The organism is Flavobacterium sp. KKT103, from assembly GCF_055640565.1.
Genome location: NZ_CM145766.1, coordinates 2652886 through 2768228, shown reverse-complemented (window position 1 = coordinate 2768228; position 115343 = coordinate 2652886). Strand labels below are relative to the sequence as shown.

Genomic DNA, 115343 nt, shown 5'->3' with positions numbered 1-115343 from the left:
AGGGTTGCAACTTCCGCCGGAAGAACCCGAAGCTCCTATGAAACCGTTACAGGAAAAACCTTTACTGAAGGAACGTAATAGAACCAAAAAAGTAAATGAACAGGATTACGAAAGTATATTTTTCAAAAGGCCTGGTACCAATGCCCGTGATGGCAAAACGGTATATATCCGACCGGATTTCCATGAGAAACTGTCTCGGATCGTACAGGTAATAGGCGAAGATAAGATAACCATTTACGCCTACTTAGACAATCTTCTCGAATATCATTTTCAGGAGTTCGGCGAGCAGATTACCACAAGTTTCAATGATAAGTACAAACCTATTTTATAATTATGGAAACAGTAATCGTTATATGCCTACTAATTGTTATTGCGCTGTTGTTGGAGGATAAGATTGTCATCAGGAAAGGGGAGGAGCAAAAACTAACGCAGGAAAAACCCAATGCGAAACTACCCGTTATAATGGGGCAACCCAAACCAATGAGAAGCCTTCCAGTGCCAAAGAGTGCCACTGAAAGCCAAATTAAAGAGCAGGAACAGGAAATGGATAATTTTGATGTTGAAATCGACGAAGAAGATGTCGATATGCAAATTCCGCAGGAAGAACTGGACGAAGTTTTTGGAAATATGCCTGATTTGGAGGAAGAGGAAGAAGAATGGAACAGGTATGGAATATCCGGTGGTAATGACGGTTTTGCCCAAGGGGTTACCTTTGAAGAACTAAGCTCCGTGGGGATGCTGCTGCAAAAAGAAAAATTGGAGCCATCTCAAAAGGAAACAGCAGTTGCTATAGTTCAGAAAATACAAGGAACCGAATTATTCACCTTACTGGAGAATTCTATGGAAAGTGCTTCCCGTAAAATAGCTGAGCTATTAGACGGGAGCCTTTTTTCTGAAACAGATGCCGGTTCTTCCACTTTGCGGAAAAATGATTTGGAGAATTTTGATATTGGGGAGTTTTTATAGGCTCCTCAATATTTTTATTTAGGTCGATAGTTTGCCGATAACTTTATGAACATTATCAAGCCTTATTAATTTGTAGTTTGAACTGTCCAAATCTTCTATCAGAATATCTAAATCAATCTTTTCATTTTCTTCATTGTGAAGAGGCTTATCAATAGAGGTGAAAATTATTGTTTGTTTTTCTTTTATCTCTGAAGAAATTTTAAATAGCTCTTTTAAGCTACTTAAATTTGTTCTATGCTGTCCAGGCTCATCAAACATAATAACACCTGGATGATTGATACCATTATTTAGTAAACCTAACGTATAAGCCCAAATATTTCTAACAAAGTCAGATGCGGAAGAATTTATTCTAATAGATTGTGGTAAAAAGACACCCTCTTTTTTGTTTAAATAAACCGGCAAATATTTAAATGGTTCTTTTCTGTTAATAGATATTTGGTACTTTTCATTACTGTCATATCCAAAGCCAAAAAGATAATTCTTATATTCAGTTTCAAAGTCTGCTAGTTTTGTCTCGTCTTCTTTTTCCGATTCACCTAAATTTCCAATTTCTATATTATTATTGTGATACTTATTAGCTAATGCCTGCAATTCTCCCTTCAATTCTATAATGGATTCTTTAAGTAATAGCAGACTCTCTATTTCTCTCTCAAGTTGAAGTTTTTTTACAACTTCTGATTCAGAAAAAGCTCTGTCGTCTGCAATCAAATCTTTTGATATAGATTTAATCAAGACTTCCTTTTGGCGTAATGAATTTTTAAAATATAATAGAAGAGCTTTTTTTTCATTTATTGTTTCATTTAAACTAGTAATAGAAGATTCTATTATTTTCTTTTGACTTCGTAAAAAATTAGTATTCTCTTCCAATGTTAGTTGAGGGATCTTTATATTCTTTGTAGAGATAAGATTTGTCGTTACTTCTTGAGAACAAGTGGGACATTGATTAGCACCGCGTTCATTAATTATATTTTCACTAAAAACTTTCTGTAAATTGATGTGATCCTTAATCTCGGACTCAATAATACTTATTTGGCTATTTAAGCCAGAAAATTGTTGTTTCTCGATTCTTAGTTTATTCTCAAATCTTTCGATATAATCTTTGAGTTTAAAATATTCTTCTTTCTGTTTATTAAATTCTAATATCGCTTCTTCTCTGTTTTCTTTTATAGTAGAGATGGGTTTATTCTCTAAATCCTTTACAGCTTCTGATTTCTGATTAAAAAAACGACTGAAGCTGATTTTTTCATCTTCTGAGGTAGAAAACAAAACATTAATATTATCAATTTCAGCTTTATCCGTTGTAAGTTCTTCGGGGATATTAATAATTGTCGAATTTGTTTGTTTTTCTAAATAAGAGAATGATTTAATTTTTCTTTTCCAGTCTTCGGTAATTGTATTTTTTTCCTTATTTAATACATCTTTCTGTGTAGAAAGAACAATTTCATTCAAACCTAAAATGAACTCAACTATTTTTTCTTTTGCTTTTGTAATTCCAAAAAATGGCATAGTAGCAAAGAAATCAGACCATCCTTTGGTTTGTTCAATAAATAATGCGGAGAAGATCGTTTGTAAGTAAAGAGGACTATAATTATCGGTTCTGGAACTATTACTTACTTGAGGCAGTTGAATATTTATAAATTCACTTAACCAATTATAGAAACCATTAGGGTTTTCATTATTACCTCTTGAATTAACGAAAAAGACCCCTTTTGCAGTTTCATTACCTTCATCATTGATATGATCAAAAGATGAATAATGAATGACAATATTTGATGTCTTTACATCATCCGTATTCGGTTTGATATACCTCTCTAAGCAAACAACCTCTTTGTTTTCATTTTCTATTTCCAGAATTATTTTAGAAGATAACACTTTATAGGTAACACCATCTTCCTCTTCATTTACCTTAATGGTAAATTCTTCCTTAAGAGCTTTGTCTAATGCTTTTTCATTATGAGCACCTAACAACTCTTCCATTCCAAGAGCATAATATATGCAGGTATTTATAGTTGTTTTTCCTCTTGAATTAGGACCGGCAATTATATTCAATCCTTGTTTAAACAAAATATCAAAACCATACAAATCCGTTATGTTTTCACTTTTATCTGTTAGAATTTCAGCTCTTAATTTATTTATTTTAAACATGCTTTTTATATTAATTTCCAGTTTTTATTCGCATTACTTAATCTGTTTTTTGGTATTATTCCTAATGCTTTAATTTTCTGTATTTCATCTTGAAAAAGTTCAAACTTATTTATTGAATTAATTATTTCACTCCCTTTAGCTGTTATTTTAATCTCAAGAGTTTGGCTCACTATAATTTTTTCGATATACTCATTGATAAAGCCTAAAGCTAATACTTCATCAATCCCATGTTCAAAAGTCCATGGAACTAAACTGTTTCTTTGTTGATTTGCTAAATCCAATAACACTTGGTAGTTACTGTCATTACGTAGACTCCAAAAAACAACATGAATTAGCTCTAAACTAGCTTTTTTTGCATATCCACAATGTTTAATAATTGCTAACAACAAAACAACTTTATAATATCCATTATACCGTATAGATACCGATGTCGGTTTCTGATCTAAAAGGATATTAATCATTTTTAACAAAATTTAAAGTGCATATACCTAACCACTCTATAACCTGAAACTCAGATAAATCTAAGTTTGTAAAGCTTGGAAGAGCCTCGAGTTGACTTTTTAATTGATTTTGAAGTTCCATCTTTAAATCTATAGCTTCGTTACTTTCAGTCACACTTCTTGAATAATCATCTTCAACTTGATCAACAAATCTCTTTACAATATTTTTGAAATTTGAATAAAGTATCGGATAATCATTTTCAATAGTTCTAATATTATCTTTCATTGCCAAAAACTTTCTTATTTGTTTGACAGTTATAGAATTCGCTTTGGCTATTTCTGGGTATAACACATTATTTTTGCGATAGAGTTTTTCAAAAAAATCACTGTTCTCTTTTTTAAAGGCTTCTATCTCTCTGTCAGTTCGCTCTTTTTCTAGATTTTCGTTCCATTGTTTTAGATTTTCAAAATCTGATAAGTCCACATATTCTGATATATACTCCTCAATATGTTTTATCGAAGAACAATCAATATCATCATTCCAAGCTTTATCGGTAATAACCGAATTAAGTATACCAATAAGGAAAGGTGAATTATGTCTGTAAATAAACACTCCGCTACCAGAGAGCCCTTTAGCTAAATAATGTCCATCTTCTCCTCCTTGATCAAATGTTTCTCCAACCAAAGTGATTTTAAAACAACCTATATCGTCACTTACAGACAAAACTTTACCAGTAAAAGGGCGATATTGATTAATACTAATGCCTTGATAACCGCAAAATTTTATCTCGTTTTCTGATAACACTCCTCGGCCTAATTTGTATTGATAGAGTAATCTTTCTTCATCATCAAAATCGATTTCTATAAGTGCAAAATCATGATCTGTATTAAATTCCTTAATTTCAACACAGGTTATTGCTCTAAATTCTGATGTGTAATCATTTTGTTTTTCGATAACTATGTCACTTACATTAGGCATATTTTTTCCCAAGCAATGTGCTGCCGTTAAAACATAAAATGATTCTTTACCTGGCAATAATACTCCACTGCCTGTATTTCCATTGCTTTTTATTCGAACGCAATATTTTTCCGCTAGATTATATGTCATTTTTCCTAAACCAATTTTTACTTATTGCATTCCAATTCCCTTTGTCAAAATCTGTATCATTTATAAAATCACCTATTCTTTTTTTTAAATCATTAATTTTATGATTGAAATAAATATTTAATAATTTATCTTTTCTTTGAGAATTATAAACTATTCGAGCAACGGTTTCTCTTGAAGGATGTTTATGGTCAGCTGTTCCACCGTTCGTAGATATTATAAAGTTATTAGACTGTATCAAACTAAGTTGTTCCTGTGAAGTATTATTCAAACTTCCGTGGTGTGAAACTTTTACATAGTCAACTTCTAATGGTTTAGTTTCGCTAAAGTAATTTAGTCTTAAACTCTGAGTTATAATTTCCGGTCTTGAATCAGCTAATAACAGAATAGAAACGTCTAAGCATTTCAGAATAAAAGAGATTGAAGAAGAATTAAAGATATCGTTGTTTATACTTTTATCTGGGGAGAATGCTTTTTTACTTAAATCTTCTAATGAATTAGAATAAATTTCTTCTTGAGAACTGATATTTACATTGTTATTATTAGTTTTTGGCAAATTAGATAATTGCCATTGTCTATATAATTCCTCTTTAATTTGTGGAGTTGGAGATAATATAACAAACTCAATACCTCCTATGATAATTGACTTATCAATCGTAGTTATTTCAAGAAGCTTTACATCTGGACTCTTTAAAAGAATTAATTCTTTTAAAGAGTCGCCTTGTTTTGTACTTATTAGTTCGTCATTATTAATTTCTACAATTTCTGGATGATTCATCCAAATTTCATCAATCGTAATTTCATCTACAAGGCTGCTTTTGAATAAGCTAATTAAACCAGCTATATGATCTGAGTCGATGTGGGTAAGCACAAGTAGATTTATATGATTAATATCCTTCAACTCTGCCTTAAGAGTATACCTAAAAGTTTGAGCAGTACCTCCATCAATAAGAATAATAAATTCATCATTATTGATATCATATGTTTTAATGAGAATACAATCTCCATGAAATGCCGGTAATATGGCAAATTCTGTACTATTTCTTTTCATTCAGGTTAACGGATCTTTTTGTTAGTTAAAATTATAAAAAAGCTAATATAAGTATTTCCTGCTTAAAACGTCACTTACTGCCAAATAATTCCTCTGACAACCAGTTCACTATAACGTCTCTATTTCCATAAGACATTTGTTCTGTAATCCCGTAAAGTGCGGGAAAAACAATAACAATTAATGTATTTTAATCATGGAAAAACAAAGAAAAAAAGTTTTGCTGTCAGCAATGGTAATGCTGACAGGTTTGGGTGCGATGGCACAGGGAGACGGTTCAGCTGGTATCACTGAAGCCACTCAAATGGTTACGTCCTATTTCGATCCTGCCACACAACTCATCTATGCTATTGGAGCCGTGGTAGGTCTCATTGGAGGGGTTAAAGTGTACGGCAAGTTCAGCAGCGGAGATCCCGACACAAGCAAGACGGCGGCAAGCTGGTTCGGTGCGTGTATCTTCTTGATTGTTGCAGCTACCATATTGCGTTCATTCTTTCTTTAATCCCTTGCCTTATGAATTACAACATCAACAAAGGAATCGGAAGAACAGTAGAATTTAAGGGCCTGAAAGCACAATACCTGTTCATATTCGCAGGCGGACTACTGGGAACGCTTATTCTGGTCATGATACTTTACATGGTCGGGGTCAATTCCTACATCTGCCTGTTTCTTGGAACTGGTGGTGCTTCGCTGATAGTATGGCAGACCTTTTCACTGAACAAAAAGTATGGAGAACATGGGCTGATGAAAATCGGTGCAAGAAAAAGGCATCCTCGTTACATCATCTGTCGCAAGCCTGTACATCGCTATTTAAAGTTCACCCCTAAATCGAATGCCGTATGAGGAATGTAGCCAAGACCACAACGTTGGAAAATAAGTTTCCCTTACTAGCGGTGGATAACAACTGTATCCTGTCAAAGGATGCAGACATTACTGCCTGTTTTGAAGTGCGTTTGCCGGAACTGTTTACGGTAGCTTCTGCGGAATATGAAGCCATTCATTCTGCTTGGCACAAAGCCATCAAGACGTTGCCCGATTATACCGTTATCCATAAACAGGACTGGTATATTAAGGAAAATTATGCACCCGATATTGCGGATGATGGTTTGAGCTTTTTGGGCAAATCCTACCAACAGCATTTTAACGAACGTCCTTTTCTTAACCATTATTGCTACCTGTTCCTGACCAAAACCACTAAGGAAAGAATGCGTACACAGAGTAATTTTTCATCGCTTTGTAAAGGTGCTCTCATACCAAAAGAAATCAGGGATAAGGAAGCGATCCATCGTTTTATGGAAGCGGTTGCACAGTTTGAACGTATTGCAAATGACAGCGGATTTATCGGGTTACGACGCTTAACGGAAGAAGACATCATTGGTACGGATGAAAAACAAGGATTATTGGAACAATATCTGACGCTGTCAAGGGAAGCCGGAACACCAATGCAGGACATAGCAATCGGAGCTGAAGAAGTGCGCGTTGGTAACAAAAGATTGTGCCTGCACACTTTATCCGATACTGACGATCTGCCTTCAACTGTATCAGCAGATACGCGTTATGAAAAACTATCTACCGACCGGAGTGACTGCCGTTTGTCGTTCGCTGCTCCAGTGGGGTTGCTGCTAAACTGCAATCATATCTACAACCAATACCTGTTTTTGGATAACAGTGAAGACAACCTGCAAAAGTTTGAGAAGTCAGCAAGGAATATGCACTCACTGGCTCGTTACAGCCGTGCCAACCAAATCAATAAAGAATGGATAGAGCGGTACCTGAACGAAGCACACAGTTTTGGACTGTCGTCAATAAGGGCACACTTTAACGTTATGGCTTGGTCGGATGACCCTAGCGAATTCAAACAGCTAAAGAATGATAGCGGTAGTGCTTTGGCACTGATGGAATGCAAACCCCGCCATAATACCACCGATGTGGCTACGCTCTACTGGGCAGGAATGCCTGGAAATGCTGGAGATTTCCCAAGTGAAGAAAGCTTCTATACGTTCATTGAACCCGCATTGTGCTTCTTTACTGAGGAAACCAATTATCATAATTCGCCATCACCATTTGGTATCAAGATGGCAGACCGTCTGACTGGAAAACCTATCCATCTTGACATTTCCGACCTGCCGATGAAGCGAGGTATTATCACGAACCGAAACAAGTTTATATTGGGTCCTTCGGGAAGCGGTAAATCTTTCTTTACCAACCACATGGTTAGGCAATACTACGAGCAAGGCGCACACGTTCTGCTGGTAGATACGGGTAACTCGTATCAGGGATTATGTGAACTTATCAAAGGAAAAACCAAAGGCGAAGACGGGGTTTACTTCACTTACACAGAAGACAATCCCATTGCCTTCAATCCATTCTATACCGATGATGGAGTGTTTGACATAGAGAAAAGAGAAAGTGTCAAAACCCTGATACTTACACTTTGGAAACGTGACGATGAACCACCGACACGTTCCGAAGAAGTGGCATTATCCAATGCGGTAAGTGGCTATATCGAGCGTATCAAACAGGATGATGTATATGCTTCTTTCAATGGTTTTTATGAATATGTTCAGGGTGATTACCGTAAGGTATTGGGAGAAAAGCAGGTTCGGGAAAAAGACTTTGACATCGCTAATTTTTTGAACGTACTGGAACCTTACTACAAAGGAGGTGAATACGATTATCTGCTCAATTCCGATAAACAGCTAGACCTGCTTTCCAAACGCTTCATTGTGTTTGAAATTGATGCAATCAAAGACCATAAAATCCTATTCCCAATAGTGACCATCATCATCATGGAGGTGTTCATTAACAAGATGAGAAGATTGAAAGGTATCCGCAAGCTTATCCTGATAGAAGAGGCTTGGAAAGCCATTGCCAAAGAGGGAATGGCAGAATATATAAAGTATCTCTTCAAAACGGTGAGGAAGTTTTTCGGCGAGGCTATCGTAGTAACACAGGAAGTCGATGACATCATTCAATCGCCCATTGTCAAGGAAAGTATCATCAACAATTCCGATTGTAAAATCCTGCTCGACCAGCGCAAGTACATGAACAAGTTTGATGACATACAGGCAATGCTTGGCTTGACTGAAAAAGAAAAGGCACAGGTACTTTCCATCAATATGAATAATGACCCGTCACGGCTCTACAAGGAAGTTTGGATTGGTTTGGGGGGAACCCATTCTGCGGTATATGCCACAGAGGTTTCGGTTGAAGAGTATCTTGCCTATACCACCGAGGAAACGGAGAAGATGGAAGTAATGAAGCTTGCCGGTGAACTTGGTGGAAATGTAGAACAGGCTATCAAGCGGATAGCCCTGCAAAGAAGAGAAAAGTAAATACAAATTATTAATCATTAAAAAATCGAATAACAATGAAAAAAATACTATTCATGGTGTGTGCAGCACTTATGTTTGCTGTAGCACCGTCCGCAAAAGCCCAATGGGTGGTTACAGACCCCACTAATCTGGCTCAGGGAATTGTTAACAGTGCCAATGAAATGGTACAGACTTCATCCACGGTATCCAATGTTATTAAAAATTTCAAGGAAGTCGAAAAGGTATATAAACAGGGCAAAGAATACTATGATAAGTTGCAAGCTGTAAACAATTTGGTGAAAGATGCCCGTAAGGTGCAGCAGACAGTACTATTGGTTGGCGATGTGTCGGAAATGTACGTTCAGAATTTTGGCAAAATGATGAACGATCCCAATTTTTCTCCCCAGGAATTAATAGCTATCGCCAATGGTTATGCAGAACTGCTCAACGAAAGTACCGAACTGCTGAAAGAACTCAAACAGATCGTAAGCTCTTCCAGTTTGTCATTGAATGACAAAGAACGTATGGATATTATTGACAGAGTGTACAAAGAAGTGAAGGAATACCACAGCCTTGTACGCTATTACACGAACAAAAATATCTCTGTAAGCTTGCTAAGGGCAAAAAAGCAGAACAATACTAAAAGAGTACTTGAACTCTACGGAACAGCTAACCAAAAATACTGGTAAGTTATGGAATTTAATAATCTTCACGAGGTTCTGCGCTCCTTGTACGATGAGATGATGCCACTGTCCGCAGATATGGCGGCAGTGGCTAAAGGAGTGGCTGGTTTGGGAGCCCTATTCTATGTAGCTATTAAAGTATGGGAGGCACTAAGCAGGGCAGAGCCTATTGATATGTACCCTTTGCTCCGTCCTTTTGCATTGGGTCTTTGTATTATGTTCTTCCCGACCATGGTACTTGGAACTATCAATGCTGTGTTAAGCCCGGTGGTACAGGGGACACATGCCATTCTAGAAAATCAGGTGCTTGACCTGAACGACCTGCAGACAAAAAAAGACCTGTTGGAACGAGAAGCCATGCTTCGAAATCCTGAAAACGCTTATTTGGTATCGGATGAAGAGTTCGATAAAAAACTGGAAGAACTGGGCTGGTCACCATCCGATCTGGTTACGATGTCGGGGATGTATATGGAAAGAGGGATGTACAACATTGAGCAGTCTGTAAAAAACTGGTTCAGGGAATTGCTGGAAATTTTATTTCAGGCAGCTGCTCTGGTAATTGACACCATACGTACTTTCTTTTTGATTGTGTTGTCCATTTTGGGTCCGATAGCTTTTGCTATATCGGTTTGGGATGGTTTTCAATCCACACTTACGCAATGGCTTACCCGATACGTTAGTGTATATCTATGGCTACCAGTTGCCGACCTGTTCAGCTCCATGCTTGCCAAGATACAATCCCTGATTATAGAAAGGGATATCGAGATGCTTGCTGACCCGACTTTCATTCCCGATACGTCAAATACCGTGTATGTGATTTTTATGATCATTGGCATTGTGGGATATTTTACTATCCCAACCGTGACAGGCTGGATTATTCAGGCTGGTGGGGCAGGGAATTTTACTCGTAATGTAAACCAAACCGCAATGAAAGCCGGAAATATTGCTGGAGCCGGAGCCGGCTCGGCAGCAGGAAATATCGGCGGGCAATTACTCAAATAATGTAGAACGATTAATCAGTAAAAAATGGAATTTAAAACGCTAAGAAATATCGAAAACAGTTTTCGCCAAATCAGGTTTTACGCTCTTGTATTTGCTGTTCTCTGCATCAGTGTTGCAGGATATGCAGTATGGCAATCCTACCGCTTTGCAGAAGAACAACGCCAGAAGATCTATGTACTGGACAATGGCAAATCACTGATGCTGGCACTTGCACAGGATGCGTCCATCAACCGACCGGTCGAAGCAAGGGAACATGTAAGACGTTTTCACGAACTGTTCTTTACGCTGGCTCCCGATAAGAATGCTATCGAAAGTAATATGAGCCGGGCGTTTAACCTTGCCGATAAAAGTGCTTTTGATTATTATAAAGACCTTTCGGAAAAGGGATATTACAATCGTATTATATCGGGTAACGTACAGCAACGTATCGAAGTGGATAGTGTGGTCTGCAATTTCGACACCTATCCCTATTCGGTACGTACCTATGCCAGACAGTTCATCATCCGTTCCAGTAATGTGACCAAACGTAATCTGGTTACTTCCTGTTTTCTTGTGAATTCTGTCCGTTCGGACAATAACCCGCAGGGCTTCAATATCGAAAAGTTTGCTGTTGTGGAAAACAAAGACATCGAAGTCATTGAACGCTAAAAACGCAGGATATGAAAAAATTACGAACTGATATGGACAAGTGGTTTGAGAAACTAGATGAACGTTGGCGAACACTGCCTTTAAGAAAACAGCACAAGTACACGCTTTACTTTTTTGCGGGGTATATGTTGCTTAGCGCAGGGGTTATTTTCAAAGTATGGTATAATACCAGCAAGTCCAATAACGATATGGTCATCGAGCATATCGAAAATCCTGTTCTCAAAAAGAAATGAAGTCCTGCACTCTTGCAGGATACAGTATCAACAATTTTAAAAAATAAGATTTATGAAAGAAAATGAGAATAAAAAAACGGTTGTTCGGGTAACGGAAGGTAACCCAGCAGCAACCGAAGATGTACTGCAAGACTGTACACAGAGCAAAGCCCAAAAGCTTAAAAAACCGCTCATCTTCGGTTTGATGGGTGTTGTGTTCCTCGGCTTTATGTATCTGATCTTTAAACCGTCTTCCGAGAAAAAGGAAATCGAGAAAATCGGACTAAATGATGTCGTACCTCAGGCTACGGGTGCAGGAATGCCTGACGATAAGGGTAAGGCATATGAGGAGGAAATGCTGGAACGTAAGAATCAGGAAAAACGAAACACTCTCATATCTCTTTCTGATTACTGGAATGCAGACGAAAAAGGAGAAGCGGGAGAGGAGCTGCCTGACGAGGAAGAAAGCTACAGTAGTTCCAACGGATCTGGAAAACACAGTAATCCCGCTTTGAACAGTTACCGCAACGTGCAGAGCACATTGGGCTCTTTCTATAAGGATGATAATTCTGAAACGCTGGAGCTCCGTAAGCAATTGGAGGAATTAAAGGAAACACTGGCTGAGAAAGACGTTCCAGCCAGAGTAACAGTAGATGACCAATTGGCATTGATGGAGAAATCCTATCAGATGGCTGCAAAATATCTTCCTTCAGGTGCAAATACGGGAGAAGTTGTACCTGCCAATGGTGCTGTTTCTAAGTCTTCTTCGTCTACACAAAAAGAGCAGTTTGTGGTATTCACTTCTACAAGAAAGAATACCGTATCCTCCTTGTACCGTGAGCCTAGCGATAGTGTCTTTTTAGCAGATTGGAGTCAAAACAAAAACAGCCGTTTTTATACTGCCAGTGCTTTAGAACAAGTGGTACAACCCAAGAACAGTATCAAAGCCTGTGTACAGGAAACCCAGACCATTATTGGTGAAACTGGAGTACGCTTACGGTTACTGGAACCTGCTAAAACGCCTAATCGTACCATTCCCAAAGGAACAATTTTAACGGCTAATGCCAAACTTGAGGGAGGACGTTTACAGATGAAGGTTACTTCCATAGAATTGGACGGAAACATCATCCCGGTTGATATTACGATTTATGATCTGGACGGTCAGCAGGGTTTGTATGTGCCTTATTCGCATGAAATAAATGCCCTTACTGAAATGGCTGGCAATATGAGCCAGCAATCCGGGACGAGCCTGATGCTTACCCAATCGGCAGGACAACAGGTCGCCGCTGATTTGAGCCGTGGTGTAGTACAGGGCATTTCGGGCTATTTCTCCAAAAAAGTGAAGACACCGAAAGTTACCTTAAAGGCAGGGCATCAACTGTTCCTAGTTTCCAAAAAATAATGTTAAACATAAATAGAATTAAACAATGAAAAATCACTTAAAAAACTTTTGGGCATTTGCCCTAATGATCGGCTTTACAGTATCTTCTTTTGCACAGGATAGCGAAAAAACGCCTCTTGCTTTAGGCAAGATAGAACCGTACCTTATGGAAGTTACTTATGACAAGACTTCACATCTGATTTTTCCAACCGCTATCCGCTATGTGGATCTGGGCAGTGAATACCTGATTGCAGGAAAAGCAGAAGATGCGGAAAATGTACTTCGTGTAAAAGCATCGGTAAAAGAGTTTGGAACCGAAACCAATTTTTCGGTGATTACCGATGACGGTCGCTTTTACAGTTTCAATGTGCATTACAGCTCATCCCCGGAGGTGTTGAGTTATGACCTGCTGACGATGCAAAAGGCAGTGGATAAAGCGGATGGAAACGATGTGCTTTTTGAAGAATTGGGTAATAACTCACCATCACTGGCAGGCTTATTACTGGAAACAATTTACAAAAACGATAAGCGCATTGTAAAGCATATTGGGGCGAAAAGTTTCGGCATACAGTTTATTCTGAAAGGAATTTATATCCATAATGGTAAATACTATTTCCATACGGAACTCGCAAACCGTACCAATGTTCCTTTCCAGATTGATTTTATGAATTTCAAGGTAGTGGACAAAAAAATCGCAAAGCGTACTGTGGTACAGGAAAGACCCATGATACCACTACGTACTTACAAGCTACTCAGTGAGATTGGCGGAAAAACAACCCAACAAAATGTATTCCTGTTGGATCAGTTTACCATTGCCGATGACAAGGTGTTATTGATTGAGATTTTCGAGAAGAACGGGGGCAGACATCAGACATTTCAGGTAGAAAATTCCGATTTGATTAAGGCTAGTTTGATTAACGATATGCACCTTAAATTTTAGTAATCCATTAAACGTAATAACAGAAAAATGAAAAAGTATATTTATATAATGATGTTCTTCCTTGTAGGCATCACTATCTCACAGGCACAACGAATGCTGCCTAAACAGAAAGGACTGGAGGTAAACGCAGGAATCTTATCCGATGTCTATCCCGACAGGAACTACTACCTCAATATTGGAATGACCTTAAACGGTAAAAATGGTAATTATCAGCTTTGGGCATTGGAATATACGTACCAGTATGATGAGTATAAAAACCTCCGCTTACCACAGGAAACCTACACATCAGAAGGTGGTTATAGTTTCTTCATGTTGGGTGATACCCGTAAGAACATTACCCTGAATGCAGCAATAACTGGTGTACTGGGTTATGAAAGCATTAACCGTGGCGAAGCTTTGTTGTATGACGGGGCAAAAATACTGACTGAGGACAATTTCATTTACGGCGCAGGCGGACGGCTGTCTTTTGAAACATACCTGTCCGACCGTTTTGTGTTGATTCTTCAGGGTCGCACAAAAGTTTTGTGGGGTACGGACCTGGAACAGTTCCGACCTTCAGCCGGTCTGGGATTGAGGATTAACTTTTAAAATATAAAACAATGATAACATTTTTTAATAAATTCAGAATAGGATTACTGTCAATGTATGTATTGCTGGGAATCCTGATAAGTTCCGTTTCATCCTGTAGCAAAGACGAACTGGAAATACAAAATGATTTCCCTTTTGAGGTAAAGGTGATGCCCATACCCAAAGAAATTGCTAATGGCAATACCGTGGAGATTAGGCTGACGATACAGCCAACCGGCAATTATAACAACACGCAATACTATCTTCGCTACTTTCAGTTTGACGGACAAGGAACTTTGCAGTATAACGATACGTCACCTTATCTGCCCAACGATTTGTACCCGTTGCAGGCTAAGCAATTCAGATTGTATTATACTTCGAACTCCACCGTCTCCCAATCCTTTGATGTATGGATTTCGGATAATTTCGGGAACGAAAGGCAGTTGAGTTTTGAGTTTAACAGCAGTAATTAGCCGTCAGATATAGGTTTTTATGCTCTCACTATAAAGTTCGTATTTAATCACAACCCGAAGATCATCTTCGGGTTGTTTTATTTGCTATTACCCTATGGATCTCTATTAAGCTCATTGTATAACTGAATAAACATTATTATCTTGGTTCTAATTTGTGGCATCCAAAGACTATTTTTAATAATGAGATTTTAACAACATTCCTATGAAAGATGTAATAGCACTTACCAATAGATTTTATATCGAAATGTCCCGAAAAGTACTCTCTGAAAAGGAATATGATGTATTGCAAAAGCTCCTGATAGAAAAAATGACGCTTCAGGAAGTGGCCGCCATTTATGGGGTCACCGGTGAACGTGTTCGCCAAATTTACGCGAAAACGTATAAAAAAGTAAAGAGCGTAACCCAGTTACTTGCTGAAATTGATGACTATAAGCACAAATTGGAACAGTTAAAATACGACTTTAAATGCGAGACTCAATAAATTAAAAAAGGTGAGACTCAACAAATTAAAAAAAGAAAAAATAAAATCGAAACTGACCTGCAAAAAAAGCTTTATAAAAGCCATTTTCCTTTTAGTAAGAGAATGAATAGTATGATGGAGGTTTTAGATATTCACACCATAGGTCAGCTTTGCGAGATACCTTTGACAGATTTTCATCGTTTCAAGGGATTCCAAAAACAGTGCAAAAAAGAACTAATCGCATTTATAGAGTTTGAAAGCATTGAAAATCTTTTTGAAGGATTTTCTGTGTGGAAAACACAGCCAATTCAGTAATTTGGAATGACAGAAAATCCAGTTATAGTAAGGCGACGTTCTTTTGCTTCTCCTATGTTTGTATAATATAATCTAAGTGAGGAAAAGTGAGATAGATTTTGCTTTAAAGAGCTTAATAGTATTTTCAAGCGAAGAAACTGCCTCTTCTTCTTTTACCTCCTATGTTTGTATAATATAATCTAAGTGAGGAAGAGTGAGAGCAGATTTTGCTTTAAATAGCTTAATAGTATATTCAAGAAAAGAAACTGCCTCCTCTTCTTTTACCTTTTAGAATCTGAACAGAATGTAAGGAATTCACCCACAAACATTGGGTTGTATAGCCAGTATATCCATTCAGGAGAAAAGATGTAGAAAGGTTATCACTTACCTAAACCAGATAAGATGAAGGTATTATTAAAACAGACAGTAGGAATTGATGTCGCACAAAATGAATTAGTTGTATCGCTTGGTCGAATGGATCAACAGATAAGCATAGAAGTTTATGCCTATAAAGTATTTCCCAACACACAAAAAGGATTTTCCAGTCTTGTATCATGGGTAAATAAGCAAACATTAACTAATGTAGAGGTACGGTATGTGATGGAAGCTACCGGAGTTTACCATGAATCCTTAGCTTATTACCTTTGCACTAATCAAAAACAAGTTAGTATCGTTTTACCAAACAAAATCAGTAATTATGTAAGGACACTTGACATAAAAACTATTACCGACAAGAGTGCTTCACAAGCCATTGCAAGATTTGGCTTGGAAAGGCAATTAGAAGTATGGCAACCTCCATTAAAAATATTCAATGATTTGAGACAGCTTTGTCGAGAACGAGAACAACTGGTACAGGAACGGACTATGTTAAAAAATCAGCTACATGCTGAGCGTACTTCTGCAACATCTAGCGAAAAATCAATAAAACGTACCAAGAAAAGAATTGCCATGATTGATAAGCAGGAAAAGGAAATAATGGAGGAAATTGCTGCACTTATCAAAGGAGATGAAGCTATAGCTAAAAAGATGAAAGTAATAACTTCTATACCAGGAATAGGAAATCTGACTGCTGTCACCATTATCGCTGAAACCAACGGATTTGAATTAATAAAAAATAAAAGACAGTTGGTAAGCTATGCTGGATTGGATGTAAGGGAAAAAACATCTGGAACTTCTGTGAAATCTAAACCCCGAATATCCAAGCGGGGTAATCGGAATTTAAGGAAAGTAATGCACTTCCCCGCATTGGCTGCAATCAGAACCGATGAAAACTTCAAATGTATTTTCTTAAGATTGGCTTCAAGGCATGGCATTAAAATGATAGCAATTGTTGCCATTCAAAGAAAGCTTCTGGAGCTAACGTATATCCTATGGAAATCAAATACGTCTTATTGCCCAAATTATCACAATCAGAGTACTACAACAGAAACAATAACCATGTAATAAAATGAAAAAAGGGTAGCTGTTTTATATGCTACCCAATAATAAATATGCAAAACAAGATGAATTCTCAGTAAGAAATTCATCCGCAGTGTTATGCTTTCTCACGAACAATTCTGTTAACCTTCATTATTATTTTGCAAGTTTTAGAATGCGATACGCACCTTTTGCCACAATTAGGAATACAAGCGCTCCAATAATAAGATCGGGATAACTTGAATTGAGCCAATTAACTAAAAGACCAGCAACAATAACTCCCGAATTGATAATGACATCATTTGATGTGAATATCATCGAAGCCTGCATATGCGCTTCTTTACTTTTGTTCTTTTGTAAGAGATAAAGGCAAAATACGTTTGCAATCAATGCTAAAACTGAAACGACAATCATTGTTTTGAAATCGGGCATAGCTTCAATTCCCATAAAACGTCTGATCACTTCAACGAAACCTACAATAGCAAGTAAGACTTGGAAGTATCCTGCAAATCTGGCGATGTTGTTTTTTAGGGCGATTGTTCCACCAACAGCGATTAATGCCAATGCGTAAACGACACTGTCTGCAAGCATATCCAAGCTATCGGCTATCAATCCCATTGAACCTGAAAAAATACCGAACAACATTTCCAGTCCAAAAAACAGGAAATTGATAATCAACACGATCCAAAGTAATTTCCGTTGCTTGTTGCTTGTATCTGTTTCAACAACAAAATTGCTTTTTTCAGTTGAAACCAATGTCGTATTTAGGTTCAGTGTTCCCAAAGCCAAAAAAATTGGCTCTGGGTTTCCATTGTGATAAACGTCCAATTTTCTATTGGCTATATCAAATTCCAATCCTTTTACCGTATCAAAGTCTTGCAGTTTCATACGGATTAATTGCTCCTCGCTTGGGCAATCCATTTTAGTTATATTGAATATGGTTTTTTCCATTTGTTTTAAAGCTTGAATTTTATTCCTCCGTTAATCACAAATCCGTCCAAAGGTGCATAAATGTCTTTAAAAACCGGATTGGTTATTGTTCCTGTATAAATGCTACCAAAGCGTGTTTGTCGGGTGTCAAGGAAGTTTTCAAAGTTGATGTACAGAGAAAATCTTTCCCAAATCTTTTCAGCCATAAACCCGGTAATAAAGTAACCTTTGCCCGTAGTTCCATTATTCAGTTTTTGAGGACTGAAATAATAGGCTTCCAGACCAACTTTCCATTTGTCTTCTATTTCATACATCAGGATGGAATTAATGCGGTGCTTTGGCGTTAACGGGCTTTCTACAGTCATTCCATTTTGGTTTAATCGAGCATCTGTATAAGTGTATCCCAAAAATAATTTCAGGTCATCGTAACCAATTTTAATATTGGTTTCTGTTCCTTTAGTATGAATATAACCTGGAGAATTAACGAACTGATACAGATTTGCAGAGGGGTTTTCAAGTAACAAGGGATTATCCAGATAGGTGTAAAAGAACAATTGGTTTATGCTAAATGACCAATCTTCCCCAATGTAGGTGCGGTAATTGATGTCTGCATTTGCTCCATAACTTTTTTCCAATTTATTGATTTTGTTGTCAATAGGCATTACATTTTGATATTGTAGGCGTTCGCTTTCTTCTGTAAAAATGGTTGGTGTTTTATACCCAAATCCACCTCCAATACGTGAAGTCAATCCGTTTGCAATCTTAAACAATGCAGATACTCTTGGCAAAAATACAGCTCCGTAATCTATCACGTAATCCGTTCTTAAACCCGCTTCTAATTGAAGCCAATCAGTAGCCTTAAAAGAATTTTGAACGAAAGCTCCGAATGTGTTTTGGCTGTAATCCCTCAACGGAAATGCAGTAATCTGCTTTTCTTTAAAATTGTCTGTCCAAATATTGACCCCTGCTACCCATTCCGATTTTTCTGTACTGTTGGTATAATTTGCTTCTGTAAAAGTTGCGGTTTGTGTTCCCTCAAACTGATAGTTGGGAATTGTTGTATTTCGGTTAAAATAACTCACGCTATTTTTAATTTGAAAAGAACTTTTTTCATCAATTAAGTGGTCGAAAACAAATTGTGTGGAATAGCGTTGTGTTTTATTTTTCTCGAAATATTGATGTGTGTTATCTCCTTTACCTTTGATGTAAAGCATATCACCTCCCAAACGGTTTTCGATAGTTGTATTGACACCGAAATTCATTTTTGTTTTATCATTGAAATAAACAAACAATTTAGGGTTCAGTACAAAACGTTCAAATTTTGGAATGGCAGAAAAACCAATTTTTGCAGGGTCGTAAGCTCCGTTTCTATTATGCGAAGCAAATATGGTTGTTCCGATTTTCTTAAACTTCTGTCCGTAAAAACCGTTGATGTCTAAACCTCCACCTGATGTTCCGTTTAAATGAAAACGCAAATCCCTTTCTTCCGTTGGTGTCTTGGAAATCAGGTTTACCAAACCTGCTATTGCTCCACCACCATACAGCGTAGATGTAGAACCTTTGATAACTTCAACCTGCTTTAAGTCAAGCGGTGGAATTTGCAACAAACCTAATCCGCTTGAAGCACCCGAAAAAATAGGAAAGCCGTCTTTCAAGATTTGCGTATATCTTCCGTCAAGTCCTTGAATACGGATACTTGCATTGGCACTTGTGGGCGAAGTGGTTTGTACGTGAATACCTGTACTTTCCGCCAAGAGCATACGAATATCCCCAGGTTTCATATTGCCTTTTTCGCCCAATTCTTCACTTCCGATAAATTCAATGCGGGTAGGAATATTTTGTATGCTCCTTGTACTTCTTGTAGAAGATATAACCACTTCCTCTAACTCCTCTGAACTTTCTTTGAGTAAGATTTCAATAACGCTGGTGTCCTTTAATGGAAATTCCAATGTATCAATACGTTCATTAAAGCCTACGTAACTAAAATGTATTTCCTGTACACCGTCAGGAACATTTACTATTATGATTTGACCATTTTCGTTGGATGTCGCTGCAAGCGAGGTTCCTTTTATAGATGCCGTCACACCAATCAAAGGATCTTTGTTTTCACTGTTTCTAATAACAGCATTTAAATTGTTTTGTGCAAATACACAGAGATTTAGTGTCATAAAAAATGACATAAAGAGTATTTTTTTCATTATATGAAAAATTATTAATGTTTGAAAAATAAGAATTGACGGTTTGTAGCACCGCAATTTGTTATTGTGCCGAAGACACTAAAAACATTAATTAATCTTAGGCGGTTGCCAAATGGAAGAGAAGAAGTCTGAAACAGCTGACGCAGTTATTACACCTAATTTCTTTTTAGGTTGTTGGACATAATTGGATGTTAAAGCATAAAAAGAAGTAATTACAAATCCAGTACAGGTATTGCATTTAGAAAAAGGCGAGCAACATTCCATACCGCAACCGTCGCTATCTTCTTCCTGACTATTTGTTGTTTGATGTATGACGTCAAAGCATTTATCTTCCATAAAGCCTGGCAAGATCGATAAGACCAAGACCATTAATGCTAATATGAATGATAAATTTTTCATTTGGCAAATGTATAAATTTATGCTCAATTTCACACAGTAATAAAGAATTAGAACATCAACTGTTATTTTTAAATAATATATAGCGAGAATTAGAGAAGAGATAGTATTAAATTTCTATCATTTTTAAAAAATATATTTGGTTTATAACACAGAATCTTTTCTTTGGTGGCTGATGTGGAAAGAAAAGAAGTCGGCTGAAACAACGAAAGGGATAATGAATATCCCTTAGAAATAAGATTCCAACCTGTTTGGTAAAATGCGGAGTTAGGAAGTGCGAAAGGTGCATTTTGGTAAAGTGGTTGCACCGATTTGGCGCAAAAAGACTGTCCCGACCATCGGAAGGGAGTGTCTTTTTGCCGCCCGATTTTGACTATCAGGCGACTTTTATGGGGTGGGTACGAAAGTCTTTCAGATTGTGGAAAAAGCCTCTGTACGGAGTCATACCATACCGAAATAAGCTCCATAAAAGCGAACAGCCCATTTGTGTTAAAGAGGAATTGATAAACAAATCCTGTTTCTCCAAAGCTTCCGCTAAACTGCAACTCGGTGTTTCATCGTGTTGTTCGGACTGCTTCAATAATTCTCCAAATTCTTCCGTAATCATTGGCAGGCTTGCCACCGTTTCGTATTTCTCCGAATTGGGTTGATGAATGTTTCCTATGGTAGACAGTAACACTTGCCCTGTATGCTGGCTGTTGCCAAAATCCAACCAATATTTCGGTTCATCCCTGTGGTGTCTGCGTTTACAAATTTCTTTCAGAATTTCGGCAACTCCAAACCTCGCCTTTATATTATCCACGCAGGTAATGTAAATAGTTGCCTGTGCTTCTTCGGGTATTCTGCCCAAACTGTCCTTTTCAAACTTTGTGGTTTCGGCTTTCCAATTTGTCCCTGAAAAGCGGTTTGCACGGTTAATGAGTGCAACGGATTTGTATAGCCCTGTTTCACTTTCTGCAAAACGCTGTCTCCCTAAATTGGCATTAGTCACAATATCATCATCCCATAAGCGGACACGTAGCCCTGCGTGTCCCAATTCGATTAAGCTATGGTTCATTTCCATTAATGCGGTCAAAACCTTTGAGCCTGTGCCACCTGCACCGATTAAGTTTACCGCAATGGGATTGGTCGGGCTTATCAGATAGTTATCTGTAAAATGTACTTTTAGTTTCTCGGTATTCATCACAAAAGATTTTTAAGGGTTTTGTTGTTCTTCTTCAAGGTCTTTTTAGGAAATACTTCGCTTGTTTCAATCAGTTTTTTCCAGAGGCTTACGCAATTCCCTTTTATGGGATTTTGTTTGCCTAATAAATGACTGAAATAGCTGTTAAAAAAGTAGTTTTCCCAAGCAGTTGTAAATTCCTCCACAGAAGCGGAATTTTTAATATCTATGCTTACAGTTCCCATACATACTTTGCCATCTTCATAAATATTGAAGAAAGGAGCATAATACAATGATGTATTTTCTGTTGGTCTTCTGTCAGTTGCAAGAGCAAATACCACAAGGCTGTTTTTACTGGCATACCAAAGCATTGGCGGTACATACGCTTTGCCGTTGGGTATGCCCAAGCCGTTCACAAAATACAATTGCTGTTCCTGTGCTTTGGTGTACCAAAGTACCGTGCCTTTTTCGCTCGGATTGATATGCAGTATTTTGGTCTGCAAAATTCCTTTTGGCTTTAAAAAAGCTTTGTTCTTTTCTTTGTCGGTGTGTAAAGCTTTTGCCAACACTTTAGCTTCATTTACGGTCAATGGATGGGCATTGACAGGATTTCCGTTTTTATCCATATCAAAATGCTCCACATACATATCGGTCTTCGTCCCTTTGGTTTGGTAAAAAACCAATGCTGATTTTGGGTGGTAAAGTGCTCCAAAAGCCTCGGTTATGTCGTTTACGTTGTTCATTTTCTTGTCGTTTTATAATCATACAGTAGTGTGCAGAGTTCGTCCAAAAGGGCAAACAGGCGGTTCTCAAAATCAAGATTGGTTTGTGTTATGTTGCTTCCATCAAAACGTTTGAAAATGGTAGGTTCTTCCATTGCTCCATATTCATTAAACTCATTGTTAATATTATCGGCAAGTCTCTCATACAGCCAACCTGTAGTATCAGCTATAAATAAGATGTATTTTTCCATTCCAATAGTTTCGGATTCGTTTTCATCAGTATAGGGGTCTTCTTCGGGTCTTGGTGCGTTTCGGAAAATGCTCTCGTGTGGATATTGTGAATAAAGGGCAAAGGCATCGCAAGCTACTTTTTGGCACTCCTGATCGAATTTGTCACGGCTTTTAAAGTGGTTAAAACGCTGTTCAAATACCTGTAAATTGATACGGTTGAATAGCTTCTGTTCAACCCGTTCGCCTATCCATTCGGCTTTTTCAATCTCTGCAATACAGCTGTCCGTTTCATCGGTATAATCATCTTGTTCCACCCAATCGTTCATCATTTCGTACATCCAATACAGATAGCAGTTTTCCTGTCTGTAATAAGGTATATCGGCAATATGGTACAGATAACTGCAAACCGAAACAAGCAATTGAGCCGTCTTTTTACGCTTTGGGTCATGGAGCATTAGAAAGAGTGGTACAATTGGAATATAGTACAGGGTTGTACCTGTGCTGTATCGTTCTTCGCTCGTAAAAAATGTTTTCTTACTATCCTGTACTAAACGTAAATTATCCCAATTGGCATTGTTTTGTTTTAACTTGGTTTCAGCATCCCACATAGCCAAAGCCATATTGTAAGGGTAGCCGTATTCCTGCGTTTGTAGCGGTTCAATGCCGTAATGCTCTGCAAGTTGGGAAAGGGACTTGTAAAAATCCCTTTGCATTTTTGCTGTTTTCTTACAATCCTGTATGGATTGTGTTGTTTTCAGTTTAGGTAGAAACGCACACTTCAGAAAACCATTGGAAGCATTGCTATCGGTACGGATTTCTGTTTGTCTTTCCGTACTTCGTTTGTGTCTTTGGCTCTTTGCATCCATTGTGCGAACTCGCCCAATTGTTGGTGCAGTTGCCGTTGTGTTTTCTGTTCGGGTATGCTCATAGTTCCCGATAGGATATTGCGTTGCATAGTTCATTGTTTTTTATTTTTGGTTTAACCTTTTGTTCCCATAACGCTCTCTAATTTGTATTCTATCCTATCATCACGGATGATGGGGGCAGCTATTTTTGCGGTGGTTAGAATGGGATACGTATTGGCGTAAAAATTCAATACCGCTTCCACGCTCCAACGTGGTTCGGGGTCGGTCAGTGTGATGTCCTGTCCTTTGTCTTTAATTATAAATACTCGTTCTAACTGTGTTGTTACTAACATAACTGTTGGATTTTGCGTTAAACGGTAGGTTGTTCTATCGCAAACAGACCTGTTGAAGAAAATTGGTTTGATAGTTCCGATTTACGTTTGCTTATCTCGTCTGCCTTTTCGGGGTAGTCGTTAATTTCGGGTACTTTCATCCACGCTTCACGGAATTTGCCCTCTTTTTCCAATTCGTCTGCCTTTACCATACCGTCTTTAAACTTCTTGTCTTTGGCTTCCTGTTCTTTCTTTTGTGTGTCGGATTTTTCCTTTTCCATTGCCGATTGCTTTTTGGCTACTTCCAATTGCTTCATAAAGGCTTCCATATTTACCATTAAACCCGAAGCGGTTTGCAAAGGCGTTGTTATCTGCTGAAAAAATCCCTCGTCCAATTCTTCTGCCGTTCCCCGCAGATTAAGCGGTGGTATCAGTTGTTTCGCATTATCTCCACATTGCTCATTTTGAAGTATTATGGAAACAATAAGGGTGTTTTCTATACCCTTTGATATAGTGAGTTGTAAATCTCCTGTAATGCCTATTTGCGCTATCTGATTGAAAAAATTTGCATTCATCGTTTTAAAAATTTAATTGTTGTTTAATCCTTCTTTTATTGTTGTCAGCTTCTCGTACATATCTGTCCAATAGGCGTTCTGCTTTTTGTCATAATCGGAGTAGCTTTCATTCTCATGCCTGTATTTTTTATACCGTTTGGTTATACGGATTGCTTCGTTAAGGTTTGTTACTTCAATAGGGCAACCGTTTAAATCTATTACTTTCATTTTCTGCTATTTAAAGGTAACCACCCGTAGGCGGTCACCTGTGGTTAAACATTCGGATTAATTGAAATTGAATACATCTGAACCGATTTTCTCGAAAGAAGTACACAATTCAAATGCTTTCTGTGATTTGATTTGAGCTGTTCCACCCATTACAATACTTTGTAACTTGGCTTCATCATCTTTGTAATTGCGTACATTCTGATAGTAGCCTGTCACGGCATTGTACGCCCCGAACAATGTGCCTTTGGTGGTATCCATTTGTTGAGTGTCGCTTGTCATAGCGTATGCAAAGGCATCTTGCACCACATTTTTGAACACGGTGGAAACTTCATCTTCCGCACCCTTTTTAAGCAAATCCAATGTTTCCCTGTTCGGGCAAAGAGCCAATTGGATTAGTTTTTTTACTGCTTGGTCAGTTACCTTTACTTTAGCCCACTGGTTGAATATTCCTTCTAACTGGTTGCTTAAGGTATCCGCCAAGCCCATAACTTTGTGGGCATTTTCCAAATGCTGTTTTGCTCCCGAAGTATGTTTGATGCGTACCACATTACTCATCGAACGAAGCGAGGCGTTAAGGGTATTTTGGCAAACAATACGGATAGGGGTGAAGGCTGCTGTTATGCTTCCACTGCCATCGTGTGAAGTGGTTAGGAAAATGTACTTTTCCGTTACATCATCGCCATTTCCTACTCGGATATAGTCGGGTAGTTTGGCAGTGATAAAGATGCGTTCCCCTTGTCCCAATGCTCCTGCGGTTTCGTACAATATTCCTTGTGAACCACCTACAATAGCATCAAAGAAATTGAATGCTTCACGGTTTTGTACGATGTGATAGTCTTTGCCTACCACCCCCAATACTGCATTGTTATCCGTACGTATATTGGCAAAATAGTTAGGAACTTCCAATTCGTTACTTCCAATCTCGATACTGTCAGCCGTTTGGATAATACCCGAACCTTTGGTAAATAGAGGACTTTTAACGACTTCGTAATCTAACCCTGCAAATTTTATAGCTTCCTCGCTTGTTGGGTATTGCTCTACAATTTGCCCTAGGCCGTGCCACGCTTTTTCCTTTACGCTAAAGAATGAATAACGTCCTGTTTCGCTGTTAAAATTGATATTATGTGCCATGATTTTAAATTTTAAATTATTTAGGTGCTCGTTGTTAAAATGTTAGGTCGTCCTTTGTATCGTCATTGTTGTTTCCTGTAGGAGCCTGTACCGCTTCGGCTTTTTTACCGCCCCCGTGAAGTTTGATTTGCGAGGTGTTGAAGTTCAGTCCTGCGTGCGGTTGTCCGTCACTGCCTGACCACGCTCTTGCGCTCACTTTGCCTGTCAGTTCTACCACCGTACCTTTTGTGAGTATCTGCGCTACTTTTGGACTAAGCCAATAGGCGCAGTCGAAATACGTTGTCTGCTCTATGCGCTCGCCTGCTTTGTTTTTATAGCTGTCGTTGATGGCTACCGAAAAGTTTACTACTGTTTTGCTGTTCGACACGTTGCGTACCTGCGCATCCGCTGTCACTCTTCCTGTGATGTTCATAATTTCTACGATTTTTAGTGATTAATTTTTTTTGAAATTTTATTCGGCAATGTGAGGAGGTGCTGTTTTGTTTCATCAAATCCATTTGTAATATTTTATTTCTCATTGCTGACATTTTTTTTATTCGTCTAAAGAGCCGGAGTATGCTATGTTTTGTTTCATGAGCATAAAAAGGTGAGTGTTTAGCAATAGCAAGGCTTTGATAAAAAATACAACCTGGATGGGTGGAGATTTTTTGGCAAATCTGAAGGACCAGGCCTTGCTATTGCGTTAAGAACACGGAGTTACCTTTGCTCTTGAAATAAGACAAAAGCATACTGGTTTTTGAATATAAAAATGAAGGGGAAGCAACGAAGATATTGGTAAATGGTTCTAATGATCAGAAAATTTCATCAATATGACAAAATCTATAAATCGATGTTTAAGATTTTTTTTTAAACTGCTGTTGATAGAGTTATTGATTAATAATATTAGATTAGTTAGAGCACAAATAGTTGATGTTACTTGTGGTGATTGAGTTCTTGATTATATATTAGATGTAGTTACAATACAAATAATTGTTACTGATGTTGTTTATGTAGCTAAATAATTATATATTTGTTCACTAATATTAAGCGTTCACGTTTTCGTGAACATAAGTATAAAGTGAACAAGATGAACGAGCAGTACATTATACAAAACGCAATACATAATCTTCATAAAGATGAGATACGTGCTGAATGGAGAGAAGCAACTAATGATGGTTTCATTGATGGAAAGCTGACGCTTCATATGAAGTATCATCCTGCTGTTGTATTAAATGTAGCAGTTAAAAAAGAACTACGTGGAATGCATCTTACCATTATGGAGGATAAGGCACGCAGTGAAGCACCATTTATGATAGTTGCTAATCGTATATTTCCTAAGGTTAAGCAGGAGCTAAAAGAAAAGCAAATCAATTACTTGGAGGCAAGCGGAAACATGTTCCTGCTAATGGATGGCCTTTACATTAATATTGACGGTAGGAAAAATGAGGTTACTGCAACTACAGGCGGCAACCGTGCCTTTACAAAGACTGGGCTGCAGGTCATATTCCAGTTTCTAATTGAAGAAGAATGGGTAAATCGACCATATCGAGAAATCGCGCAACGCACCGGTACAGGCTTGGGTAATATTAATAATATATTCAATGGGCTGGCACAGGAAGGTTATCTATTACAGCTGACAAAAAATGAGCAAAAGTTGGAAAATAAGAAGCAACTGTTGGAAAAATGGATTTTGGAATATGAGAAACGTCTTAAGCCAACGTTAAATATTGGTACATTTAGGTTTCTGAAGGAAGAAGATTTTTACAATTGGAAAGAAATTCCTCTTAAAAACCAAGAAACATATTGGGGCGGTGAACCCGCCGGAGCAATTTATACAAATTACCTGCGTCCAGAAGAGCTGACAATCTATACCGCGGAAGAATGGAATGATTTGATCAGGAACTATAGATTGGTTCCGGACAAGCAAGGTAACGTCAAGGTATTTAAGAAATTCTGGAAACATGATTTAGTAAACGAAAATGCAGTGCATCCACTTTTGGCATATGCCGATTTAATGAATAAGGGAGATAGAAGATGTACAGAAACAGCACAAAGAATATACGATGAGTACCTACAAGATAAGTTTTAAGCAATTAAGGCAGGAAGCAAAACTTTCAGAAATGCTTACGGCACTGGAGAGGGGTTTGAAAAAGTTTAGTATAGATTTCTATCTCGTTGGGGCAGTGGCACGAGATGTTTGGATGTCCGCAATAAATGATATCCCGCCAAGCCGCATTACGGGAGATATTGATTTTGCTGTTTTCATCAATGATAAAGGAACCTATGAAGGATTAAAAAAATATCTGATAGAGACTGAGGGATTCCATCCATACAAAGGCAATGCATTTGTACTGGTGTGGAAAAGTTACATTCAAGTTGATTTACTGCCGTTTGGCGAGATAGAAGGTAAAGGATCTCATGTAAGGGTCGAAGGCACCGGTCTTACAGATGTTAGTGTTCCCGGTTTTAAGGAAATATATGATGCAGGACTTCCGGAAGCAGAACTGGAAGGAAAGCACCACTTTAAATTCTGCACGCTTCCAGGAATAGTATTATTAAAGCTGATGGCATATGAGGACCGACCTGAAATCCGTAGGGACGATATTAAAGACATCAGTAAGATTTTAAAGCACTTCTTCGACATGTATACCGAAGAGATTTATGCAAACCATCTCGATTTATTTGGTCAAGATCAAGAACTTGATATGTTGGCTGCACGCGTTATGGGGCGGGATATGGCAAAAATAGCAAGATTGAATGAAGAGTTGTTTGTCAGGATCGCATCCTTGTTGGATAAGAATACGGTGAGCCCTGCCAGTAGTGAAATAGCAAAAATCATGGCTGAATTTTTCGAAAATACTGTTCAGGCTAGCATGGATATGTTGATTGAGATTAAGGTCGGATTTATGGAGTAGGATTAATATTGTATCTTAATATAATGAACTCGAAATTTAAAAAAAGAGATGGAAGCTTACTTTAAAACAGAGGCAGCATATAATTGAAAACCTGCCACAATGTTTTATTAGATATTTGTATATCTTAGCATTACACAAAATATAATATCTATGGAGGACTATCTTAAAAAATTTCGTGATCGCTTACGTATTATGATCATTCTTTATACTTTTTGCGATCCATTGGAGGATAAAAGATCAGGGAAATATGGTGTATTTCGCAGTGAGATAAAAATACAGGCGTTAGATTTTCTTCTTCGCTATCCTGATTTTCTTTCAATGGAATTAATGGATTTATTAGATAATAATACATCAAATGACAAAGAAAAGATTGGGAAAATAATTGAAGCTATTTATTTAGATAATGAACCCGAATTACGGGTGGAAGAAATGGAAAAATTTTTTCATGGAGCATATGAAAGTATTGATGATGTGATAGCATATCTTGTCAGCGTTGGTTTAATCACACATGAAAGTAAAAAAAGATCTGATGGAAAGACATATGATAAAATATACTACATAACTTATGAAGGCTCTAATAAAATTATAGGATTTCTCAATGATATTTCAGCGGTAGAATGGTATTATGATCGTTGTATGTTGATAAAGGAATATTTTGGAAGTTTTTCAGGGACAGAGTTAAAATCTAGACAATATAGATATGGGGAGTATAGTAATATCTCTTACCGTAGCCATATCCAGAATATTAATAGCAAGGTGAAACTAGCATATTTTCAAAGATTTAATAAATCATTATAATGGACGAAAGACAGATTAATTATAAAAATTTCCTCAAGTTTGTTCACGAGCACTTTGCAGAGAATATCACTTTAGAAGAAGTGGAAGAAATCCTTCATTTAGAAGAAGATTACAATAAAGATAGTCCAAATTCATTAGGGAAATCCCTAGTAATTGATCGGTTACTATTTACGGGGCAAAAGAAAACCGGTGAGAGTTTTATATTCGATCAGCCAGTTTACCAAGGTATTAATGTTTGGATTGCTGACAACCACAAAGGAAAATCCACCATTTTTAAAATCATAAAATTTGCTCTAACTGGAGCAGATAGTATTAAGAAAGATATCAAATCCTGGATTACTGAAATATTCCTTCAATTTACTATTGGTAAAATAACCTATACGTGCTACATTAATAGGATAGGAAGGGACAGGGGCGGAGTCTATAGATTTTCAATCAATAGGTTCATGGAGCTAAGAGAAAACCAAAAGTTTGATGATGTACAAAAAGAGGTTGAGTTTGAATTTAATAACCGGATTCAATTCGAAGAGAAGATACAGGACTTTTTTTTCGAACAATTTTCATTTTACACCCTAAAATACACCCAAAAAAATAGTGCTAAGGATTCTTTTGAAATCAATACTTCTAGTCTTAGCTGGGCCACGTACTTTAAATCTATTTATTTGGAGTCTAGTAATTATGAGTATCTGTTTTTTGATAATGAAAAGTATGGCTCACAAGGGAAAAAAATATTCGAAATGATCTTAGGGTTACCCTTGACATACCCCATTAATATGCTAAATATTCAAATGGACAGGGTCATGGAGACTATTGGAAAAATGAAACTAATGGATAAAACCAAGCTGGAGTTTAATAAAAGCAGCAAAGTACAGTTAGAAAAGAGGCTGGCTGAAGTTACTCTTGAAATGAAAGCTCTTCAGGAGGGGCAAAAAATCGAATTCAATGATCGCCCTTTGGTAGAGGAATACAACAAATTGTCTGAAAAAATTAATGAGTCCAGAAAACAGCAGAGGGCCGTTTCAGAAGCCTATCAAAAAGGGAAAAATGAATTGATTACCCATGAGGCAGAATTACAAAGTCTTGAGGGTGATAAAATAAAGATTTCGTCAGAAATAACTAAGCTGAAAAAGCGAGAGCTCAATATCGATATATATCGGCAATCAGAAAGTTTCTTTACAAATCTTGAAATAAAAACCTGCCCGCACTGTGAAAAAAGGGTCAGTGAAGACAAAAAAAAGAGCGAAATAGAAGATCATATATGCAGCTTGTGCGGGGAAGAGTCCAAAGAGCAAAAAGTTGATCCAGAAGAAATAAATGAAAAGGCGAAACTTTTGGAAGTCGAGAGAAGGCAACATGAAGCTAAATTAGAGCAAATTGATAACACCCTTAAAAAGCGTTATGGGGATGTCGAAATATTGCGAAAAAAGATTGCTGAGGAATATGTAAAATCTGTAGCACTCACTAATATAGAAACAGACAGCCGTAGATTGTCAGAGATTGAAACAGAGATTGAATCGATTGGTAAACAAAGATCGAAATTCACGGATTTACTAAATAAAAAGGATAATTTTATCAAAGAAGAGGCAGTGTTGTTATTCCAGCTTAACGAGATCGCTAAGCAGGAATCACAAATAGGTTCCAATGAAATGGCAAATCTAAATTTAAAACGGGATGTTCTGGAATATGCACTTAAGGGTCTGGAAAAAAAGCGTGTACAGCTGAATAAGGATATTCTTAGCAAACTACAGGAATTAATAATCAATGAGGTGCATGCCTTTGGTCTGCTTAGCATCGATAATATAGAAATTTCGGACAAGTATGAGCTAATTTTTGTACAACATGGTATTTCAGTAAGTTTTACTGATCTTACCGAAGGTGAAAAATTAAGAGTTAAGCTCGCATTTTACTTAAGTTTGATTCAGTTGGATATTGAACATAATTTAGGAAGACATCCGAGGTTTTTGATATTTGATTCGCCAGGTAGTGAGGAGATGGTGCCCAAGCATTTACAGGGTTTGTCTGATATCCTTAAAAGTATTAATGACCGATTCAAAGATAAATTGCAAATATTTGTTGGTTCTGCACTGCGAGATTTCTCCCATATTACTGACAAGGAAAAGACATTTATAAAAGAGGAGGATCATTTTGTTTTTTAACGTTATGGATAAAAATGTACTTTTAGGCACTGATTTTTCAAAGATTCTTTTTTTAGATAATTTCTATGTCAATTTGAATGTAGAGAATGAAGATGGCTCTGCTGTCTTAGATTTTTTAAAAGAAATAATTAATACCACTGAAAACACATATATTAAGAGAGCCGCCTGCAAGATTATATGCGAATTGACAGCGGTTAACATAATAAAAAACCGCTATTCCTCTCTAGGTGTTTTATTTGATTTTCTCTCCAGTAATACAAATGAATTAATAGACATTGCATTAAAGCAATTACCTTTTTTTATTGAGCTTTTGACAAGTGAAATAGAGCATAAAGTTATAGACCTTACCGATCATGATAATGGCGATATATCCAGTCAGGCTTATCTTTTTTTAGGGATTAAAACCTTCTTTTTTAGTACGTCTAAGAACGATTTTCCAAATTTTATTAGTACAATTTCTGAGGCTGAAAAATATTTTCTTGCAGCTGAAAATGTAATGGATAACAGGGATGATGCCTGGTTTTACATTATATTAATCCAGTTGACAAAAGCTTTATTATCAAATGATCAAGAAGATGTGGAAACAATGATTACTGAGTTGTATAAGAATTTACAGGTTAGAGCTTTGTATGAAATTGATGTTACTGGTCTGGAACTTGAATATCTAATTTTTCAAATGTTTGATTCTTTAAATAGAAATTATAAGATTGCAATCCGGTCACAAGAATGGCTGGATATTAGGCACGAGACTCAAATGATCCTAGAGGCTAGCATGGAAATAGATAAATTAAAATTGCACAATTCAAAATTTAATAATATTACCAAAAAAATTATTGAGGAGTCAGTTTCTAAAATAGAATCAAATATTTATAATTTTCATCTTTATGGGGAGCATAAGAGACTAATTGCTCTGCATTCTCAAAGTGATAAAAGATTGGCTGATTTTATAGATTCAATACTTCAGTCTTTGCCAGATCAAGATAATGGAACAATAGATGATAATGAAGTATTGGTAATGTTAGTCGAATTTATGGGTGCTGAAGTAGGCCTTGAAATCTATAATAAAATTCAGAAGAAGGAACTGTCTTTTGCAAAAGCAATTGGGCAGTTTATAAAGAATAACTACAATAGTAACTTGTCAATACGCACAGGCAGTTTGGCAGGAGAAGAGATATTTAACGTGTTGATGAGAGAAATTGATACGGTGCTTCCTAAATATTCCAAAGAAAAAAGGAAAACATTTTCGGCTGTACTTGAGGAAGTTATTCGTTATTGCCAAGCTACATTTGTTGGAAATGAAAAGAAACGATTTCCCTTTCTATACAGTACATCTGCAAAAGGAAAAGGCACCAAAGCTAGTGAGCAGGATTTGCAGGATAGTATGATTTTATATTTTGAACATTCTAATATTGCAGATGGATTTGAACATGAGAAGTCTAAGTTCGTGGATGGCGGACGTGTCGATATAGTGTATAAGAAAGATATTCTAACCGTACCTATCGAATTAAAAAAATCATTGTCGCGTCCTGATAAAGATATGCTCGAAGAAAATTACATTGCCCAAGCACAAACTTATACAGCAGGATATGATCAATTGGGTATTTTTGTCTTGTTGGAAATGAGCGACAAGAGTAAAGAACCAATGGCTAATTTCAAAGATTGGTTTAAAATTCATCATTTGCGGCCATCTACAGGTCAGGAAGTATCCTTCCCAGATTATATAATCTCGGTAGTGATACCAGGCAATCGAACTAGCCCAAGTTCAAAAAGTACTTACAAATAGAATATTTGGCCAGACCTCAGCTTAGCGTAATGAATGGAGTTGGATTTCTTAAAAATTTATCGAAGGCTCAATGCGTTCTGGTTTCCAGTAAAATATTTTATTATCTACAAAAAAGGAAATCGGATACTGTGGTGCTACAAAAGATCTCTCGCCATTATCAGGTCGAAAGACAGAAGACATTTTTTTATCAATTAGAGTTTTGCACGCTTCATATATGCCATTCAGTTCACTAGGAAGCTCACCAATACAATCTTGTTTGTAATCTGCCCTTAAATCTCCGACAGCATTATGAAATACGCTTTGTGTAAAAATATATACAAATTTAATGGTCGTCGTATCTCGCGTAATTATTTCCTCCACAATAGTTTTGAAAAGCTGGTGGTCAAGACTAAAATATCCAGTGTTAATTAAGAACACGCCGGCGGTATTGATTGAATTTGAATTACTGAATTGTTTAATCTGCTTTGAGGCTTTTGCTATAGCATTTTTTATTGAATTTGCTATAACACGTTTATATGCTGCCTTAACTTCGCCCGATGCTGCAGAAAAATTGATATTAACAGAAAAACCATTATCTGCTTCAAATATCTTCGTAATTGTATTACGCCTGTCCTCATTATATAAGCTCTCTTTTTGAAGATCTTTCAATTCTATAACTATATCTACGATCATAAAATCTGGAGTCATAGTTGCGGTTTCTGGAATTTTCCTACCCCCTAGCTGACAAATAATAGTTTCAAAATTTGACTCATTAAATCGAGGAATATTATAGTAATAGGGATTTGAAAAGCTAGCTTCAGAAAAACTTGTGAAAGAATAGCCATCTTGTTCAGCCGTAATATAAGCTTTCCATAAGTCTCCGCCCACATCTTCGCAAAGTGAACGGATAAGCTTATCAATTTTTATTTCGGAACAAACAATATACCCTTTACTGGAAATGATCTCATAAAGCTTTAACCGTGAAAAATCGGTTTCATCTATCATTAAGATGCAGTTGTTATAATTTCGATTTTTTGTATTGAATCCTTCAAAAATTACTCTAAGAATAATTATAGCCCTATTCATCTTTTATTACAATTTTAAACCTATCCATAAGCCTTTCCAAGTCGATATTATAAGGTATTTTTCTTCTTGAAATTGGCGATAACTGTTCAGTAATATTCTGATTCGCTCTATAGAAGAGTATTTCTTGATTGGGCGCAGTGTTGACTTTCTTGGTTTTATTCATTTTTTCCAAATGAAAATTGAGCACTTCCTTAAAATTCTTGTCTTTGACTTGGAAGTAAGGAAGCCAAAGTATTAGTGAATCTATGTCTATAACAGTAAGGCCCTTAATGTTGAAATTTTTATTTAGATCGCCGAGCCTTTTAATCGACTGCTCCTTAAACCATTGATTAAGTCTGTAATTAATACCCAGTGTCTGGAATATTCTGTCATGTACAAGAAGAACGGGATAGACCGTAAGTGAGTTCTTAGAATTTACATAATCATCAAACCTAAATTTCTTGCTGCCAATTTCTTCAATAGTAGTAACTAGTTGTCCAATCCCTACTTTCTTTTTTCCATCGATCAAAAATTTTGTTTTTAAAACAGCATTAATCTGCTCGATATCAGCTGATGCTTTAATTTCCTTAGCAATCAATACATCTTTATTTTCAAATACAAATACTTCATTATTATGTCTAACGTAATAATCAGGTTCTCCTGAAAGTTCCTTTTCCCTCTCGGGCTTCTTTATAAAATATTTTTTTGCAAATATCTCGTCAAGTAGGTTTTTCATAAGAAAGTTTTCAGAAAATTCGCTATTGAAAAAGCTGAAGAAATTACCATGCGAAGCTTTTAAAACGTCATCCTTCTCATAAAGTTCTTTGATTTTAAACTTAGCACTTTTGTAAAACTTATCAATTACAAAAAAGTAATGGACAATTGAATATAGATTATCCTCAATTTTATATATCGGATTATTTTTGATATTTGTAAAATCTTCGTCGGGAGCTATATCGTCGGATACCATTGAATCTAAAAATGCCTTCGCATCCTTATCATCAACCTCCCATAGATAACTGTTAGTTCCTTTTAATTGCAGTAATTTCCCAAAAAGAAATGTCATCTGGGCTACAAATTCGTGTTCAGTCGAAACGTTAAAAGATCTAAGGAATTCATCTTTAAGATTTAAATAGTTAGGCTTAGAATTCAGAAATCCTAATAATGCTTCTACCTTATAAAAAGTGGCATAAAGCAAATGCAAAAATTCAATGTTGTCATTTTCAGAAATACCAAGATCTGCAAATGGAAAAGTAAATACTATGCTAAAATCAATAATCTTTTCAAAATCACCATCATTTAAATTATCCAGCACTTGATTATTTATAAGTTCAGTATTAATGCATAAAAATGCCTTAAACAAATTCATTTCATCATCATCGGGAGAATCATTTGTATTATTTTCTAGTAATTCCTGGGAATTCGACAAAACTGCTTCCGCGAATTTTAATGCCGTTTGCCCACTGACTACTTGTGGCTTGGATGTGATTTGTCTATCAAATAAATATTTATCGACTCTCTGGGTTACTTCGTCATGTATCTCTGGGTTACTAAAAAAATTATCATAGTTAGGTATAGGTCTTGTATTAAAAAAGCCAATGGATCTTAATAAAGATTCTCTCGAGACTTTGCTTAAATACTTTATTATAGGTTCCACTTGTTCATCTGGAAAGAGATCTTTAAATTCAAGTAGTTGCTTTATGTTTATCATTGTATTAAAATCTGTTAGCCAAAATTAACCGAAGGTAGCAAATATGCAACTATCTAATATGGATCTCCAATATTATTCTTTAAATCAAACATTGAAAGATCTAAATAGGCTATAAAACTCTTAAAATATTCCTCAAAATCATCAACCACTTCATTTGAATAAAAAAGCTTTATCACATTTCCTGGGAGCGGCCACAGTGAATGGAAATGGTCTATCGTCCTTAAGCGGGAAGTAATTGCATTGAACAATATTCCCTGCATGTTTGCCCTCATTTCCTCTTTTGAAAATACTTTATAGATATCGATATCAGATAAAGTAGCATAATAACCATCGCCGAAAGCAGCAACTTCAGATGGATTAAGTCTATTTTCTATAATAAGATGCTTGTTTGAACTGTCCAAAATTCCCTGTTCAAAATAAGAAAGCGGTGTAGAGCTACTTTCATACTCTTTTTCCTTAAATGTCTTATAAGGAATCCTCAATGCCTTCAGCTTGTTAATTTCTGGTCTTTTGTCTTTAATTGAAATACTATACCTATGAAAAGCCAAATCCTCACGAAACTTATCCATTCTGTTTGAATCGAGCAGATTTTCCACCTCGTCATACGGAATGTTATTATCTGTGCGATGGTATCTTATTTGATTTCTCAACTCAATATTATAAACGCGATCAGGAAGGACATTTATATATTCTGTGTCTAAAAGAAACCATGAAACGTTTAAATTATCTGTATGGAAATCATTGAAAATTGAAGCCATAAATTCTGGAGGACGCTGCATTATATAGTCTGCCAGAAGACCACGATATCCCTTCTCAGACATTACCTGAATTTTATTAATCAGACTAACAGAATCATACATTTCTATAAACCCTAATTTTTCAAATATCGGCAGTGCTGTGTCCAAAGCATATAGAGAATGGTCTTTACGCGCATAGTATTTGGTCCAAAACAATGAAATTGACTTCAGGTCTATCTTACGGCCCTGATGAAGTGCTAATCGCAGATAACTTAGTATGTCTACCCACATGGTGAAACTCGTATCATTTCTATGGTTAACGATATACTGTTTTAGCGGCAAATTCAAAAAATCATTTTCCTTGGGTAGCTTTCCAATCGCCAAAAGATATTCTCGCGCCTGTTTAAATATGTAAGATAGCGAGTATTGATCGATACCCAGATCGTATGTGATCTCCTCTAGAATAGTAAGAGCTTTCCATTCATTGCCTTTCATGTATTCACTTATTCCTCTATACCAAATCTTATAAGTTTTCCTATTCTCTGTATGTATAAACAGATCTTCAAGAATATAGGTAACAATTTCCCTAAAATGCATGTTTGAGCTGTCATTCAAGAGTGAACAGATTTTAGAAATTGAAAGCGGTTTTTGATGCTTTTCAAAGAATTCTATTTCTTCCTGTACATCATTTTGTAATTCGCTAAAGAATCGACGTGTTTCATAGTTATCATCGCTTGTAGTATTCAAAAGAAGGGACCCATCGTTTGTTTCTAAATAGTAAAACATTCCGAACAGATAACGGGTACTTGTAATGTCTTCAATAGTATAACCATTAAAAAGTAATGATCTGCAATAGATAAAGTGAAATCCGTTGAGTGTTGATATATGATCACGAGAAACCATATTTAATATCAGCGATAAATCATAATATTGCCTGATTTCCAGAACTTCGGCTTCCATCTTGGAAAGTGTTTCGCGAATCTGGAAATAGAAATCTCTTACTGCCTCGAAGTCGATAACGCCTTCTATCAATTTCTTAAACTCTGCGATTGAAGCGTACTTTCTTATAATGCTTTGTTTTTCTTCCTTTGAATGATCAAAATAAGAAAATCGTGATTGAAATCGCTTCTCTATATTCATTATCGATGCGTATACAACAGCATTGACCTTAGCTGATACAATTTTGTAGTCGGTGTTCCGTTTGCGTAGGAATGTAATAAAACTATCGTGAAACATCGAAATCCTGTTAAGACGCAACTCAAAAAGATATGGATGTTCTGAGACAAATTGTTTCACGAACATCGCACCATATGTATCGAGGAATAAATCAATTTCAGATTGCATAAGGTATGATCGAACACAAAGAAATAGTGCTAGTGCCTGCTTTCCTTTTTCGCCTTCGATTATTTTCTCGTAGTACTTGTCAATGCTATCAAATGCTTCGAAGTCGGGTACAATGCCTTCAATCCTATATAGTTCTGCAATATATCTTACCAGTATTGGATAACCGTCGGTTATTGTAAAAATTTTTTGAATAATTTTGTAATCCTGAATATGGTAAAGCTCATTTAAAACTATTTTTGTCTGCCCATGATTCCAATTTCCTAACAATTGCTTTTTCCAAGGTAATAAGCGTTGCAATGGACGGCTCAATACAATTACCTTACAATGCTCCTTCAGATTATTAATAAAGGCAACGTATTTTTCCAGGTCATTTGGATTATAGTTTTCGACATGGTCAAGGCCATCTATTATAACCGTCTTTTCACGTTCCTTCAATTTTGCTATAATCTGTACTTCGGTATATGGTTTCAGGTTGCGAAACAGCTTTTTTGAGAAATCCTGAATGAAGTTGTTGTACTTCAGTCGCTCGTTATAATCATTATCCTGATTGGAAACCCAGAAACGGTAAACTACGTTATTTTTATATTGATTTTCCAGATTTACCACTAGATGACTTTTTCCTACACCTGGCTTGCCTTCAATGAGCAATATATTTTCAACGTCAAGCAATTTCCTTGTTACGTTGACAGTAGGTTCTATCAAATAGGTTTTGAAGATATTCAAAGATGGTAAATCACTTATTTTTATCAGCAGATTTCGTTTGTCGAGACATCCACTAAAAAACTGATCGATGATGTATTTTCTAAGGTGGTCTGTTTTATAAAGCTCTTCTATTCTCTGATCTATCTCTTGTCCTGATTGTGATATTATATAGATATTTCCCAGTCGGAGTGCAGGTATACCTAATATTTCGCAATCGGGTGTAATCTCGAGCCTTTTGAAAAATAAAACATTTGTTTCGTTTGACAATTTGTGAAGATTTCCTGCAATAATGATTTCGGTTTCGGACACAACGATCTCGTTTAGTGAGATGGAAGCGAAATCTTTTATCTGAAAAAAATACTCCTTGTCGTTGCTAATCACCCTGATATCGTCAAATTTATGATCTACCAAGGCTTCAATCTCTATGGATTCAATGGTCCTTTCTACATCCATTATTGTCAGCATCAACGATGTAACAAGTTTTTGGAAAGAGTAACCGTAGAAAGCGTTTCTCATGGTAATATTAATTTGAAATAAATCATTTATTGGTAGACAAATATAGTTAACCTATTAAAATTTTAACCGGCTTAAACCTCAATCTTTAGTGGTTTCTCTGGTATAGCTCCAAATCTTCAAAAAAAACTCGATATTTTTTTGGACGGGTTTATGGTTATAGGAAAGTCCAACACTAATAAATTTCACGACACAATGTATATAGTTGTATCTCAGGAACAATTTTCATACATTTACATTTATACAAATACTTTACTGACTTAAGATCAAATTGATCAAAGATTCAAAGGGCTATAAGGTAAGTTGTTATAAATGAGACCTATTCGGCTACCTCTTTTGGAAAGAGTACTTGGAAACACCAGTAAAATCAACGAATTAAGGAATAGGCGGTTAATCCTACCACACCGACAAAAAGCCGAACAGCAATGTTCTGCTTTTTTGTCTTATCCTGAGATCACCTTTTTTCAGTTTATCTGAAGTACTATATTCATCAAGTGTTTCTGCGCCAATGTGTTTCAATTAATCCTTTTTGTCCTCTTGTTGGCTGGTGCCCATTTCGTTGTGGTTGGACAGATGGTAAAAATTTTCATATGATACAATTGACAAATACTTGCTTTTGAAAAAAAACAGCTTCACTTGTATTCACTTCGATCAATTCTATATTGGGATCTACATTTTGTCCGTTTTTGAGAAAATCTGCAATAAAATGATGTGCCTTCGACTTTAAAGCACCAAAAAAGCCACCTCAAAGCAAAAGTAGAGAATTCATTTTTCTTTTTTAACTAGTATTAAAAAATGTTATTTAAATGAAATTTTATTAATTGTTTCTCTTTTTTTCTCGTCGATGATTTTTGTATATATCTGCGTTGTCTTTATGTTTTTGTGACCTAACATTTTCGATACCGTAAAAATGTCGGTACCTGCCGCCATTTGCAATGTTGCATATGTATGACGAAAGCAGTGAAACGTAATATGTTTTTCAATTGATGCGTCTTTAACCCAAATAGGCAGTAAACGGTCTACATCCCATTTTTTTAAATTATAAAAAACTCTCTTACTTTGTGCCTCTTTTTCACCTAGGAGCTCGAACGCTTCTTGAGAAATAGGAAGGGTTACCGGTCTATCAGTTTTTTGTTGCTTAAATCTTATGTAATATCCTTCACTTTTACTATACTGCACTTCTTCCCATGTAAGTTTTGATATATCGGAATAGCGCATGCCTGTGAGCAGAGAAAAAAGACTGACACGTTTGACAATTTCCTTTTTACAAGGGGTTTTAAATAGCCTTACAGCTTCTTCCATGGTTAGAAAATTCCTTTGAGACTCTTGTTCCTTTATGCTTTCAATTGCAGCATTGACATCGGTCTGCAGCAATCCTTTTTTGTATGCTTTTCGAAGAGTAGCTTTGATCTTATTGAAATAAGTTAAAGCTGTATTCTGAGCTAAAAACTTACCCTTTTTCCTGATACATTTTGCCTTTAAGAGATACTCCCTAAAATCTTCTATAACAGTCACATCGATATCCTGTATCAGTATATCCTCATTCTTAAGAAAATTTTCAAAGTGGATAATGGCATAAGTCCAAATATCACCGTTATTACCCGTTTTTTGCTCTGCAACAAGCTTGATATACTGCAGAAATGATTTTTCGCCAATCTCTTTAAGACGAAGTTGCTCCATCTCAAAAGGATTGTAGATCTGCGGCTTATTTACTTCATTAAACCTATTTGCACAGATAATTTCAGCTTTATATAGATTCTCGGAATTCAAAGCTTTTTCAATAGCACTTTTTGGTTTTGGAACCAAAAATAAACTTAAATACTCCCTGCGGGAAAATTTACGGGCTTTAGTGTTATATATCGGTGGAAAAAAATCAAGATATAATGTTATCCTACCACTTGGAAGGGTTCTTTTTCTTAGCGTAACGTTTATATTTTTCATCTCTCCCCAGCATTAAAAATTATATCAATATCCTGTTTGGCTACACAGGTGAATTTTCCAACGGAATATTTTACTATACCCTGCCGTTGAATCAATAGATAGAGCGCTCCTGAAGAAATATTATACTTCTGTTGAATTTCCGTTATAATATAGCAATTGTCAAAACCAGGAAATTGCTGTCCAGTTTTCAAGGTTACATCCTGTACAGGAATTGCAAAAAAAGCTTCAAGATCGCATCTGCGGATAACAGTTCGTTTGCCAAACTTTGCAATGTCCAGCTGTCCATTGTTAACTAACCTGTAAAGCGTACTTCTGCTGATTCCAAAAAGAAGGGTTGCCTGAGTAATTTTTAAAAACTCAAGTGGCTTTATTTTTTCTAAATCTGTGTTTAAAAGCTGAACGATCTCGTTATTGCTTTTTTCTACTTTTCCTTTGCGCACCATTGATTTATAACCACGGCTGTTGCAAATGTGCGAACAATACCGTGTACGCGTTGTTCTGGCTGTGAACTGTTTTTTGCAGTGCTCACAAATTCTGATAACCTCAATGTTAGAACTCATAATGTGACTAATTTTGTGTCCCATTGTGTCTATGTGTCTCTCTGTGTGTCATAATTTCGCCAAAGAAAAATCCAATAAGGAAAATTATTTTCGTGGTACAATAATGGTACAAAAAGGAACAAACTATCTGCAAATAAAGCTAAATAAACAGAAAGAAGAATCCCAGTTAAAATGCCTTTTTATGACATTTTAACTGGGATTCTTTGTTTTATTTTGTGATGTTTTGTGAAACCTATTTTCCGATACAAAAGTTAGCAAATATATTCCCCAACAACTCATCATTTGTAACTTGCCCAGTGATCATCCCAAAATGATACAAAGCCTCGCGAATGTCAAGCGCCATTAGGTCGCTAGAAAGATTGGTTTCTAGTCCGTATTTTACTTTAGTCACTTCGTCTAATGCTTTTAGTAGCGAATCGTAATGTCTTGTATTAGTGACTATTGTTTCATTATTACGTAAGGCACCAGTGTTTACGAAAGAGAGTAGTTGATTTTTGAGTTCGTCAACACCAATTTTCTCTTTGGCACTCAGAAAAATCAGTTTAATGTTTAAGGATTCCAGTTCTTTTTGAATAGTACTAATTTCAAGATCTGACAATAAATCGAGTTTGTTGATCACAACAACCAATGGCTTTAAAGGAAATTGGTTCTTGATTTTTTCAATTTCGATGATGTATTCTGAACTTTGAACTTTAAACTTAAAACTATCAAACAAATATAAAACGACTTGCGCTTGTTCAATTTTTTCAAATGTTTTCTTGATTCCGATGCTCTCAACGACGTCTAAAGTCTCGCGGATACCAGCAGTGTCTATGAAACGGAAACCGATTCCGCCAATAACTAATTCGTCTTCGATGGTGTCGCGTGTAGTACCAGCAATTTCTGAAACAATGGCGCGCTCCTCGTTTAATAAGGCGTTTAATAGCGTGGATTTCCCTACGTTAGGTTCACCAACAATAGCAACTGGGATTCCGTTTTTGATTACGTTTCCTACTGCAAAGGAGTCGATTAAGCGTTTAAGTACAAACTCGATTCGGTTTAGGAGTTCATGAAACTGTGTTCTATCGGCAAATTCTACGTCCTCTTCGGCAAAGTCTAATTCTAACTCGATTAGGGAAGCAAAATTCAATAATTCTTCACGCAGTTTCGCAATTTCGTTAGAGAAACCACCACGCATTTGCTGCATTGCGATTTGGTGCGACGCTTCATTGTCTGACGAAATTAAGTCGGCAACGGCTTCGGCTTGTGAAAGATCTAATTTTCCGTTTAGGAAAGCACGCAATGTAAACTCCCCTGGATCGGCCATACGGCAGCCTTTGCGAAGTAGTAATTGTATGATTTGTTGCTGAATGTAAGTGGAGCCGTGACAGGAAATCTCGATGGTATTTTCGCCAGTATAGGAGTTGGGTCCTTTGAAAATAGAAACTAAGACTTCGTCTAGCGTTTTAGCATCATCAACAATATGCCCTAGATGTAGAGTATGTGTTTTTTGATTTAATAAATTTTTGTTTTTGATGGATCTAAAAACCGAATTTCCAATCGTGATGGCTTCTTGTCCTGAGATTCGTATAATGGCGATAGCTCCAGCTCCTGATGGGGTTGCTAGTGCTACTATGGCGTCGTTGTTTAGCATGGTATAATGTATAGGTTGCAAAGGTACTAAAACTAAAGAAGTGATGGAAAGGATTTAAGTTGATTGTTTGCAGGGTTCGCGTGAGGGGTAGAAGCAGTCCGCCGAAGCGGAGCGGATGACCCGACAACTTCTAGAGAAAAGGGCCACTAACGATAAACAATGGAGCCCTTTTTTCTAGAGGGTGGCACGCCCAAATTTATCTTAAAAAAGGGATAACAAACTGATTTTTATCATAGTATTTCCGTAACTTTAGGTGTAATTTTGAGCTACTAACTTCTAAAATTATCAAAATGAAACGTATCCTTTTTCCAACCGATTTTTCTGAAACAGCTACCAATGCCTTTGTTCACGCTTTAGAATTTGCAAAAATGATCAAAGGGGAGCTGATTTTATTGCACACCTTTGAACTTCCTATTATGGACACGCAGTTTTTTCCGCAGAATTATATGGAAATTTATGAGTCGCTGGAACTTTCGCAATTTGAGATGTTCAAAGAGGAGCTGCCTAAATTGCATTCGATTGCTATGGCACACAACCTAGATCATATTAAAATGACGCACCGACTCATGGATGGCGAATTAGTGTACAACATCGAGAAAGCGATAAAGGAAGACAAAATTGATTATGTGGTCATGGGAACTGAAGGCGCTTCGGGTTGGTCCGCTTTTTTTATGGGAACCAATACAGGTAGTGTTTTAGTAGATGTCGCGGTTCCTACTTATTGCATTCCGAATGGCGCTGAATACAAAAAAATACAAACCATAGGTTTTACTACTCGTTTCAGGGAGAAAGATAAAAAAGCCTTGAAAAATGTTTTAAAACTCGCTAAAAAAGCCAACGCTCAGGTGCATTGTTTGTATGTGAAAACTTCAGACTCGGATGTGTCCAAAGAAACTGTTAAGGAATGGGAAAAAGAGTTTGAAGGTGAGGGTGTTGTGTTTTGGGTGATGTTAAGTGATGATGTCAAAGAATCTATTGTGGATTTTATAGTTCAAAGAGATATTGACGTTTTGACGATGCTTACTTATAAAAGAAGTTTTTTTGAAGGGTTATTCCATCCTAGTTTTACTAAAAAAATGGCCCAAAACCTCAGTATTCCAGTTCTTGTTATGCCCATTGAATAAATTGATTACCGAGACAGCTACGCATTACGATAGGTTATAGAATAGGTCTTTTTTAAGTAGTTTATTCCGTAGGTACGCTTATATTTGTAGCTCACTTACCATTATTATGAAAGTATACCAAGATAAAATTACGCAGTTCACGTTAGCATTACAATCCATTAATAAAAAGTACAATTCAATTAGTTTGCTTAGGCTATTGGTGATTGTGGCTTTTTTTGTTTCGGTTTATTATTATGTAGAGCAACAAACGATGCTCTTTTTAGTACTAGCCATCGCGCTTTTTGTCGGATTCATTTTCTTGATGAAGCTGCACTCGAAGTTATTAAATGACAAAAAAATAGCCAATGCGCTCCTTACGATTAATGAAAACGAATTAGCATTTGTGAGTAAAAGTGAGTTGCCTTTTGAAGACGGACAAGCGTTTATTGATTTTCAGCATCCATACGCCTATGATTTAGATATTTTTGGTACTCATTCTTTATTTCAGAATCTGAATAGGACAGCTACTTTTATTGGAAAAAAAACGCTGGCTGAGCGTTTACTTGTTTTAGCTCCTAATGAGGAGATAATCGAAAATCAAGCTGCAGTAGCGGAACTTTCGAGTAAATTGGACTGGCGTCAGGATTTTTTGGCTTTCGCCAAAGTAAGTCAGGATAACCAATCCAGTTATGAATCGCTATTGCGATGGAGTACTTTTAATAGTAACCCGCTGTCTCGATTGACTATTATTGGCTCCTATATTTTGCCACTACTTTTTATCGGGAGTGCGATAGGCTACTTAATCAGTACGAATACCATTTTTGTATCGGCAATGTCGTATTTGTTTATAATTAATTTGGCATTTTTAGGCAAGTATTTTAAACGCATTCAAATCGAGATTTCCAACTCAGATAATATCGATAAAATACTGAAGCAGTACAGTAAACTACTTCAAAAGGTCGAAGAGGAAAAATTTAATGCACCAAAACTACTTGCTTTGCAGCAAAAATTAAAATTTAAGGAGAAAAACGCGAGTGCACACTTTCAAGAACTATCGGAGTTGTTTTCGAAAATGGATAGCATTAATAATTTGATCACGGCCACCTTATTTAATGGCTCCTTTTTGTATAATTTACACGCTTTAAAAGATTTATTAAAATGGAAAAAAGAGCATGCCACAGCGCTTGAAGATTGGCTTGCAGTTATTGGTGAGTTTGAAATGCTGAACAGCTTTGCAAATCTATCGTATAACAACCCCGACTTTGTTTTCCCAACTTTGAACACGGATTTCAAAATTAGTTTTAATAACCTAAGTCATCCTTTGTTAAACAGCGCTACTAGAGTAGGGAATGAGGTCCAGTTTTACCCACAGTCCTTTATGATCTTGACAGGGTCAAACATGTCAGGTAAAAGTACTTTTTTACGTAGTTTGGGTATTAATATGGTTTTAGCGGGAGCAGGATCAGTAGTGTGTGCTGCTGCAGCAACAGTACATCCTTTGCCGGTTTTGGTATCCATGCGACTTTCGGATTCCTTGTCTGATAGCGAATCCTATTTCTTTGCCGAGATTAAGCGCTTAAAGCAAATAATGAATGCGTTAGAAGTTCAACCAGCTTTTGTACTATTAGATGAGATATTACGCGGAACCAATTCAGATGATAAGCGAAACGGAACCATAGAAGTGGTGAAAAAAGTAATTGCTAATAAAGCAATAGGAGTTATTGCAACACATGATATCGAGGTTTGCTTGACTACTAATGCGTTTCCTGCGATCTTAACTAATAAATGTTTTGAGGTCGAAATAGTCAATGACGAATTGCACTTTGACTACCAACTTCGTGATGGGATTTGTAAAAATAAAAGTGCTACCTTCTTGATGACGAAGATGGGCGTGATTTAGTTTTATTTTTTAAAAAGTGTACTAGAAATCATCATGGGCAGATCTCGTGGAGTTCTAATAGAAGTCAATAAAAAAAAACCGTCTAGTTATAAAACTGGACGGTTTTTTTAAATATAAAAATGGTTTGGTTAATAGCGGAATTGCTTTACAATGATACTACTTATAAGTTAATAATCAAAAAACTAATCCAACAAAAGGATAATTTTTTGTTAACTATTTAACATAACTGGCATTACTAACATCGTAACTGTTTCTCCTTCTTCTAGACCATCAACGGGTGTTAAAATTCCGGCGCGGTTAGGTAATGACATTTCTAACATAATCATATCGGATTGTAAGTTTGTCAACATTTCAGTTAAGAAACGAGAGTTGTAACCTATTTGCATATCATCTCCTTGGTAATCACACGTCAATCTTTCCTCAGCTTTATTAGAGTAATCAATATCTTCGGCAGAAACATTTAATTCAGCACCTGCAATTTTTAAACGAATTTGGTGTGTAGTTTTGTTAGAGAAAATCGCAACACGACGAACAGAACTCAAAAATTGAGAACGATCAATCATTAGTTTGTTTGGATTTTCTTTTGGAATAACCGCTTCATAGTTTGGATATTTTCCATCGATCAAGCGACACATTAAAATATAATTATCAAAAGAAAAAGTAGCGTTTGAATCATTGTATTCAATTTTAACCTCTGCATCAGATGTACCTAGGATACTTTTTAAAATGGTCAAAGGCTTTTTAGGCATAATAAAATCAGCAACTTCTGAAGCTTTAACATCAGTTCGAGCATACTTTACTAATTTATGAGCATCTGTAGCAACAAAGGTTAATCCTTCTGGAGAAAATTGAAAAAATACCCCAGACATTACAGGACGTAAATCATCATTACCAGCAGCAAAAATGGTTTTGCTTATAGCAGTAGCTAATACATCAGCAGGTACCAAAGTTACAGACGGCTCTTCAAGATTAACAGCTTTAGGAAATTCTTCTCCAGGAGCGTACGCAAGAGCATACTTTCCAGAATTAGAACTAATTTCGATTGTACTATTTTCTTCTACTGTAAAAGTTAATGGCTGCTCAGGAAACGTCTTTAAAATTTCCAAAAGTAATTTTGCAGGAACAGCAACACTACCTTTACTCGTTGAATCGATAGCCAAATTAGCTGACATTGTGGTCTCTAAGTCGGATGCCGAAACAGTTAATTCGTTTTGGTCTAATTCAAATAAGAAGTTATCTAAAATTGGTAACGTATTGTTACTATTAATAACACTACCTAAAACTTGCAATTGTTTTAATAAGTACGAGCTCGATACTATAAATTTCATCTGTTTTATTTTATTTTTTTGGTATTTCTTTTAGTTTTATTCGCTAAAGCTAATACATTGTACAAATATATCGTAAACTATGCTACGATTATAAATTTTTTATTAACATCTATCTTGTATATCTTCTTTTTCTAATGAAGGTAAATAAGAAACCAAAAACTGCTAAAACCACAATTGGTAATCCGATGGTAAGCATTTGGGTAAAGCTATAGGTTTCATATACTTTTTCTTTATCCAAAAGTGGCAAATCGAGTTCTTTAGAGCGAATGTTTATTAATCCGGTATCATCCAAGAGGTAATTGACGCAATTCAGTAAGAAATCTTTGTTGTCATATAAGTTTCCGGATCGCTGATCGTAACCAAGCTCAACAGGTTGAAAGTCCTTATCTACTTGATTTTTAATTATGTCTCCATCAGAAATAACGATCATTTTGTTAGGCACTCCTTTAGTAGTGTATGCTTTTTCGTCGAAAGCAAGGACTCTGTTCTCAAACATAGACTTAAAGCTTCCTTCTAATAATACAGCCATAGGCAAGTTACCACTATTAATATAATGATTAGGACTCGTTTCTTCGGCTACTATATTAAGGTTGACTTCAACTGGCGTACCTATTTTTTTCGAATATTTAGACGATTGCAAAAGCACCGTTTTCTTAATTCCGTTTTTCAACGTATCAATCGGATTGGCAAAGTCAAATTTGATGCCGCCCAGTTTTTTTACAATAGGATGGGTACTTTCGGGATAGACTTGCGGCGCAAATTTCCAATTAAACGCTTGGTACTGTGTAGCACTGCCGCGTTCACCGGTAGCGAGCTTAATAGGACTTCCTTGTTCGTCTTTAATTATATCAGGATTGATTCTAAACCCGTATTTAAAGAACATATCATTAAGATTTAAATCCCTAGGAAAAGCTAAAGTAGCACCATTCGAATTGTAAAGACTATCCATTTCAACAGCCACTTGATCCACCAACCACATGGTTTTTCCGCCATTCATGATGTATTGATCTAAAACTTGTTTTTCGGATTCCGAAAACCCTTCTGTTGGTTTCGCTATGATGGCTAAATCGTATTTTTGTAAAGCTTCTAAACTACCATTTGGATTTTTTGCAACGGAGTCCAAGGTAAAAGGACCAATATGGTAACTCTCGCGTACTTGTAAAAGGAATTTTGCGATGTAAATATCTTTTAATTCGCCGTTCCCTTTGATGATTGCTATACTTTTTTGCTTGTCTTTGGTAATTTTATTGATGGCATCAGCAATCGAGTATTCTAAGTGTTGGACAGAACCAATTACTTTTTCGGTAGTAGAAGCTCCCATGATGTTTTTTAACAATGGAATTGTCACCTCTTTATTGTTGTAAACAGCCATAGCCCAAGGAAAAACCATCGCTTGCGATTGCTTTCCTTTGTCGTCAACGGTTATGTTCACAGGCGTCATTCCTTTCATGTACAAGGCTTTCACATTTTCTTCGCTGTGCTCTTCGTCTTCCATAGGATCTACGAATTCAAAAGCAATATCCGAATTATAAGCCTGAAACTCTTCTAATAATTGCTTTGTTTCCTGCTGCAAACGGGTGAATTCAGGTGGTAAATCACCCTGCATATAAATTTTTATGGCAAGCGGTTCCTTAACTTGTTTTATAATACCAAGCGAAGTAGGAGATAAGGTGTACCTTTTATCCTTGGTTAAATCAAAACGATAGAAAAAGGCATTTCCAAGAATATTGATAACAATAAGAATCGCAACAATTAGAACGACACTCTTTAGATTTTTAGATTGAGTAGGCACCATTACAATTTAAAGGATTTAAGTTTAAAAACAGTGAGCGATAAAAACAGTACAGTGCAACTTACAAAGTACAGCAGGTCTCTCGTATCGATAACGCCTCGACCCATACTTTTAAAATGATCTTGCATTCCTAAAGCACTAATTAACGATGAAAAACTAGGAGCAAGGCTAGCCAATCCCTCAAAACCAAAGTAGAAAACAAAACAAATAAATACCGACAAAATGAAAGCTACAATTTGGTTTTCAGATAAGGTCGAAGTAAATATACCAATGGAGCAGTAGGCAGCGATTAGAAATACAAGCCCAAAATACGATCCTAACGTGCTTCCCATATCGATGTTACCAATTGGAGATCCTAAGGTGTAAATCGCCCAAACATAGATAACGGTAGGGATAATTGCTAAAATGATAAGCAATACCGCTCCAAAAAACTTACCGCTAACTATTTGCCACACGCTTAAGGGTTTAGTCAGTAATAATTCAAGTGTTCCTTGTTTCTTTTCGTCTGAAAAACTGCGCATGGTTACTGCTGGAATCAAGAATAATAGGATCCAAGGTGCTAAGGTGAAAAAAGGCGATAAATCAGCAAAACCAGAATTCAAAATGTTAAAATCACCATCAAAAACCCATAAGAACAGGCCGTTGATGATTAAAAAAATGGCGATTACTAAATAACCTATTGGCGAACCAAAAAAGGAATTAATTTCTCTTAAAACGATTGCTTTCATTGTAGTGTATTTGTTTTTAGGCTAGCGAAGCTAATTTATCTACGCTCCAAGCTTGTGGCTTATCATTGAATAATTTTTTGGTAAAACTCCAAACTTCATTGAAAAAAGCCGAGGTTCGATAGTTTTCCAAATCTTGTTCTGTTTCCCAATAGCTGTACGTGAAAAAAATATTTTTATTGTCTTTATCTTGGTACAATTCCAACAAGCGATTGCCTGCCGAAGACCGAATTTGATCTTTAATAATTTCAAAATTCTCCAAAAAAGCAGGAATGTTGTGCTCATGGAAACTCAATTTTACAATACGTATAAACATCTCTTTTGTTTTTTATTTGATTGAAGAAAAACGGAATGCTTCAAGCATAAGCTAAAGCTCCTTATTTTTAAATTCTATGGCAACTACATCTCTATATGTAAGTCCTAATAAACTAGACGCAGAGCCAAATTTGGAAGGGTTGCTTCTGAAAATAGCTATTTCAAGAAAGCCCGCTTCATTGAAAATAGCTAACTTTTCGCCTTCATAATACTTAATTGGATATTTCTCCGTGTTCGCGATGGCGGAGTAATTAGGCAAAATCGTTTTAATGTTTTTTGTCTGCATGATAATTTCGTACGGACGGCCTTTAGCAACCTCTAAAAACTGTTTTTTAGAAATATTAGTTACAGTATTCCCAAAATGGTCTACGTAAACCACATGACCTTTGAGCAGTGTATTATCGGAATTAACGACGGCTTTGAGCTCTGTTATTTCCTTTATCGACGGTATTTCCCTTCCTATCACATTTAGTAAACCGCCTTTGGCAATATGACAAGCTACCATCACGAAAACATCCAAGCCTGAGGCATCGGTAGGTAACCGATCGTGAATATTGATACTAACGATTTTTTGAGGGACAATCTTTTGCGAAAGCATACTTAAAATACCATTATCAGCCGCAATAAAGTACGAATCATTCCACTGCATGGCAATATGTTGATTTTCTTTATTCAGCTCCATATCAACACCTATTAAATGAACGGTTCCTTTTGGAAAACTACTGTAAGCCGCACTAATTATATAGCTGGCTTCAACCGTATTAAAAGGATCAATGTCATGCGAAAGGTCAACAATGGTCGCTTCTGGAAACTCAGATAGGATTTTCCCTTTCAATGCACCGACAAAGTGATCTTTCAAGCCATAATCGGTAGTAAGGGTAATTATTGACATAATATTGTTTATAACTAAAGGTGCTATCTAAAACTAATTTTCATTAAATTTGAGAAATGCAAAGCTAATAATAGTAAATTCAAAAAAGCAAAAAAGCAAAAACAAATTCAAAATAAAAACCAATTGTGTGGGCGCTAACAAAGCAAAATAATTGGCTTTTAACAAATCATTATTTTTAATATAAAACTACAACTTTTGAACGAAAGAATTATCGAGCTCATAGACATCGCTCCAAAAGAGTTTTGGGGTGCTCAAGACACTCATCTTGAAATGATTAAAAAATATTATCCAAAATTAAAAATAGTTGCCAGAGGGACAACTTTAAAAGCATTTGGAGAAAAAGAAATCTTAGACGAGTTCGAAAAACGTTTTCACAGGCTAATGGTCCATTTTTCAAGGTATAACAATATCGATAATAATGTCATCGAGCGTGTTATACTTGGAGATAGTCAAGACGAAAAAAGAATGTCACCTAATGATAAAATTTTAGTGCACGGTGTTGGTGGTAAAATTATCAAGGCGATGACTCCCAATCAGCAATTGCTTGTTGATACCATTAATAAAAACGATATGGTGTTTGCTGTAGGACCCGCCGGTACCGGTAAAACCTATACCGGAGTAGCGATGGCCGTAAAAGCACTAAAGGAAAAACAAGTGAAACGTATCATTTTGACTCGCCCTGCGGTAGAAGCAGGTGAGAATCTAGGTTTTTTACCGGGTGATATGAAAGAAAAATTAGACCCTTACATGCAACCCTTATACGATGCGTTGCGCGATATGTTGCCTAATGAAAAATTAGAAGACTATATTTTAAAAGGAATTATTCAAATTGCTCCTTTAGCGTTCATGCGGGGTCGAACGCTTGATAATGCTTTTGTGATTTTGGATGAAGCACAAAACACTACGCATTCGCAAATGAAAATGTTTTTGACGCGTATGGGAAAAAGTGCCAAATTCATGGTTACTGGTGATCCTGGACAAGTAGATTTGCCGCGCAGAACCATTTCAGGACTAAAAGAAGCCTTGTTAGTTTTAAAAGATGTGGAAGGTATTGGGATTATTTACCTAGATGATAAAGATATTGTCCGACACCGATTAGTTAAAAAAGTAATTGATGCATACAAGCAAATTGAAAATAACGATTAGAACCTTTGTTTGAAAAGCCATAGTTTAGAATAAAAGCGATGCGACCCCAATTGGGGTCGTATTTATGAAATAAAAAATCAAAATAAATAAGTATTGAAGAACGTAATTATAACAGGCGCATCAGGTGGAATAGGTAAGGAGTTAGCGTTGCATTTTGCTAAAAATAACTGGAATGTTATCGCTACCATGATTTGCTTGGAACAAGGAAAAGAACTTCAAAATATTGAAAATATAAAATATTACATACTCGATGTAACTAGTACGGATAGTGTAAATGCGGCCAAAACTGTCATATTGCAGGACTATAAAACAATAGATTTAGTGATTAATAATGCTGGAGTTGGCTACCGAAGTTTTGTCGAACTAGCCGAAGATGACGAAATAGACAAAATTGTAAATGTAAATTGGTTGGGAGTGGTAAAAGTATGCCGCGCTTTTATTCCGGTTTTTCGATTGCAAAATAACGGGCACTTTATCAATATTTCTTCTATAGCTGGATTGGTCAATTTGCCATTAGGTAGCTTTTATCATGCTACAAAGCACGCTGTGGAAAGCTTTTCGGAATGTTTGGCTTATGAAGTCAAGGATTTTAATATCGCGATCTCGACGGTTCAATTTGGAAATACACCTTCTAATTTTCAAAAAAATGTAACTCGATCGGAACAATCTTCGATTGCTTCTTACAACTCCTTAATGACTACTATTAATGAGGTTGTTGAGCGAAAGACCAAGAAAAACAAGGACTTAAAGCCTAAAATTAGTAGTGAAATATTAAAAATTGCCGAAAACCCAAAACCAAAATTCAAACGTTATACAATTGGGTTTGATGCAACTTTGCTATCATTTTTAAGAGGCCTATTAGGATATCGTCTTTTTGGACGATTAATTGAACGCTTTGTCTTTAAGTAAAATGGGGTAGATAAACGAGCTAGGATATTTGTTTTTTTGCTTCTTGAGCAGAATAACAATAAATTTGAGGAACTAATTAAGGATGTTAAAATAATGAAGCAGGAGATAAAAGTAATTATAAGCGATTTAGACGGTACGCTATTAAATCCCAATCATGAAATTGGTACCTACACAAGATCGGTTTTTCAGGAACTGTACCAACAAGGTTATTTGATAGTTATCGCAACGGGTAGACACCACCTAGATGCTATGCCTATTGTCGATACGCTAGGTTTTCCAACTTATTTAGTGACTTCAAATGGCGCTAGAATTCATGCTCCCAACCGCGAGTTACTGTACGCTAAAAATATTGATTCTGATGTGATAAAAGCAATTCTGTCGGTTGAGCGTAATGCTGAAATCACTACAGTTTTGTTCAAGGAGGAAGTGTGGCAAACAAGCAAGGACAATCCTAAAATCAATAGTTTTCAAACTAAAATGAATTATGTTCCGGAAATTGTCGATTTTGATCTATTGAAGGATTACTCAGGAATAAAATTATTTTTCACTCATGACAAGCACAGTGTATTAGTAGAACTTCGGGACCGAATCGCAACAAAGTATCCCCAGCATTTTAACCATGCTTTTAGTTTACCACATTGCTTAGAATTCATGCACAAATCAGTAGATAAGAGCGTTGCCATACAGGCAATTTTAGAGAAAGAGAGTTTTACTTTGCAACAAGCGATTTCATTTGGAGATGGATACAATGACGAAGAAATGCTAAAAGCAACAGCGAAAGGACTTTTAATGGGGAATGCACCTGAGAGTTTAAAAACTAAATTATCACATTTAGAAACTATTGAACCTAATAGTGAAGATGGAGTAGCTAAGTATTTAGAATTAAATTTTTTAACTAATAGAAATAAGTACAAAACAACCAATATTTAATCATTAAAAAAGACTACCAATACTATGAAAAAAAACATACTAGTACTATTGTTTCTGACTTGTAGCTTCGCTGTGCAAAGTCAAAAGTTGCAATTAGAGGAAATCATGAAAGGAGATGGTTTCATCGGAAATCAACCAACTAATCAAAGATGGTCTTTGGACGGTCAAAAAATTTATTTTGATTGGAATCCAAAAAACGAAATCGGTTCGAGTACCTATTTTGTTGATAAAAGCAATAAAAAACCACAATTAGCGTCCGCTAAAGAAGCTGCATTTTCAAAATTAAATTTTGTTAAGAAGCCTGGTTCTAACTTAGCCTATTATGTAAGTAAAGGTGCTTTATATAGCTATGCAATCAAAGAAAACCGAATTAAAAAACTCATTCAACAAAGTAGTGCAATCTCTAATTTGCAACTGGCTCACGAAGACGGTGTTTTGTTTTTTGAACAAGAGGACAACATGATGAAGTTCAATACTGTCAACGGAACTTTGGTACAATTATCTAATTTTAAAAGTGGTAAAGCACCAAAAGAAGATACTGAAGCCGATTCCTTTTTGAAAACCCAACAAAAAGAACTTTTCCTTTTCGTAAGAGATCAAGAAGCTAGTAAAAAATGGTACAAAGAGAAATCAGAAGAGCTAAAATCGGATTTTCCCAAAGAATATTTTTATGGTAAAAACAGCATACAAGGCCTGAAAGCAAACCCAAATGGGAATTATTTAACTTTCAATGCCGCTGAGCCTACTGATTTAAAAAGTGAGAAAATGGAGGTTTTCATCACTTCTGACGGTTACAACAAGTCGCCTGATACGAAGAGAAAAGTTTCTGTAGACAACCTGACACCTATTAAGTTTGGTGTGTATTCGATAATAAAAGATTCGGTTTATTACATGAATTTCTCAAAACTAAGTCACCTAAAAGATACTCCTGAATACTATAAACTGTATGATAATTTAAAAGATAAAGAAAAGACAGAAAGACTTATTTATGTACAAGAACCAACCTATAATGATAACGGTTCACTAGCTGTAACAGAAATCAGAAGCCAAGACAACAAAGACCGTTGGATTGTAAAGTTAAATTTGGCAGAAGGTACCTTCGAAGAAATCGATTATCAGCATGACGAAGCATGGATCGGTGGACCAGGCATTCCTTCTTACACTTACAGTTCGGGAACTTTAGGTTTTTTGGGAGATAACAACACGATTTACTATCAATCTGAGGCTTCTGGATATTCGCATTTGTACATTTATAATCTTAATTCTAAGAAAAAACAGCAACTGACTAAGGGCAATTGGGAAGTGCGTGATGTTATTTTGGCGAAAGACAAAAAATCTTTCTATTTAACAACAACGACTATTCATCCCGGAAATCGAAATTTTTATAAATTGGCTGTAGCCGATGCTAAACTACAACCGATATTAGCAAAAGACGGTGCCTATGAAACCAGCTTGTCTCCTGATGAGACTAAATTAGTATTCCGCTATTCTTATAAAAACAAACCTTGGGAATTATTTGTGGCGGACAACAAAACGAATCCTGTTCAAGAACAAATTACTTTTTCGACAACTCCTGAATTTAATGCCTATCCTTGGCGCAGCCCTGACGTAATCAGTTTTAAAGCGCAAGATGGTACTATGGTCAATGCTCGATTGTATAAGCCCGAAAGCAGCAATGCCAATAAAGCGGCAGTTATTTTTGTACACGGAGCTGGTTATTTGCAAAACGCACACAATTACTGGAGTACCTACCACAGAGAATATATGTTTCATAATTTGCTAACCGATGCGGGTTATACGGTTTTAGATATTGATTACCGCGGTAGTGACGGTTATGGTAGAGATTTTAGAACTGGGATTTACCGTTTTATGGGCGGAAAAGATTTATCAGATCAAATTGATGGTAAAAAATATTTAGTAGACAATCTAAATATTGATGCTGGTAGAGTAGGGATTTACGGTGGATCGTACGGTGGTTTTATTACCCTAATGGGAATGTTAACCACTCCAGGAGAATTCAAAGCGGGAGCGGCGTTACGATCAGTAACGGATTGGGCGCATTACAACCATGGATATACTGGGAATATTTTAAATTTCCCAGAAACGGATCCTTTGGCCTACAAAAAAAGTTCCCCTATTTATTTTGCAGATAACTTGAAGGGTGAGTTGCTTATGTTGCACGGAATGGTTGATAATAATGTGGAATATAAAGACATTGTGCGCCTTTCGCAGCGTTTCATTGAACTTGGAAAGAAAAACTGGACTTTGGCCTCTTTCCCAGTTGAAGCACACGGATTCAAAGAAACCTATTCTTGGGTAGATGAATACAGCCGAATTTTAAATTTATTCAATAACTCCCTATTGCAAAAATAGTTAAAAGCAACGCAGAAAAAGGAAGTTAGTATTTTGCGTATCTTTACTAAAAACCTACTTTTGCCAAAACAATAACACACAACAATGAATACAATTACAACTACTAATTTTACATTTCCTGAACAAAAATCGGTTTACCGTGGTAAAGTCAGAGAAGTTTACAATATCAATGACGAATTATTGGTCATGGTGGCTACAGACAGGCTTTCGGCTTTTGATGTGGTTTTACCAAAAGGGATTCCGTATAAAGGTCAAATTCTGAATCAAATTGCAACTAAATTCATGGAATTAACAGCCGATATCGTCCCGAATTGGCTCATTGCAACTCCTGATCCCAACGTTGCTGTAGGTCATTTGTGTGATCCTTTTAAAGTCGAAATGGTTATTAGAGGCTATTTATCAGGTCATGCCGCAAGGGAGTACGCTCAAGGCAAAAGAACGATTTGTGGTGTAACAATGGCTGAAGGGCTGAAGGAGAACGATAAATTTCCGGAGCCAATTATTACGCCAACGACCAAAGCAGACAATGGAGAACATGATGCGGATATTTCGAGAGAAGCAATTTTATCTAACGGAATAGTTACCGAAGAAGATTACCTTGTTCTTGAAAAATACACACGCGCCTTGTATCAAAGAGGAACAGAGATTGCGGCTAGTAGAGGTTTGATTTTAGTGGACACCAAATATGAATTTGGTAAAACAAAAGACGGTAAAATCGTTTTAATCGATGAAATTCACACACCGGATTCGTCTCGTTATTTTTACGCAGAAGGCTATCAAGAGCGACAAGATAAAGGCGAAGAACAAAAGCAATTATCTAAAGAATTTGTTCGTCGTTGGTTGATTGAAAATGGTTTTCAAGGACAGGACGGACAAGCAATTCCGGAGATGACTGAGGCGTATATTGAGTCGGTTTCAGAAAGATACATTGAATTATATGAAAATATTCTAGGTGAAAAATTTGTAAAAGCCGATATTGATAATATTGATGATCGCATTAATGGCAATGTTGTAGCTTATTTAGCTTCAAAATAGAAAGTCATTTCAAATGATAAGTAAAGCCGCAATTTTTAAAAATTGCGGCTGTTTTATTTGTTGTAATTTGACAGCTTTTAGAGCGCCACGCTTTCAATGATAATAAGCTCATTGTGTTGTTCCACTCGGGGTAACGTTCGCATGCTAAAATGAGGCTCCTTAAAATCAGCCAAGTATTTTTTGTTGCGAAGACTACTAGGCTCATCCAGAATCATGGTATTAAAAAGAACAAATCCCTTTTGCTTGAGCAAAAAGCAAATTCGTTTCGTAAAGAAGGATTCAAATAAAAAGGCAGGCATTGTTGTATCTTGAAAAATATCAATTAGAATTAAATCATATTTTTTAGTTGTTTTCAGCACAAACTCAAAAGCATCATCTATAATAATTTGAAGATTCGGAATCTCATTTAGTTTAAAATGCGCATTGGCAAGGGTAATAATTTCGGCATCGATTTCAACACCCGTTATTGCTCCTGTAAACTTAATATCTTCAACTAGCGTTTTTATAACACTACCTCCAGCCACACCTAGAACGAGTATTTCGTTCATTTGTTTGATTTTTTCAAAGCCAATATGTTGCAAGCCATATTTTAAAATACGTTGTAAACTTCCGTACGAATAATTGGTATTTGCTGAATCTAAAACTAATTCGCCATTAGCCCAAGTCACTTCAAGTGTCTTGCTAATAGCTGATTTAGTGCTATATATGTTTATTGGTAAAAAATAACTTCCTATTTTTTTTAGCATAGAATCAGATTTATTGAAAAATAAGGTTTAAATTATATATTTTGCATCAAAATTGCAAATATGAAGAAGCTTATCTACAAATTTATTTTCTTTAGACTCATGGGCTGGAAAATTGTTGGCAGCATTGATCCCGCTTTGAAAAAATGTGTGATGATGGTCATGCCACATACCAGTGCTCACGATTTTTACTTAGGTATTTTCACAAGGGGAATTACGGGCTTAGAAATGAATTTTGTAGGCAAAAAAGAATTATTTCGTTTTCCACTGCGTTCGTACTTCAAGTACATGGGAGGAGAACCCTTAGATCGATCCGGCGGTTTAAACAAAGTAGACGCTATCGCTGCCATTTTTGATAAAAAAGAAACATTCAGGTTGGCGGTAGCTCCTGAAGGAACCAGAGACAAAGTAAGTACGCTTAAGACAGGTTTTTATTACATAGCTTTAAAAGCTAATGTTCCTATTGTTCCCGTAGCCTTTGATTTTGGTAAAAAAGAAGTAAATCTAGGACGTCCTATCGCTCCAACAGGTGACCTTGAAAACGATATGGCGGCACTTTTAGAACATTATAGAGGTGTGGTTGGTAAAATTCCAGAGAAAAGCTATTGGGTCCCTGAAAAATAAAAACTTATTATATTTCAGGTTTTTTAAAGTATTAAAAGTAGCTTGTATCATCGAATGTAATATACCCTCCGTAAAAGTAGCAAGTCCATTTAAGGAACATAACTTTTAAAAGTTCCATTTTTATAGAAGATTACAATCTTTTCGATTTCATTTTTTTCATTGTTGGCAGTAGGAAATGAATTTGCAATGGCTGCTGTTTCAATTTCTGCTATTGAAGCAGTACTTTTTTCTGATGGAGTTTCGCTAAATAAATTTCCTATCTCATTTTTGTCCGTTGCAACCGTTGGAGTAGCGGGAGCTAATTTCTCAGGAGTGGTTTCTTCATTTTTAGGAAAGTTTCCTTTTCCATTCAAAATCCAATACAAATCTACATCAGGAAAAACATCTAAAATTTTCAGAATAAAATCAAGACTTGGCTTATTTCTACCAGAAAGTAGGTGAGACAAGCTAGAGCGTTGTACGCCAATTTTGTCGGCAAAACCAGAGGCATTTAAACTGTAGTAGTCTAAGATAATCTCTAAACGTTTTATGAAATCTTCTGTGTTTACCATTGTAAATTAAGTTTTTATTCCAACTGTTACAAATGTAATTAAAAAAGTCTGAAACTACTATATTACAATTGTAAATTATTAAAGTAGGGAATAAAAACAATAAGTAATGGTTAATATAACTTATCATAAAGTATTGATTAGTAAATATATAGTACTTAACAATAAAATAGGTAACAATTGTATACGAGCTATTGTACTTAGTTTACTTTAAACCTAGAAATAGTGTTTACATTTCTAAAATATCGATATTTTTTACTGTTTACATTTGTAAATATAAAGATGTTTACTTTTGTAAATTAATAATTAAATATGAATTTCGAAGCATTATTCACTGACAACAAGGACCAATCTATTAGCGGGAGATACGTAACTTTAGATTCAATTGAGCCTATTTTAAAACGATTAAATACCAACAATCAGCTTTCCATTATAGGAAAATCGGTTTTGGGCAAACCTATTTATAAATACCTCATTGGGACAGGAAATATAAAAATACTACTATGGTCTCAAATGCATGGAAATGAAAGCACTACTACGAAAGCCTTGTTTGATTTCTTGAATTTGCTGCACTCTAAATCGGATTTAGCTACCAAACTGCTAGACCGTTTTTCTTTTTGTTGCATTCCGATGCTAAATCCAGATGGTTCGGAACTGTATACTAGAGAAAATGCCAATAAAGTAGATTTGAACCGAGATTCTCAGGATCTTACACAACCCGAAAGCAGGGTTTTACAAGCTGAATACAATTCGTTTAATCCAGATTATTGCTATAATTTACATGATCAGCGCACCATTTTTGGAGTTAGTGATACTGGGAAACCTGCAACACTATCGTTTTTAGCCCCTTCCTATAATGCCGACCGTGAGGTAAATACATCACGTTTAAAAGCAATTAACGTAATAGTGGCGATTAATAAGGTGCTACAAGAGTTAATTCCAGGTCAAATAGGACGTTTTGATGATTCTTTTAATATTAATTGTATTGGTGATACTTTTCAGTATTTGGGAACGCCTACTATTTTATTTGAGGCAGGACATTTGCAGGATGATTATCAGCGAGAGGAAACAAGGAAATATGCATTTGTCGCATTGATTTCGAGTTTTCTAGCAATTTACGAAAACGATATAGTTGTTAATAGAATTGACGAATATTTGAATATTCCTCAAAATAAAGCTGTTTTTTATGATTTTATGTATAAAAAGGTTAGGATTAATTATGATGGTATCGAAAAAATAACGAATTTTGCATTGCAGTATAAGGAAGAGTTAATTGAGAATATGATTACTTTTAACGCTTATTTTGTAGAAATTGGTGATTTAGAAGGTTACTACGGTCATTATGTGTATGATGCGAACGAAGCGTTGTATTCAGATGATGAAGATGGTTTTCCGAAATTAGGTCAAAAAGCCAATTTTTATTTAAATAAAAGTATAAAAATTGTTAATGGTTTAATAATAAAGTAATTTTTTTGATAGCTTTGCCTTTTTTATGTATATTTTTATACTGCAACACAACTAAATAATAATGTTAATTAATGAAATATGAGTAAGTTCCGTTTAGATGAAGTAGATCACCAAATTTTAGATATGTTGATTGATAATACGAGAGTTCCTTTTACAGATATTGCAAAAAAACTGCTAATCTCTGCTGGTACCGTACACGTTAGGGTAAAAAAAATGGAGGATGCTGGGATTATTATGGGATCTTCATTAGTTCTTGACTATGATAAATTAGGTTATTCTTTCATCGCTTATGTTGGTGTTTTTCTAAACAACACATCTCAAACTAAGTTTGTTTTACAACGTATTAACGAAATACCATTTGTAACGGTGGCTTCTGTGACAACAGGAAAATTTAATATTTTCTGTAAAATTAGAGCCAAAGATACCAAGCATGCTAAAGACGTAATCTTTATGATTGATGATATTGAAGGTGTTTATAGAACTGAAACTATGATTTCTCTTGAGGAAAGCATTAACGATAAAAAGCGTTTGATGCACACGATCTTTAAAAACATGTAATTTACTTGAATGCTATATTTGTGTAATATAACCTCAAGTTAGTTCTTGAGGTTATTTTTTTACACCTATTTTAACGACCACTAACCAACTACAACACCTCATGTATACTTTACCTAAAATCCAACGTTTTAATGAAAACGTGCTCTCTAAATACAATATTTACAACAGTGTATTTATTACGCTACCTTTTGATTCTATTGATAATACAGGGGTTTTACTTCCTTTATTTACAGAAGTTTGTGAAAAAGGATTCAAGCGATCACAGACGCCAAAAGAAATTATGGATTATTTTTCCAAAAAATACTTGCAGTCTGATGATGAGAAGGATAAAATAGATTTGATGTTTCGTTTTATTCAATATATCGAACGCCAAATTGTTTTATTTGATGCCGTTGAAGATGCTGCTTTTCCAATTGTAAACAATATGGAAGGTCGTGGTTCGTTGCGCGATATAAAAGAAAAAGCCGAAGCGAAAGGGAAAAAGGCAGAACTTATTGCGTTTTTAGAAGATTTTAATGTCAGAACAGTGCTTACGGCACATCCTACTCAATTTTATCCTGGGTCTGTTTTAGGAATTATAAACGATTTAACTGATGCTATTCGCGGAAATAATTTATTGAATATCAAGGAACTTTTAGCCCAGCTAGGGAAGACACCTTTTATAAAGAATGAGAAACCCAATCCCTTTGATGAAGCTGTAAGTTTAATTTGGTACCTCGAAAATGTTTTTTACCATACTTCAGGTGATATGGTTCATTACTTGCAGAAAAACGTGTTTCAAGGTGAATCGATTCAGAATGCATTGATCAAATTAGGTTTTTGGCCAGGTGGAGATCGAGACGGAAATCCTTTCGTGACAACCGAGATAACATTGAAAGTAGCGGAGCGTTTGAGAACTTCCATTTTAAAGTGTTATTATATAGAAATACGAAATTTAAAAAGAAAGCTAACTTTCTATAATGTAGATGTTTTAATTACAGAACTTGAACACAAACTTTACCGTTCCGTGTTTTATTCAAAAGGTGATATTTTTATTACTTTAGAAGAATTTAAGGCGCAATTAAATAAGATTAAAACCATTGTTGTAACACAGCATCAATCTCTTTATTTGGATCAATTGGAAGCTTTAATTATTAAAGTAAATCTATTTGGTTTCCATTTTGCTTCTTTGGATATTCGTCAAAACAGTAAAATTCATGATCAAGTTTTCAAAGATATTTTTGATTTTTATGTAAATGCCGCGGTTCCCGTTTTTCCATCAAACTATTACGAGTTGACTGAAACCGAAAAATTTGAGGTTCTTGCTACGGTTTCGGGTAAGTTAGATGCTGCTAATTTCTCTAATGAAATTACAAAATCTACTATTGAATCCATTCAATCCATCAAGATAATACAAGAAAACAATGGTGAACTTGGCGCCAATAGATATATCATAAGCAATAATGAAAGTGCTTTAAATGTAATGGAGACTTTTGCTATGATTCGTCTATGCGATTGGGAAACTCCTACTGTTGATGTGGTGCCGTTATTTGAATCCGTTGATGATTTGATGAACGCACATACCATTATGGAGCAATTGTATACGAACCAAGCGTATTTTAATCATTTAAAGGCAAGAGAAATGAAGCAAACTATTATGTTAGGTTTCTCTGACGGAACTAAGGATGGTGGTTACCTAATGGCGAATTGGAGTATATACAAGGCCAAAGAGGAATTAACGGCAATTTCTAGAAAATATGGCGTTAAAGTTATCTTTTTTGACGGACGCGGTGGACCACCAGCACGTGGAGGAGGAAAAACACATAAGTTTTATGCCTCTTTAGGTCCGAAAATTGAAAATAACGAAATCCAAATAACGGTTCAAGGGCAAACCATTAGTTCTAATTTTGGAACAGTTGATTCCTGTCGATACAATTTAGAAAATTTACTAAGCGCAGGAGTAACGAATCAGGTATTTAGTAAAGAACAAAATAAAATGTCTAGCGCCAATAAAGAGGTATTGGATCAATTGGCTAATTTAGGGTATACGAAGTACTTAAGTTTTAAAAATCATCCTAAATTTATTCCTTATTTAGAAAAGATGAGTACCTTAAAATACTACGCTAAAACAAATATTGGTAGTCGTCCATCCAAAAGGAGTAAGTCGGACCAACTTGATTTCAAAGATTTAAGAGCGATCCCATTTGTAGGTTCTTGGAGTCAGTTGAAACAAAATGTCCCTGGTTTCTTTGGTGTTGGTTCTGCTTTAAAGCATTTTGAAGAAATGGACCAATGGCATAAAGCACAAGAGTTGTATGATAGTTCGATGTTCTTTAAAACGTTACTTGAAAACAGTATGATGTCGATGGCAAAGTCCTTTTTTCCGTTAACGGCCTACATGAAAAATGATCCCGAATTTGGTGAGTTTTGGCAAATAATATATGATGAGTTCTTAGAAACGAAGCGACTTTTATTGAAAATAGCAGGTCATAAAGAGTTGATGGAAAACTATCCTGATGGTATAGCTTCTATTCAAATAAGAGAACGTATTGTATTGCCATTGTTGACAATACAACAATATGCTTTATTACGAATAAATGAACTTAATAAAGAAGCAGTAGTAAATGACGAACTTATAAAAGTTTACGAAAAAATTGTTACACGCTCCCTTTTTGGAAATACAAATGCAAGCAGAAACTCAGCCTAAAAATATAATATGACTACAACTGAAATAAAAAATACCGAATACGCTCCTTATTATTCCACTTATATTGAGAAAGCGAAAAATGCAGATATGCTGGAAGAATTAGAGATTTGTCTTCACGAATTTATAAAATTCGTACAAAACATCCCAATGGATAAATTTGACTATCGTTACGCCGAAGGAAAATGGACTATCAAAGAAATCATTCAGCACATCATTGATACAGAGCGTATTTTTAGTTATCGCGCATTGCGAATTTCTAGAAATGACACTACTTCTTTACCTGGCTTCGATGAAAACGAATATGTAGTGAATACAGATGCTGATAGCAGACACTTACAAAGTTTACTAACTGAATTGTCTATTGTACGTCAAAGTACCTTGGCGCTTTTTAAAAGTTTTTCAAGTGCGCAACTAGAGCGTTTAGGCGTGGCTTCAAATACTACTATATCAGTTCGCGCCATTGGTTTTATCTTGATTGGACATCAAAAACATCACCAACAAATATTCGAAGAGCGTTATTTGTAAGTTACTTTAAGCCGCTTGACCAAAGCGCTAACTTAGTTTCAAAATGCATTGTGTTGGCGGGACTCGTAGAAGGCAGTACATAATAAGTGATGCCTTCTAATTGTCCATATTTTTTATAAAAATAGCGGTGGCTTTCTTTACCATTAAAAAGGAGGGTAGTAATCTTTTTATAGTGTTGGAACAAGGTATGAAAATCATTTTCAGTTTGATTTTTGATAGCTATGTCCAAGCTTCCTTGGCGGTCGCAATTTTCAAGAACATCCCAAAGTCCTATATTTTTGGACTGCAGCACGCTTATTTTATCCTTGTACTCTATAGGTTCGGTAGTGATGTCAAAATGCGCGTAAATTATTTTCCAAAAATGATTTCTTGGATTTCCGTAATACTGTTGCTTTTTTAATGAGGCCACGCCAGGGATAGTTCCTAAAATTAGGATCTGGGTATTTTCGTTTACTATAGCTTCAAATGATTGTATCATGTATTTACAATGTCGCTTTTTCTTTTTCGATAAAAGCTAATGCTAATCTTATTTTGTCATAACTCAACTTTTCCTCTAGATAATCATAATAGGGCTTCAAAGTTGTGGCGTTTTCTAACGTGATTTGAGTTTGCCTAATCAAAGCGATGTCAGCTTCTGAAATAAAGCTTGATAAATCATCAATTGCTCCATCTACATAAAGTTTAGCAATATGAGAAATAACGGTACTAAGTCCTAGCTTTCGTTTGGTTGCAATTTCATCAATAGGTAATCCACTATTGTACAGTTGTAGTGTTTCTTTGTAAGTACTAGCCTCTTTTTTCTGTTTTATAACTTTAGTTTTTTGGAATTCAATAATAGCGTTGATAAAAGGTTGTCCGTATTTTTCGAGTTTTACCTTTCCAACACCATCGATTGTAATCAATTCTTCCTCGCTCATTGGACGGTTGGTTTCCATTTGGCGTAAAGCCGCATCACTAAAAATCACATAAGCCGGCACTTCTTCTTTCTTTGAGATTTCGTATCGTAACTTTCTTAAGGTTTCAAAAAGAGAATTTGCTGTTGGTTTACTTTTTACACTTTTCTCCTCACTTTTTTCAAACGATGCTTTTTGTACCGATGTTAATTGTACTTTTTCGCCGTTAAACAATACTTTTTGAGCAAATGGAGTCAGTCTAATTTTGTTTTGTTGGTGAAAGGCAATCTCACAGTATCCCAAATTAATCAACTGAATCAGGTATTGATTCCAATCAAACCAGGATAAATCTTGACCTACGCCATATGTTTTCAAATTTTGGTATTCCTTCTCGTAAATATAGGCGTTTTTGGATCCTCTTAGAAAATCTACAATAACGGGAAGGGGTTCTGATTCTTGCAATCGGCTTATTGCTGACAATGCATTTTGCGCGACAATCGTACCATCGAAGAAAGCAGGCGGATTTTTGCAAATATCGCAATTGCCACAATTGTCAGTTATAAGTTCCCCAAAATAGGAAAGTAGAATTTTTCTGCGGCAGCTTAACGCATCTGCATACTGTTTCATTCGTTCCAGTTTGGCTAATTGTACATCAGCGTTTAGTCCTTGTGAAGCAAATTTTTGCAACTGAATTAAATCGCCATAACTTTCAAAAAGCAAGGTTTCTGAAGGCAAGCCATCTCTTCCTGCGCGACCAATTTCTTGGTAGTAGCCTTCAATATTTTTCGGCAAATTGTAATGAATCACCCAACGGACATTCGATTTATCAATTCCCATTCCAAATGCAATAGTTGCACAAACAACTTGGCAATCATCATTAATGAAATCATCTTGAGTAGCAGAACGTAAATTGCTTTCCAAACCCGCATGATACGCTTTGGCGTTGATACCCGATTTTTGTAATTTTTCAGCAAGTTCTTCGGTTGTTTTTCTGCTAAGGCAATAGATTATTCCCGATTGTGAAGGCTTCTGCTGAATAAAATCTAAAATTTGTTTTACTCGATCTAAAGCGGGGCGAACTTCTAAACTTAGATTTTTTCGGTCAAATGAAGAAATAAAAGTTTGAGGTTCTCTTAAGTTTAATTGTTTGCTAATGTCTTTTCTTGTAGCCTTATCTGCTGTTGCAGTTAAAGCTAAGATTGGAGTAGAAGGGAAGCGGTTTTTAAGGTAACCTAGGTTGGTATACGCTGGCCTAAAGTCATGGCCCCAAGACGAGATACAGTGTGCTTCATCAATTGCAATGAGACTCACTGTAATTCTGCTGAAGGTGTTTTCAAGATAGGATAAACTTTCAGGAGCAACATATACAATCTTCGTATTACCATCAATTAAATTTTGAATATGAAATGTCTGTTCGGCTTCAGTTTGACTACTATTGATATAACAAGCAGCTATTCCGTTTGCTTTCAAACTATCGACTTGGTCTTTCATCAGTGCAATAAGAGGCGAAATTACGATGGTGATTCCATCAAACAATAATGCAGGTAACTGAAAGCAAATTGATTTTCCACCACCTGTTGGCATGATCGCTAAAGTATCTCTTCCGTTTAAAATAGATTGAATAATTTCTTCTTGATTCGGTCGAAACCTTTCAAATCCAAAATTTTGTTTTAAAACAGTATGTGTCTTTTCGGTTGTAATCATTTATAGGTACCTTTCTTAATCGTAGCGATTCAATTTACTAATAAAAAAGGAACTCGATTAGGAGTTCCTTTTTTTACTATTTTTTTTTAATCTTCGTCGTCATCGTCATCCTCGTCTGCGATATCAGCTTCGTCGTCATCGTCATCATCGTCGTCATCGTCATCAGTTTCAGATTTTTTGATACTATCGTCATCGTCGTCATCATCATCCATATCGTCGTCAAGATCTATGCCTTTTGCAGGGATGATTGGTTCAATTTCGTCATCAATTTCGTCATCCTCATCATAGTTTTCGATACGGTCAGCAAGTTTGGTACTAACTTTAACAAGGTACATGGTGTCATCGGTACGTACTTCTACAGCTTCTACTAACTCGTTTTTAGCATTTCTAAAACGGATAATGTCTTCATCGTCATATCCATCAGGAAATTTTTCAACTAATAAGTTCAAAATTTCGTTTGTTAATTTGGCGTACTCAACAATAACTCTTCTCATAAAAAATGTATTATAAATCTAATAAATAAGCAAAAATTAATGGTGCTACAATAGTAGCATCGGACTCAATTATAAACTTTGGAGTTTTCATATCTAATTTACCCCACGTAATTTTTTCGTTTGGAACAGCTCCAGAATACGAACCGTAGCTTGTTGTAGAGTCTGAAATTTGGCAGAAATAGCTCCAAAACGGAATATCATGCATTTCCATATCTTGGTATAACATTGGTACAACACAAATTGGGAAATCTCCAGCGATTCCACCACCAATTTGGAAGAAACCAATTCCTTTAGCACTATTTTCAGGATACCAACCAGCTAGGAAAGTCATGTACTCAATACCTGACTTCATAGTTGATGCTTTCAACTCACCTTTAATTACGTAAGAAGCGAAGATGTTACCCATGGTACTATCTTCCCATCCTGGTACAATAATAGGTAAATTTTTCTCAGCTGCAGCATACATCCAGCTGTCTTTTAAGTCAATTTCGTAATATTCTTCAAGAACACCAGAAAGTAACATTTTGTACATGAATTCATGCGGAAAATAACGTTCTCCTTTATCGTCAGCATCTTTCCATATTTTAAAAATATGCTTTTGCAAACGACGGAAAGCTTCATGCTCAGGAATACAAGTATCTGTAACTCTGTTTAGTCCTCTTTCTAATAAATCCCATTCATCTTGAGGAGTTAAATCTCTGTAATTAGGAACTCTTTCGTAGTGAGAGTGTGCTACAAGATTCATGATATCTTCTTCAAGATTAGCTCCTGTACAAGAGATAATATGAACTTTGTCTTGGCGAATAATTTCAGAGAAAATTTTCCCAATCTCTGCAGTACTCATTGCACCGGCCATACTCACCATCATTTTAGCTCCATTTGCTAACTGATCTTCGTATGCTTTAGCAGCGTCAACTAAGGAAGCTGAATTAAAGTGCAAATAATGTTTTTCAATAAACTGGCTAATAGGTCCTTTACTCATTTTGTTGTATTTAAATATTTAAAAGTCAATAATTTGAATACGTGAATTTCAAATATACTGATTTTTAGATTTACTAATTATCTATTTTTATTATTTTATTTGTATCCTAAAATTTTTAATACGTCTTCGGATGTCTGTTGCTCTGAAAATACTTCTGTAGCTAGAATTCCGTTTTCATCTCTGTCGATTAAGATATGTTTAGGTTGCGGAATCAAGCAGTGGTGCAGTCCACCGTATCCACCAATAGTTTCTTGGTAGGCACCTGTATTAAAGAAACCAATATATAAGGGTTTGTCTTTATTGTATTTTGGCAAATAAATGGCATTCATGTTTTGCTCAGAATTGTAATAATCATCACTATCACAAGTCAATCCTCCTAAAAGTACCCGTTCGTATGTTTCATTCCAACGGTTAACCGCTAACATAATAAAACGCTTATTGATTGCCCAAGTATCAGGTAAAGTCGTAATGAAAGATGAATCGATCATATTCCACTTTTCTCTATCATTTTGCTGTTTTTGGTATAAAATCTGATAGATTGCTCCACCGCTTTCACCAACTGTAAACGAACCAAATTCAGTAAAGATATTAGGTACATCTACTTCAGCTTCATCACAAGCAATTTTAATTTGATTGATTATTTCATCAATCATATATTGATAATCATATTCAAATGCTAATGAATTTTTGATAGGGAATCCACCACCAATGTTCAATCCATCCAAAGTTGGACACTCTTTTTTAAGAGCGATATAAACTTTAATACATTTTACTAATTCATTCCAGTAGTAAGCCGTATCATTAATTCCAGTATTGATAAAAAAGTGAAGCATTTTTAGCTCCAACTTATTGTTTTCTTGAATTTGCTTTTTGTAGAAGCTAACGATGTTCTTGTAACCAATTCCTAAACGAGAAGTATAGAACTCAAATTTTGGTTCTTCTTCAGCTGCAATACGGATTCCTATTTTGAATTTACCTTTTATTTCTGCTTGTAAAAGGTCTAACTCTTCGTAGTTATCGATAATTGGAATAGTGTTTTTATGTCCGTTGTTGATCAAGCGCGCGATGTTTTCAATGTATTGTTCTCTTTTGAAACCATTACATATTACATAAGTGCTTTTGTTAATCTTACCATTGGCCATTAAGTTTTCGACAATATTAATATCAAAAGCTGATGAAGTTTCGACATGAATATTATTCTTGAAAGCTTCATTCATAATGAATTCAAAATGAGAACTTTTAGTACAATAGCAGTAGTAATACTTAGCCTCGTACTTGTTTTTCTCCATTGATTTTCTAAACCAACTTTTAGCTTTGTTGATATTGTTAGAAATTTGAGGAAGGTACGTGAATTTTAAGGGTGTACCGTATTTTTCTACTAACTTCATCAAATCGATGTTGTGAAATTGTAGGTTGTCTTTCTCTAGTTTGAACTCTTCTTGTGGGAAATAGTAGGTTTGATTGATTAAATCAGTGTATTTAGTATTCATTTAGCTTGAACTTTTTAGATAGATTAAATTAAAAAATATAAAATTTGCTAAAATTCAAACTCTAATGTTGGCATAAATAATCTGAAGTTTTTCGTGTTCTACTTTTTGGTAATGAAAAATACCAAAATCAAAATTGTCCTTGAATGCATTAAAACGCTTCAATATCCTTGACAAAGACTTGTTATTTTGATTTTCGGTTGAGCTAGATGCTGCTCTTTTTTGCTTTCTTTTCATTACCGCAAATGTAAAAAATATTATGTACGCAATCCAATCCTTTTTGGTAAAAAAATATTAAGATTTATAATCGGTAAAAGCGTCAAGAATTAATTCATTTTCAACTAATTGATTTATTTTAATTTTACCAATACTGTCTATCAAGGCAAACTGCACCGTTCCGTACTCGTTTTTCTTATCATGAATGAGTAAATCTAAAATCGGTTCTAAATCATTTTGTTCGAAAATGATCTCATCATATATACTCTTGATGGTTGTTTTAATTTCGTTGTATTCATCATTAGTTAAAAGCTCTTTTTTTAAGGAAATATAGCTTTCGAGTACCATTCCAACAGCAATTGCTTCCCCGTGCAATAGCGTCTCTTTACTATCACTTTCTAGGAAGTAGCTTTCTATTGCATGTCCTAAGGTGTGACCAAAGTTAAGTGCTTTTCGCAATCCTTTTTCCTTAGGATCAATGGTTACAATTTCGTTCTTTATCTCTACCGAACGGTAGATCAATTGGTCTAGACCATCAAAATCAATTGCTTTTAAGTCCAAAAATTGCTCCCAGTATTTTTTATCATAAATTAGTCCGTGCTTCAACATTTCAGCAAGTCCTGATCTCATTTCGTTTTGAGGAACCGTTTCCAAATAGTCGGTGTCAACTATAACCATTAGTGGTAGGTTGAAAACACCTATTTGGTTCTTTAAGTTGCCTAAATCAACACCATTCTTACCACCAACTGAGGCGTCAACCATCGAAAGTAGCGTAGTGGGAATATTGATAAAGTCAATTCCTCTTTTAAAAGTGGAAGCAACAAACCCTCCTAAATCAGTAACAACGCCACCTCCTAAATTAATAACCAAACTTTTTCTATCGGCGCCAAGCTCTGTTAGCACATTCCAAATTTGGATACAAGTGTCAATATTTTTGTTTATTTCGCCAGACTCAAATTCAATTATCTCAATTGTTGAATCCGTTTCTAATAACGGCAACAATTTAGGTAAACAAAATTCATTGGTATTGGTATCGACTATTATAAAAATAGTGGAGTATTTGTTTTGGCTTAAATGAAGGTTTAATGCGGGGTAGCCCATTTCATTAAAATAGATGGGATGATTACTCGCTTGGATTGTTTTTAAATCTTGTGACATATTTTTTTTAATTACAGTATTGGGATACAAGTGCTGCTGCTCCCGGATAATTTTTATTTTCGGCTAGGATCAAAAACTTACATCCTTTTTCCTTGTTTTTGGTATTTAAATAGGCAACTCCCAAAAGAAATTCTGTTTTCCCATCATTTAGCAGTGGCGAATTTAAAGCTTTTTCTAAATAATTAATTGCTGTTTTGAACTGCTGTAACTGAAAATAGCAAATTCCGATATTTTGAATGATTATGATGTTTTTTGGATCATCGATAGCGGCTTTTTTATAGTAGGGCAGTGCTTTACTAAAATTAGACTGTAATGCTAGTTGGTTTGCAATATTTATATTATCGCTATTGTTAGATGTTAATAATTGCTTATTTACGGCCTCTGCAAACTGACTATCTTTTTCAAAAGATTTTTTCCTACTAAGCAAACTACTGTCTTTTGGAAATAATTTCAAACCTGATTCCATAAAACTAAGCATACTATTATTAGGATATAAAGCCTGGGCCAAAGCGCTTGAAGTGTTAATCCATACGCTAGGTTCTTTGTTGAACTGAGTATATTTTGTATACGTCTTTAGAATTTCTGTGGTATCCTTAGCTATTGCATCAACAACTAAAGCTGAAAGGAAATAATCTTGGTTTCTTGGACGAATCTCAAATGCTTTACGAGCATTGTATCTTGCGCTATCAGCTATTCCTTTTTCTTTAAAAATACGATATTTGTACCACTCAGCTCTACCCGTATATGGATTGATATTTTTTGATTGATTAAAATATTTTATAGATTGCTCATATTTTTTTTCATTAAAAGCGTAAACAGCAGCTACCTCAATATAAGGTTGCGAATTCGTTGCTGTATTTGGAAATTTAGGTATTCTATCAATTATGTCATCGTAACGCAGTTTTGGTTGCGATGACTGCAAATCAAAAACGGTTTCGTTCTCAAATTGGTATGCTTTTAAGGTTTGGTATGAAAAATAGAAGCAAATAATACTCAATGAAGCTATAACTAATGCTAGTTTATTACTTAAAAGAGGAGCAGAAGTGTCAAATTTAGTATTGATAATAGTCAATACTAAAAACAAACAAAAATTAATTTGCATTGTTGCGCGATACAAAGGGAAATTAAAGGTTGCATCTATGCCATAACTTATTAAAAGCAGCAATGCCAACAGAGCTATTAGTTTCGATTGTAGTTCGTTAGTGGAAATGATCTTTTTTACGTTTGTTATTAATCCAAAAATAAAAAGAGACAAGTAAATAATTAAGTTAATAAAACCTGTTTCAGCAGCAATTTCTAGAAAATCATTATGTGGATGATCAGATACTGTTAAATTATTAACTAATTCCTTTTCATACGGTTGTGACTGTATTTTCCAGTTACCCAAACCTATACCAAACATTGGGTTTTCCTTTGCTATTTCCAAAGCATTATTCCAATATTGCAAACGAATGTTTATCGATCCATCCTTCGAATTTACTGGACTAATTTCAGAAAATCTATCCGTTACTGAGCTAAATCTTCCTTTATCTTGTGCTGTTTTGAAAGTCAATGTTGCGCCTACAAATGCTATGATTAAAGGGAGTATTATGTAAGGTAGTAAAGCGAGATAATCCTTTTTTGGTATTTTTACTACTAGCAGTATGCTTATAAAACCTATAAAATTTAAAACTAAAGCGATATAACTTGCTCTTGACGCAGTCAAAAAGACAATAAATAGAACAAGAAGCATTGTACACATCAGAAACCATTTTTTCCATTTTGAAAAATGATAGATTCCCAGCATTAAAAAAGGTAATTTACCCGTTAAAGTAGCAGCAAAAATGTTAATGTTTCCTGTGTTACCTTGAATAAAAGAAAAAGCCGTCGAGAGATTTATTGACTTTGCAATTTCAATTAAATGATTAATTGCCAAATAGGATTGAACAAATAACGAAATACCAACAAGAAAACATATTTGATAGATAATATGAAGTCTGTCATGAAGTAAGAGGGATAAATTAACAAAAGTGCAAAAGATGATCAGCACCTGAACAAAGCTAATGAGCCCAAGCGAAAAATTTGCTGCCATAATTACAGAAACAAGGCAAATAAACAAGAAGGCTACATAACTTTTAAAAACCATGCTTTTTTGGAAAATGGTTTTAACAGTACTAGTTAATAGTTCGGGATTTCGAAAAATAAAAAAACTAACAAGGATATTTAGTAGACTCAAATAAAGATATTGAGGAGCAATTATTTCAATACTACCAAATTGTGGAAAAAAATCAATTAGTAAAATACTGGAGACAAATAGTAGCGTAATTATTTCAAAATAATTATTGTTAGAGGAGCTAGCTTCTGTACGATTGTCAATTTGTGTAGTTTTTTTTCCCATTTAACTGATTTTGATTCAAAAATTTAAGAGTTCAAATTTATTGATTATTTTTCCCTAAGTTCGAATTTAATTTAAAATAATTATAAAATAGCCGACGAATTTATTTTTTGAGGAATTATCATTCTGAAAAACCAAACTATGGTTATATTTGCGTAAAAAACCGCTACATGGAAAAATTATTCAACAATACGCAAGTTGCCTTTTCTTTAAAGAGTGATACCGAATTGGATCGTGCCTATTTTTTGTTCAAAATGATTGCTAATCAACCTTTAGTTCGAATTGGTACAGCGGTTACTAATTTTGCTTTGAAAGCAAATTTGCCAGTAGAGGGTTTGATTCGAGCTACCGTATTTGATCATTTTTGTGGTGGAGTGAACGAAAATGACTGCCTATCCGTAGTAGATAAAATGTATACAGCAGGTGTGTCATCGGTTCTTGATTATTCTGTTGAAGGTAAAGAAGAAGAGGATCAATTTGATGCTGCTTTGCGTATGACCTTAAAAACAATCGAATTTGCCAAGGAGCGACTTGCGATTCCCTTTGCTGTTTTTAAACCTACAGGATTAGGGCGTTTGGATCTGTACGAAAAGGTGGGGAATAAAGAAGCTCTTTCAGCATCAGAACAAGAAGAATGGAATAGGGTAGTGGCTCGCTTTGATACGGTATGTAAAGAAGGTCATAGTAAAGATGTTGCTTTGCTGATTGATGGTGAAGAAAGCTGGATGCAGGATGCCGCAGATGATTTAGTAACGAATATGATGCGCAAATACAACAAAGAAAAAGCGATCGTTTTTAATACTTTACAAATGTATCGTTGGGATCGTTTGGATTATCTTAAAAGATTGCACCAAATAGCTAATGAAGAAGGATTTTATATTGGAATGAAATTAGTGCGCGGTGCTTACATGGAAAAAGAAAACAAGCGTGCTGAAGAAAAAGGATATCCTACGCCAATATGCGCTTCTAAGGAAGCAACTGATTTAAATTACGATGCTGCCGTACTATATATGTTAGAGCATTTAGACAAAATGGCCATATTTGCTGGAACACATAACGAGCAAAGTACCTACGACCTAATGAAAATGATGCAGGACAAAGGAATTGCTTCTAATGATAGCCGAATTTGGTTTGGTCAATTGTATGGTATGAGTGATAATATTAGCTACAACTTAGCTACAAACGGATACAACGTTGCTAAATACTTGCCTTTTGGTCCTGTAAAAGATGTAATGCCCTATTTAATTCGTCGTGCCGAAGAAAATACGTCGGTAGCGGGTCAAACTAATCGGGAACTCACACTGATTAAAACCGAAAGAAAAAGAAGAAAAGCAGCATCTAAAGCATAAAACTAAAAAGGGTCTAACAATTTGTTAGACCCTTTTTATTGTATGTTAGGAAGATTGAATATCGCTTTCGCAAAAGCGAATCTCTGCCTATTTTATTTTTAAGTTCCCCGATTAAGTAGTGCTGAATTGCAGGTTACTTAAATTTTTATAAATTCCGTTTTCTAGATTGATAAGTTCTAAATGCGTTCCTTGTTCCGAAATTTTTCCATTATCCAAAACCAGAATTTGGTCAGCGCTTCTAATCGTAGAAAGTCTGTGAGCAATAATAATACTTGTACGACCTTCCATCAAAATCTCTAATGCTTCCTGTACTAATTTTTCGCTTTCGCTATCCAATGACGAAGTAGCCTCATCTAAGATCAATATACTTGGGTTTTTAAGTAAAGCTCTAGCTATCGCAATACGCTGTCGTTGTCCTCCCGAAAGCTTAACGCCTCGTTCTCCTACTACCGTCTCAAATTGCTCTGGGAATCCTTCGATAAAATTAAAAGCATTGGCTTGTTTAGCAGCTAAAACTATTTCATCATCAGTAGCATCTGGTTTTCCGTAAGCGATATTTTCTTTAATGGTTCCACCAAAAAGAATAACATCTTGTGGAACAATACTCATATTGCCACGCAGATTTTCTAAATCAAAATCATAAATGCTTTTTCCGTCAATAAGTATTTCTCCACTTTCAATATCATAAAAACGTAGTAATAAGGAAGCGATCGTCGATTTTCCTGTTCCACTAGGACCTACAATAGCTATTTTTTGTCCAAAATTCGCCGTGAAACTCACATCTTTTAAAACATCAATTTCTTTTCGAGAAGGATAGCTAAAAGCAACATTTTTAAACGTCACGTTTCCTTTTATTTTCTCAGCATTTAAATTGCTAGTTCCTTTAATATCTTCAGGAGTTTCGTCTAATAATTCAAAAACACGTTCCGTAGCACCAATTGCTTTTTGCATTTGCGCGTACAATTCGGCTATTCCCCCAGAAGAAGCACCTACATAACTAGAATACAAAATAAAAGTAAACAACTCTCCAACCGAAATCTCACCACCAATACTCAACTGAACTCCGTACCAAACTACCGCTACGATGGTACCAAACAGACATACTATGATAAAGGAAGCAAAATAACCACGTAGCTGACCACCTTTAATAGCGATTTTCACTACTTCATTAATTCGTCCTTTATAACGAGCGATTTCATACCATTCGTTAGCAAATGCTTTCACGATACTTATTCCTTGCATCGTTTCTTCGACGACCACCTGACTTTCGGCAACCTGATCCTGAACTTTTTTGGAATATTTTCTGATGTAACGACCAAAAAGAACTGCAGCAACTCCCACGAGAGGTACAACGGAAACCATCATAATCGTTAGCTTGATATTGATGCTAGCTAACATGATGAAACTACCGATAATTAGAATAAACTGACGCAAAAATTCAGCTATCGTTGTCGTTAAAGTGTCTTGTATTTGCGTAATATCATTACTGATGCGGCTATTCAATTCTCCAACACGTTTCTGTGAAAAAAACGACATGGGTAGCTTTACTAAATTGGTGTACAAAGCTAGCCGAACATTGGCTAAAGTATTTTCAGTAAAATTCACAAACAGTGAAAGTCTAAAAAATGAAAAAACCGACTGTAAAATTAAGACTAAACCCAATCCTAGCGCAATTTGATTCGCTAGTTCGCTGTCTTTTTTATTCACACAATCCACCAACATTCCCATGAATTTTGGAAAAGCTAAAGCGGTTACACTTGTTAGCAATAAAAAAACTAAACCAACATAAAATTTCCAACTGTTGTTACCTGCATACTTGAAAATAATCTTTGCTTTATTAAGAGAACTAGCAGTAATTTTTGATTTAGGTAAATCGTTTTCTTTGAACCTTCCCATTATTTATTTTTTGTGTTTACAAAGGTAGCACTATACACGTTCATTCCCAAAAAAATAAGATCAGCAGTTGGTTTTACTAATGATTTGGTATTGAGTTAGTAACAAATTATTATGCATTTTTTCGATAAATAATTTAAAAATATGCTTGCAAATGTAAATTCTAGTCTTATATTTGCACACACAATTAGGGCGATTAGCTCAGCTGGTTCAGAGCACCTCGTTTACACCGAGGGGGTCGGGGGTTCGAACCCCTCATCGCCCACTTTGAGGGATACTTGAAAAAGTATCCCTCTTTTTTTGGTATATAAGGTATCCCTTTTCCTCCATTTTACTGGCATTATGCGATAACATATCTATCATTGTAGGTGTTCGATAGATACCATTTTGATAGTATAAGTTCTTGTTGAACACCATGTTTACAAACTCTCTTTTCTGCAAGGTATCTGATTCTGTATAGACATATCTCATATCGGATAACATATCAAGATTAGCATCTAAAAATTCAAAAACTTTTCCGTGGTTAGTACTAAGTCTTTCAATAGCCGTTTGGAGGTTTAAAATTTGTGAACTGTAAACTGGATACCATCTATCATAAGTATCTTTGTTTATTTCGTCTTTAAACCATTTTTCTTCAACCGTATTGAGTTTCTGCTGTACTTCATCGAGTTCCTGTTTTTTCTCTAATGCTTTTTTCTTGTTAACTTTCATTTCATCCTCAATTGTAGAATAACAATTATTTCTGATTCCTTTGATATTGGTTTCAGTGATACTCATAAGGTCACAAGCATTTAAGAACTGCTCATGTGCCTTAATAGCACTGATATTATTATGCTTGGAATGTTTGCATTTGTAGTAGTAAAAGTATTTACCCGATTTACCACGTGACGGCGCACCAGTAAGCGGAGCTCCACAATGACATTTTAAAACGCCCCTAAGCGGAATATCATCATCTACGGTAACTTTCACTTTATCTTCCTTCTTCATTTTGCTTTGTACCATTTGCCATGTTGTTTTATCGATAATAGCTTCATGGATTGCTGGAAAAAGTCCTCCTGGCAAATCTTTGAAAGCTTCTACTCTGACAAGACCCGCATACACAGGGTTTGCAAGCACACGGTCAAGAGCCATATTACCCTTTCTATCAAAACCTAATTCATACGCTTTCTCCTTGATTCTATACAAAGGCACATCACGAAGAAACATATCATACACAATGCGTACCACTTTAGCTTCCTCTTCGTTTATTTCAAGATGACGTTGCTTGCCTTCTCCGACTTTACTATAGCCAAAAGGTTTTTCTCTTGTCAAGAATCGCCCTTCTTTTGCTCGGGCAGTATACAGTCCACCTCGAACTTTTATACTTCTGTTGATATTATCTTCTTCAGCAAGTAGTAATTGTAAACCCGCCCTGAAAAAACTTCCTGGAGTATCATAATCAAAAGTGATTCCTTCTGTTACGCTAACAATTTGGATGCTGTATTTTTTTTGAAATTGCTTAACCATATTCATGGCTTCGCCTGCATCTCTACTAAAGCGGTCTAGCTGATCCACAAGCAAATAATCTACCGATTTATAATGCTTAGCTATAAAAGTTTGTAATTTTATAAAATCGGGACGATCAAAAGTTTTGGCACTTTTACCTCTATCTATGAAGGTATCAACCAATTGAATATTGTGATGTTGTATATATTGATCGGTGTATAATTCCTGTCTTTCAATTGAACCATTACTTTGTCCCAATTGGCTAAATCTCAAATATCTAATCGCTCTCTTCATAAACTTGTCTTAATGTAATTGACACAATAATCTCAACCAATAAATTTACAAATTTTTCTTCTTTTTCTCTTTCTATCTCATCATAAATTTTTGAGATAATTTCTTCTTTTTCAGTAGTTTCCTTTTCTAAATTATCCATTTTACCCTCCTTACTTTAATAAAAATTTTTAAATAGTTTTAAAATTACCCTTGAATTTATAAAATAGATTTATTGTTTTCCATCTAATAGTATTCAAAGGAAGTGTTTGTCGTCACATGGCTTATTAAAGCCAATTTTTTAAAAATATTTTTTTTAGTAAATAAATACATTCCCTTTCTTTGGTCGGGAAAGTATTTATTTAACCAAAGAGGTAGTTGCAATTTGGTAGATAAACTCCTTTCCAATACATATATCTACCAAAACGCAAGTCATTAATAGGAGGGTATTTATTACCCTCTAATTAGAATCTTTTTTGCTACAAATGAATTAGCATTATTACCGTTTTCTTTGCTTTGTTTTTTTCTTCATCTTTTTGGCAAATGCTTCTCCTTCTTCATAATCCTGTCCTTGATCTTGGGGAGGTAATCCACCCAATACCCCAATAAAGCTTTTCGCCCCTGCCAATTTTAACTATCATCCGCTTTTATTTCTTAAGATGTTTTGTTTCAAAATCGTCCGTAAGTTGTATAATCTTTTGGCATAATCCTACCAATTCAGCAGTTTGCTTTTCCAATCTGTACAGATAGGCAGACGCTTTTTTTTCTGTAAAATTCCTGTACAGGAGTTTCACAATTTGGTTATAGTTCACACCGATAGCCCTGAACTGACCTGATAAGGTGGTCAAGCGCATGTAGTAATCCATTGTTGCCTTGTCAATTTTGATTGTCTTAATGGTTTTCTGAAAAACACAGGCAGTAATATAGTGCGCTTTTACATTCATTCCTGACTGCTCAAAAAGGGAGAGGAAACGGGAATTTTCTTCAGCGGTAAAACTGATAGAATAGCGAAACACAGCAGGATCTTTCTTGGGATGTCTACCACCTTTATATGTATTAGTTTTGTCATTACTTTCCATAAATTCAGCTTAGGTTCATTTTTTTTTTAAATTGAAAAGCAATATATTTCACTCTGGTCAATTAATGTTTGATGTTGTATCGAATGGCAGTATTTGGCTTTTCGTTTCCACATCAGATAGAAATAACCGCTATAGAAAATTTAAATTTTTCTTTAATTATTTTTCCCATTATTAAAGTTAAACAGTCGATACTGGTTTTATTTAGGGGCAAAGCTATCTCCATGTTTTTAACGCAAGTGCCAAGGCCAGGTCTTGCAGGTTTTTGAAAAAATCTCCACCCATTCGGGTAGTATTTTTTCAAAAAGCCTTGTCACTTGCTATACATTTCGATTTGCTGTCCCCGAAATAAAACCAGCATACTCCGACTCTTTAAACGAATAAAAAAAAAGTCAATAGGATTGGGTCGGATGGATAATTGGAATGGAAGATAGGAATGGATGAAATAAAACTGCTCCTCCTCTCATTACCGAATAAAAAATGCAAGGGTCAGTTTTCGTTTTCCAAAGAGTTTATCTGACAAGCTTCACACAAACATAAAACCGACTATATAGTAGCAGGTATAGCGACAAGAAAAGCCAAATACTGCCTATGAAAGCCACTTTGTAAACATGCTCCATTTTCAGGATTACTTTTTCTGAAAATTTTAGATTATGTTACATAAAGAAACAGTCAGTAAGGAAATGTGGGAGCTTCTCCAAAAGTTAATGAAAGATGAAAAACTAAAAGATTTTAATCTCGTGGGCGGTACTTCGCTGAGTCTTCAGATCGGACACCGCTTAAGTATTGATATTGACTTGTTCACTGTAAAGGATTTTGATGCTCTGGCTATGTTAGGCCACCTAAAAAAATCACATTCTTCTTTAAAAGTCGAAAATATAGATACAAATACGCTAATGATAAAAATAGGCAGTATAAAGGTTGATATCCTTACCCATAAATATGCCTGGCAAAGCCCTGTACAGACTATCGAAAATGTGAGATTAGCATCCATACTGGACATCGGAGCGATGAAACTTCACGCAATCTTTAGAAACGGCACTAGAATTAAGGATTTTGTAGATATGTATTTCCTTTTAGATCATCATCCGCTGAAAAAGTATTTGGAATCTTATCAAAGAAAGTACAATGGAGATCCTGCTTTGGCTCTTGTTGGATTAACTTTTTTCGACAACATTATAAAAGAATTTGGCGTTAAGATGCTCAAAACAAAAGAACACAGATGGTCAAAAATATCAGACAGATTAAAACAGGCTTCGCTAAATCCTGCCAAGGACTTTGCAATACCTAAAATACCTCCTCCAAAAAGGGGCAAAGGAGGAGGATATAAGCGTTGAAAGCTTGGATAATTAAAAACAATTCATTAAATTTAATGCTATGAATCTAAAAGATAAAATGCCGGCACCTGATTTTGAATCCAGCTTTTTTTGGGATACAGATATAGATAAGCTTAACTGGCAGAAAGCTTATAAGGCAGTTATTGCCCGTATCGTAGAACGTGGCGGTCAGCAGGAAATTGATGAGCTTGTGCGTTTCTATGGATATGATAAAGTAATTAAGGCAGTCCGTGATGAGATTTATTTCCTTCCTAATTATGCCATTGACCGAGCTTTAAGATTCTTTCCAGAACTTAAAAAGGAAGAAATGTACTGTTACCTGAACAGAAAAGATAAGCCTTATCATTGGATATAATTCAAAGTAAATGAAAAAGGAATACGGCTAATCCGTATTCCTTTTTTAATAACCAATACTGTATCATTATTTTAAGATAATTTTCTTAAAAATTCTATATAAAATTTTCTAATTACATGCGTAATTTTGGTTTTGTATTTTCAGTTTTTCTTTGTGTTTGAAAGTCCTCTTTTTCTTTGACCTCGTTAAAATGAGTATGACGCATACCTTGGCTTATCGTTTTGCCTTTTTTAATTTTTCCTTCTTCTGCTGATTTTTTCTTTTCAGAACTAAAAACCGTTTTTACTGAACCCATTATATCGGAAGGTTTTGCATGTTCTTTTTCCTCTGGAATACGTTTTGTTCTGAAGAGACTTAACAATTCTGAAACTTTAGGCAGTCCTATAGGCGTCGGGTTTTTTAATTGTCTTATGAAATTTGAAATAAAATTAGAAATTGGGTCTCCACTTTTGTCTATCTGTACAAATAGCTTTTTATCACTTTTATCAAGTTTCTCTTGTTTAGCTTTTTCCGTTATCCTTTGCTCAGTCTTTTCTTTTTCCTTTGGCTTTTTTATTTTTTTCATGATGCCTTGTTTTTATAAAACAAAGTAACCCTATAAATTTATAACTTTTCCATCCTGTCCTTTTTTGGCTTTGTTTGTCTTTATTTGGCGTAGATAGTAAAGGAAGGATTTACGTTTTATATAAACCGCAAATAAATCATAATTATGCCTAGATTATTTTATAAATTGGCGTTTGTATTTTCATATATCTGGATTTCTGTATAACTGTATCTGTGTAAAACTAGATTTCTATACAAGCGTATTTCTGTACAACTTTATCTCTGGATAACTTGATAAGTATATTTCTGTATATCTGGATTTCTGCATATAAATAAAAGCGTTTTTAAATAAAAGTATATATATGTAAAAGCGTTTGATGTGTGCAAATTAACCAACCTTACAGTTTATCGCGGTTCTTATACCATACAATAAACTACGAAAGCTTGTGCCCTATACCATATTGCTTCAAGATATTTTACCACGATAGGATATCAACAGGTAATGAGACTGAAATAAATATCGGCATGGCAGTCTTACGTTTATTCAAAAATGATAACCATAATGATTCATGAAAACTAATGATATTATTTTCCTTTTAGGCATTCTATTTTAAAAAGGGTATCAACCCTTTTCTATAAAATCCATTTGGTAAAAAGTTACCGCGAAGGTAACAGCAAGTTGTGTTTTGAGATGCTGAAAATGAATTCAGCATCTCAAAACCACTTGCCCCTGCGGGGGCTGGAAAACGCCTCCGAAGTCGGCGTTTTATTAAATTTGTAAATGGAAAAAGGTTAGTTAAGAATATGATTATTACTTATTGATAATCTCATGTTCTTTTCTTGAATCAGCAGGAAATAATATGCTTATTTCATTTAGCAGTTCAAATTCATCAATTGGGAATAACTGAAAAGCAATTCCTAGTATCAGCCCCACATCAATTGACTGATTTTTAATCGTAACTGGGACTTCTGCACTATCTTGGTCAAGAGCCACAATACATAATTTCATCAGGTTTCTAATAACCGAGGCAAGTTCTAAATAATCGAATACTCTAATTTCAACAGTATATAAACCGCTTTTATCTTCGGCTGGTTTTAAGGTACGCAAACACATGTCCGTTATTCTCTTGATAGTTTCTAAGGTTTCAATTTCATCTGTTTTCATAATTTTTATTTTTAAATCGATTCATCCATTGTATAATTCTTGCTCAAAGCTCAATAAGTCCGTGTCTTCAACAACTATATTATGCAATTCATCCATCAGTTTCTCTACAATAATATTCATCTGACCCACTTCTTCTTTGCTGAGCTTTGAAAACTTATGATGTAGTATCATGTGTCTATCTAAATAAGGAAAGAAATCAGTCCAGAATTGCTCTATTAAATAATTATACTTTCGTATGTCGGCATTTGCATAGATGCATAATTGCCATAATGTTTGATTAGAAAGATAATTAGGCAGGTAATAGGTTTTTACAAAAATGTATGTCCTGCAAAAGGATATAAAAAATATTGTAAAAAAGTATTCTAAACCTTGATAGTTTTCTTCTGCATTATTGGCTATTGTGAAAAATTGCTGGGCAATATCTTTGGTTGGCTTGTAATAAAAATGCAGATCAGCATGGTAAGGATTATGAGGTATCTCCCAATGAAATTCTGGAAGATATTTACTGGATGAATAGGTAAGGTATTTGCTTTGTACAATATTGTAAAAGAAACTTTGATTTTGATACAGGTTTGTTTGTAACCATTCACGGCTGTGACTTAACAAAACAAAATCATATTTTCCGCCAGTTTTACTTTTTAAGGATTGGGTGAGTTGTTTTAATTTTTCATTACCAACACCCATTGCAATAATCATCAGATAATAAGCTTTTTTTTCACCGTAATTAATCTGATGATACAGATAGATATGTTCGGCTTCAACCGACTTTAATATGGTTTCTATTGCAGTGCTGAGAATTATATCTTTAGGTTTCTCATTAATTTGACATGAAACTTCATGTTTTGCAAGTAATCCTTTTTTTATCAGTTTCTTTAATTCGTCAAAACGCTCTACTATAAGGCGATATAGACTTTGCTGGGCAATTCCAACTGCTTCATACATTTCTTGTTTATAAATTGCCTCATCATCGGCGGTTGCTTCTTTTGCTTTTACAAATAAATCTGTAAGATAATATTTGTTGTAGCTGATTCTTACAAAGTATTTTTGAATTTCAGGAATGTATTCTATAAGATTACTGATCCTTTCATCTAAGCTTATCAAAGTAGATTTATTTCCGCAGTACAGCTCTTCTAAATATTCAAGATCATATTCAATCAGTCTTGCATAGGATGTAAAAACACTATTTGAAGTACCTTCTGAAATAAGATTTTTAACTTGGCAATTATGAAGATCATGATCGTGATAAAAATTATCTTGATACAGATTGAACCTTTTCTTGTATTTATTCCATTCCCTTGTAATGAAAAAAGAATCTTGCATAACTTCATTCTGATAAATAACAGCAGACTGACGACAGTAAAAAGCAATAAAGTGAAAACCTAAAGAATAATGATGACGGAGTCTTGAAGAGCAGACAAAATAGACAGCGATCTGAAAGTTTTTTTTAACTTTTTTAACCCATTTGTTTTGCTGAAGCTTCTGTGCATCCATATTTTTTTCAATATGAATAACAAGATACGAAAGCACACAAGAGGGTTGTTTGGTAAAAAACATCTGAATGATAGTATATTGATTAGCCAATTGTCTTAAAATATCTTCCAAATACTCGTTTTCGAGTTTTGGTAATGAAAGTTTTTCTAGCGTTTTCATAAGTTATTGTTTTTGTGGTTCTTATCAACTTCTTCTAATATCGTCAGGAAATAACCTGATTTTCCTGACGTATTTGCCTCATATAATGAAACTGCAGTTATGCCCATAAAAACTCGGAGTTTTGGAATTGCAGACTCCAATACTTTTTGCTGTGGTAATTGATTTGTACTCATAATTTTACTTTTTTTAATTGTTACATAGCCGAAAAATTGTATTTTTGTTTTATACACAGCAAGTAAGCAATAGATTGTACCGTACCGAATCATTTTTGTCTGTATCCTACAGCACGGAATCTGTTTTTTACGGATCACTTAATTTTTCATTCCTAATTATTATCTTTGAACTATGAGTACATTAACAAAACCAAATCATATAGGGCGAAAAATCAGCCGTATTCGTGAACTAAGAGACATGAAACAGGAAGCCTTAGCACAAGCCTTAGGAACTAACCAGCAGGCAATTTCCGCTATGGAGAACAGCGAAACTATAGAAGAAGAAAAGTTAATCGAAGTCGCAAAAGCACTGGGTGTAACTGTAGAAGCAATTAAGAACTTTTCGGAAGAAAGTGTGATAAATTATTTTAATAATTACTACGATAATAAAGGACATATATTAAATTCTTGTAGCCATCTTACTTTTAATCCTCTTGAGAAAGTTGTTGAATTGTACGAACGTTTAGTGCAGGCAGAAAAAGACAAGGTTGAATATTTGGAGAAATTACTAAAAGGAAAATAACCTTTTATAAAGGATAAATTGATTCCAATAAAGAGACCTTCATGGTCTCTTTATTGCTTTTAGAAAATTCTATTTTAATACAAAAATTACAAAAATCTGACATCATGGATAAAACTATAAAACTCAGAGTTAAAAGAGAAATTAGCAATAGTAATGAACTTAAAATACTAAAATTAAAAGGTACATTAATTGCCAAAGGTTACACCGAAATTATTCACATTGCTGACGAAAATGAAGACTTTTATCTCAATTCATTTTCTACTTCTCCTGACCATAAAAAAGAAGCTGAGAATTTTGTTTTAGGGTATATTTCAGACCACAATCTTGCAGGTATGATTACCTTGATTGCCAACTAATAAAATAACTTCTAAATGAGTAATCAAAATATATAAGTACATTAATGTGATAAACCGTAAATACAAATAAGAAGTAAAGTCTATTTTTACAAACTAGGAAAATCTATATAAAACATAACTAGGTTAATAATTATGAAAATTATAGTTTTACAATTTATAATAAATTTCAAAATAAATGAATCAATCCGTACACAATAAATTAGTTTCTTTCATTTGGTCAATTGCTGACGATTGCCTCCGAGACGTTTATGTTCGAGGAAAATACCGTGATGTAATTTTACCAATGGTTGTACTTCGTCGTTTAGACGCTTTACTTGAACCAACGAAAGAAGCGGTGATGGAAGAACTAACTTTTCAACGGGACGAAGCAGGATTTACAGAATGGGACGAAAACGGATTGCGTGTCGCTTCGGGTTATGTGTTTTACAACACCAGTGAATGGACATTGCAACGATTACACGATACAGCAACCAATAGCCAGCAATTATTACAAGCCAATTTCGAAGATTATTTAAATGGGTTCAGTCACAACGTTAAAGAAATTATTGAGAAATTCAAATTGCGCACTCAAATTCGCCATATGGCTACGAAAGATGTGTTGTTGGATGTATTGGAAAAGTTTACTTCTCCAGACATCAACGTTACGCCTTTCGAAAAAAATGATAGTAATGGTAGAAAATTGCCAGCCCTAACTAATCTTGGAATGGGGTATGTATTTGAAGAATTAATCCGAAAGTTCAACGAAGAAAATAATGAAGAAGCTGGAGAGCATTTTACCCCTCGTGAAGTAATCGATCTGATGACGCATATCATTTTTGACCCAATCAAAAACAATTTACCACCTGTAATGACTATCTACGACCCAGCTTGTGGAAGTGGTGGAATGTTGACCGAATCTCAAAATTTTATAAAAGATGAAGATGGAGAAATAAAGGCAACAGGTGATGTGTATTTGTACGGAAAAGAAATCAACGACGAAACCTATGCTATCTGTAAATCCGATATGATGATAAAGGGAAACAATCCCGAAAATATCCGTGTTGGCTCTACGCTTTCTACCAATGAATTTGCTGGAACTACTTTCGATTTTATGCTATCCAATCCGCCTTACGGAAAATCGTGGGCGAGTGAGCAAAAATACATCAAAGACGGAAAAGATGTAATTGATACACGTTTCCAAATTCAACTTAAAAACTATTGGGGAATTAAAGAAGATGCTGATGCTATACCACGTTCTTCCGATGGTCAGTTATTATTTCTAATGGAAATGATTAGTAAAATGAAACCGCTTTCACAAAGTCCAACAGGAACTCGTATCGCTTCCGTTCACAACGGAAGTAGTTTATTTACTGGCGATGCGGGAGGTGGAGAAAGCAACATTCGTAGATATATTATCGAAAACGACTGGCTCGAAGCTATCGTACAATTACCAAATAACTTATTTTACAATACAGGAATTACCACTTACATTTGGATTCTAAGTAATAATAAAACTGCCAAACGTAAAGGCAAAGTGCAATTGATTGATGCTGGACAATTGTTCCGAAAACTGCGCAAGAATTTAGGAAACAAAAACTGTGAGTTCGCTCCAGAACACATTTCCGAAATTGTAAAAACCTACACCGATTTACAAGCCATAGAAAGAACCGGAAGCGAAGGCATTGCCTCCAAAATATTTGATAACGCTGATTTTGGCTACCACAAAGTAACCATTGAAAGACCAAAGCGTTTAAAAGCACAGTTTACAGCAGAGCGTATAGCAGAATTGCGTTTTGATAAAACCCTTCGCGAACCGATGCAATGGATATACGAAACCCATGGTGAAGCGATTTACACCGAAATCAAACAACACGAAAAGGCCATTACCGATTGGTGCGAAAAACAAGAACTCAACCTCAATGCCAAACAATTGAAAGCTTTAACTTCCGAGACACTTTGGAAAAAACAATTCGACCTAATGACCTTGGGTACTACACTAATGGACGCCGTAGGAACGGAGCAATATAGCGATTTCAATATTTTCAAAGACAAGGTAGCCACTTCGGTAAAAGCCAATAAATTAAAAGTAAGTGCTTCGGAATTAAATGCCATTTACAATGTCATTTCATGGTACAATGCTGATGCGGAAAAAGTTATAAAAAGTATCATAAAACTAACAGGAGACAAACTAAACCAACTCTTAGAAAAATTAGATTGTACCGAAAAGGATTTGCCTAATTATGGTTTTTATCCAACAGCTAAAAAAGGCGAATATCTAACCTACGAAACCGAAAGTGATTTGCGTGATACTGAAAATGTACCGCTAAAAGAACCGATTTACAATTACTTTTTACGCGAAGTACAACCACACGTTTCAGAAGCTTGGATCAACTTAGATGTAACTAAAATTGGTTATGAAATTAGCTTTAACAAATATTTTTACCAACACAAACCCTTGCGTAGCATCACGGAAGTGACTAATGATATTATCGACTTAGAAAGGCGAAGTGATGGATTGATTGCAGAAATATTGGCTTTATAAATAAAATTTCAGGATGCAAATACTAGACAATGAATACAAACAATGGCTTTTTGAATTAAAATCAAAAATCCGTTCGTCTCAAATAAAGGCAGCAGTAGCGGTCAATGCAGCTTTGATTAATTTCTATTGGGAATTAGGAAAAATGATTGCCGAAAAGCAAGAAACAGCCACTTGGGGAAATAAATTAATAGACCAATTAGCGGTTGATTTAAAAGAAGAATTCCCAACAATGACAGGTTTTTCGAGTACAAACCTTAAATACTGCCGAAGTTTTTATAAATTTTATAAAGATTCAATTGTGCAACAGTTTGTTGCCCAATTGAAAAATACGAATACTCCAAATAGTCAACAGCTTGTTGACCAATTAGAAGGACAAATATTGACCCAAATTCCTTGGGGACATCACATTTATATTTTTACAAAATCAGAAAATGTAGCACAAGCGCATTTTTACATCCAGCAAACCATAGAAAATGCTTGGAGTCGGGAAACTTTAGCTATGCAAATCAAATCAAAATTGTTTGCAAGACAAGGAAAATCAATAACCAATTTCAAAAATACCCTACCAGAACCGCTGTCCGATTTGGCACAACAAACGCTAAAAGATCCATACGTTTTTGATTTTGTAACAATGTCTCCAAAAATGAAGGAACGAGATTTAGAAAAACAATTGGTGACACAAATCTCCAAATTTTTATTGGAACTAGGGAAAGGTTTTGCTTTTGTGGGACAACAATATCCACTCGTAATTGGAGATAAAGAATACTTTTTAGATTTACTGTTCTACCACATCAAACTCAAATGTTACGTGGTGATAGAATTAAAAAATACTGCCTTTATCCCTGAATATACAGGAAAAATGAATTTTTACCTCTCGGCAGTTGATACACTCTTGAAACTAGAAGGCGATAAACCCACCATAGGAATACTATTGTGCAGGGACAAAAATAATATCGAAGCCGAGTTTGCTCTGCGTGATATTAACAAACCCATAGGAATTAGCGAATTTTCGTTTACCGAAATACTACCCGAAGAATTAAAAAGTAGCTTGCCTACTATTGAAGAAATTGAAAACGAACTACTAAACCGAACTGATTCCCCTGATGAATAATACCATTACAAAATTACAAACCTATTCGAATTACAAACCTTCGGGGGTGAAATGGTTGGGGGATATTCCTGAGCATTGGGAGGTACTTCCTGGTCTGAGTTTTATTTATGAGAATAAAGACAGAAACAAAGGAATGATTAGAAACACTGTTCTTTCATTAAGTTATGGAAATATTCGAGTTAAAGGAGAAAATGAATTAACTGGACTTGTTCCTGAATCATTTGAGACTTATCAATTTGTGAACAAAGGTGATTTGATTTTTAGACCTACCGATTTACAAAATGATACAGTAAGTTTAAGAAGTTCTATTTCTGAATACGAAGGAATAATAACCAATGCTTATTTAAATTTACGTTTTAAATCAAAAGCAAATTCTAAATTTTATCATTACTTTTTTCGTTCAATTGATAACAATAAAATCATTTATGGTTTAGGTTCTGGACTTCGTCAAAATATAAGCTATTTAGACTTTAGAAGATTTCAATTTCCTTTTCCTCCAGTTCAAGAACAAACCGTAATTGCCCAATTTCTAGATGATAAAACTGGCAAGATAGACCAAGCCATTGCCATCAAACAACAGCAAATTGACTTATTAAAAGAACGCCGTCAAATACTCATTCACAAAGCCGTTACAAAAGGTATTAATCATGATGTAAAACTAAAGAACAGCGGTGTGGAATGGATTGGGGAGATTCCTGGGCATTGGGAGGTGAAGAGGCTGAAACATTGTTTAATAATTAATAACGGTTCAGATTATAAACATATTCAAACACACGAAGGTTATCCAGTAATTGGTTCAGGTGGTCAATTCGCATATGCATCTGAATATATGTATGATGGAGAAGTTTTATTTTTAGGTCGAAAAGGAACAATCGATAAACCTTTATATTTTGTTGGGAAATTTTGGGCAGTTGACACAATGTTTTATGCAATTTGCAAGTCAAACAGTTTTTGTAAATATCTATTTTATGTTTCAACAACAATTCCATTTAAGTTGTATAGCACTGCAACTGCATTACCAAGTATGACACAAAGTGACCTAAATAATCATAAAATAATATTACCTCCAATTGAAGAACAAAAAGAAATTTCAGCCTATATAGAAAATGCTACAAATAAAATCGCCACAGCCATTTCGTTAAAAGAGCAAGAGATTGAGAAGTTGAAGGAATATAAGAGTAGTTTGATTGATGGGGTTGTAACTGGGAAAGTAAGGGTTTACTAATTAAGTAAAACAAAAAAACGCATATGCATTTAAGTATAGATTTATTGAATCTTAGATTTTCAAGGATAAGATTTATACAACACGAATTTGATGTTTTTGAATATTATCCAACTAATTTTTATGTACGTGATAAAGATAATAAAGGTATTTTTTCATTAGATATAGTTGACTTGTCTTATTCAACAGCACGAACATTATGCGCTTATCATTTAACTCAAAAGGAATTGTATTTTGATGTACTATCATCGATGTTAAGTCAATTAAATTTTATTGATTCAACACAAACTAATTTTTTGTTAAGCGAATCAAGATACGAACGACTAAGAGACTTTTCAAAAAGCACAAGAATAGGTGAAATGGCACAAGGAATAAATTATCATTTTGTTGCAAAGAGACTTAATTTCCCTTATATCATTGATTTTGATTTAGCTAAAAATAAAACTTTAGCGACTTTAAATATTCAAACCAACGGTAAGAGTCCTGATTTTGTTTTTTTAGATTCAACACTAACTAAAATAGGCTTATTTGAGTCTAAAGGAACTATGAATGGGACAGTTTCATCGACAACAGGATATTTAAGCAAAGCAAAAAGTCAAATAGATGATGTCTATAATCCACCTTGCTTTGACTTTCATTTGCCAATGTGTGTTAAGTATGAAAATAATAATGATGTTAACTTAGCAGATATACCTGCAAATCGTAAATCATCAATTAATTATGCATTGACGCAAACTCAATGTACTGATCCAAAAGATTTAATTCTATTAAAAAAGTTGCATTATGCCTCTTGGTTCTATTTGGTTGGTGATTTTAAAAGAGTAGATTCAATTTTAAATGAAGGTATTGTACCTCCAATTCAAGAGGAAAATGACCCAACTTATGTTTTAGACACTGAAACGGATAACGGAAATCCAATTTATTGGGTAGAAGATCCTTTAAGGTTATTGTTACCGTTGGAAAAAACTGATATTGCTTTGGGACTTTCTATAACATCCCGATATTTTCACGGTGGTGAATTAAAAATTGGCATTTACAAAGAAGTAATGGATAGTTTAATTAATCCGAATGAATCAAATGCAGTTTTTCAAATTCCAGAAAGTAATATAAATTATTTAAGAAAGTATCCTGATGGAACTTTATTATATATTAGAGACCGAAGATAACTTAAAAAGAAGTGATCTACATCTGTCATAAATATTAATACAATGGTTTAATTTTAAGTCAGTAAGAATTGTTAAAATAATAAAATTGAACAGTATGAATTATAGACCAATAACTTTTATATCTTATTCTTGGGATAGTCAAGAACACAAAGAGTGGGTTTTAAAACTTGCTAATTACTTAATAGAAAAAGCAGGCTGTAATGTATTACTAGATCAGTTTGATTTAGCAGCTGGTAAAGAGCTAACACATTTTATGGAAAATGGTTTAGAGAAAGCTGATAAAGTTATTATTATACTTACAGAGGAATATAAAAAAAAGGCTGATTCAAGAACTGGAGGTACAGGTTTTGAATATTCTTTGATATCACAAGGATTGTATGATTTACAATCTAGAAATGACAAGTTTATTCCTGTATTAAGACAAGGTACAAAAGCTACAAGTGCGCCAGTTTACATTGGAACAAAAATTTATCATTCGATGCAAGATGATTCTAAATTCGAAAACAATGCCTTTAATCTAAGTAGAATAATTTACAACAAGCCTGAGATTATTAGACCAAAGCAAGGAGAAATTCCAGATTTTAATAATCCTAATTATGACCCTATTATCGCGATTGCAAATGAAGTTAGTCAAAAAGAAAAGCTAAACAATGAAATAAATCATATTCTTGAATCAACTGTAGGTGTCGAACTTGCAAAAAAAGATGTTGAACTTCTTTTTGATAAAATTAAAGAAAAGGCACAACTATATACTGAGAAGACAGATTTTAAATTTAAAACAGAAAGAAAAAATGGATATAATTCATTGCTAATTACTTCTATGGGGTATAGCGTAACATTAAGTTACGAGAATAGTATTGTAAATTGGGTTCGGGATGCTGAATTAACAATAAAAATGTGGAATGGATATTTATCAATTGAAACACCAATTCATCATTTCCCAGGGGATGAACCAAAATTAATTAAAACTATAAAGTCAAAAGTAGATTTAAATAATTTGAAAGAAGTAGTTTGGAGAATTGATAAAGACACTGTAATAAAAAGTGAAGATATCATTAGTAAGGTTTTTGTCTTTATTATGGAGTCAATTCAAAAAGAGAAAGAGAAAAAATTTCGTAAGTAGAAAAAAATATAATGCAGTTAATATCAAATAACAGTACTTCAAACCATCTCGATTGTATTCTTCAAAATTTTGAAGATGCAAATGAAATATGGATGGCTACTGCATTTTTAAAAATGTCTGGACTTAACTTGTTATTACCATCAATAAAAAAACATTTAAAAGCAAACAAACCTATACATATCATAGCTGGACAAAACTTTGGATTAACTGAACCTGATGCTTTACGGGTTTTACTTGATTTATTTATTTCTAAAAGAAACGCAAATTTATATTTAGAAAATGCAGTAACTAGTCAAAAAGTATTTCATCCAAAATTATTCCTGTTTAAAAAAGTTAATAATGGTGTAGTAATTTCTGGTTCTGCCAATATTACAAAAGGAGGTTTAATTAGCAATGAGGAAGTTTCTATGAGTGTAGAAACATTAACCTCAAATATAAATTGGGAAGATGCGGTTAAATATTTTAAAAGAATAACTTCTAATGAAAATGCAGATCTTGTTAATTTATTGGTAATTGGTCGCTACAAACATTTTTATAATGAACAAAAAACAGTTAGAATAAAACAAAAAATAGCTCCAGATAAAAATTCTAATGATTATAGCTTTAACTATGAAAAATTAAAAACAAGGTTAAATAATTTTGATTTACAAGAATTTTTATTATTGTCAAAGGAAAGAGAAAAACACTATAAATATGCTAAGCAATTATTAGATGAAATTGTTATTTCAAATAGATTAACACAAAGTAGATTTAAAGAAATAATTGATTTACTTGTTGGTAAAAAAGGACAAAAAGCTTTATGGAAAAGTGGTAGTTTATTTAGGCATAGGGAAAAAGTATATCATTGTAAAAATGAATTTAAATCATTGGTAAAATTCATAAAAGAAAATCAAAAATCTAGCCACGAAATAGTATTTGAAAGAGCCAAAGAGCTTGTAGAAAATGTTGATGGTGCTCGAATAAATTACGTTACAGAAATAATGTTAACTTACCAACCTCATAGATTTGCTAATTTAAATAGTAATCCAATAAAAGTATTAAAAGAAGAAGCTGGTATATATTTTAAATCTCATAGTAGTTCATATAACGGCTATGATTATAAAGAATACAACTTAATCATAAAAGAAATTTGCGAAGAGCTTGGATTAAACAATATGATGGAAGCTGATAGTTTTTTTAATGAAATTTATTGGGAGTTAAAAAAAGAAAGTAAATAAATATAAAAATGAGTAAAGTACATTATTTCCAAAGATATCATCAAAAAGAAAATGTTGTAACAAACAACACCCTGTTATTGTTTTCTAGATTATACAATTATTCCCCTAATAAATTCAAACAATTTATTGACACTTTAACAGATATTGAAATTAATGTAGGCGTTGACTTTTCACAACAAAGTAAAAGTAAATCATCTGTTCCTGACGGTATAATAACTCAAAGTAGCTTTAAAATAGTTATTGAAACCAAGTTGTTTGATAATTTCAATAATTATCAGTTGACAAATCATTTAGAAGAATTTAATTCTGAAAAAAAACAAATACTGCTAGCTTTAGCTCCTGAGTATATTAATGATAATCAGAAGAACAAACTAATAGAGGAAGTAAGTAATTTTAATATAGATAAAAAAAAGAACATTAATTTTGTTAATGTAACTTTTAAAAAAATTATCGAGACTTACCGAGAGATAATTTTTGACTATGATGTTGAACTAAAAGATATTATTGATGACTTTGAAGATTTTTGTAGTTTATTCGGTTTATTACCAAATAACAATCCTAGAATGCTAGTCATAGCTTGCGGATGGACAATTAATCATAATTTTAGAAATAGTGTATACTATGATCCTGACGATAGAGGATATTCAAGATGTACTCATATGGGTATTTATAAAGATAAAAAAGTTCAAGGTATTGGAAAAATAGAAAATATTATTACTGCTCATATTGATAATGATGGAAATTTAATTGTTACCAATCAAACAAATGGAGCCCCAACTAATGAGCAAAAACAAAATATTATTAATATTGTTAACGATGCAAAAGTAGATTTAGGATGGAATATTTCAGAAGGTCATAAGTTTTTCTGTGTGGACTCATTTGAAAAAACGTCTTTTTTAAAAAACACTCCAAATGGTTTATTTGGTAGACGATACTTTGATATTAATGACTATGTTGGTGAAAAGTCAGATATTGTTTTAGCAACAAATAAATATGCAGAAAAACTAAAAAAGATTGATTGGGAAAAGAATATAATAGAATCATAAATTATGCCATCACAAACCAACGAACAAGCTCTAGAATCCTCCATAGAAAAAAAACTTACTGGTAGTTCTCTCGAAGAATTAAAGCAAGAAGGAAACATACAAGACCGCAAGGAATTGTATCGATCAGGAAATGGCTATTACATTGGCTATGCTAATGATTTCAATGCAAAATATGCTATTGATGAAGTTCGCTTTTGGCATTTTCTAGAAACAACTCAACCAGAAGAGTTAGCCAAACTGCAAAAACAAAACGATTGGAAACTCAAAATCTTGGAGCGTTTAGATCGTTTGATTAAAAAATACGGCATTCTGCGTTTGCTTCGTAAAGGTTTAGAAGTTGATGATGCACACTTTACACTAATGTATGTCTTGCCTTTAGCGAGTAGTAGTGCAGGTGCAAAAACTAATTTTGAAAACAATGAGTTTAGTGTTTCTCGCCAAATTAGGTATTCCGTACTCAATCCAAGAGAAGAAATCGATATGGTTATTTTTGTCAATGGTTTACCCGTTGCAACAATGGAACTCAAAAACCATTGGACAGGGCAAAATGCCAAAGTTCACGGTCAAAACCAATACAAAAACAAAAGAGATACAACCCAACCCTTATTAAATTTTGGGCGTTGTATTGTACACTTCGCAGTCGATACCGATGAAGTCTATATGACAACCAAACTCGATGGAGTTAATACTTTTTTCTTGCCTTTCAATTTAGGGTATAATTTTGGCAAAGGCAATCCGCCAAATCCTTTTGGACATAAAACTTCCTACTTATGGGATGAAGTTTTAACACGTGAAAGTTTGGCAAACATCATCCAGCATTTTGTGCGTTTTGATGGCAAAGAAACAGAACCATTAAGCAAAAAGAACTTATTCTTCCCCCGATACCACCAAATGAATGTGGTTCGAAAACTAATAGCCGATGCCAGTAAAAAAGGAGTAGGACAAACTTATTTAATTCAGCATTCTGCGGGTTCAGGCAAATCAAATTCCATCACTTGGGCAGCCTACCAATTAATAGAAACCTATCCCGAAAGCGAAAATACACCAGGAAGTAAAGGAATAAATAATCCGTTATTTGATTCCGTTATCGTAGTAACCGACAGACGTTTATTAGACAAGCAATTAAGAGAAAACATCAAAGAATTCTCAGAAGTTAAAAATATTGTAGCCCCCGCTTATTCTTCCAAAGATTTAAAAGAAAGTTTAGAAAGTGGCAAACGTATCATTATTACCACCATTCAAAAATTCCCATTCATTGTGGATGGAATTGCTGATTTAGGTGACAAACGTTTTGCAGTAATCATTGATGAAGCACACAGCAGTCAAAGTGGTTCCGCCGCCGATAATATGAACCGCGCTATGGGAAATATGAACTCGGAAGAAGAGGAAGAAGATCCACAAGATAAAATTATCGAAATAATGCGTTCTCGTAAAATGAGTACGAATGCTTCTTATTTAGCTTTTACCGCTACACCAAAATCAAATACCCTAGAAAAGTTTGGGGAATTGCAAGAAGATGGAAAATTCAAACCGTTTCACTTGTACTCGATGAAGCAAGCCATTGAAGAAGGCTTTATTTTGGATGTTTTGGCAAATTACACCACTTACAAAAGCTATTACGAAATAGAAAAATCGATAGAAGAGAATCCATTATTCGACACTAACAAAGCTCAAAAAAAATTAAGAGCATTTGTAGAACAACACAAACAAACCATTGCTATAAAAGCAGATATTGTGGTCGAACATTTTACTACTAAAATTGTCAATACCAAAAAACTAAAAGGCAAAGCCAAAGCAATGGTGGCAACTCAAAGTATTGAATCAGCCATTAAATATTTCTTTGCCATTCAAAAAATACTCAAAGAAAAAGGAGAACCTTTCAAAGCGTTGATTGCTTTTTCTGGAAAGAAAACTATCGACGGAATAGAATATACTGAAGACAGCATTAATGGTTTTGCAGAAAAAGACACTCGTGATAAATTTGATACAGACGATTATAGAATATTAGTAGTAGCCAACAAATACCTCACAGGTTTTGACCAGCCCAAACTAACCGCAATGTACGTGGACAAAAAATTGCAAGGTGTTTTGGCCGTGCAGGCGTTATCCCGATTAAACCGATCCGCTAATAAATTAGGAAAGAAAACAGAAGATTTATTTGTATTGGACTTTTTTAATGCTGCAGAGGATATGAAAGAAGCTTTCGACCCCTTTTATACTGCAACATCACTAAACAAAGCTACAGATGTAAATGTATTACACGAAATCAAAGCAGTTTTAGACAATACGGGAGTTTACGAATGGGCAGAAGTAGAAGATTTTGTAGATAAATATTTCAAAAAAGTAGATGCACAATTACTAAGTCCAATTATAGACGTAGCTGCAGACCGATTCAATTTCCAATTAGAATTAGAAGACGGCGAGAAAGCCGATTTTAAAATAAAAGCCAAGCAGTTTGTCAAAATCTACGGTCAGATGGCTTCTATTTTGCCTTATGAAGTAGTCAATTGGGAAAAGTTGTTTTGGTTTTTAAAATTCCTAATTCCAAAACTTATTATTGTAGATAGCAGTATTGACGCACTAGATGAATTATTAAATTCAGTCGATTTGTCTACGTACGGTTTAGAAAGGGTTAAATTAAATACAAGTATTTCTTTAGACGATGCCGAAACCGAATTAGATCCACAAAATCCAAATCCTAGAGGAGCGCACGGAACAGATAAAGACGAAGATCCTTTAGATTTAATTATCAACAGTTTTAATGAACGCTGGTTTCAAGGTTGGGATGCAACTCCAGAAGAACAAAGAGTAAAGTTTGTGAGTCTCGCCAAAAGCATACAAGCCCATCCAGACTATGCGGTAAAATATTCTGAAAATACAGATGCTCAAAATCGAGAAATTGCATTCAAGAAAATATTTGAAGATGTTATGGCACAACAACGTAAAATAGAACTTGATTTATACAAAAAAGTAACCCAAGATGACGCTTTTAGAATAGCAATGCAAGATACTTTGAAGAGGATATTGAGTACTTAAGTCTAACTCATAGCAAGTTTTATTTTTATAAAAAGGTGGAATATAATTGGCTTTACTTTATTACTAATAGTATAACTTGTTTTATTGCTTAAAAATTTAATTATTTATTCTTTCTTTAAAGAGGAACTCAAATAGTGGCATTTACAGTTATTAAGTAATATTTTTATAGTTATGAATTCTTTTAAAGGATTTACATAAATTTATATTACTATTGTAGTTTATTGGCAAAAAAATAAGATTATTAAAGGAAGTTTAGTAACTCAAAATATTATTTATGAAAATTAAATTTTTACCAGCTTTTAACGGTGATTCAATATTAGTTTCTTATAAAGATTCTGAAGGAAAAAATAGAAATATTTTAATAGACGGAGGAACTCCAAAAACATATCAGAGAACCTTAAAGCCTGAACTTGAGAATTTGCCACAAAATGAATATATTGATTTGTTAATTGTTACACACATAGACGACGATCATATTGGAGGAATTAAAGAATTATATCAAGATACAACATTTGATAGAAGTTTTATTAAAAATGTATGGTTCAATTCTGGTAATTTAATCTCTGATTATTTTAAAGAAAATAGAGATGAAACAAGAGAAGTAAACATTATTTTAAACGATCAAACTAACATGAGTGTTGATCAGGGTATAACATTGGAAAAAGCACTTATAGCTGATGGGCAATGGTCACAATCCCTCATTAAAGTAAGTGATCCTATTTTGGTCTTTGGTTCAAAAATCACTATTCTTTCACCTTCTAAAAAAGGATTAAAAAAATTAAATAAAAAATGGCAAACAGAAGTTGATACAAAAATTAATATGTCCGATGAACATGACGATTTTTCAACAACTATTTCTGAATTGGTAGAAAGAAAGTTTACTCAAGACAGAGCGGTTCCAAATGGAAGTTCAATAGCTATTCTTATTGAGAATACTGGAGGTAAAGCACTATTGCTTGGAGATGCACACCCATCAGTAGTTATTGACTCATTAAAAAACCTTGGATATAGTAATCAAAATAAGTTAAAGGTTAATGTTGTAAAAGTCTCACATCATGCGAGCAAAGGAAATACAAAAAAAGAATTATTATCTTTAATTGAGTGTGAAAAATATGTAATAAGTACAGATGGCAGTAAGCATGGACTACCTGATAAAGAAGCTATCGCTAGAATTATAGAACATAATCCTAATTGTAAATTATATTTTAACTATGACGATTATTCAAATGATTTATTTCTTCCCGAAGACTTCGAAAAGTTTAAATTTGAAATCTGCCTTTTATCACAAATGGAATATACAATAGATTTATAAATATGCTATCAATAGAAGATAAATTTAGATTTTTTTCCGTAAAAGTTAATAATGGTAGCGGATGTATTTTTCAACCAAATACACTAGAGTTCACATACGTACTCTCAGTGAAACACAATATTGAAAAACCCGACAAATCTATTTGTAGTGTAGATGAAATTGTAATCAGTAGAAATAACGGTGACATTGTTCCTGCAACAGAACTTCACATACATGATAGCTTAGATTTAATTTTAATCATTGTTCCTTATTTAGGAGACAAAGATTATATTTTAACAGCAGAAGAGCCATTACGGAATGAAGCACTACAAGTTTTTGGATATCCCACTTATCTTAAGGATGAAGTTGTTAAAAGTACAAATCTCTCCTGCATATGCGGGCTTGAGCAAATAAAGAAAATATCTTATGAAATTATAAGTGAAAATCCAATGTTTACTTTTAATAGAAGTGCCGCCAAAAATGTAATCGGTTTTTCGGGAAGTGGTATATTTAAAATAGATGGAAATAATCTTGTATTAAAAGGTATATTTCCAAGACTTAATGATCCAGAGGCTGCTCATAATAAAATAAATGGATTTTATATTGAAGGAATAAATGAAATAATAAGGGGAAATAATCTACCCGAATTATTACCAGATTACATGTGCAATTTTTCATTTTTGAAAAATGAAACTTTTGACTTGCAAGCTGGTTTTGCAAGTCAAAACATTGAATTCACAAAGAATTTTCTTAAGAGTAAAACTCAAGAAATTATCAACAGTCCATTGACTCCCAGTGAAATTAAAAAAATATTTGAAAATAGATTATTATTATTCAATCAAGATAAAAGTTTTTTGCAATCCAAAGGAATTTGGATCTTATGGTTGGAGTTTCTTACGATTTTAAATATTGTTAAAAAAGAGAATTACACTATTGAAAAAATTAAAGATATATTTAATAAAATCAGATTAATCTCTGTAGATGGCGATGGTGATTGGTCTGATCAATTAACTAATATGGTATATTCGGATTACCGAGGACTGAAAAAGGATGGCATTGTAATAATTGGAATATCTAAACCACCAGCAGACGAAGAAACTTATATTTTAGATAAAAGAATTCCCCACATAGCTAATGCTATTACAGAGAAAAGAAAAGGACATGACAGAGAATTGTTACAAATAGATAATGGAATTACTTTTCCTCTAGAGGATTATAAATTTATTCATATTGAATATTTTAAAAAAAAGTCAATTATAAAAAAGCATACTGAATATGCTGATATTGTAGATGACGATGTATTGTTAGAAAAATTGATTATTGAGTATAAAATCTTATTAGAGCATGAGTAAAAATATAATTGAAATTTTAAATGAAAACTTTTTGCAACAAGAGTTTAATCTATATCAAGGAGAATATGGAGGTTCAATTAATGCCTTTTTTATAAAAAGTGATACTGAAAAAACACTAAATGAAACTTGGGAAAAAATACGAAATATGATTGGAGTATATTTTCAATCCAAACTTGAATCAGAATTCGATATGTGGAATATTTATTTATTTTATATCACCTCAGATGTTAGCAAAGAGTTAAAGCATAGAATTGAACATGATACAATATCTAGTCGAAAAATCGTTGTAAATCACCAAAAGGAAATGAGTGATGCTGACTTCAAAGATTATCTTTTTTCAGAACATATTACAAATATAAATTTGAATGTTAACCTTGCTGATAAAGTAAATCTGAAATTTTCAAAAAATAAGGTTTTATCTGTAATCATAGATAAGATAGATCTTTCAAAGGCAAAAAAAAATAAAGATGATTTTTTTGGAGAAGCACTTAAACAAATTGAAAAATCACTGACAGATGAAGTTTAAAAAAGTAGAAATACAAGCTTTTAGAGCTTACGAAGAGGTTATCAATGGAACTTTTGATTTTAATATTTCAAAAGACAATCAAGAAGTAACAGCAGATTTTGTTTCAATTTTTGCTCCAAATGGTTTTGGGAAAACCTCTTTTTATGATGCTGTAGAATATGGTCTAACTGACAGCATAGATAGATTTTTAAAGAATGTAAAACTTAATAAGGAAGCTGCTAAATCAGAAAGACAACTTAACTCAAATCAAAAGGGTCAGTATCTTTTGAGAAATAAATATGCACCAGATAGTTTAGATACAGAAATAAATATTCATTTTACAGATTCTAACATACCATCTATAAAAAAGAAAATAGATAGAGCGAATAGAAAAGGTACAGTAGATTTTCATTTTACTGAAAGTAAGGTACAAAACAAATATTTTCAATCAGTTATACTATCACAGGATTGGATTGATGCTTTTTTAAAGGTTGAAGATCCCTCAGCTCGTTATGATAAATTTATGAGCTATTTCGGAGATAAAAAATTAGATGACTATTATAAAAAAATAATAGAACTGATTAATCAGAACAATAAAACAATTGATGATATAAAAACAAAATTAACTGGAGTTCAACAAATATTAGATTTCTCAGGAGATAAGGACATTCTTAAAAAGGTCAATGATAAAATCATTGAATTGAATACCTTAGATGAGAAAATTAGTCCTATACTGGAAACTTACAGCGAAACTGAATCATTTAATCTATCTAATTTCATTTCAGAGAGATTAAATGACATCAATTTCAAAAATAAGAAACAAGAGGAACTGTTAGCGTTTATTGCCAGTGTTTTTTCTGAAAGTACAGATGTAGTTGGTATTGAAAATTATTTTAATTCAAAAATTGATTTTGTAAAATCGGATAAGGCTCAGATAGAGATACAAAGTCTCCTAGAAAAATTTAAACAAAGAGCCAAATCAATTAATGAATTAAATCAGATTGCAGAAAATCAGAAACAATTAGTACTAGAAAAAGAAAAGATTGAAAGTATTTTTAAGCTTTTTTCAGATTATATTCAGATTCGCGATGAGATTTTAAAAATTGAAGATCAAATTGCAAAAGAAAGTGACAAGGAAACAGAAATAGGGAAAGATGTTTTGAATTTAAGAATTCTTGAATCTGATCAAATTAGTACACTTGAAAATCTAAATAAACAAATCAATGAGCTAGAATTAAATATTGAGAACCTGCCTCAATTGAATAAAATATACAATAATAACACTATTAAATCTGTAGATCTAAAAAACAAAATCGATAGTGAGGAACTGAAAATTAAACCTTTGCAACAATCCAAACTAGATTTGGAATTACAAATTAAAGAATTAAACAACGCTGTCCAAAATATTGAGAAAAAACTCTATCCTTCAATTAACGAAAAACTTTTTTTTGATTCTAAAGATTTAATACTAGAAATTGAAAAAAATGAAAATGATCTTAGGGAAAAATCAAAAAGTCTTGAGCTACTTAATGTCCAAATTAAAGGACAAGAGAATTTAAATAAAGATATTGCCAATTTCATTTTAAAAGGGGCAGAGATAATTGATAAAAATCAGGAATCTACATGCCCTCTTTGTAACTTTGAATATACCACTTTTGTAGAACTTTCACAACGAGTTGCTAATAATAATTTATTATCAGAACTTTTATCATCACTATTAAAACAACGTACTGATATTGAAGTTCAAATCGATTCAATATTGGAATTGTTAAAAGTAAATATTGAAAAACTTACCAATTCACTAAATAAAAATATCGCAGAAAAAACAGGTATATTGTCAAAACTTTCAATGAATATAACGGACATTGAAATTTCTAAAAAAAGCTTAACTGCAGAATTGGATGAGTTAAAGCAAAGTTTACAGAAATTCAATGTTATGTTAGCTGGTGTTTCTTACGAAGATTATACTAAAATGCAGGAAGATAAATTACTTAATATTAAAGTAGAATTGTCTGTTCATAATCCAATAATTGAAAAAAATCTAATAGCTTTAAAATCTAAAACTGCAGAACTTGAAGCTATTACCAATAGAATTAAAACATTTGAAAAAACAATACTAGAATTAAAAGAGAAAGAAACTTACATAAAAATCACAGAGTATTATAAATTTGAATTTCCCAACCAAGAACTAGAATTAGGCTTATTAGAGGATGAACTAAGAACTGTTACAAATGGCGTAGCGTCTAATATAACACAAATTGATGAGCTTCAGAAAAGTATTAAAGATTTAGACGAAATACTTAAAAATTATACTGAAGAATCAATTGATAAAGAATTATTATTAAAAACAGAAGAGAAAAATAGGTTAGTAAACAAAATCCTTTCTTTTGAACAAGATCTTAAATCAATATTAGAAATTGATTCTAATACTTTAGATAAAGAATCATTGATCGAACAATTAAAGGAAAAGAGAGATAAGATACAAGTGACATTTAAAAGAAATGAACAAAAAATCAAAAATTATAACTTGTTAACTGAGCTGAAAAAAAATGTTGAGCCATACTTAAAATATGAGCAAGCAAAAAAAACTGAATCGGAACTAAAGGAGAGAAAATCTTTTCTTGAAAAGAAAATAAAAAAAGAATTAGAAATAGAAAAAAATGCTGTTTCAAGCTATCTTGGCAAAAAAATTAAATCATTTTTTTATGAAGATATTATTAACGATATATATCGCCGTATAGACCCTCATCCTGATTACAAAAAGATAAAATTTATTTGTGACTTTAAAGATGATAAACCAAAGTTAAATGTTTATCTACTCAAAGATGAAACGTCTGACGATCCAATAATTCCAAACCTCTATTTCAGTGCTGCTCAATTAAATATTTTGAGCTTAAGCATCTTTTTAGCGAAAGCGTTAAATGCAACAGACAATAAAGGTATTCCCATAGACTGTATTTTTATTGATGATCCAATCCAATCAATGGATAGTATAAATGTACTATCTACTATTGATTTATTCAGAAGTATCATGGTAAATCAAAATAAGCAAATCATATTATCAACGCATGATGAAAACTTTCACAATCTTTTGCAAAAGAAAATACCTTCAATTTTGTTTAAGTCAAAATTCATGGAATTAGAAACTTTTGGTAAAGTAAAAAGAACAAATTAAAAACTATTATTTACTTAAAGAGGACTTTACCAAGTCAGTCAAAAACTTCATTTTTTCTATGTCGTGTTTCGAATTTTATCACTTAAAATTCATTAAAATTGAATATATTTAAAGTGGATATGCAAACAGAAACTGTACTATGGTGTTAACAAATTTTCTTCAACTCGTATAAAAAATGGTCCGCCTTTAGGTTCTTAAGGGGCACAAAAAGACAAAAAAAGCCATTGGACAATGGCGTTTTTTTTATAATTATACTATTTTAGGTTTTCAAAAAATGTCAAAATAGGTATCAAGTGTTCGACTGCAGACCCTGACAGCCCACAAGTTTAATAACAAACGGTTTTAAAACCCTATAAATCTTATGATTTATAGGGTTTTTTCTTTTGGGCATCCCTCAAATTATTCATTCAATCTTAATTGGAAAGAGATAAAATCGAGACCCTTAAAATTTCACAATTTAGGGTCTCGCTAAATGGTCTCAATCCTTACAAACAGTCGTACTAACAACCAGTTCAATACTTATTCAGAATATGTACATCTTGTTTCTTACCAATTAGAAAATTAAATTGAATACTAATTAAAAGGTCACCACGATGAAAGCAAAAATCACACTTCACATTTATGCGAAAACCACAAAAGCTAATACAGCTGGACAACTACCAATTTATATTCGACTAACGGTTGACGGACAACGTTTCGAATTTAGCTCCAAGAAATTCATTGAAAAATCCAAGTGGTCTCCAGAATTATCCAAAATGAAAGGCAGCACGGAAGAAGCTAGAACAATAAATAACTATCTGGATTTAATGAAATCTAAAGTTTTTGATATTCAGATGGAGTTAATTCATAAAAATGAAGAATTATCCCTGGAGAATTTCAAGTCAAGAATATTAGGAACCCATCAGCGGGAGAGAATGATCATTCCAATTTATCAAAGTCATAATTACAAAATCGAAGAACTTATAGGCAATGGTTATGCCTATGGAACTTTAGAACGTTTCAAAATATCTTTGAAACATTTACAAGAGTATATTTTATGAAAATACAATCTTTCAGACATTAGCATTAATAAAATTGATTATGCCTTTGTTACTGAATTTGAATTCTATTTACGAAGCGTTAAAAAATGCAACAACAATACTGCTGTAAAATATGTTAGAAATTTTAGAAAAATAATTAAAATTTGTCTGGATAATGATTGGTTAGATAAGAATCCGTGCAGCCGATACGAAGGAAAAATGAAAGAAGTCGAACGAGATTTTCTTACTGAAGAAGAGTTAAATAGAATTTACAACAAAGGGTTTTCGACAGAAAGATTAACTTTAGTGAAAGATATTTTTATTTTCTCTTGCTATACCGGCTTGGCTTATGTTGATGTAAAAGGATTGATGAAAGATCACATAGCAATTGGCATCGATGGAGAAAAATGGATTTTTAAAAACCGTCAAAAAACAGATACCAAATCCAAAATTCCAGTTCTACCCATTGCTCAAGAAATCATTCAAAAATATGCCAATCATCCAAAGTGTATAAATGAAGATAGTGTCTTACCAATTTTGACTAACCAAAAGATGAATGCTTATCTAAAAGAAGTTGGTGATCTATGTGACATCCCAAAAGAAATCACTTTCCATATGGCTCGACACACTTTTGCGACTTCGGTTACACTTACCAATGGAGTTCCAATCGAAACCGTAAGCAAAATGTTGGGACATAAAAATATTCAAACTACGCAACATTATGCTAAAATTTTGGATAAAAAAGTAAGTGAGGATATGATGATTTTGAGAGATAAGTTTTCAATGATGGGAAACAATCCAAATCAAAAAATAATCTAATTTCAAAATGAGAATCTCAAAAACAGTAATTCCAAATAAACTGTTTTTGAGATTAAAAACTAATTATTTTCAATACAATTAGGACACAATCCCGATAATGTAAAATTGACCTCTTTTACCAAATAATTATCTGGAATTTTATAGGTTGGTTCCACCGAATCTAAACAGGTTACCGAAAGGCATTTTTCACAATTAAAATGTACGTGATTATGCGTATGATTATGATCGCCGTGATTATGATGGCAACTCGCATATTTGACCGTTCCGTCTGGCGTAGCAATTTTATGAATCAAATCTTCATTGACCAAGCGATCTAAAATTCTGTAAATAGTAACTCTATCACATAAATCGCCCGTCAATTTTTGAATCTCGACGTGTGATAATGCCACTTCAGAGTGTGTTATCAATTCCAAAATAGCAGTTTTGGAGGCCGTGTTTCGTGTCGCTTTCATAATTACAAAAAAATATATAACGCAACATTGTTGCGATTAATAAAATACCCAGTATATTTGCAACAAAATTGCAATAGGCAAATGTACAAGAAAAAGAAGAAAGAATCAAATACCCGTTATAGCTATTATTTAAATTCGAAAGATTTGAATTATTGGATTTTGGCTTTTGACAGGTTGGATGTACTTCGACTGCATTAGCCTTGCCTTTTTATTAGCAGCAGATATAAACTTTAAAAATATGGCCAATAACACCAATTTTGATGTACTAATTATAGGCGGAAGTTATGCAGGGCTTTCAGCAGGAATGGCTTTGGGGAGGGCTTTAAAAAAGGTGTTAATCATTGATAGTGGACAACCTTGCAACATTCAGACGCCACATTCTCATAACTTCATAACCCAAGATGGAAAAACACCAAAAGAAATTGCAATTTTAGCCAATCAACAAGTGGAGCAATATGATACTGTAAAATGCTACAACGGACTTGCAATAAGTGGTAAAAAAACAGCAAAAGATTTTGAAATCACAACACAAACCAATGAAATATTCACTGCTAAGAAATTGATTTTTGCTACTGGTGTAAAAGATATAATGCCCGATTTAAAAGGATTTTCAGAATGTTGGGGAATTTCAGTAATTCATTGCCCTTACTGCCACGGTTATGAATACAAGAACGAAAAGACAGGGATTTTAGCTAACGGAGATGTCGCTTTTCAAATAGCAAAAATGATTCGAAACTGGACAACCGATTTGACCATTTTCACAAACGGAGCATCCACATTGACAAAGGAACAGACTGAAAAGTTAGAAAGCCATCAAATTAAAATCATTAGCACTGAAATTAATTATTTAGAACATACGAATGGTCAGTTAAAAAGTATCGAATTTAAAGATGAAACTTCATTAAAAATAACTGCCTTATATGCCAGACCAAAATTCGAACAACATTGTACTATTCCAGAGGAGTTAGGTTGTGAATTGACGGAACATAACTTGATACAAACCGATCTTTTTCAAAAAACAACGTTACCGGGAGTATTTGCCTGCGGCGATAATAACACTATGATGCGATCAGTCGCTAATGCAGTCGCTATGGGTGGCTTGGCTGGTGTAATGACAAGTAAAGAATTATTTGAAGAAGAATTTTAACGATAAAAATATTCAAAAAAGTAGAATGGCAAAGGCAAAGAAAATTAACGTTTACATCATTACTGGATTTTTAGGTTCGGGAAAAACCACACTTTTGAACAATTTATTACAACAGTTTTCTAACGAAAAAAATGTAGTCATAGAAAACGAATTTGGCAAAATAAACATTGATGCCAGCTTGGTAAACGGAAGTTTTGAGGCCGTATATGAATTGACCAATGGCTGTATTTGCTGTTCGATAAACAACCAATTACTCGAAACATTAAGCCGAATTGATGCTTTAGAAAATCAACCCGATAACTTATTTATAGAAACCACTGGGGTTGCCGATGCGGGAGAATTAGCAGCAACTTTTAAGGTTCTTTATGTTGCAGAATCTTTTGATTTAAAAAAAATCATCACGGTGGTTGATGCCGAAAACATACTTTTCTATAAGGATACTAATGCCGAAGTACAAAAACAGATTGTTACGGCAGATTGTATTGTCATTAACAAAGCTACTTTGGTTACTACCAAAATAATCCATGAAATAAAAGAATTTATACAAACCATAAATCCATATTCAAGTATTCATTTATCTCCAGCTGGCGCTTTGGACCGATTAAATTTAGCGACCGAAAATATCGAAAAACCACTAACTCCAAACAGCATTTACAAATCTGAAAGTGCTCATAAAATCAAAACAGTACTTTATGAAACAGAAGCACTTTTTGATATTCAAACCTTAAAATACGAGCTTTTCAAAAATCTCTACTTGTATTACCATCAGATTTATAGAATAAAAGGCTATGTGTTGAATGCTGATAATGAAGTGTTCTTGGTGCAAACTACAGGAAAAACGGTCGTTATCGTACCCGCAGAAAAGCACATAATTACAAAAAGTCAATTGGTTTTTATTGGAAAAGAATTAGAATTAAAAACCATAGAACGATTGGTAAGAAGTGCAATTATTAAGAACAAAAAACCGAACTAAACCAAAATGGAGAAAATAAAAATTGGAATTCTTACAGTTTCTGATCGAGCAAGTTTAGGAATTTATGAAGATTTATCAGGTCCTGAAATCAGGAAAGTGGTCGATAATTACACCAATTATTGCTGTGATTTTGTTTTTGTGATTGTTCCCGATGAAGAAGAACTAATAATAGAAAAACTAATTTATTTATCCGATACAGAACAATGTAGTCTGATTTTTATCACTGGAGGAACAGGCCCTGCTTTGCGTGATGTGACACCCGAAGCCACCGAAAAAGTCTGCCAAAAAATGCTACCCGGTTTTGGCGAACTGATGCGGAAAGAAAGTCTTAAATACGTACCCACAGCCATATTATCAAGACAAACGGCTGGAATTCGAAACCAAACTTTAATTGTCAATCTTCCAGGAAAACCCGCCGCTATCGAACCTTGTTTGGAAGCCATTTTTCCAGCAATACCCTATTGTATTGATTTGCTCGAAGGACCATTTATGGCTTGTAACCCAGAAAAGATTCAAATTTTTAGACCAATAAAATAATTATGATTACTGTATTCTTACCCTCAAACACGCAAAAAACATTCCAACAAGAAGCCGTCACTTTGTTTGATGTGGCGCAATCTATTAGCAATTCTTTAGCCAAAGAAGTACTGATTGCTACTACAAACGGACAAATTATAGACCTGAATACGAACATTGAAAACGAATCAAAAGTCGAATTATTGACATGGAAAGACGAAGAGGGTAAGAATGCTTTTTGGCACACTTCTGCCCATTTGCTTGGTGCCGCTTTACAAGAATTATATCCCGGCATACAACTTGGCACAGGCCCCGCCATAGAAAATGGATTTTACTATGATGTTGATTTTGGCGAATACAAATTTACCGATGCTGATTTTACCAAAGTCGAAAACAAAATACTCGAATTGGCGCAAAAAAAATCATTGAACTTAAGAAAAGAAGTTTCAAAAGCAGAGGCCAAAGCCTTTTTTACACAAAATCAAAATCCGTATAAATTAGAATTAATTGACGGTTTAACAGATGGTTTGATTACTTTTTACGAAACAGGAAACTTTACCGATTTGTGCGCTGGCCCGCATGTTCCGAATACTTCCTTAATCAAAGCCGTAAAACTTACTGCTATCTCGGGAGCCTATTGGCGCGCCAACGATAAAAACAAAATGCTAACCCGTGTGTATGGAATTTCATTTCCTAAAAAAGCAGAATTGGAACTTTATCTCGAAGCTCTCGAAAAAGCCAAACAACGCGACCACCGCAAATTAGGTAAAGAATTAGAACTTTTTTATTTTGATGAAGAAGTCGGACTGGGATTGCCATTATGGGCACCAAAAGGAGAAGCCTTGCGCCAAAACTTGATTAATTTTCTACGAAAAATTCAAATGCGAGCGGGTTACCAACACGTAGCCAGTCCGCATATTGGCAAAAAAGAGTTGTATGTTACCTCTGGGCATTATGCCAAATATGGTCAAGATGCTTTTCAGCCCATAAAAACGCCAGCCGAAAACGAAGAGTTTTTCTTGAAACCAATGAATTGCCCGCACCATTGCAAAATATACGCAACCAAACCAAGAAGCTACAAAGAACTCCCTATAAAATATGCCGAGTTTGGCACCGTTTATCGCTATGAACAAAGTGGCGAATTGCACGGATTGACACGAGTACGAGGGTTTACCCAAGATGATGCGCATATTTATTGCAGACCCGATCAACTGAAAGAAGAATTCTTGAAAGTAGTTGATTTAGTCAATTTAGTCTATGGAAAATTAGGCTTTACTGATTTTCAAACCCAAATTTCTTTACGAGATACATCCAATAAAGAAAAATATTTAGGCACCGATGAAATGTGGGATTTAGCCGAAAATGCCATTATCGAAGCAACCCAAGAACGTGGAATGAAAACCACGACCAAAGAAGGCGAAGCCGCATTTTACGGCCCAAAATTAGATTTTATGGTACGCGATGCTATTGGAAGAAAATGGCAAATCGGTACGATTCAGGTCGATTATATGATGCCCGAAAATTTCGATTTGACTTATACCGGAACAGACAATGCCTTGCACCGACCTGTAATGATTCACCGCGCTTTGTTTGGCTCTATGGAACGCTTTATTGCGCTTTTAATCGAACATACGGGCGGTAATTTCCCGGTTTGGTTGGCACCATCCAAAGTTATTCTGTTACCTATTGCCTCTAAATACAGCGGGTATTGTCAAGAAATTGCCAATCAACTCAACGAAGAATTCGATTTGCAGATAGAAGTCGATGATCGCGAAGAAAAAATTGGACGAAAAATTAGAGATGCCGAAACTCAAAAAATCCCTTATATGCTTGTTGTGGGTGAAAAGGAAAGTCAAGAGAACAAAGTAGCCGTTCGGGTTCACGGACAAGGAGACCAAGGCGTTGTTTTGGTTTCCGAATTCATTGAAAATTTCAAACAAGAACTAAAAATTATCTAAATGATTTTAAGCGGAAAAGAAATAGAGAAAAAGTTGGGAACCGATATTTCCATAGCTCCATTCGATGCCAAACAACTCAATCCCAACAGTTACAATTTGAGATTACACGATGAATTATTGGTCTACGATAATACCATTTTGGATATGAAAATGAATCATAAAACATCGATGATTAGCATTCCAAAATCAGGATTATTATTAGAACCCAACAAATTGTATTTGGGCAGAACAGTAGAATATACCAAAACCCATAATTATGTGCCTATGCTCGAAGGCAGAAGTAGTATTGGTCGTTTGGGAATGTTCATACACGTTACTGCTGGTTTTGGCGATGTAGGTTTTGAGGGCTATTGGACCTTAGAAATCTTTGTCATTCAGCCCTTGATCATTTATCCAAACCTTGAAGTTTGTCAAATTTATTACCATGCTATCGAAGGCGAATACGAAACCTACAGTAGCGGAAAGTATCAGAAAAACGATGGCATTCAACCGAGTTATTTATTTAAGGATTTTGAAAATGACAACTGGTAAAACTGAATTAGAAGAAACCGAAAACCTGAATTTGCAATTTGACAAACGTGACGGATTGCTGTCCGTTGCAGTACAAGAAACAAGTACAGGACAACTATTGATGATGGCTACGGTCAATGCAGAAGCTTTTGAAATTACCATCAAAACTCGAAAAGCCACCTTTTATAGTACTTCAAGAAATGAGATTTGGACTAAAGGGTTGACTTCTGGCAATACCTTAAAAATAGACAACATATTAATCGATTGTGATCAAGATGCTTTGGTATATCAAGTAACACTCGAAAACGGAGGCGTTTGCCACACCTTTAATCAAAATGGAGAAAATAGAAAAGCCTGTTTTTACCGAAAATTAAATTGGGACGATAGCAACTTAACTTTTTTAGAAAAATAAAGAAAAATATATTATGGAAGATTTAAACAAACAAAAAGCCGATAATCTTGGCGATAATCACATTGGCAGCTCGGCAGAAACGCCCTTGAGAGCGGATGCTTTTGTGATGCCCGATGATCAAAAAATAGAAGCTATTGCTGAACATTATCATAAAATAATGGAAATTTTAGGACTCGACTTAACCGATGATAGTTTGAGCGGAACACCTTATCGTGTGGGTAAAATGTATGTAAAAGAACTCTTTTCGGGTTTAGACCCAAAAAATAAACCCAAAATTTCGGTATTTGACAACAAATACCAATACAACAAAATGTTGGTCGAAAGCCAAATCACTTTTAATTCCTCTTGCGAACATCATTTTTTACCCATCGTTGGTGTGGCACACATCGGTTATATTTCGTCAGGAAAAGTTATTGGACTTTCGAAAATGAATCGCATTGTGGAATATTATGGCAGGCGACCACAAGTGCAGGAACGAATGACCATTCAGATTTTTAACGAACTAAAAACTGCACTCCAAACCGATGATATTATTGTAGTGGTAGAAGCCGAGCATTTATGTGTTTCAAGCCGTGGTGTAAATGACAAATCAAGTAAAACAACCACTTTAGAGTATGCTGGTAAATTTTGCGATGACCAAATAAGAAATGATTTTTTTAAAATGATCTAAAATGACAGCAGAAGCCAAGACAATACTCAAAGAAAATGGATTAAAAATCACCCAAAATAGATTGGATGTTTTGGCTGTTTTTCTAGGTTCTGAAAAGGCTTTTACATTATTAGATTTAGAAAAAATATTCCATTTGAAACACGACAGATCCAGTATTTTTAGAAGCTTACAACTCTATTATGAAAAAGGAATTATCGAAAAGTTTTGCAATGCCAACGGAATTTCTACCTATACTTTAGATCAACACAAACCAGATTGTAATGGTAAATCGCATTTTAAATGCAAGGATTGCGAAACCGTAGTTTCATTACCTGATTTACCCACCGATTATTTAAAAATATTAGGCAAAAGCAAAATGGAAACGATGAATCTTTTGATAGAGGGTACTTGTGAAGATTGTCAAACAAAAACAGATTAGAAACAAAATGAAAATAACCGTTTGCCGAAAAGCGCATTTCAATGCCTGCCACAGAATGCACAATCCCAATTGGAGCGATGCCAGAAACCAAGCCGTATTTGGCATTTGTAACAATCCGAATTATCATGGGCATAATTTTGAACTGATTGTAAAATTAACCGGAGCAGTAAACCCCGAAACAGGTTATATAATGGATATGAAAACCCTGGCCGACCTAATAAAAGATGAAATAGAAGATCGTTTTGACCACAAAAACCTCAATCTTGATTGTCCCGAATTTGCAAATACAATTCCCTCAACAGAAAATTTTGCAAAAGTAATTTTTGAGATACTAAAGTTAAAACTAAATCCAGAATTACAACTTTCGGTTGTTCTTTTTGAAACTAATAAAAATTTTGTAGAAATTACCGAATAATACAAATGCAATATTGTTGCATTAACTAAATAAATGTATATTTACAACAAAATTGCATTATGAAAAATATAGAAATTAACAAGACTACAAAACCATACGATATTTTAGGTATTTCGAGTGCCTCATTCTGTTTGATACATTGTATGATCTTTCCTTTATTTACAATACTTCCATTTGGGTTTACAGATAATTGCTTTATAGACTGCCTTTTTTGTTGTATTGGAATGTTTGTCGTTTCTAAAATATTGATGAGTAATGCGACTAAGAAAGTCAAAATCACATTAGGTATTTCTATAGTACTAGTTGTGACAAGTGTTGTATTAGAAATAGTGTTTAATATTAATTCGGGCTTACTTTACATCGGTGGTCTAGGGATGATTATAGGGCATACTTTGAATTTTAAAGCACATAAAAGCTTAGATATAAAAAATCTTTTTAAAATCAACACATGACCAATATGGGCAATTGTACTCTACAATTATGAGCATAAGTGGGACGAAGAAAAAGAA

General features: G+C 34.5%; 106 protein-coding genes, 1 tRNA gene and 1 pseudogene (1 of these 108 running past the window's edge). 63 read left to right on the top strand and 45 right to left on the bottom strand.

The annotated features are described in order from the left end of the window. Positions 1-331, top strand: the 3' portion of a protein-coding gene (locus ACZ2G0_RS11895) for a DUF3408 domain-containing protein (RefSeq protein WP_131910619.1). 86 nt of this gene lie to the left of the window's left edge; only the last 331 of its 417 coding nucleotides appear in the window; its start codon lies off the left edge, out of view; it ends in the stop codon at positions 329-331. A gap of 2 nt (positions 332-333) precedes the next feature. Further along, the gene (locus tag ACZ2G0_RS11890; protein WP_132067534.1) at positions 334-966 is read left to right on the top strand and encodes a conjugal transfer protein TraD; all 633 of its coding nucleotides are present in this window, start codon (positions 334-336) and stop codon (positions 964-966) included. An 18-nt stretch (positions 967-984) separates the two neighbouring features. Here ACZ2G0_RS11890 and ACZ2G0_RS11885 read toward each other — a convergent pair whose 3' ends face one another. Genes ACZ2G0_RS11885 through ACZ2G0_RS11870 form a run of 4 tightly spaced genes read right to left on the bottom strand, consistent with a single transcriptional unit; the run spans position 985 to position 5707 of the window. Beyond that, complete coding sequence (locus tag ACZ2G0_RS11885) at positions 985-3111, bottom strand: SMC family protein (protein ID WP_132067535.1); 2127 nt, start codon at positions 3109-3111, stop codon at positions 985-987. Positions 3112-3116: 5 nt separating this feature from the next. Continuing rightward, complete coding sequence (locus ACZ2G0_RS11880) at positions 3117-3572, bottom strand: hypothetical protein (protein WP_132067536.1); 456 nt, start codon at positions 3570-3572, stop codon at positions 3117-3119. Then, positions 3565-4659, bottom strand: coding sequence for a trypsin-like serine protease (locus tag ACZ2G0_RS11875; protein WP_132067537.1), 1095 nt, complete (start codon positions 4657-4659; stop codon positions 3565-3567). Before ACZ2G0_RS11875 ends, ACZ2G0_RS11880 begins: the two co-directional genes overlap by 8 nt. After that, on the bottom strand, positions 4649-5707 hold the full coding sequence (locus ACZ2G0_RS11870; RefSeq protein WP_132067538.1) for a ComEC/Rec2 family competence protein: 1059 nt from the start codon (positions 5705-5707) through the stop codon (positions 4649-4651). The genes ACZ2G0_RS11875 and ACZ2G0_RS11870 overlap by 11 nt, the downstream gene beginning before the upstream one ends. A 193-nt stretch (positions 5708-5900) precedes the next feature. Between ACZ2G0_RS11870 and ACZ2G0_RS11865 the strand changes: the two genes are divergently transcribed. The 13 genes from ACZ2G0_RS11865 to ACZ2G0_RS11805 all read left to right on the top strand — a co-directional run bounded on the left by ACZ2G0_RS11865 (position 5901) and on the right by ACZ2G0_RS11805 (position 17121). Then, positions 5901-6206: a DUF4134 domain-containing protein gene (locus ACZ2G0_RS11865; protein ID WP_131993822.1), complete on the top strand. Its 306-nt coding sequence runs from the start codon at positions 5901-5903 to the stop codon at positions 6204-6206. A gap of 11 nt (positions 6207-6217) precedes the next feature. After that, the gene (locus ACZ2G0_RS11860; RefSeq protein WP_132067539.1) at positions 6218-6547 is read left to right on the top strand and encodes a DUF4133 domain-containing protein; all 330 of its coding nucleotides are present in this window, start codon (positions 6218-6220) and stop codon (positions 6545-6547) included. Further along, positions 6544-9039, top strand: coding sequence for a TraG family conjugative transposon ATPase (locus tag ACZ2G0_RS11855; protein WP_132067540.1), 2496 nt, complete (start codon positions 6544-6546; stop codon positions 9037-9039). The genes ACZ2G0_RS11860 and ACZ2G0_RS11855 overlap by 4 nt, the downstream gene beginning before the upstream one ends. Before the next feature lie 35 nt (positions 9040-9074). Next, complete coding sequence (locus ACZ2G0_RS11850) at positions 9075-9707, top strand: DUF4141 domain-containing protein (RefSeq protein WP_086452603.1); 633 nt, start codon at positions 9075-9077, stop codon at positions 9705-9707. A 3-nt stretch (positions 9708-9710) separates the two neighbouring features. Beyond that, on the top strand, positions 9711-10703 hold the full coding sequence (gene traJ, locus ACZ2G0_RS11845) for a conjugative transposon protein TraJ (protein ID WP_086452604.1): 993 nt from the start codon (positions 9711-9713) through the stop codon (positions 10701-10703). A 24-nt stretch (positions 10704-10727) separates the two neighbouring features. Beyond that, positions 10728-11351, top strand: coding sequence for a conjugative transposon protein TraK (gene traK / locus ACZ2G0_RS11840; RefSeq protein WP_086452605.1), 624 nt, complete (start codon positions 10728-10730; stop codon positions 11349-11351). A gap of 11 nt (positions 11352-11362) precedes the next feature. Continuing rightward, positions 11363-11584 (top strand): nitrogen regulatory IIA protein, encoded by a 222-nt coding sequence (locus tag ACZ2G0_RS11835; RefSeq protein WP_470303565.1) that lies wholly within the window; start codon positions 11363-11365, stop codon positions 11582-11584. Between the two features lie 52 nt (positions 11585-11636). After that, positions 11637-12965, top strand: a complete 1329-nt coding sequence (gene traM / locus ACZ2G0_RS11830; RefSeq protein ID WP_086452606.1) for a conjugative transposon protein TraM — start codon at positions 11637-11639, stop codon at positions 12963-12965. Between the two features lie 25 nt (positions 12966-12990). Then, complete coding sequence (gene traN, locus ACZ2G0_RS11825) at positions 12991-13884, top strand: conjugative transposon protein TraN (RefSeq protein WP_086452607.1); 894 nt, start codon at positions 12991-12993, stop codon at positions 13882-13884. A gap of 27 nt (positions 13885-13911) precedes the next feature. Then, a complete protein-coding gene (locus ACZ2G0_RS11820; protein WP_132067544.1) occupies positions 13912-14472 on the top strand; it encodes a conjugal transfer protein TraO in 561 nt (186 codons plus the stop codon). Between the two features lie 11 nt (positions 14473-14483). Then, the gene (locus tag ACZ2G0_RS11815) at positions 14484-14924 is read left to right on the top strand and encodes a DUF3872 domain-containing protein (RefSeq protein ID WP_086452609.1); all 441 of its coding nucleotides are present in this window, start codon (positions 14484-14486) and stop codon (positions 14922-14924) included. A 202-nt stretch (positions 14925-15126) separates the two neighbouring features. Then, positions 15127-15405 (top strand): sigma factor-like helix-turn-helix DNA-binding protein, encoded by a 279-nt coding sequence (locus ACZ2G0_RS11810; protein WP_417982778.1) that lies wholly within the window; start codon positions 15127-15129, stop codon positions 15403-15405. Positions 15406-16080: 675 nt separating this feature from the next. Beyond that, positions 16081-17121: an IS110 family RNA-guided transposase gene (locus tag ACZ2G0_RS11805; protein WP_315224878.1), complete on the top strand. Its 1041-nt coding sequence runs from the start codon at positions 16081-16083 to the stop codon at positions 17119-17121. Positions 17122-17250: 129 nt separating this feature from the next. On the opposite strand, the gene ACZ2G0_RS11800 is transcribed toward ACZ2G0_RS11805, so the two are convergent. From ACZ2G0_RS11800 to ACZ2G0_RS11750, 11 genes are all read right to left on the bottom strand, one after another. Then, the gene (locus tag ACZ2G0_RS11800; protein WP_045752356.1) at positions 17251-18045 is read right to left on the bottom strand and encodes a cation efflux transmembrane domain-containing protein; all 795 of its coding nucleotides are present in this window, start codon (positions 18043-18045) and stop codon (positions 17251-17253) included. A gap of 5 nt (positions 18046-18050) precedes the next feature. Then, the gene (locus tag ACZ2G0_RS11795; protein ID WP_086452611.1) at positions 18051-20222 is read right to left on the bottom strand and encodes a TonB-dependent receptor; all 2172 of its coding nucleotides are present in this window, start codon (positions 20220-20222) and stop codon (positions 18051-18053) included. A gap of 87 nt (positions 20223-20309) precedes the next feature. Then, on the bottom strand, positions 20310-20621 hold the full coding sequence (locus ACZ2G0_RS11790) for a hypothetical protein (protein WP_045752358.1): 312 nt from the start codon (positions 20619-20621) through the stop codon (positions 20310-20312). Positions 20622-20994: 373 nt separating this feature from the next. After that, positions 20995-21801: a PRTRC system ThiF family protein gene (locus ACZ2G0_RS11785; RefSeq protein WP_417982782.1), complete on the bottom strand. Its 807-nt coding sequence runs from the start codon at positions 21799-21801 to the stop codon at positions 20995-20997. Further along, positions 21801-22523 (bottom strand): PRTRC system protein B, encoded by a 723-nt coding sequence (locus ACZ2G0_RS11780; protein ID WP_417982784.1) that lies wholly within the window; start codon positions 22521-22523, stop codon positions 21801-21803. The genes ACZ2G0_RS11785 and ACZ2G0_RS11780 overlap by 1 nt, the downstream gene beginning before the upstream one ends. Next, positions 22520-23695: a hypothetical protein gene (locus ACZ2G0_RS11775; RefSeq protein WP_470307818.1), complete on the bottom strand. Its 1176-nt coding sequence runs from the start codon at positions 23693-23695 to the stop codon at positions 22520-22522. The genes ACZ2G0_RS11780 and ACZ2G0_RS11775 overlap by 4 nt, the downstream gene beginning before the upstream one ends. A gap of 17 nt (positions 23696-23712) precedes the next feature. Then, positions 23713-23931 carry a PRTRC system protein C gene (locus ACZ2G0_RS11770; protein ID WP_417982790.1) on the bottom strand — a complete coding sequence of 73 codons (219 nt, stop codon included), beginning with the start codon at positions 23929-23931 and terminating at the stop codon, positions 23713-23715. A gap of 17 nt (positions 23932-23948) precedes the next feature. Then, positions 23949-24485, bottom strand: a complete 537-nt coding sequence (locus ACZ2G0_RS11765) for a PRTRC system protein E (RefSeq protein ID WP_417982792.1) — start codon at positions 24483-24485, stop codon at positions 23949-23951. 12 nt (positions 24486-24497) lie between these two features. After that, a complete protein-coding gene (locus ACZ2G0_RS11760) occupies positions 24498-24692 on the bottom strand; it encodes a hypothetical protein (RefSeq protein ID WP_113667246.1) in 195 nt (64 codons plus the stop codon). Positions 24693-24749: 57 nt separating this feature from the next. Beyond that, entirely contained in the window at positions 24750-25823 is a 1074-nt protein-coding gene (locus ACZ2G0_RS11755) for a DUF932 domain-containing protein (protein WP_417982794.1), read from the bottom strand. A 34-nt stretch (positions 25824-25857) separates the two neighbouring features. Further along, the gene (locus ACZ2G0_RS11750) at positions 25858-26235 is read right to left on the bottom strand and encodes a single-stranded DNA-binding protein (protein WP_417982796.1); all 378 of its coding nucleotides are present in this window, start codon (positions 26233-26235) and stop codon (positions 25858-25860) included. A 654-nt stretch (positions 26236-26889) separates the two neighbouring features. On the opposite strand from ACZ2G0_RS11750, the gene ACZ2G0_RS11745 reads away from it, so the two are divergent. The 5 genes from ACZ2G0_RS11745 (at position 26890) to ACZ2G0_RS11725 (ending at position 33454) form a co-directional block, all read left to right on the top strand. Continuing rightward, positions 26890-27891 carry a type IV toxin-antitoxin system AbiEi family antitoxin gene (locus tag ACZ2G0_RS11745; RefSeq protein ID WP_086452620.1) on the top strand — a complete coding sequence of 334 codons (1002 nt, stop codon included), beginning with the start codon at positions 26890-26892 and terminating at the stop codon, positions 27889-27891. Then, positions 27866-28717 (top strand): hypothetical protein, encoded by an 852-nt coding sequence (locus ACZ2G0_RS11740; RefSeq protein WP_395361884.1) that lies wholly within the window; start codon positions 27866-27868, stop codon positions 28715-28717. The genes ACZ2G0_RS11745 and ACZ2G0_RS11740 overlap by 26 nt, the downstream gene beginning before the upstream one ends. 150 nt (positions 28718-28867) lie before the next feature. Continuing rightward, entirely contained in the window at positions 28868-29515 is a 648-nt protein-coding gene (locus ACZ2G0_RS11735) for a hypothetical protein (protein ID WP_086452622.1), read from the top strand. After that, positions 29515-31671, top strand: coding sequence for a coiled-coil domain-containing protein (locus tag ACZ2G0_RS11730; RefSeq protein WP_417982798.1), 2157 nt, complete (start codon positions 29515-29517; stop codon positions 31669-31671). Before ACZ2G0_RS11735 ends, ACZ2G0_RS11730 begins: the two co-directional genes overlap by 1 nt. Positions 31672-31675: 4 nt before the next feature. Beyond that, the gene (locus tag ACZ2G0_RS11725; RefSeq protein WP_417982800.1) at positions 31676-33454 is read left to right on the top strand and encodes a hypothetical protein; all 1779 of its coding nucleotides are present in this window, start codon (positions 31676-31678) and stop codon (positions 33452-33454) included. A gap of 48 nt (positions 33455-33502) precedes the next feature. Here ACZ2G0_RS11725 and ACZ2G0_RS11720 read toward each other — a convergent pair whose 3' ends face one another. The 6 genes from ACZ2G0_RS11720 to mnmE all read right to left on the bottom strand — a co-directional run bounded on the left by ACZ2G0_RS11720 (position 33503) and on the right by mnmE (position 43639). Continuing rightward, positions 33503-34438: a hypothetical protein gene (locus ACZ2G0_RS11720; RefSeq protein ID WP_470307817.1), complete on the bottom strand. Its 936-nt coding sequence runs from the start codon at positions 34436-34438 to the stop codon at positions 33503-33505. Positions 34439-34511: 73 nt separating this feature from the next. Further along, positions 34512-36209 carry a hypothetical protein gene (locus tag ACZ2G0_RS11715; RefSeq protein WP_417982804.1) on the bottom strand — a complete coding sequence of 566 codons (1698 nt, stop codon included), beginning with the start codon at positions 36207-36209 and terminating at the stop codon, positions 34512-34514. Positions 36210-36262: 53 nt separating this feature from the next. After that, entirely contained in the window at positions 36263-39508 is a 3246-nt protein-coding gene (locus tag ACZ2G0_RS11710; protein ID WP_470307816.1) for an AAA family ATPase, read from the bottom strand. Positions 39509-40303: 795 nt separating this feature from the next. After that, positions 40304-41446 carry a tyrosine-type recombinase/integrase gene (locus tag ACZ2G0_RS11705; protein ID WP_417982809.1) on the bottom strand — a complete coding sequence of 381 codons (1143 nt, stop codon included), beginning with the start codon at positions 41444-41446 and terminating at the stop codon, positions 40304-40306. Then, a complete protein-coding gene (locus ACZ2G0_RS11700) occupies positions 41443-42006 on the bottom strand; it encodes a helix-turn-helix domain-containing protein (RefSeq protein WP_417982811.1) in 564 nt (187 codons plus the stop codon). The genes ACZ2G0_RS11705 and ACZ2G0_RS11700 overlap by 4 nt, the downstream gene beginning before the upstream one ends. A gap of 232 nt (positions 42007-42238) precedes the next feature. Further along, positions 42239-43639, bottom strand: a complete 1401-nt coding sequence (gene mnmE, locus ACZ2G0_RS11695; protein WP_470307815.1) for a tRNA uridine-5-carboxymethylaminomethyl(34) synthesis GTPase MnmE — start codon at positions 43637-43639, stop codon at positions 42239-42241. Between the two features lie 290 nt (positions 43640-43929). Between mnmE and ACZ2G0_RS11690 the strand changes: the two genes are divergently transcribed. Continuing rightward, positions 43930-44763, top strand: a complete 834-nt coding sequence (locus ACZ2G0_RS11690; RefSeq protein ID WP_470307814.1) for a universal stress protein — start codon at positions 43930-43932, stop codon at positions 44761-44763. 106 nt (positions 44764-44869) lie between these two features. Beyond that, on the top strand, positions 44870-46642 hold the full coding sequence (locus ACZ2G0_RS11685; RefSeq protein WP_470307813.1) for a MutS-related protein: 1773 nt from the start codon (positions 44870-44872) through the stop codon (positions 46640-46642). 209 nt (positions 46643-46851) lie between these two features. Here ACZ2G0_RS11685 and dnaN read toward each other — a convergent pair whose 3' ends face one another. The 5 genes from dnaN to ACZ2G0_RS11660 form a co-directional block, all read right to left on the bottom strand. Further along, positions 46852-47970: a DNA polymerase III subunit beta gene (gene dnaN / locus ACZ2G0_RS11680; RefSeq protein WP_470307812.1), complete on the bottom strand. Its 1119-nt coding sequence runs from the start codon at positions 47968-47970 to the stop codon at positions 46852-46854. A 109-nt stretch (positions 47971-48079) separates the two neighbouring features. Then, positions 48080-49765, bottom strand: coding sequence for a gliding motility-associated ABC transporter substrate-binding protein GldG (gene gldG / locus ACZ2G0_RS11675; protein ID WP_470307811.1), 1686 nt, complete (start codon positions 49763-49765; stop codon positions 48080-48082). Further along, positions 49765-50490, bottom strand: a complete 726-nt coding sequence (gene gldF, locus ACZ2G0_RS11670) for a gliding motility-associated ABC transporter permease subunit GldF (protein WP_470307810.1) — start codon at positions 50488-50490, stop codon at positions 49765-49767. Before gldF ends, gldG begins: the two co-directional genes overlap by 1 nt. A 16-nt stretch (positions 50491-50506) precedes the next feature. Next, positions 50507-50803, bottom strand: a complete 297-nt coding sequence (locus tag ACZ2G0_RS11665; RefSeq protein WP_300286018.1) for a putative quinol monooxygenase — start codon at positions 50801-50803, stop codon at positions 50507-50509. 51 nt (positions 50804-50854) lie between these two features. Beyond that, the gene (locus ACZ2G0_RS11660; RefSeq protein ID WP_470307809.1) at positions 50855-51694 is read right to left on the bottom strand and encodes an SAM hydrolase/SAM-dependent halogenase family protein; all 840 of its coding nucleotides are present in this window, start codon (positions 51692-51694) and stop codon (positions 50855-50857) included. 195 nt (positions 51695-51889) lie between these two features. On the opposite strand from ACZ2G0_RS11660, the gene ACZ2G0_RS11655 reads away from it, so the two are divergent. From ACZ2G0_RS11655 to ACZ2G0_RS11635, 5 genes are all read left to right on the top strand, one after another. Then, positions 51890-52840, top strand: coding sequence for a PhoH family protein (locus tag ACZ2G0_RS11655; RefSeq protein ID WP_300286331.1), 951 nt, complete (start codon positions 51890-51892; stop codon positions 52838-52840). A gap of 93 nt (positions 52841-52933) precedes the next feature. Continuing rightward, positions 52934-53749 (top strand): SDR family NAD(P)-dependent oxidoreductase, encoded by an 816-nt coding sequence (locus tag ACZ2G0_RS11650; protein WP_470307808.1) that lies wholly within the window; start codon positions 52934-52936, stop codon positions 53747-53749. Positions 53750-53842: 93 nt separating this feature from the next. Then, on the top strand, positions 53843-54679 hold the full coding sequence (locus ACZ2G0_RS11645; protein WP_470307807.1) for a Cof-type HAD-IIB family hydrolase: 837 nt from the start codon (positions 53843-53845) through the stop codon (positions 54677-54679). Between the two features lie 24 nt (positions 54680-54703). Continuing rightward, a complete protein-coding gene (locus ACZ2G0_RS11640) occupies positions 54704-57052 on the top strand; it encodes an alpha/beta hydrolase family protein (protein ID WP_470307806.1) in 2349 nt (782 codons plus the stop codon). 84 nt (positions 57053-57136) lie between these two features. Continuing rightward, on the top strand, positions 57137-58087 hold the full coding sequence (locus ACZ2G0_RS11635; protein ID WP_470307805.1) for a phosphoribosylaminoimidazolesuccinocarboxamide synthase: 951 nt from the start codon (positions 57137-57139) through the stop codon (positions 58085-58087). Between the two features lie 77 nt (positions 58088-58164). Here ACZ2G0_RS11635 and ACZ2G0_RS11630 read toward each other — a convergent pair whose 3' ends face one another. Then, positions 58165-58833, bottom strand: a complete 669-nt coding sequence (locus ACZ2G0_RS11630; RefSeq protein ID WP_470307804.1) for a spermidine synthase — start codon at positions 58831-58833, stop codon at positions 58165-58167. A gap of 60 nt (positions 58834-58893) precedes the next feature. Between ACZ2G0_RS11630 and ACZ2G0_RS11625 the strand changes: the two genes are divergently transcribed. Next, positions 58894-59454, top strand: coding sequence for a 1-acyl-sn-glycerol-3-phosphate acyltransferase (locus ACZ2G0_RS11625; protein WP_470307803.1), 561 nt, complete (start codon positions 58894-58896; stop codon positions 59452-59454). 89 nt (positions 59455-59543) lie between these two features. On the opposite strand, the gene ACZ2G0_RS11620 is transcribed toward ACZ2G0_RS11625, so the two are convergent. Further along, positions 59544-60005, bottom strand: coding sequence for a helix-turn-helix domain-containing protein (locus tag ACZ2G0_RS11620; protein ID WP_470307802.1), 462 nt, complete (start codon positions 60003-60005; stop codon positions 59544-59546). Positions 60006-60314: 309 nt separating this feature from the next. On the opposite strand from ACZ2G0_RS11620, the gene ACZ2G0_RS11615 reads away from it, so the two are divergent. The 4 genes from ACZ2G0_RS11615 to ACZ2G0_RS11600 all read left to right on the top strand — a co-directional run bounded on the left by ACZ2G0_RS11615 (position 60315) and on the right by ACZ2G0_RS11600 (position 65238). Beyond that, positions 60315-61469: a M14 family metallopeptidase gene (locus ACZ2G0_RS11615; RefSeq protein WP_470307801.1), complete on the top strand. Its 1155-nt coding sequence runs from the start codon at positions 60315-60317 to the stop codon at positions 61467-61469. Between the two features lie 78 nt (positions 61470-61547). Then, positions 61548-62027: an Lrp/AsnC family transcriptional regulator gene (locus ACZ2G0_RS11610; RefSeq protein ID WP_132109674.1), complete on the top strand. Its 480-nt coding sequence runs from the start codon at positions 61548-61550 to the stop codon at positions 62025-62027. A 100-nt stretch (positions 62028-62127) separates the two neighbouring features. Next, positions 62128-64713: a phosphoenolpyruvate carboxylase gene (locus tag ACZ2G0_RS11605; RefSeq protein WP_470307800.1), complete on the top strand. Its 2586-nt coding sequence runs from the start codon at positions 62128-62130 to the stop codon at positions 64711-64713. A 9-nt stretch (positions 64714-64722) separates the two neighbouring features. Then, entirely contained in the window at positions 64723-65238 is a 516-nt protein-coding gene (locus ACZ2G0_RS11600; RefSeq protein WP_470307799.1) for a DinB family protein, read from the top strand. A 1-nt stretch (position 65239) separates the two neighbouring features. Here ACZ2G0_RS11600 and ACZ2G0_RS11595 read toward each other — a convergent pair whose 3' ends face one another. The 8 genes from ACZ2G0_RS11595 to ACZ2G0_RS11560 form a co-directional block, all read right to left on the bottom strand. Next, positions 65240-65716: a DNA-deoxyinosine glycosylase gene (locus ACZ2G0_RS11595; protein ID WP_470307798.1), complete on the bottom strand. Its 477-nt coding sequence runs from the start codon at positions 65714-65716 to the stop codon at positions 65240-65242. A gap of 4 nt (positions 65717-65720) precedes the next feature. Continuing rightward, positions 65721-67835 (bottom strand): DNA helicase RecQ, encoded by a 2115-nt coding sequence (gene recQ / locus ACZ2G0_RS11590; protein WP_470307797.1) that lies wholly within the window; start codon positions 67833-67835, stop codon positions 65721-65723. Positions 67836-67921: 86 nt separating this feature from the next. Beyond that, positions 67922-68329, bottom strand: coding sequence for a DNA primase (locus ACZ2G0_RS11585; RefSeq protein ID WP_470307796.1), 408 nt, complete (start codon positions 68327-68329; stop codon positions 67922-67924). A 10-nt stretch (positions 68330-68339) separates the two neighbouring features. After that, positions 68340-69311, bottom strand: coding sequence for a deoxyhypusine synthase family protein (locus ACZ2G0_RS11580; RefSeq protein ID WP_470307795.1), 972 nt, complete (start codon positions 69309-69311; stop codon positions 68340-68342). 95 nt (positions 69312-69406) lie between these two features. Further along, positions 69407-70801, bottom strand: a complete 1395-nt coding sequence (locus tag ACZ2G0_RS11575; protein WP_300287562.1) for a type III PLP-dependent enzyme domain-containing protein — start codon at positions 70799-70801, stop codon at positions 69407-69409. 54 nt (positions 70802-70855) lie between these two features. Further along, complete coding sequence (locus ACZ2G0_RS11570) at positions 70856-71035, bottom strand: hypothetical protein (protein WP_470307794.1); 180 nt, start codon at positions 71033-71035, stop codon at positions 70856-70858. 57 nt (positions 71036-71092) lie between these two features. Then, positions 71093-72172, bottom strand: a complete 1080-nt coding sequence (gene aroB / locus ACZ2G0_RS11565) for a 3-dehydroquinate synthase (RefSeq protein ID WP_470307793.1) — start codon at positions 72170-72172, stop codon at positions 71093-71095. A 7-nt stretch (positions 72173-72179) separates the two neighbouring features. Then, positions 72180-74549 carry an O-antigen ligase family protein gene (locus ACZ2G0_RS11560; RefSeq protein ID WP_470307792.1) on the bottom strand — a complete coding sequence of 790 codons (2370 nt, stop codon included), beginning with the start codon at positions 74547-74549 and terminating at the stop codon, positions 72180-72182. A 167-nt stretch (positions 74550-74716) separates the two neighbouring features. On the opposite strand from ACZ2G0_RS11560, the gene ACZ2G0_RS11555 reads away from it, so the two are divergent. Then, positions 74717-75895, top strand: a complete 1179-nt coding sequence (locus tag ACZ2G0_RS11555; protein WP_470307791.1) for a proline dehydrogenase family protein — start codon at positions 74717-74719, stop codon at positions 75893-75895. 111 nt (positions 75896-76006) lie between these two features. Here ACZ2G0_RS11555 and ACZ2G0_RS11550 read toward each other — a convergent pair whose 3' ends face one another. Next, positions 76007-77791 carry an ABC transporter ATP-binding protein gene (locus ACZ2G0_RS11550; RefSeq protein WP_470307790.1) on the bottom strand — a complete coding sequence of 595 codons (1785 nt, stop codon included), beginning with the start codon at positions 77789-77791 and terminating at the stop codon, positions 76007-76009. A gap of 187 nt (positions 77792-77978) precedes the next feature. Between ACZ2G0_RS11550 and ACZ2G0_RS11545 the strand changes: the two genes are divergently transcribed. Next, positions 77979-78053, top strand: a tRNA-Val gene (locus ACZ2G0_RS11545). On the opposite strand, the gene ACZ2G0_RS11540 is transcribed toward ACZ2G0_RS11545, so the two are convergent. From ACZ2G0_RS11540 to mobA, 3 genes are all read right to left on the bottom strand, one after another. After that, complete coding sequence (locus ACZ2G0_RS11540) at positions 78044-79567, bottom strand: recombinase family protein (protein WP_470307789.1); 1524 nt, start codon at positions 79565-79567, stop codon at positions 78044-78046. The genes ACZ2G0_RS11545 and ACZ2G0_RS11540 overlap by 10 nt on opposite strands. Then, the gene (locus ACZ2G0_RS11535; protein WP_470307788.1) at positions 79551-79706 is read right to left on the bottom strand and encodes a hypothetical protein; all 156 of its coding nucleotides are present in this window, start codon (positions 79704-79706) and stop codon (positions 79551-79553) included. The genes ACZ2G0_RS11540 and ACZ2G0_RS11535 overlap by 17 nt, the downstream gene beginning before the upstream one ends. Before the next feature lie 484 nt (positions 79707-80190). Continuing rightward, complete coding sequence (mobA, locus tag ACZ2G0_RS11530; RefSeq protein WP_470307787.1) at positions 80191-80622, bottom strand: conjugal transfer protein MobA; 432 nt, start codon at positions 80620-80622, stop codon at positions 80191-80193. A gap of 650 nt (positions 80623-81272) precedes the next feature. Here mobA and ACZ2G0_RS11525 point away from each other — a divergent pair. Both ACZ2G0_RS11525 and ACZ2G0_RS11520 read left to right on the top strand, forming a co-directional pair. Then, complete coding sequence (locus tag ACZ2G0_RS11525; protein ID WP_470307786.1) at positions 81273-81956, top strand: nucleotidyl transferase AbiEii/AbiGii toxin family protein; 684 nt, start codon at positions 81273-81275, stop codon at positions 81954-81956. A gap of 40 nt (positions 81957-81996) precedes the next feature. Then, positions 81997-82311, top strand: a complete 315-nt coding sequence (locus ACZ2G0_RS11520; RefSeq protein WP_470307785.1) for a DUF6922 domain-containing protein — start codon at positions 81997-81999, stop codon at positions 82309-82311. Between the two features lie 112 nt (positions 82312-82423). On the opposite strand, the gene ACZ2G0_RS11515 is transcribed toward ACZ2G0_RS11520, so the two are convergent. The 4 genes from ACZ2G0_RS11515 to ACZ2G0_RS11500 form a co-directional block, all read right to left on the bottom strand. Next, entirely contained in the window at positions 82424-82876 is a 453-nt protein-coding gene (locus ACZ2G0_RS11515; protein WP_470307784.1) for a hypothetical protein, read from the bottom strand. 789 nt (positions 82877-83665) lie between these two features. After that, complete coding sequence (locus ACZ2G0_RS11510) at positions 83666-84019, bottom strand: hypothetical protein (RefSeq protein ID WP_470307783.1); 354 nt, start codon at positions 84017-84019, stop codon at positions 83666-83668. A gap of 21 nt (positions 84020-84040) precedes the next feature. After that, a complete protein-coding gene (locus tag ACZ2G0_RS11505; RefSeq protein WP_470307782.1) occupies positions 84041-85669 on the bottom strand; it encodes a hypothetical protein in 1629 nt (542 codons plus the stop codon). Further along, on the bottom strand, positions 85666-85842 hold the full coding sequence (locus ACZ2G0_RS11500; protein ID WP_470307781.1) for a hypothetical protein: 177 nt from the start codon (positions 85840-85842) through the stop codon (positions 85666-85668). Before ACZ2G0_RS11500 ends, ACZ2G0_RS11505 begins: the two co-directional genes overlap by 4 nt. 172 nt (positions 85843-86014) lie before the next feature. On the opposite strand from ACZ2G0_RS11500, the gene ACZ2G0_RS11495 reads away from it, so the two are divergent. The 17 genes and pseudogenes from ACZ2G0_RS11495 (at position 86015) to ACZ2G0_RS11415 (ending at position 107363) form a co-directional block, all read left to right on the top strand. Then, positions 86015-86404: a helix-turn-helix domain-containing protein gene (locus ACZ2G0_RS11495; RefSeq protein ID WP_470307780.1), complete on the top strand. Its 390-nt coding sequence runs from the start codon at positions 86015-86017 to the stop codon at positions 86402-86404. Between the two features lie 104 nt (positions 86405-86508). Beyond that, the gene (locus ACZ2G0_RS11490) at positions 86509-86760 is read left to right on the top strand and encodes a hypothetical protein (RefSeq protein WP_470307779.1); all 252 of its coding nucleotides are present in this window, start codon (positions 86509-86511) and stop codon (positions 86758-86760) included. 175 nt (positions 86761-86935) lie between these two features. Next, on the top strand, positions 86936-89281 hold the full coding sequence (locus ACZ2G0_RS11485) for a type I restriction-modification system subunit M (protein ID WP_470307778.1): 2346 nt from the start codon (positions 86936-86938) through the stop codon (positions 89279-89281). Positions 89282-89294: 13 nt separating this feature from the next. Next, positions 89295-90392: a PDDEXK nuclease domain-containing protein gene (locus ACZ2G0_RS11480; RefSeq protein ID WP_470307777.1), complete on the top strand. Its 1098-nt coding sequence runs from the start codon at positions 89295-89297 to the stop codon at positions 90390-90392. Beyond that, positions 90385-91617, top strand: a complete 1233-nt coding sequence (locus tag ACZ2G0_RS11475; protein WP_470307776.1) for a restriction endonuclease subunit S — start codon at positions 90385-90387, stop codon at positions 91615-91617. Before ACZ2G0_RS11480 ends, ACZ2G0_RS11475 begins: the two co-directional genes overlap by 8 nt. Positions 91618-91640: 23 nt before the next feature. After that, positions 91641-92780: a hypothetical protein gene (locus tag ACZ2G0_RS11470; RefSeq protein WP_470307775.1), complete on the top strand. Its 1140-nt coding sequence runs from the start codon at positions 91641-91643 to the stop codon at positions 92778-92780. Positions 92781-92874: 94 nt separating this feature from the next. After that, on the top strand, positions 92875-93903 hold the full coding sequence (locus tag ACZ2G0_RS11465) for a toll/interleukin-1 receptor domain-containing protein (protein ID WP_470307774.1): 1029 nt from the start codon (positions 92875-92877) through the stop codon (positions 93901-93903). Between the two features lie 11 nt (positions 93904-93914). Beyond that, a complete protein-coding gene (locus ACZ2G0_RS11460; RefSeq protein WP_470307773.1) occupies positions 93915-95120 on the top strand; it encodes a hypothetical protein in 1206 nt (401 codons plus the stop codon). Between the two features lie 8 nt (positions 95121-95128). Continuing rightward, positions 95129-96166: a hypothetical protein gene (locus ACZ2G0_RS11455; protein WP_470307772.1), complete on the top strand. Its 1038-nt coding sequence runs from the start codon at positions 95129-95131 to the stop codon at positions 96164-96166. A 3-nt stretch (positions 96167-96169) separates the two neighbouring features. Next, positions 96170-99202 carry a type I restriction endonuclease subunit R gene (locus ACZ2G0_RS11450; RefSeq protein ID WP_470307771.1) on the top strand — a complete coding sequence of 1011 codons (3033 nt, stop codon included), beginning with the start codon at positions 96170-96172 and terminating at the stop codon, positions 99200-99202. Between the two features lie 274 nt (positions 99203-99476). Continuing rightward, positions 99477-100514, top strand: a complete 1038-nt coding sequence (locus tag ACZ2G0_RS11445) for a ComEC/Rec2 family competence protein (protein WP_470307770.1) — start codon at positions 99477-99479, stop codon at positions 100512-100514. Positions 100515-100516: 2 nt separating this feature from the next. After that, positions 100517-101845, top strand: coding sequence for an ABC-three component system protein (locus ACZ2G0_RS11440; RefSeq protein WP_470307769.1), 1329 nt, complete (start codon positions 100517-100519; stop codon positions 101843-101845). Continuing rightward, a complete protein-coding gene (locus ACZ2G0_RS11435) occupies positions 101838-102371 on the top strand; it encodes an ABC-three component system middle component 1 (protein WP_470307768.1) in 534 nt (177 codons plus the stop codon). The genes ACZ2G0_RS11440 and ACZ2G0_RS11435 overlap by 8 nt, the downstream gene beginning before the upstream one ends. Beyond that, positions 102361-105525: a hypothetical protein gene (locus ACZ2G0_RS11430; RefSeq protein ID WP_470307767.1), complete on the top strand. Its 3165-nt coding sequence runs from the start codon at positions 102361-102363 to the stop codon at positions 105523-105525. The genes ACZ2G0_RS11435 and ACZ2G0_RS11430 overlap by 11 nt, the downstream gene beginning before the upstream one ends. A 593-nt stretch (positions 105526-106118) precedes the next feature. Further along, on the top strand, positions 106119-106565 hold the full coding sequence (locus ACZ2G0_RS11425) for an Arm DNA-binding domain-containing protein (protein WP_470307766.1): 447 nt from the start codon (positions 106119-106121) through the stop codon (positions 106563-106565). Between the two features lie 18 nt (positions 106566-106583). Next, positions 106584-106688: pseudogene (locus tag ACZ2G0_RS11420) on the top strand (phage integrase SAM-like domain-containing protein); the annotation flags it as partial. A gap of 75 nt (positions 106689-106763) precedes the next feature. Further along, positions 106764-107363, top strand: a complete 600-nt coding sequence (locus ACZ2G0_RS11415) for a site-specific integrase (RefSeq protein WP_470307765.1) — start codon at positions 106764-106766, stop codon at positions 107361-107363. A gap of 59 nt (positions 107364-107422) precedes the next feature. Here the strand turns inward: ACZ2G0_RS11415 and ACZ2G0_RS11410 are convergent, their stop codons facing one another. Beyond that, positions 107423-107815: a Fur family transcriptional regulator gene (locus ACZ2G0_RS11410; RefSeq protein WP_470307764.1), complete on the bottom strand. Its 393-nt coding sequence runs from the start codon at positions 107813-107815 to the stop codon at positions 107423-107425. 238 nt (positions 107816-108053) lie between these two features. Here ACZ2G0_RS11410 and ACZ2G0_RS11405 point away from each other — a divergent pair, with 238 nt between their 5' ends. The 10 genes from ACZ2G0_RS11405 to ACZ2G0_RS11360 are packed head-to-tail and all read left to right on the top strand — an operon-like array spanning position 108054 to position 115286. Beyond that, a complete protein-coding gene (locus ACZ2G0_RS11405; RefSeq protein ID WP_470307763.1) occupies positions 108054-108962 on the top strand; it encodes an NAD(P)/FAD-dependent oxidoreductase in 909 nt (302 codons plus the stop codon). 25 nt (positions 108963-108987) lie between these two features. Continuing rightward, positions 108988-109935 (top strand): CobW family GTP-binding protein, encoded by a 948-nt coding sequence (locus ACZ2G0_RS11400; RefSeq protein ID WP_470307762.1) that lies wholly within the window; start codon positions 108988-108990, stop codon positions 109933-109935. Between the two features lie 6 nt (positions 109936-109941). Beyond that, positions 109942-110472 (top strand): molybdopterin adenylyltransferase, encoded by a 531-nt coding sequence (gene mog, locus ACZ2G0_RS11395; protein WP_470307761.1) that lies wholly within the window; start codon positions 109942-109944, stop codon positions 110470-110472. Between the two features lie 2 nt (positions 110473-110474). Next, positions 110475-112409 carry a threonine--tRNA ligase gene (thrS, locus tag ACZ2G0_RS11390; RefSeq protein WP_470307760.1) on the top strand — a complete coding sequence of 645 codons (1935 nt, stop codon included), beginning with the start codon at positions 110475-110477 and terminating at the stop codon, positions 112407-112409. Then, on the top strand, positions 112410-112940 hold the full coding sequence (gene dcd, locus ACZ2G0_RS11385) for a dCTP deaminase (protein WP_470307759.1): 531 nt from the start codon (positions 112410-112412) through the stop codon (positions 112938-112940). Then, on the top strand, positions 112927-113331 hold the full coding sequence (locus ACZ2G0_RS11380) for a phosphoribosyl-AMP cyclohydrolase (protein ID WP_470307758.1): 405 nt from the start codon (positions 112927-112929) through the stop codon (positions 113329-113331). The genes dcd and ACZ2G0_RS11380 overlap by 14 nt, the downstream gene beginning before the upstream one ends. Positions 113332-113344: 13 nt before the next feature. Further along, complete coding sequence (gene folE / locus ACZ2G0_RS11375) at positions 113345-114001, top strand: GTP cyclohydrolase I FolE (protein ID WP_470307757.1); 657 nt, start codon at positions 113345-113347, stop codon at positions 113999-114001. Position 114002: 1 nt separating this feature from the next. Continuing rightward, positions 114003-114419 carry a Fur family transcriptional regulator gene (locus tag ACZ2G0_RS11370; RefSeq protein ID WP_470307756.1) on the top strand — a complete coding sequence of 139 codons (417 nt, stop codon included), beginning with the start codon at positions 114003-114005 and terminating at the stop codon, positions 114417-114419. Between the two features lie 7 nt (positions 114420-114426). Next, a complete protein-coding gene (locus ACZ2G0_RS11365) occupies positions 114427-114834 on the top strand; it encodes a 6-pyruvoyl trahydropterin synthase family protein (protein WP_470307755.1) in 408 nt (135 codons plus the stop codon). Between the two features lie 59 nt (positions 114835-114893). Continuing rightward, positions 114894-115286, top strand: a complete 393-nt coding sequence (locus tag ACZ2G0_RS11360) for a MerC domain-containing protein (RefSeq protein WP_470307754.1) — start codon at positions 114894-114896, stop codon at positions 115284-115286. Positions 115287-115343: the final 57 nt, after the last annotated feature.

Bases quoted from the DNA above. Each gene is read 5' to 3' on its own strand.
- ACZ2G0_RS11890 (WP_132067534.1), top strand. From the start codon at position 334: ATGGAAACAGTAATCGTTATATGCCTACTAATTGTTATTGCGCTGTTG.
- ACZ2G0_RS11885 (WP_132067535.1), bottom strand. From the start codon at position 3,111: ATGTTTAAAATAAATAAATTAAGAGCTGAAATTCTAACAGATAAAAGT.
- ACZ2G0_RS11880 (WP_132067536.1), bottom strand. From the start codon at position 3,572: ATGATTAATATCCTTTTAGATCAGAAACCGACATCGGTATCTATACGG.
- ACZ2G0_RS11875 (WP_132067537.1), bottom strand. From the start codon at position 4,659: ATGACATATAATCTAGCGGAAAAATATTGCGTTCGAATAAAAAGCAAT.
- ACZ2G0_RS11870 (WP_132067538.1), bottom strand. From the start codon at position 5,707: ATGAAAAGAAATAGTACAGAATTTGCCATATTACCGGCATTTCATGGA.
- ACZ2G0_RS11865 (WP_131993822.1), top strand. From the start codon at position 5,901: ATGGAAAAACAAAGAAAAAAAGTTTTGCTGTCAGCAATGGTAATGCTG.
- ACZ2G0_RS11860 (WP_132067539.1), top strand. From the start codon at position 6,218: ATGAATTACAACATCAACAAAGGAATCGGAAGAACAGTAGAATTTAAG.
- ACZ2G0_RS11855 (WP_132067540.1), top strand. From the start codon at position 6,544: ATGAGGAATGTAGCCAAGACCACAACGTTGGAAAATAAGTTTCCCTTA.
- ACZ2G0_RS11850 (WP_086452603.1), top strand. From the start codon at position 9,075: ATGAAAAAAATACTATTCATGGTGTGTGCAGCACTTATGTTTGCTGTA.
- traJ (WP_086452604.1), top strand. From the start codon at position 9,711: ATGGAATTTAATAATCTTCACGAGGTTCTGCGCTCCTTGTACGATGAG.
- traK (WP_086452605.1), top strand. From the start codon at position 10,728: ATGGAATTTAAAACGCTAAGAAATATCGAAAACAGTTTTCGCCAAATC.
- ACZ2G0_RS11835 (WP_470303565.1), top strand. From the start codon at position 11,363: ATGAAAAAATTACGAACTGATATGGACAAGTGGTTTGAGAAACTAGAT.
- traM (WP_086452606.1), top strand. From the start codon at position 11,637: ATGAAAGAAAATGAGAATAAAAAAACGGTTGTTCGGGTAACGGAAGGT.
- traN (WP_086452607.1), top strand. From the start codon at position 12,991: ATGAAAAATCACTTAAAAAACTTTTGGGCATTTGCCCTAATGATCGGC.
- ACZ2G0_RS11820 (WP_132067544.1), top strand. From the start codon at position 13,912: ATGAAAAAGTATATTTATATAATGATGTTCTTCCTTGTAGGCATCACT.
- ACZ2G0_RS11815 (WP_086452609.1), top strand. From the start codon at position 14,484: ATGATAACATTTTTTAATAAATTCAGAATAGGATTACTGTCAATGTAT.
- ACZ2G0_RS11810 (WP_417982778.1), top strand. From the start codon at position 15,127: ATGAAAGATGTAATAGCACTTACCAATAGATTTTATATCGAAATGTCC.
- ACZ2G0_RS11805 (WP_315224878.1), top strand. From the start codon at position 16,081: ATGAAGGTATTATTAAAACAGACAGTAGGAATTGATGTCGCACAAAAT.
- ACZ2G0_RS11800 (WP_045752356.1), bottom strand. From the start codon at position 18,045: ATGGAAAAAACCATATTCAATATAACTAAAATGGATTGCCCAAGCGAG.
- ACZ2G0_RS11795 (WP_086452611.1), bottom strand. From the start codon at position 20,222: ATGAAAAAAATACTCTTTATGTCATTTTTTATGACACTAAATCTCTGT.
- ACZ2G0_RS11790 (WP_045752358.1), bottom strand. From the start codon at position 20,621: ATGAAAAATTTATCATTCATATTAGCATTAATGGTCTTGGTCTTATCG.
- ACZ2G0_RS11785 (WP_417982782.1), bottom strand. From the start codon at position 21,801: ATGAATACCGAGAAACTAAAAGTACATTTTACAGATAACTATCTGATA.
- ACZ2G0_RS11780 (WP_417982784.1), bottom strand. From the start codon at position 22,523: ATGAACAACGTAAACGACATAACCGAGGCTTTTGGAGCACTTTACCAC.
- ACZ2G0_RS11775 (WP_470307818.1), bottom strand. From the start codon at position 23,695: ATGAACTATGCAACGCAATATCCTATCGGGAACTATGAGCATACCCGA.
- ACZ2G0_RS11770 (WP_417982790.1), bottom strand. From the start codon at position 23,931: ATGTTAGTAACAACACAGTTAGAACGAGTATTTATAATTAAAGACAAA.
- ACZ2G0_RS11765 (WP_417982792.1), bottom strand. From the start codon at position 24,485: ATGAATGCAAATTTTTTCAATCAGATAGCGCAAATAGGCATTACAGGA.
- ACZ2G0_RS11760 (WP_113667246.1), bottom strand. From the start codon at position 24,692: ATGAAAGTAATAGATTTAAACGGTTGCCCTATTGAAGTAACAAACCTT.
- ACZ2G0_RS11755 (WP_417982794.1), bottom strand. From the start codon at position 25,823: ATGGCACATAATATCAATTTTAACAGCGAAACAGGACGTTATTCATTC.
- ACZ2G0_RS11750 (WP_417982796.1), bottom strand. From the start codon at position 26,235: ATGAACATCACAGGAAGAGTGACAGCGGATGCGCAGGTACGCAACGTG.
- ACZ2G0_RS11745 (WP_086452620.1), top strand. From the start codon at position 26,890: ATGAACGAGCAGTACATTATACAAAACGCAATACATAATCTTCATAAA.
- ACZ2G0_RS11740 (WP_395361884.1), top strand. From the start codon at position 27,866: ATGAGTACCTACAAGATAAGTTTTAAGCAATTAAGGCAGGAAGCAAAA.
- ACZ2G0_RS11735 (WP_086452622.1), top strand. From the start codon at position 28,868: ATGGAGGACTATCTTAAAAAATTTCGTGATCGCTTACGTATTATGATC.
- ACZ2G0_RS11730 (WP_417982798.1), top strand. From the start codon at position 29,515: ATGGACGAAAGACAGATTAATTATAAAAATTTCCTCAAGTTTGTTCAC.
- ACZ2G0_RS11725 (WP_417982800.1), top strand. From the start codon at position 31,676: ATGGATAAAAATGTACTTTTAGGCACTGATTTTTCAAAGATTCTTTTT.
- ACZ2G0_RS11720 (WP_470307817.1), bottom strand. From the start codon at position 34,438: ATGATAGATGAAACCGATTTTTCACGGTTAAAGCTTTATGAGATCATT.
- ACZ2G0_RS11715 (WP_417982804.1), bottom strand. From the start codon at position 36,209: ATGATAAACATAAAGCAACTACTTGAATTTAAAGATCTCTTTCCAGAT.
- ACZ2G0_RS11710 (WP_470307816.1), bottom strand. From the start codon at position 39,508: ATGAGAAACGCTTTCTACGGTTACTCTTTCCAAAAACTTGTTACATCG.
- ACZ2G0_RS11705 (WP_417982809.1), bottom strand. From the start codon at position 41,446: ATGAAAAATATAAACGTTACGCTAAGAAAAAGAACCCTTCCAAGTGGT.
- ACZ2G0_RS11700 (WP_417982811.1), bottom strand. From the start codon at position 42,006: ATGAGTTCTAACATTGAGGTTATCAGAATTTGTGAGCACTGCAAAAAA.
- mnmE (WP_470307815.1), bottom strand. From the start codon at position 43,639: ATGCTAAACAACGACGCCATAGTAGCACTAGCAACCCCATCAGGAGCT.
- ACZ2G0_RS11690 (WP_470307814.1), top strand. From the start codon at position 43,930: ATGAAACGTATCCTTTTTCCAACCGATTTTTCTGAAACAGCTACCAAT.
- ACZ2G0_RS11685 (WP_470307813.1), top strand. From the start codon at position 44,870: ATGAAAGTATACCAAGATAAAATTACGCAGTTCACGTTAGCATTACAA.
- dnaN (WP_470307812.1), bottom strand. From the start codon at position 47,970: ATGAAATTTATAGTATCGAGCTCGTACTTATTAAAACAATTGCAAGTT.
- gldG (WP_470307811.1), bottom strand. From the start codon at position 49,765: ATGGTGCCTACTCAATCTAAAAATCTAAAGAGTGTCGTTCTAATTGTT.
- gldF (WP_470307810.1), bottom strand. From the start codon at position 50,490: ATGAAAGCAATCGTTTTAAGAGAAATTAATTCCTTTTTTGGTTCGCCA.
- ACZ2G0_RS11665 (WP_300286018.1), bottom strand. From the start codon at position 50,803: ATGTTTATACGTATTGTAAAATTGAGTTTCCATGAGCACAACATTCCT.
- ACZ2G0_RS11660 (WP_470307809.1), bottom strand. From the start codon at position 51,694: ATGTCAATAATTACCCTTACTACCGATTATGGCTTGAAAGATCACTTT.
- ACZ2G0_RS11645 (WP_470307807.1), top strand. From the start codon at position 53,843: ATGAAGCAGGAGATAAAAGTAATTATAAGCGATTTAGACGGTACGCTA.
- ACZ2G0_RS11640 (WP_470307806.1), top strand. From the start codon at position 54,704: ATGAAAAAAAACATACTAGTACTATTGTTTCTGACTTGTAGCTTCGCT.
- ACZ2G0_RS11635 (WP_470307805.1), top strand. From the start codon at position 57,137: ATGAATACAATTACAACTACTAATTTTACATTTCCTGAACAAAAATCG.
- ACZ2G0_RS11630 (WP_470307804.1), bottom strand. From the start codon at position 58,833: ATGCTAAAAAAAATAGGAAGTTATTTTTTACCAATAAACATATATAGC.
- ACZ2G0_RS11625 (WP_470307803.1), top strand. From the start codon at position 58,894: ATGAAGAAGCTTATCTACAAATTTATTTTCTTTAGACTCATGGGCTGG.
- ACZ2G0_RS11620 (WP_470307802.1), bottom strand. From the start codon at position 60,005: ATGGTAAACACAGAAGATTTCATAAAACGTTTAGAGATTATCTTAGAC.
- ACZ2G0_RS11615 (WP_470307801.1), top strand. From the start codon at position 60,315: ATGAATTTCGAAGCATTATTCACTGACAACAAGGACCAATCTATTAGC.
- ACZ2G0_RS11610 (WP_132109674.1), top strand. From the start codon at position 61,548: ATGAGTAAGTTCCGTTTAGATGAAGTAGATCACCAAATTTTAGATATG.
- ACZ2G0_RS11605 (WP_470307800.1), top strand. From the start codon at position 62,128: ATGTATACTTTACCTAAAATCCAACGTTTTAATGAAAACGTGCTCTCT.
- ACZ2G0_RS11600 (WP_470307799.1), top strand. From the start codon at position 64,723: ATGACTACAACTGAAATAAAAAATACCGAATACGCTCCTTATTATTCC.
- ACZ2G0_RS11595 (WP_470307798.1), bottom strand. From the start codon at position 65,716: ATGATACAATCATTTGAAGCTATAGTAAACGAAAATACCCAGATCCTA.
- recQ (WP_470307797.1), bottom strand. From the start codon at position 67,835: ATGATTACAACCGAAAAGACACATACTGTTTTAAAACAAAATTTTGGA.
- ACZ2G0_RS11585 (WP_470307796.1), bottom strand. From the start codon at position 68,329: ATGAGAAGAGTTATTGTTGAGTACGCCAAATTAACAAACGAAATTTTG.
- ACZ2G0_RS11580 (WP_470307795.1), bottom strand. From the start codon at position 69,311: ATGAGTAAAGGACCTATTAGCCAGTTTATTGAAAAACATTATTTGCAC.
- ACZ2G0_RS11575 (WP_300287562.1), bottom strand. From the start codon at position 70,801: ATGAATACTAAATACACTGATTTAATCAATCAAACCTACTATTTCCCA.
- ACZ2G0_RS11570 (WP_470307794.1), bottom strand. From the start codon at position 71,035: ATGAAAAGAAAGCAAAAAAGAGCAGCATCTAGCTCAACCGAAAATCAA.
- aroB (WP_470307793.1), bottom strand. From the start codon at position 72,172: ATGTCACAAGATTTAAAAACAATCCAAGCGAGTAATCATCCCATCTAT.
- ACZ2G0_RS11560 (WP_470307792.1), bottom strand. From the start codon at position 74,549: ATGGGAAAAAAAACTACACAAATTGACAATCGTACAGAAGCTAGCTCC.
- ACZ2G0_RS11555 (WP_470307791.1), top strand. From the start codon at position 74,717: ATGGAAAAATTATTCAACAATACGCAAGTTGCCTTTTCTTTAAAGAGT.
- ACZ2G0_RS11550 (WP_470307790.1), bottom strand. From the start codon at position 77,791: ATGGGAAGGTTCAAAGAAAACGATTTACCTAAATCAAAAATTACTGCT.
- ACZ2G0_RS11540 (WP_470307789.1), bottom strand. From the start codon at position 79,567: ATGAAGAGAGCGATTAGATATTTGAGATTTAGCCAATTGGGACAAAGT.
- ACZ2G0_RS11535 (WP_470307788.1), bottom strand. From the start codon at position 79,706: ATGGATAATTTAGAAAAGGAAACTACTGAAAAAGAAGAAATTATCTCA.
- mobA (WP_470307787.1), bottom strand. From the start codon at position 80,622: ATGGAAAGTAATGACAAAACTAATACATATAAAGGTGGTAGACATCCC.
- ACZ2G0_RS11525 (WP_470307786.1), top strand. From the start codon at position 81,273: ATGTTACATAAAGAAACAGTCAGTAAGGAAATGTGGGAGCTTCTCCAA.
- ACZ2G0_RS11520 (WP_470307785.1), top strand. From the start codon at position 81,997: ATGAATCTAAAAGATAAAATGCCGGCACCTGATTTTGAATCCAGCTTT.
- ACZ2G0_RS11515 (WP_470307784.1), bottom strand. From the start codon at position 82,876: ATGAAAAAAATAAAAAAGCCAAAGGAAAAAGAAAAGACTGAGCAAAGG.
- ACZ2G0_RS11510 (WP_470307783.1), bottom strand. From the start codon at position 84,019: ATGAAAACAGATGAAATTGAAACCTTAGAAACTATCAAGAGAATAACG.
- ACZ2G0_RS11505 (WP_470307782.1), bottom strand. From the start codon at position 85,669: ATGAAAACGCTAGAAAAACTTTCATTACCAAAACTCGAAAACGAGTAT.
- ACZ2G0_RS11500 (WP_470307781.1), bottom strand. From the start codon at position 85,842: ATGAGTACAAATCAATTACCACAGCAAAAAGTATTGGAGTCTGCAATT.
- ACZ2G0_RS11495 (WP_470307780.1), top strand. From the start codon at position 86,015: ATGAGTACATTAACAAAACCAAATCATATAGGGCGAAAAATCAGCCGT.
- ACZ2G0_RS11490 (WP_470307779.1), top strand. From the start codon at position 86,509: ATGGATAAAACTATAAAACTCAGAGTTAAAAGAGAAATTAGCAATAGT.
- ACZ2G0_RS11485 (WP_470307778.1), top strand. From the start codon at position 86,936: ATGAATCAATCCGTACACAATAAATTAGTTTCTTTCATTTGGTCAATT.
- ACZ2G0_RS11480 (WP_470307777.1), top strand. From the start codon at position 89,295: ATGCAAATACTAGACAATGAATACAAACAATGGCTTTTTGAATTAAAA.
- ACZ2G0_RS11475 (WP_470307776.1), top strand. From the start codon at position 90,385: ATGAATAATACCATTACAAAATTACAAACCTATTCGAATTACAAACCT.
- ACZ2G0_RS11470 (WP_470307775.1), top strand. From the start codon at position 91,641: ATGCATTTAAGTATAGATTTATTGAATCTTAGATTTTCAAGGATAAGA.
- ACZ2G0_RS11465 (WP_470307774.1), top strand. From the start codon at position 92,875: ATGAATTATAGACCAATAACTTTTATATCTTATTCTTGGGATAGTCAA.
- ACZ2G0_RS11460 (WP_470307773.1), top strand. From the start codon at position 93,915: ATGCAGTTAATATCAAATAACAGTACTTCAAACCATCTCGATTGTATT.
- ACZ2G0_RS11455 (WP_470307772.1), top strand. From the start codon at position 95,129: ATGAGTAAAGTACATTATTTCCAAAGATATCATCAAAAAGAAAATGTT.
- ACZ2G0_RS11450 (WP_470307771.1), top strand. From the start codon at position 96,170: ATGCCATCACAAACCAACGAACAAGCTCTAGAATCCTCCATAGAAAAA.
- ACZ2G0_RS11445 (WP_470307770.1), top strand. From the start codon at position 99,477: ATGAAAATTAAATTTTTACCAGCTTTTAACGGTGATTCAATATTAGTT.
- ACZ2G0_RS11440 (WP_470307769.1), top strand. From the start codon at position 100,517: ATGCTATCAATAGAAGATAAATTTAGATTTTTTTCCGTAAAAGTTAAT.
- ACZ2G0_RS11435 (WP_470307768.1), top strand. From the start codon at position 101,838: ATGAGTAAAAATATAATTGAAATTTTAAATGAAAACTTTTTGCAACAA.
- ACZ2G0_RS11430 (WP_470307767.1), top strand. From the start codon at position 102,361: ATGAAGTTTAAAAAAGTAGAAATACAAGCTTTTAGAGCTTACGAAGAG.
- ACZ2G0_RS11425 (WP_470307766.1), top strand. From the start codon at position 106,119: ATGAAAGCAAAAATCACACTTCACATTTATGCGAAAACCACAAAAGCT.
- ACZ2G0_RS11415 (WP_470307765.1), top strand. From the start codon at position 106,764: ATGAAAGAAGTCGAACGAGATTTTCTTACTGAAGAAGAGTTAAATAGA.
- ACZ2G0_RS11410 (WP_470307764.1), bottom strand. From the start codon at position 107,815: ATGAAAGCGACACGAAACACGGCCTCCAAAACTGCTATTTTGGAATTG.
- ACZ2G0_RS11405 (WP_470307763.1), top strand. From the start codon at position 108,054: ATGGCCAATAACACCAATTTTGATGTACTAATTATAGGCGGAAGTTAT.
- ACZ2G0_RS11400 (WP_470307762.1), top strand. From the start codon at position 108,988: ATGGCAAAGGCAAAGAAAATTAACGTTTACATCATTACTGGATTTTTA.
- mog (WP_470307761.1), top strand. From the start codon at position 109,942: ATGGAGAAAATAAAAATTGGAATTCTTACAGTTTCTGATCGAGCAAGT.
- thrS (WP_470307760.1), top strand. From the start codon at position 110,475: ATGATTACTGTATTCTTACCCTCAAACACGCAAAAAACATTCCAACAA.
- dcd (WP_470307759.1), top strand. From the start codon at position 112,410: ATGATTTTAAGCGGAAAAGAAATAGAGAAAAAGTTGGGAACCGATATT.
- ACZ2G0_RS11380 (WP_470307758.1), top strand. From the start codon at position 112,927: ATGACAACTGGTAAAACTGAATTAGAAGAAACCGAAAACCTGAATTTG.
- folE (WP_470307757.1), top strand. From the start codon at position 113,345: ATGGAAGATTTAAACAAACAAAAAGCCGATAATCTTGGCGATAATCAC.
- ACZ2G0_RS11370 (WP_470307756.1), top strand. From the start codon at position 114,003: ATGACAGCAGAAGCCAAGACAATACTCAAAGAAAATGGATTAAAAATC.
- ACZ2G0_RS11365 (WP_470307755.1), top strand. From the start codon at position 114,427: ATGAAAATAACCGTTTGCCGAAAAGCGCATTTCAATGCCTGCCACAGA.
- ACZ2G0_RS11360 (WP_470307754.1), top strand. From the start codon at position 114,894: ATGAAAAATATAGAAATTAACAAGACTACAAAACCATACGATATTTTA.